The following is a 115343-nucleotide window of genomic DNA, read 5'->3' as shown; positions in this document are numbered from 1 at the left end:
TGACGGCATTATAGCCGAATTCCGCCTCGAAGCCGTCGGCGGGCTCCGGCTTGGCCCTCAGGCTGATCCAATCGGCCGGGAGCTTGCGTGGGCCGAACTGTATCGTGTGCAGCAGGGCCAGACCATCGTCGCTCAGCTTCCGCCAGCGATCGGAAGGCGCCAGCAGGGCCATGACGGGAAACGCTTCGAAGATCCAGTAGGACGGATTGATGACGGGGCCATCCTTGCGCCCAGGCGGCAGATACCCATCCACACCCGGGATGAGCAGCGTCCGCCCTCCGGAATTGACGACTACATGCGAGAGAATTGCCTTGGCCATATTCGCCGCCGCCTGCAGGTAATCCTTCCTGTCCCAGGCCGATCCCGCAAGCGCCAGGGCATAGGCGATCAACAGGTCGCCATCGGAGGCGTCATTCGTGTCGGTGACGTGAGGTGTGACCGCCGGATCCCATTTCCAGACGGCGAGACCATCGTCGCGGAGCAGGAGTTCCGTGCGGGTAAAATACCAGATCTGCTCGAAATCAGCCTGGCTATTGGCAAGATAGGCAAGAAGGAGACCGTAGCCTTGCCCTTCGCTGTGGCTGACACCATTATTGCCATTGTCGATGATACGGCCGTTCTGATCGAGAAACTTCGCTTTATAGGCAGCCCAGGCTTGCGCATCGATCGCTGCGCGCTGAGCGGCGACCGGTTGGGCCACCATCAGGGCGGTTGCGGTGCAGATCGCAAGAAGGGAGCGCCAGCCTCTCATTCACGCCTGCCGATCTTGGAAAGGACGCTCGCCGTGCTGACGCCGAGCAGAAAAGAGGCGGCTACAAAAAGAAGTGCGTAGGACAGGATGTTGCTGGAAAGCCAGTTTGCAGCGATCAATCGATAGTTTGTCAGCGACCAGGGCTGGGTTGTGACAAAGGTGAAGCGGCTGATAGGGACCGTATCGATCTTTCCGGTCTTGCCGGAATAGACGGTGATGCGACCGCTGATCTCAGGCCAGGTGCTCTGCATGGTCATTGCCTCGACACCGGAGCGCAGGTCTTGGGCGCTCGGTGCGGTCACGGCGGTCCAGGTTGCATCATTGGTCGGATTTGCCTCCTGGGCGATCAGAAGGCTGTTGGCGTTCGATGGCGTGAACACCTGCTCCGAGCTGGGCATGAAGCGCAGCGAGCTCAGCGTGATATCGAAATTGCGATGCATCCATTGCTGGAAATGTTCCATCTGCCCCTGCAGCAGTCCGCCGCTGATACGGGAGCGCCAATCGGCGATCGTCACGGAAGCCTCCGGCGTGCCGGTCTGCCCCGGGGCTGGCGGGCGCCATGCCACCTGGGTCGATGAGGCGATGTTCATTTGCGTGAGGACCGTCGAGGGCAGTTGCGAGACGGAGCCGATGAACAGCGCATTGCTGGACCCGACGGTGTTTGAGGAGACCGTCGGGTCCACGCCGATGGGATGTCCGGCAACGAGCGCCATTCGACCGAGGAGTGTCGCGGCCGCAGATAGCGTGTCGGCATCCGCCCGGTCGATGAAGAGTGCGGTCGGTTCACTGCTGCGATTGTAGGGATAGCCGGTACCGGCAAACGCGGCAAGGTTGGGCCGCTGTGCGACCCTTGCAAAATCCGGCACGCGGAACTGGCTGGTATCGAACAATGCAAAACGCGGTGTCGTGCTCGATGTTGCCGCAGGCGTACAGGCTCGATCCTCGTCTGCGAGCAATATGGCTTCCAGTGTGATTGTGTTCAGGCCCGGCTTGAAATGGCGCATGGTGATGCGGACGGGCAACTGCCGGAAGATGCCGCCTCCGGTCGCCGTGATCGGCTTGGTCGTGGCGATGCTGCCGTTGACGTAGACGTCGATATGGCTGCCCGGCCGCACATCCCTGGCGTAGGCTGCGTCAAGCAGGATGGTGGCTTCCCCATAGGCGTTGGCATAGAAATCGGATGGAATTGCCACATTGAAGCTGGTGTGGAAGCGCCGCCCTGAGAATTCGGTGGTCTTGATGCCCAGCTGCTCGAAGGAAAGGCTGGCGCCGGAGTAGATCAGCGGCGCATCCGGAGCCGACCATCGTTGCGTCACCAGCACATCCCGGCGGGTATCGGGATCTCGGTCGGTCGGAGAAACCACCATATCGATCGCAGAGGAAATCGCCTGCCAGGATGGACCGCTGATAAGCAAAAGCTGCTGACCGCTGCGCGGATCGGTCGCAAACGTCGCCAGAGCTCCATTCTGCGCCGAGGCCGGAACGGCAAAGATCGGTTGCAATTCCGCCGGCGTGCCGACGATAACAGCCATTTTGCCGGAACCGGGCGGGGGCAGTGCGTCCGTATCGAACGAGAAGATCTCGTTCGGCATGCCGCTAAGGAGTGCAAGGCCCTGTGCGAGACGGAGGATCGGCTTGGTCGTTCCGGGTTGTGCGAGCGCCGGCACGACAAGATTGAACTGCGTCTTGCCGGCTCCGTCGACGCCGATCGCGCGGATTGCATCGGTCGTCGACAATTTTTCCGCCTCACTGCTGGCGAAGCTCAGATAGGTTCTCGCGGGATCGATGTCCGACCAGAGCTCGTAGGTCGAGGGGATATCGCAATCGACGCGGTGGCGTTGCGCCGCCTCGAAGATCAGCAGATTGGCGCCGGGTTGCAGGAGCCCGCGCGGGATGTCGAACGTGACATCCGATTCACTGTCGGAAGAGCCGATCTGCTGTTGGTGGACTACGCGATCGTTCAAGAGGACGGTAAGCTGCGATGCCTCCGGAGCAACGACGACGGCGTTCTGATAGGCAAAGCTCAATCTCGCCGGTGCGGCTGCCTGTTCCGGCGTCAGATAGATCGACCAGGACCTGCGATCGGCCTCCCCCTCCAATCGCAATTTGGCGAAGGGAACGACATAACGCCGAAATGGCGTGGGTGCGACAGCGGCTGCCGGTTTTGCCTTCGGCATTGTCTGTGGGCTTGTCTGCGCCGGGGCGGCGGGCGTTGTGGCCTGCGGCGCAGCGGTTTGCGGCATGGCGGCGGGCGGCGCCACGACCAGGGGCTGGGTAACCGGTGGAGCAATGGCCTTAGGTACAACGGCCGGAGGAATTGCGGCTGAAGGCGCCGTCGTCTTGGGCCGTTCGGCCTGTGGTACTGTCGTGCGGGGTGTAGTGATCTGCGGCACCGTCGGCGATGCGTCTTTGGGCCGCTCGCCCGACATGTCGAAGGGGGCGGTCTGCGCCTGCGCGGCCGCAGGGCCCCAGAGAACAAGGAGAATAGCAAGAGCAGGAAGGATAAGGGTGGACAGGATACGGTTCATCAGCTTCTCGCCTTCGCCTCCTGCCGCTGCTGGGTGCGATCCGAGCCGACGCCCCTGAAAAGGTAGATCAAACCGCGACTGGTCTGATAGAACGACAGGCTCAGGAACCAGATCGTTCCCCGGATGATGCCGGGATTGCGCCGTCGCGCTTGCTGGAACTTCGTCCATTGGTCGGAATTGGCGAAGACGAGATCGGCGATCAGGCGATGGTCGGCCGCGCCCTTCGGAACATACTGGCATCCAACGGCCGTGATATCGCCCGTTTGTTCGATATTGCGGATCACGACCGACAAGGTCACCATGTCGGCGCCACTATAGGGCTGGAAGCGAATGGTGGCTTCCGAACCGACCTTGATCGGTTCCATCCCCCTGTTGAAGACGTTCAGCCTGGCGCCATGGACGGAAACATCCTCGATGGATGCGGAGTTCCAGTTGCCGTCGGTCCCGAATTCGCTGCGCCGATCCACCCTGACGCGCCGCGAGGAGGCGCGCTCCCCGCGTTCCGAGACGACGCCAAGTGCGCAGCCGGACAGGATAAGGTTGATGAGGTTCCAACCACCGACGACGAGCGTGACATCCGCCTTATAAGGTTCCGCATAGACGCGGTATATGGTGACCGCCAGCGCGATGATCTGAACGGCGAAGATGACGAAAAACGGACGGCTGATCTCCGAGAGCCGGCTGACGGCGATCGATTCGTCCTTGGCAGTGACCTTGAAGGTCGGCTTGCGCGGATTGAGCATGACCGAAACGACGGCAGGCAATAGATGCACCGTCTGGACATATTCATAGAGCTCGGAAATCCATGGCCAGCGGAACGAGCCGTAGAGATAATTCTGCATCATCAGGTTCACGAGCATGTAGGCAAGCGTATAGGCGAGGAACTCGCTGCCCGACGCCGTAAAGATCTCGAGGTCGAAGAACAGATAGAAGAGCGGCGCGAACAGGAAAATGACGCGCGGGAACGGAAAGAGCCAAAAGAGCGTCGACGACATGTAGCAGAGGCGCTGCGGCAGCGTCAGGCCGCGCTTCAGGAGAGGAAAGCGGAAGCGCAGGATCTGCATCATGCCCTGCGCCCAGCGGCTGCGCTGGCCGATGAAGCTTGCAAAGGTCGCCGGCTGCAGGCCGGCAATAAGGGGCTTGTCGACATAAATGCTGTTCCAGCCGGCCCCGTGCAGGGCAAGCGCGGTTTCGCAATCCTCGGTGATGCTGATGCCGCTGAAGCCATTTTGCGATTCCAGCGCCCGGCGGCTGAGCACGGCGGCGGACCCGCAGAAAAAGGCCGCATTCCATTTGTCCAGGCCGCGCTGAATGATGCCGTAGAACATCTCGTTCTCGCTCGGCATGTTGTCGAAGGTGCGCAGGTTGCGCTCCAGCGGATCCGGATTGATGAAGAAATGTGGCGTCTGCACGAGGAAGAGCTTTGGATCGTCCTCGAAATATCCGACCGTTTCGCGTAGAAAATCGCGAGCGGGCGCGTGGTCGGCGTCGAAGACGGCAATCAATTCGCCGTTCGAATGCTCCAGCCCGTTGTTGAGATTGCCGGCCTTTGCATGTTCGTTGCGCTCGCGTGTCAGATATTCGACTTCCAGATCGTCGCACAGCTGCTTGAGCTCATTGTGGCGTGCGATCGCAGCCTGTGATTCCAGAACCTTCGTCGAGTTGCGCTTTTGCGCGGTACCACCGTCGTCCAACAGCCAAACCCTGAGCTTGTCGGGCGGATAGTCCATCGCCTTGGCCGAGGCGAGCGTATTGGCAAGCAGGTTGGTGTCTTCATTATAGGATGGTACGAAGACGTCCACCGTCGGGAAGTTCTGTGTCTTTGCCGCGCGTGCGGTACGCGGGGGCAGGGGTGTCGCGACGATGAAGAGGCTGAGCATCAGCATCGCGACGTTGTACATTTCGGCGAGATAAAGCAGCAGGCCCGGGATGAAGTTTTCCAGCTGGTTGACCGGCGGCAGCGTGTAGGAGGTGCGCCAATAGACATAGCGCAGCACGATGGCGGTGCCGAAGGCGAGGGCGACCAGGCGCCATGTTCCCTGACGCTTGAGAACCTTGATGATGGCCATGATGGTAACGACCACCGTGCCGGCAATCAGCTGGGTTTGAAGGTTGACCGGCAATGTGATCAGCACGATGCCGCATAGCGCTATCACGGCCCATATCAAGATGCTGCGTGCTGTGTGCATCGGTGTCCCTTCAAAGGTATTGCCAGACGCCATCCTGGCGTCCCTAAGCCGTTCCGCCTGCTAGCGGCACTCCTGGGATATGCCAGCTTCTCCGTTACAGTCGGGTAAAGGCACGACGATATTGCTTGCCGTATTGATTGACGGCGGCTGCCCGATCGAGGTTGGCCCGCTTGCACCATTCGTCTGTGGCGGCACACCTTGTCCGTCGGGCAAGGGTACCCGCGGTCCGATCATTGGCGGCAGGGTTGGCTGGACCGGCGGCTGCGGCTGCACCGCGGCCGGGCGGCGGATGACAACGGTGCGCGCTGGTGCGGGGCGGTTCTGGTAGCCGATGCCGATCGGCGCCGCACGATAGGTCGTCGCATCGGGATAGACCAGTTCGCCCGGCTTGCCCAGAACTGCATCGGCTCCGCGCGGCCCGCCGAAGGGGTTCAACGCGGCACCGGCAAAATGGCCGGCGATCGTATAGCCATAGACGGTGCTCAAGAGCTGGCGTTCGGTCGCATGGGCGTCGCAGAGCCGGATGCGCACCTGCACCATGCCGAAATTGCGTTGCTCCTGCGAGGGGGCAAAGCCGGCCTTCACCTGCTGCCAGGCATAGAGACAGGTATCGCCGGCCCTGCTTTGGCCGGAGGCATAGCCAAAGGGACCGTAGCTGTTCTGGACGAATATCGCCGAGCGAGAGAGCCGCACGCCGGGGATTGCAGCCGCCATTTCACGCGCGATCGCGCCCTCGCTGACCGTCTCGAAGGGCCTGCTCCCGAGCCCGGGATTCGAGCCGGTTATGCCGAGAAACTGAACCTTGAGAAAATTCTGGCCGGGAACTGAAGATGAGGTGTAGAGCGAGATTGTCTGCTCGACATCTTTCGCGCGCCTGCGCTCCACCACATTGACAATCGCCGGTCCGCCCGGAGGCGGAAAGGCCAGCGCCTTGTCGGCGGCAATGGTTTCCACGCCGATCGACTGGCGAACCTGGCCGGTTGTCGTGCATCCGGCACCGAGGCAAGCCAATATTATCAACGCTATCGCTTTTGAAAAATGCATCTCGGGATCGCGGCAATCGTGTGTGGTCGCATTCATCGCAAATTGCGCGACGCTCTTTAGAATCAAGCCCTTGTATTCAATATAGCAAAGAAAGGTGATTATGGTTAACCAGGGGTTAATTTTGCTTGATCGACTCTCCGAAATGACGGGAAATCCGCGCCGAATACGCCTGTCGCGCCGGCTACGCGAGCAGGCGACGTTGCTGAAGAATGCGGTGAAGCCGCAAGTGGCAAGCGGATGAATTTTCTAACTATTTCATCCTGCGAAATGCGATCTGTACAGCCCGGTTCAAAGCGACCGGAAGCACCGACATATGGTTCTCTCCGGCATATTCCTCAAAGCTTATAGCTCCTGTGGATGAGGTCAGCTTAGCCCATCTGTGCGCCATCTCGCGGGCGAGTTCCACCGTGCGCGTGTCCTTTGCGCGTTCCAACCGCTTTTGTTCTTCCGGCGTACCCTTGTGGAAGGGCGCAAGAGTCTCGCCTTCATACTGGCCGGCGGAGAGGTGCAGTTCGATATCGATAGCGTCGTGATACTTATCTAGGAATGCACTCTCGGTCGAAAGAATGGCAGCGTCTTCCCAGTAGATCGCGGGGCTTGCCGAAATCCAGCTGCTGAAAGCAGTTGGTTTCGTCATCAGCGCGTAGAGCACGAAAAGGCCACCGAATGAATGGCCGAAAAGTATCTGACGCGATCGGTCGATCGGAACCTGCTCTTCGACCCAGGGTTTCAGTTCGTTTTCGATCAGCGTCAGGAAATGCTTCCCTCCGCCTGTCCTCACGTCGGGTGTGTCTGGAAAAAATGGTGGATAAACCCGGCCCGGCGGTGGGCTTAGATCCCAGGAGCGGCGAAGCGGATCATACGGCTCGTCCGTGGGATAGCCGATGGCGACGATGACGCCTTCGCCGACATTGGTCCCATTCGGGTAGCTCGCCTGCACCTTCAGCGCATCGACGGAGGTGGCAAAGCAGGCGTTGCCATCCGTCAGATAGAGGACCGGCCATCCCTCCGGCGGCGCCGGCTTGCTGGGGCGATAAAGAAAAATCCTGTGCGGCTGATCGGCATTCTCAAACGTCAGATCGGCAAACGTGCAGCCGCCAAGCGTAACGGGTGCCTGGACACCGGCTGTTTCAGGTAATGACGGTTCGGACATGATTTCTCCGGCTGACCGAATATTTGGAACATCGAATTGCGCGGCGTCCCGACGAAAAGATGATTTTATCCCTCATATTATCGGAGACGCAATCTGACAAGCCACTCAAATGAAGTGGCAATGCAAATTATGGTTGTGCATTTTCTGCCGGCCGTGGACCAGGCAGGCCATTTTGCAACAAGGATTCGGAATTCAGAAAAAAAGATGACTTAATAACTCATGTATTCTTGACGCCGGCTGCACCCGCGAACTAGTTTGCGCCATCTTTTTTCAGGAACGGGCAGGCGAAAAGGGAATATGAAGCAGGGATCGTATAATTATATCAATAACTTGACGCGTCGGAGATTCCACCTTACGGGCAGTGCTACAGCACTTGCCACTGCGCTTGCGCTGGGCGGAAATGCCTTTGCGCAGGATTCCAATGCGGACAGCGGCAACGCGACCAAGCTAGCGCCGATCGTCGTCAGCGGTCAGTCGAGCGATGCAAGCGACAATACGACGATAGCGGCAAAGAAAAGCCAAGGCGCCACCAAGATCAGTACGCCTCTGGTTGAAACGCCACGCTCCGTTTCGGTCATAACCAAAAAGGAGATGGAAGAACGAGGCGCGCAGGATATCATCGAAGCGGTTCGCTATTCTGCCGGCGTCCAGACCGGCTCGTACGGCTTCGATCCGCGTTTTGACCAGATCTATATTCGCGGTAACGACGTCACCACTAATGGCGACTACCGCGACGGATTGCGGCAGCCCTACATGAATTACGGGATGTTCCGAACCGATTCCTATGCGCTCGATCGGGTTGAAGTGATCAAGGGGCCGGTATCGGTGCTCTATGGCGCCGGATCGCCTGGTGGTATCGTCAACAAGATCTCGAAGCTGCCGACGGAAGAAACGATCAGGGAGGTCGGGGTTCTCTGGGGAACGTCGGATCGCGCCCAGACGATGTTCGATTTCGGCGGGCCGGTCAGCAAGGATGACGACACCATGCTGTACCGGATCGTCGGCCTGGCGCGAAAGGGCGACACCAATTTCGATATCGCCGACGACCGCTATTTCATCCAACCTTCCTTCACCTGGAAGCCTGACGATGCGACGAAATTTACGGTCTATGGATCAGCGCAGTCCACCGAGACCGACGCCAATGTCGGCGCACTGACCGGTCCGGACGGTAATGTTCTCAATCTCCGCGACAGCGATCCGGACTATGACTATCAAAAGACTCAGCAGCAGCAGGTCGGCTATCAGTTCGAGCACGAATTCGATGGCGGCTTCACCTTCCGTCAGAACCTTCGCTTCTCGCATCTTGATCTGAAGTCGCGTTATCTCAGCACTTACAGCTGGATCGGCGACGTTGCGCAGCGCGGCGCGACCGCGATCGGCGACAAGATGAATGTCTTCCAGGTCGACAACCAGCTTGAATCCAAATTCGATACCGGCCCTGCTGCCCATACCATGCTGTTCGGTCTCGACTATACCCGCATGAACGATTCGTTCGCATATGGGATGGATGGAACGACCAGCCCCGCCTATGACTTCGATATCAACAACCCTACCTACGGAGTATCGGGTCCGACGCCGGCCTATAATCTCAGCCGGGTCGATGGCAGCCTGCAGCAGTTCGGCGCCTACGCCATGGATCAGATCGAAGTCGACAAGTGGCGCTTCACGCTCGGCGGGCGCCAGACATGGGTCAAGCAGTCGACCGACACCACTATCGTCTCCACTGATACGACCACTGGTGACCGCCTCGACAAGAATGCATTTTCGTACCAGGCCGGCGCCCTCTATCTCTTCGACAACGGCATTGCGCCCTTCACCAGCTATTCGACCTCCTTCAACCCGGTTACCCAGCGATCCGCATCGGGCAGCATCCTCGATCCGACCAAGGGCGAACAGTATGAACTGGGCGTGAAATACCAGCCGCCAGGCACCGACATTCTGCTCTCGGCCGTCGCCTATCATCTCGCCGAGAAGAACAAGCCCGTTCTGGTCGATCCGCTAACGGGCATCTATGCCTCGCTCGGCGAGGTGACCAACAAGGGCATCGAGCTGGAAGCCAAGACGACTATCAGCGACGGCTGGGATGTGATTGCCGCCTACTCATACAACCATTCCGAAATCACCCGTGGTGACGATGCCGGCAATGCGCCCGCAGTGACGCCCAAGAGCATCGCCAGCCTGTGGTCGAACTATACCTTCCAGGAAGATTCGGCAGCAAAGGGCCTCACCGTCGGCGCCGGTGTCCGCTACACCGGCGAGACCTATACCAGCACTGCCAACACCGCCAAGAACGACGCAAGCTTCTATCTGGACGCAGCACTCTCCTACGACTTCGGCGCAATCGACCAGAAATACAAAGGCCTGACCGCCTCCGTCGACCTCCGCAACATCGTCAATCGCCGCCTGACGGTTTGCAATGAGGGTTATTGCTATCTCGGCCAGGGGAGAAACGTCACGGCGTCGTTGAGGTACAGGTGGTAACGTTGCGTAATAGGCGCGCGTTTTTTCGCGGCGCCTGATGTACCTACCAATTCGGCGAGATTTGTCGCTTACTGCTAACTGCATTCTATAGAAGCGGCCAAGATTTTGAGCATCCACTGTCCTTTTTCGCCGTGCTCCACCGGCTCTGGACTGGGCAAGGATGAGGCGGAACAGATTGATAACTCAGCCAAGGTCGGCTTTCTGCGCCAACGTGGTTGGAGTTTTCCGGCGCCTCTCTAAGCGGGATTGCAGCCAGCTTTCAACTTGCAAATCGGTTGCGTTGGACAATGGCATAGCTTCTACAGAAGGTCATACCATCGTTGAGATCTTACAAAGCTTACATGTGAGTTGGATCGAATTTAAAGAATGAAGCGATCATTTTGATCGCTTCATCAGCATCACCAGCAGCAGCGGCGCCCCCACGAGTGCCGAGATGAGGCCGGCGGGCATTTGATAGGGAAATGCGATCATTCTGCCGAACCAGTCTGCAAGCACCGTGAGGCCGCCGCCGGCAAGGGCGGCGCCGGCGAGTTGGGGTGTGGCGCGGCGCAATCCGAGCTCGCGCGCCAGATGCGGGCCCATGAGGCCGATGAAGCTTAAGGGGCCGAGGACGAGGGTGGCGGCGGCGGTCATGGTTGCTGCCAGCGCAAAGAGGCTAGCGCGGGCGAGATTGACGCGGATACCGATCGCTTGTGCTGCCTGCGGCCCGAGCGGCAGCAGATCGAGCCAGCGATGGGCGAGGAAGGCAAGCGCAAGGCCCATTATCGCAGCCGCAGTTGCGGAAATTGCCTTTGGCGTGTCGACAAGATAAGTCGATCCGCTCATCCATTGCATGACGATCATCGCACGTGGATCGCCGCCTGCGGCGAGCACGCTGATGAAGGCATCGAGCATGGCTCCGAGCGCGATCCCCGTTAAAAGGACACGCTCGGGTGCGAAACCGGATCGGATGCCGAAAAGGAAAATGGCAACGAGAACGGTGAAAGCGCCGATACCGCCGAAGCCGAGTTGCGCGGCAATGCCAGGAGCTGGCAGGAGAAAGAGCGCGGCAGTGACGCCCAAGGTGGCGCCCGCGGAAATGCCCAGCACCTCGGGGCTTGCCATCTCGTTGCCGCTCAGCCGCTGCAGGATAGTGCCGACCACGCCCAGCATCGTGCCGGCCGCAAAAGCACCGGCGATGCGCGGCAGCCGATAGGGCAGCACGTCGGGCCAATGCATATAGGTGAGGAGAGTCCATGCACCGTCCGGTGCGCGCCCGAAGAAGACCGCACCGGCCAGCAGAAGGACGAGCGCCGGAACTGAAGCAACCAGCAGCGCTTTCGATGTTCGAATGGCATGGTTCGCATCCTGCGATGGATGCGCAATGTTGCGCTGCACTGTCTTCAGGCGCGGCAGCATCAGAAGCAGCAGCGGCGCGCCGAGCAGGGCTGTGATGGCGCCTGTCGGAAGGAAGGTCGAGGATGCCCCGGAAAGGAGCACCAGTGCTTCATCCGTCAACAGCAATAGGCCGGCTCCGATGAGGGGGGACCAAACGAGCTGGCTCTTCATCTGCCGGGCGCCGGCAAGCTGGGCGATCCGCGGCGCGATCAAACCGATGAAGCCGATGACGCCGACCGCGCTGGTGACGATAGCGGCAAGCGCGATCGCAATGCAGACGGCGGCGATGCGCGTGCGCTTCACCGACAGGCCAAGTCCGCTAGCGCCGCTATCGCCGAGCTCCATGAGTGACAGCGGTTGCGCCATCAACAGGGCAGCTCCGGAGAGGACAGCGATTTTCGGGAGGAGAGACAGCGGAATGGTCCAGCTTTGCTGTGCCAGCGATCCGGCGCCCCAGATGAAGAGGCCGGAGAGATAGCGATCGTTCATCAAGACGAGAATGGCGGCCAGTGCGCCGCTCCAGACGCCGACGATCAGTCCGGCAAGGACGAGTGCCAAGGGCGAGAAGCCGCGTCTCGCGCCGATGAGAAAAACAATAGCCGCGGCGGCAGTACTCCCGAACAGGGCGACAGCATCGCGGCTGAGGCCCTGCAGAGCGGGAAAGGCGAGCATGACGGTGACGAGCGCGAGATTGGCACCCGCGGAAATGCCGAGCGTCGAGGGGGAGGCCAGCGGATTGCGCAGCACCTGCTGCAACAGGCTTCCCGACAGCGAAAGCGCGGCGCCGGCCAGCAACGCCGTCGCGATTCTCGGCAGCGTCGAATAGAGCAGCAGCAGACGCTGCGGATCATTACCTGCTTCCTGCTCGGTCAGCCGTGCGAGATCAGGTGCCAGCTGATGCCAGGAAAGGAGTCCGGCGAGCGCCAGCAGTGTCAGCGCCACAGCCGGAGCGCCGAGGATATTGTTCGCTTCGATGCGGGTCATGCGAATGTTTCCAGATGATCGAGCAGGATACGCGCGAAACGCTCCGCTTCCTGCACCATGCCGAACATCAAGGTGCCTGGCAGCACCGAGACGCGCCCAGCACGCACAAAGGGGAGGCTGGTCCACAGCGGACTATCCTGCAGGTTGTCGAGCACGTTGGGCGGAAGCAGCGGCTCGAATGCGATCAGCCTCAGGCTTTGGTCGAGCGTTGCCAATTGCTCCAGGCCGATCGCTTCAAAGCCCCAATAGTCTCCCGGTCCGGTCCATGCATTCTTCAGGCCGATCCTGGTCATGACGTTCTGGTAGAGGCCGTCGCCGCAATAGATGCGGGCGTGGCGCTGGTCGACGAAATTGATCAGCGCCAGAGGCGGCGGGTTGAGCTTCTTCACCCGGTTTGCGCAATCGTCGAAGAATTGCTCGGACCGGGCGAGGAAATCTTCTGCTTGTGGCCGACGGCCGATGGCGTCGGCAAGCAATCGCGTCGCCGTGATGGAGCGCTGCAGTGCCTCGCCGCCCTCGGCATAGATCGTCAGTTCCATGACCGGCGCGATCGCTTCCAGCCGCGGCTTCAGGGGGGCGAGATAGGGCGTCGTCAGGATCAGTGCCGGCTTGATACTGGCGAGGACCTCGAGATTGATCTCGCTGGTGGTGCCGAGGTCGATGACGCCATCAGGCATTTTCGGCTCGACGACCCAAGTATTCCAATCGGCAAGCGAGGCGATAGCGGCCGGTGTGACGCCGAGCGCAAGCAGTGTCGAGGCCAGACCATAATCCAGAGAGACGATCGGGCCTGATATCGCTTCGGCCGCCATTCCCGCCCGCGGAACGGCACAAAGTGCAGCGGCGGCAAGAAACAACGCGCGACGGGATAATGCCAGAGTCTCGAAGCGACGTTCAGATGACATAGGCGAGCGGCGTTCCATGCACGGGGTGGGCCGTGACGCCCATATTGGTGCCATAGATCGTATGCAGTGTCTCGGCTTTCATGAGGCTTGGCGAAGGCCCCGCGGCAATCAGGCGTCCTTGCTTCAACGCATGAAGATGATCGCAGAAATGCGCCGCGACATTGATGTCGTGCAGGACGAGAATAACGCTCAATTCCTTCGTCCGGCAAAGCTCCCGCACAAGCCCGAGAATTTCCATCTGATGGGCGATGTCGAGCGCCGAGGTCGGCTCGTCCAGCAGCAGGCAGCGGCTATCCTGGGCGACCAGCATCGCGATCCAGACGCGCTGGCGCTCGCCGCCGGAGAGTGTATCCACCATCCGCCCCGCAAGCGTATCGACATGCGTCAGCTTCATTGCCGTCTCCACCTTTTCCCGGTCGCGATCGCTGAAACGGCCGAGCGCTCCGTGCCAGGGATAGCGCCCGCAGGCGACAAGCTCCTCGACCTTCATGCCGGCAGCCGATGTGGTGTCCTGCGGCAGATAGGCGACGGCGCGCGCGAAAGCACGCATGTCGTAGGAGCCGGCGGCTACGCCGTCGAATAGAATGCGGCCGCCCGTCGGCTGGATCTGCCGGGCCAGCAACTTGATCAGCGTGGATTTGCCCGAGCCGTTGTGACCGATCAGACCGGAAATCTCGCCGGCATTGAAGCTGATATCGAGCGGGTGAAGAATGGTTTTGCCATCGACCTCGAAACGCAGGCCTTCCGTCTTGAAAACCGTTGCATGACGCTGATCGTTTCGGGCGCTAGTTTCGTCTTTCATTATCGTTCCTGCTGAAGCCCGGCGGCTCGCTGACATGTCGACTGCCGCTGGGGCGGTTTAGTTAATTGATTGGAATCAATGGTTTGACGAAGAAAAGACATGGATCGCTCTCGCGCCAGAGCGTCGGGAATATTTCGGCGCGGATGAAGCCGTTCCTGTCATAAAAGGCGCGTGTCTTTTCATATTGCGGTTCGTCTCTGCCGCGCGGCGCAAGCGTCTTCACCGTCAAGAGCTTGCAATCGGAAGATCGCGCGAATGTCTCGGCTGCCGCCAGCAATCGCTTGCCGACGCCGCTGCGATGGTATTGGCGTCGCGTCGCAATCACCAGGATCTCCATGGCAGCCGGCGGATGCGCACGCAACGAAACGAAACCGGAGACGGTGTCTGTCTCGACGCAGCCGAACATCGGCAGGGTTTCCACAGCTCCTGCGCAGGCTTCGACGACATTGGGGTCGGTGAACCACTCCGTAAGCTCCGACATGATGTCACGACAGATGGCACCTTTGGATTCGGTTATCTCGATAGCTTCCTGCATCTACTTTTCCTTACCTGTCGGTTGAGCGTTGTTGGCAGAAGATGGCGGTGTATTCCCATCAGGCGCGCATTTCCCGAACCCGTGCGGATCGGTGGCGGCGGTGGTTGCTGGTGGCGGCACAATCATGATCGGCTTCAAGCGAGATGGCGGCAAGGCAACGCGAATGCGCCTCCCGCAGAAGGCCGCAGACGAGGGCGCAGGATACGCCTGCCTCCTTGGCGATGATGTTCTGGGGAATGTCGTCGAAATAGTGCTCCTCGTAGAACTTGCGGGTTCTGGCAGGCATGGCTTCGACCGTGCAGCGAAAGGCCTTGTAGGCTTGGGCCTCATGGAGATGTTCTTCAGGGCTTCCATAGGCCGAGGTATTGCCCCCGACCTCTTCCTCGACGAACAGGCCGCGTTCATATTGCTGCCGCCGCATATAATCGGTGGCCAGATTGCGCACCATGCGCATCACATAGGACGCAGGCGCCGCTATGTCTTCTCCCAGCGGCTTTGAGACCAGCTGCAGGAGAACCTCCTGCACGACATCCTCGGCCGTGGTCATGGAGCCCGTGATCCTGCGCGCGACGGAGAGAAGTTTCGGGTAGGCGTGAAGTGCTGTTTGGAGTTGCTCATTGGAAGTCGACTGCGAATGGTTGGCAATCATGTCGGGCTCTCGCTGAAATCCAAAGTTGCATTTCTGTGTGCCCCTCTTTTTGAGAGGGAACCTATAAAACATGACAATGATAGTCAAGATAGCGGAGTGGAAAAGTGCAGCATCTCCTAAATCATGGCGTATGCGCCTGATTCTATTTCAACTTTCCAATGCGATCTATAAGGAAATCCCGTTTATGTGATGCCGCCATTGCGGCTCTGTCACGAGCCTCGATGTCGCGATTGCCCATTGGAAATCCCCAATTTCTCCGTCGCCGACCCGGCCGGAATTGATGAAAATCGGCTCGCTTGATAGCTGGCTTTTGCTGCCAAAAGTTGCATAATCGGGTGAGAGCGTCACGCATCGCGGGTCGGCGAGGAAGCCCCGGCCAAGGCATTTCAGGGCAGCCTCCTTCTGAACCCAGCGGGCGAGAAGAGCATCGCGGCGATATTGCCCGTCCAACTGACGAACTTGATCGAACTCGTATTCGGAAAGGATCATCGGCATGATTTCGCCGGCCTCCTCTTCCGAAAATGCATCGACGCGTTCGATATCGATGCCGATCAGGCCGCCGCGACAGATCGCGAGAGCCACTCGGTCCCGCACATGCGAAATATTGAAGTCGATATCGGAAAAATCGGACAGGTAGGGCCTGCCCGACTGTGTAATCGCAATGGAGAGCGCCTGTGGCGCGCAGCCGAGCAGATCGCCGAGGATGCGGCGACAAAGGAACCGTCCGGCAACAAAAAGACGCCGCGCTTCGGCCGATCGGAATGCCGCCGCTCGGTGTCTTTCCTGTTCACTTAATATCCAGTCCGGGACATCAACTCGGTCGCGCAGATGCAGGCTGTGAAGCTCGACCTGCGCGACGCTTTCTCTCTCTCGGAGGGGAGGCACTTTATTCTGCCGCCTGTCCCATATGAGAGGCGATTTCCGACGAATGCCCCTTCGTTTCCCACTGAACGATAGGATCGAGCTGGCCGATATTGAAATGCTGACGGCCGAGAAGGGTATTGGCGATGACGGCGCTGCGCCACGCAGCCAGGCTGAGCTGCGGTTCCGCGATGCCGTGGCTATGGCGGCCGGCATTGAGAACGAAAATGCGGTTTTCACGCGGGCCGTCCCATGCCAGCGAGAAGTCGCTTTCCAGCACCGGCTCGCCGATGGAGCTCAGTTCGATGCGGTTTTCGAGCGAGTGCAGAAATTCCGGAAGCACGAAGCGATAGCCGGTCGCAAGGACGATCATATCGACAACAAGCGTTTCGATACTGTCGTCGAAGCCGTTGCGCATGGTCAGCCGTATTTCGGGGCCATCCTGCTCGGCCGCGACGACGTTTCGGAAGGGACGCAGAGAGATGCCATGATCCGCGCCGCCTGCGGTATCGAGCTTGCGCTCATAGAGGCGGCGATAGAGCTTTTTCAATGTGGAGGCGGAAACGCCGTCGCTCGCCAGCACCTGCCGGCGCGTATGAGTGAGGCGTAGCTCCTCGGGCAGCCCATGGAAGCGTTCCATATAGCCAGGCGTGAACAGTTCATTGGTAAAGGGCGTGGCATCGAGCGGCTCGAAATTCGGCCGGCGGCTGATCCAGTGAAACGTCGAAACGGCATTCAGATCCAGAAGGGCATCGAGGATCTCGGCCCCACTCTGGCCGCCGCCAATAACGGCGACACGCGGAGCCTTCACGTCGCCGAGGCGCTGCGTCGCTTCGCTGCTGTGGAAGGTCATGGATCTCGATAGCTGCTCGGCCCAGGCTGGACGAGCCGGGACCTTGCCGACGCCGACGGAAAGATTGCGGGCGCCGATGGCGTCATCGTCGGTCGTGATGGAAAAGAAGCCATCATTGGCATGGACTTCGCGCACGCTTGCGCCGAAGCGAAGCGAGGTCAGTCCGCGTGCCACCCATCCAAGATAATCGGCGAATTCCTTGCGCGGAACGGCTTCGTATTCTGCATTAAGAAACTGATAAAAGCGTTTATGAGCAACAAGATAGGAGAGAAAGCTCCAGGGGCTTGTCGGATTGGTCGCGGTCACCAGATCCTTGAGGATGGACGTCTGCATCTCGGCGCCCGGCAGCATCATCCCCGGATGCCAAGCGAAGGATGGGCGCCGCTCGAAGAAGCGGACCGCGAGTTCCGGGACGGAGTCGAGCTGGGCGGCGAGGCTGAGGTTGAACGGACCAATTCCGGCCCCGGCGAGGTCGAGCACGTGCGATGTCATGATGCAGCTCCAGAACGATATCGAGAGAGGGATTACTTGATGATGCCCGCAGGAAGGGGCGCGGGTGCAAAAGCGTGATCGAGCCGTCGCGCAAATCGCTGGTGAAAGGGCGTCTTGCCGATGATCGTCAGGTGGTTTGTGCCGGTGACGATCTCCGAGGCCGTGGCGTTTTGCGAATAGCGCCGCCAGTCGATGACATTGAGGGCGCGTGTAAGGGAATCCTCAGCCGCAAACGCGTGGATGCGGAAATCGGATTGCTGAAGGCGATAGTTTCGGAAGATCATCGCATTGTCGATGAGGATCCAGAACGTATGCTCCTCGGAACCGATATCGGGACCGTCCGTCGGCAGTTTGACATTATGCTTGACGACATGGTGGAGGAACTGTTCGTAAACCTCCTCGTTCATGGCGGCGAAAAGCCTCTTCCAGTCCTCGCGCATCGGTGTGGTGGCAAGCCAGCTCTGCACGGCAGCATGGGTGCGATCGCGAATACCGTCTTCGAAGCGCGGCATGATGCCGACGGTGAATTCCTCGTCCATGTCGCAGACATCGACCATGCCGATCATGCGCAGGTCGATGTCATTGCCGAGCTGACGCGCGGCCTCATAGGCGAGCAGTCCGCCCCACGACCAGCCGAGAAAGGCGCAGGGGCGACCTTTGGCTTTCCTGCGCACAGCCTCGGCGTAGCGCGCCGTGATATCTTCGACGCGGGTGCTCAGCGTCTTGGTCTCGGTCAGCGAGTAGCAGATGAACCCCGTTGCGGGTTGTTCCGGGCCGAGGTAGTCGACGAGGCGCATATATTCGCGCGTGCTGACGAGAAGCCCCGGGAAGCAATAAAGCACCGGCCGGTCACCATTTCGCCGAAGATAGACCACGTCGACGCCGGCCTCGTCGCGATTGCCATCGATCGCGAGCGCAAGATCGCGCACGGTGGGATGATTGAACATATCGGCGATCGTCAGCGGCCATTCGGGATGGCGCATCTTCAGGCGCGAGACGATGCGCACGGCTGCCAGCGATTGGCCGCCAATATCGAAGAAATTCTCCGTAACCCCGATGTCGCCGATGTCGAGGATTTCCTTCCAGGTGTCGAGGATCGCCTTTTCCTTGTCATTGGCAGGTAGCGCCATCTCGCGTTCGATGCGCGGTGTCGGCAGGGCGGCGCGGTCCAGCTTGCTGTTCGGTCCCATCGGCAGCTTGTCGATCAGCATGATCGTTTGCGGCACCATATAATCGGGCAGGGCCGTCATGGCGGTACGTCGCAGCTCCGTCACGCTCAAGCTTTCGCCTTCGCGCGGCACCACATAGGCGACAAGCGAGCTGCGACCGCCTTCATTGTGCAGCAGGATGACGGCCTCTGCGACACGCTGGTCAGAGCGCAGCACGGCTTCGATCTCGCCCGGCTCGATGCGGAAGCCCCGCAATTTGATCTGATGATCGACGCGGCCGGCGAATTCGACGATGCCGTCTTCCCGCCAGCGGCCGAGGTCGCCGGATTTGTACAGTCGTCCGCCCGGTGTGAAAGGATCCGGAATGAAGCGTTCCGCCGTCAGCTCCGGCTGACCGAGATAGCCGCGTGCCAGGCCGCTGCCGCCGATATAGATCTCACCGATCACGCCGACCGGAACGGGCGCAAGATCGGCATCGAGCACATAGATGCGACGATGGCCGACGCCGCGCCCGATCGGTGCGACAGTCCCCTCGAAGCGGGTTCCAGCAGGGATCTTCCAGATCATCGGCGTCATGATCGTTTCGGTCGGACCATAGCCGTTGATCAGCAGCTGTGCCTTCAGGTTCTCGGTGATCATGTCGAACACCGCCTGCGACAAGGCTTCACCGCCGAAGGAATAGAGCCGCAGTCGGGGTATCTCGCTGTTCTCGCCGGCATATTCGGCAAGGCCGCGTACATAGCTCGTGGGCAGGCTGGCATTGTTGACGCCATGGCGCTTCATCATCGCGAAGGCATCTTCGGGCGTGGCAAGCTTGTCTGGTGTCAGCACCACCCCGCCGCCCGCCATCAGCGGCACCATCCAGCGCTCATGACCGCCGTCGGAGGTAAAGGGAAGAACGGGATATTCGCAGGACTCCTCGCTCATCTCGTAGATGCGCAGGGTCGCCTTGCAATGATGCGCCAGCGGGCCATGCTCGACCACGACGCCCTTCGGCACACCTGTCGAGCCCGAGGTGTAGATCACGTAGGCAAGCTGCTGTGGCGCAATGACGGTAGCAGGCGCCTCGCTGCCTTCCGAGGAAAGGTCGACGGCGTCGAGATTGAGGAAGGGGGTCGCAATGTCGCTTGGAAGGTTTGCGATATGGCGAGCGCGCGAAATGACCAGCGAGAGCCCCGGCGCCGTCAGAATATGACGATTGCGCGCTTCCGGGTGATCGGGCTCGACCGGTGTGAATGCCCCGCCCGACTTCAGAACGGCCAGAATGGCGATGATGGCGTCGATGGACTTCTCGAGTGCGATGGCGACGCGCTTCTCTGGGCCTATACCCAGCGCCATCAGGCGGTGGGCCAGCCGATTGGAGGCTGCCTCGAGCTCACCATGCGTTACCGATTTTTCGCCCTGGGCCACGGCGAAGGCATTCGGTCGTCGTTTCGCCTGCGCGGAGATGACCTCATGGATCGGCGTGCCATCGTCCGGTTCCGGCGCGTCGGGATAGGGCGCCGAGAGCTTGTCCAGTTCTTCAGGCGAAACGAACGGAACATGCTTGATCTGCTCGTCCGGACTGGTGTTCAGCCGCACTAGCGCGATGGCGAGATCGTCGGCAAAGCGGAGGATTTGCTCTCGGTCATGCTTTTGCGGATCGAAACCGAAGCCGATGCGCAACGTTCCACTGTGTGCCGGGGAAACGGTGATGACCAGTTCGGCGTCGCGGCGCGCCCGGGGCTCCATGACGCTGTGGCTTGCCATGCCATCGGGCGTTGCTTTCATGAAGCGCAGGGCAGGTCGCACATCGAGAAGCGTCTTGACGAGGCCGGTCGTGTCGAACAGCTCATCCCGGCGCAGCAGGGCATCGGCAAGCGCTTCGAAGGGCAGGGCCTGTTGGGCGGCGGTCTCGATTTCCTCTGCAAATGCCTTACGGACCTCGTGAAGCGTCATGGCGCCGTTGAGGTCTGTCGTGAGGATCAGCACATCCTCACTGCGTGCTGCGACCGTCTGACTTTCCGGCCGAGTGACGAGGCCGATCCTTTGCGTGCCGTAGCCCGAATGCCGGCGAAGGGCGATCGCGAGCGCGGCGAGAAGATCTCGGGAGATTTCTGCGGTGGCCGGCGTCCGGATAAGCCGCCCCGTCACAGGCACTTCAAGCAGATGCTCGAACCACGCCTCGTCGACTATATTCTTCCCCGTCGACGTCTGTGGCGGCAGCGATGCGATATTCTCCTGCCCTGTCAGCCGCTGGAACCAGAAGTCGATCAGCTCCGGTGGCGGATTGCGCGGTGCGCCATTGCCGGTCATCCACGATGCTGCGTCGGCCAATGTGGTTTCGGCGATGCCGGCCGGCCGGCCGCTGTCGATATAGCAAAGGAAATCCGTTGCCAGCAAATCCAGCGTCACCGCATCGGCAAGGATGGCATGCAGCGAAAATACGGCACCAACCGCCTGGCCGTTCTGCACGGCGAGAATGAAGCGCGCCGGATTGCCTTTCGTCAGATCGATCGGGCGGGCCTGTTCGGTGGTCGCGACTGCGGTCAGCGCCGCGTTCAGATCGCCACCGGTAGTCAGTTCCGTCTCGATGATATCGACCGTGCGATCGTTCCTCAGGATCTGCTGAACGGTGCCGCCCGGCCGAGCCTCGAATTCCGATGTGATGAGGGGATGCTGGCGCGAAAGCATTGCAAGAGCCTGATGCGCCAAAACGAGAGAGATTGGAGGGAAGGTGACGGCGAGTATTTGCCGGCCATAGACGGCTTCGTTACCCGTCTCGGACAGAAGCCAGATGCGCGATTGCGTCGGTGACAGCGAGCATTTTGCGAGGTAATCGGAGTCATTCATTGCCTTGGCATTCCGATTATGAATGGTCATTTCTTCGCCGCTCTCCGTCAATATTTCTGAATACATATCCGGCCATTCTGAATACAATAGCGTATGCATAACAATGTCTTGAAATAGACATTGAGTTTAACTTGCCGCTTATGCTGACTTTCTTGTGTCTGTAAGTTCCGATGTTTCGGAAATTACCTTGTTGTAGCTGCATGACGAACGGCCGATGGCGAAATTCAGAGGAATCTCAAAAAATATTTTCGGAAAATATTTTGAATTCTGTCTGACGCCGTTCGTCACTGCGGAATGAACGCCTGTACGGCTTGCCGCTTTAGAGAGTGTGCGGTTTTCGAAATATGGAGAGAAATATGGATGCTTCCGTGGCATTGAGGGGCGAAAAGGCGGCGGAGCGATCATTTGATTTGCGCCTGCCGGCAGCGGGGTTCGCAAGCCATGCACGCGCTTGTGTTCAGCCCCTCATCGTGTCGCCGGGGCAGCTATCCGGCAGTTTCCGCGTCGAGCAAGATGGCCTTGAGGTCGCCTCGGGCTTTCTCTCGAGGCCCGCCGCCAATCTGTTGGTCTTTGACACCATATCTTCAGCCGCTTCGCCTGCTTCCGGTGAGGATATCATCAACGCCGTCTTGGAAGCTATTCTCATATGCAATCCGCACCTGGTTTGCTTCGAGATCGAGCTTGCGGACGGCGGCCTTGCGAAGCGCCTCACAGAAGCGGGCGCGATCGAGCGTCGCGGCGATCGCTTGATCGTGCGCCCCGAATCTTTCTTTCAGCAGGCAAGACCCTGGATTGGAAGCGGAGCCGCTGCCTATCCGGAAGTACCGGTCCTGACAAACAATGTCCTTCATCCGCAAAGGCCGCCGAAGCCCGTCGGTTCCGTATATAACCGCTTCATTCCCTGGCTGAACACGCAGCTTGGCTTCCATGTCGCCGATGTCGAGGCCGATCTTCCGCATTTCCATCGCTGGATGAACGACCCGAGGGTCGCCGCGATATGGGAAGATAGTGGTGATCTTTCCTATCACCGGGATTTCATCGCGGGCCGCCTTGCCGATCCGCGCACTCTGCCGCTGATCGGAACGTTTGGCGGTGTGCCCTTCGGTTACTTCGAACTCTATTGGGCGAAGGAAGACCGGATCGGACCGCATTACGACGCCGACGGCTATGACCGCGGCTGGCATGTGGCCATCGGCGAGGATGATTTCCGCGGAAAGGCCTTCGTCAGCGCCTGGCTGCCATCGCTGATGCATTACATGTTTCTCGCCGATCCGCGCACCCGGCGCATCGTCGGCGAGCCGATCCATCATCATGCTCAGCAGATCCGCAATCTCGACCGTTCGGGTTTTGCCAAGGTCAAGCACATCCAGTTCCCGCACAAGAAGGCGCTTCTGGTCATGCTTTTGCGCGAACGCTTCTTTATGGATCGGTTGCTGTCGCCCGATCTCACCGGCCTTTCCAGCGAGGATGGCCGGCCTGTTCTGGGTTCGCTGCCGCGAGATGCAGCGCGATGAAGGCAGCCGTCGATATGAACGATCCGCGCATCATGCGGCTCGTTCTGGCGGTCGCTTTGCCGGCGGTGGCGGGATTGGCCGCCAGCGCCGGCCATCATGCGATCAATGCGATCTTTCTCGGCGCGCTGGGACCGGATGTGCTGGCTGGCATCAGCCTGGTCATGCCGCTGTTCCTGCTTGTCGCGGCGGCTGGGCAGGGGCTTGGCATCGGACTTGCCACGCTTTTGGCGCGCCATCTCGGCGAAGGCGATCTGAAAGCCGCTTCCTCGGTTGCCACAACCGCGCTCGCGGCAACGATCCCGCTCGGCATAGCCCTCTCCATACCGATTTATCTCGGGCTGCCCGATTTCGTCGGTGCACTCGGCCCAAGCGACAATCTTCTTGCCCCGGGGCTGGACTATGGGCGGCTGCTCGCCTTCGGCGTAACGCTCGGGCTTTCGCAGGCAGTCTGCGATTTCATCGCGATTGCCGAAGGCAATTCACGCTTCTCGATGATCGTGCTGATTGCCAGCTTCGCCCTGAACGCCGCCCTGGATCCAATTTTCATTTTCCTCTTCAAGCTTGGTGCCTCCGGCGCGGCACTGGCGACCGTCGTTTCGTCCATTGCTGCACTCGCCTGCTATCTTGTCTACTTTGCCCGCAAGTGGGGAACGGTTGGCATCACCGCCGGCCTGATACGTTGGCAGCTGTTGCAGCCGATCGCGAGGATCGGCATTCCCGCCGCCGCCGCCAGCATCATGACCGGCTTTGGTTTTCTCGTCCTGATGCGGGAGGCCGCGGTTCAAGGCGGCGACACGGGTGTGGCCGCGACTGCGATCGCCATCCGCCTGATGACTCTGGGGCAGCTTCCGTTGTTCGGCTTCTGCCTGGGCGCCCAGGGTGTCGTCAGTCATGCCTTTGGCGCGGGCGATGCCGAGCGCCTGAAAGCTGTCATCCGGTTCATGCTGGCTGTGACGATACCGGTCGCATTGCTCTATTCCATCTTGCTGTTCCTGGCGGCGGAACCGATCGCACACCTGTTCACCGATAGTTTGCAGGTCGTCGAAGAGGCAGTGCCGTGGCTGCGAGCACTCTTTCCGGTCTTCCCGCTGGCAGCCTTTCAATCCGTACTGCTGGTGATGCTGCAATCGCGGGGCAGGGCCGGCTTGTCCGCCCTGGTCGGGCTCGCGCCGCAAGGCTATCTGCTAATCCCGCTTCTTCTTCTGCTGCCGCCTTGGATGGGTTTTGACGGTGTTTCCGCAGCACCTGCAGCCGCCGCCATCCTCGCCGCCGTTCTTGGCCTTTTCGTCGCCCGGCGGGAATGGCTCGCCATTCTGCCGGTGGATGTACCAAGCCTCGCCGGCCAATCGACACTTCAACCCTGACCCTAGAGGAATGCCATGAACGAGACGCCGAGATTCGATGCCTACAGACACGCCATTCCAGATGCGCTGATGCCGCCGCGCGACGATCCGTTCGACGCGGCAGTACCGCCGATCTACCAGACGTCGCTCTTTCTGTTCGATAGCTATAAGGAGCTGGAGGACGTGTTCGCCGGCCGTTCGAAGAAGCCGATCTATTCGCGCGGCGACAATCCGACCGTGCGGCTTCTGGAGCGCAAGATCGCCGAGATGGAAGGCGCGGAAGAGGCACGTGCCTTTTCGAGCGGCATGGGTGCAATTGCTGCCGCGGTTCTCGCTTTCGTCGGACCCGGCGACCGTATAGTCACCGTACGGCACGTTTATAGCGATGCCTTCCGCTTCTTCGAAAAGGTCCTGAAGCGCTTCGGCGTCGTCGTCGACTATGTCGACGGCACGGATACCGAGGCGATGATCGCAGCGCTTCGGGGCGCCAAGCTTGCCTATCTTGAAAACCCGACCTCGATGGTTTTCGAGCTGCAGGATCTGACCGCCATCGCGGAGGCGGCGCGCCGTCATGGCGTCGTGACCATGGTCGACAATTCCTGGGCAACGCCGCTCTACCAGAAGCCGCTCTCCGTCGGCATCGATATCGTCATCCACGCCGCCTCGAAATATCTTGGCGGACAGAGCGATACCGTGGCTGGTCTCGTCGTAGGCTCCAAGGTGCATATCGACCGGATCAACAGCGAAATTTACCCCTATACGGGTGCGAAGCTCGCTCCTTTCGAAGCGTGGCTTGTCCTGCGCAATCTCGAGACCCTGCCATTCCGCATGCGCCATCATCACGAAGCCGGTCTGGAGGTGGCATCCTGGCTGCAGGCGCAGGGGGACGTCACCAATGTCATGCATCCGGCACTCGGCGATCATCCCGGAAAGCGCACCTTCAGTGGTTTCGGGGCGTTGTTTTCCTTCGAGGTTTCCGAGCGTATCGACGTTGCCGATTTCGTCGACGCGCTACGCCTTATCCGCATCGGCGTCAGCTGGGGTGGGCCGGAAAGCCTGGTGGTGCCGGCAAAGGCAGCGCTCAGCATTTCGCCGGAGACCAATGTTTTCGCGCGCTTCGGCGTCAGCGACCGCACGATCCGCCTGAATGTCGGGCTGCACGCGGCAAAGGACGTCATTGCCGATCTCGAGCAGGCGCTTTTGGCAACGAGACGCTAGGCGGGCTCTTTACCTTGACATCGCAAGGCTGGTGGAGTGGCACTGCCGCTCCGCCCATATTATTATTCATTGTTGATCTATTCCCGCCCTGACCCGATCGAGACAAGATGACCATCCCTTCCAATGAAACGTTAAGCGCGCTTGCCGCCGAATATGGAACGCCGCTTTGGATCTACGACGCTGCCGCAATTCGCCGACGCATCGCGCAACTCTCCGCTTTTGACGTCATTCGCTTTGCGCAAAAGGCCTGTTCCAACATTCATATCCTGAAGGAAATGCGCAGGGAGGGTGTGCATGTCGATGCCGTCTCGCTCGGCGAGATCGAGCGGGCGATGCGGGCCGGCTTTGCTGCCGGCAGCGCCTCGGGCGCGGCGGAGCTGGTCTTCACCGCCGATGTCTTCGACAGGCCAACCCTTGATCGCGTCGTTGCCGACAAGGTCGAAGTGAATATCGGCTCCATCGACATGCTGCATCAGCTCGGCGAGCGCTCACCGGGCCATAGGGTCTGGCTGCGCATCAATCCCGGTTTCGGACATGGCCATAGCAAGAAGACCAATACCGGTGGCGAAAGCAGCAAGCACGGCATCTGGTTCGAGCAATTGCACGAGGCCGTGGCCCTGACGCGTCAATATTCCCTGACACTGGTCGGCCTGCATATGCATATCGGCTCCGGCGTCGATTACGGGCACCTGCAGCGTGTCTGCGGTGCGATGGTCGGCTTCTGTCGTGCGCTTGATGTCGATATCGAGGCGATCTCGGCCGGCGGTGGTCTTTCCGTGCCCTACAAAGAGGGTGAGGAGGAGATCGATCCCGCTCACTATTTCTCGCTCTGGGATGCGGCCCGCCGAGAGATCGAAACGCATTTCGGCCATCCGATCCGGCTGGAGATCGAGCCCGGGCGCTTCCTGACCGCGGATTCCGGCGTATTGCTGGCGGAAGTGAGGGCGGTGAAGATGATGGGCCGCAATCGCTTCGTGCTTGTTGATGCCGGCTTCAGCGACCTTGCCCGACCGGCCATGTATGGCAGCTATCACGAGATATCGGTGATCCCGGGCAAGGCACCTCGCAATGCTGCAGGCAAAATTTTCCCGACCGTCGTTGCCGGTCCCTTGTGCGAATCCGGCGATGTCTTCACGCAGACGGACACCGGCACGGTCGAGACCCGCGATCTCCCGGAAGCCCATGTCGGCGACTATCTCCTATTCCACGGCGCCGGCGCTTACGGGGCGACAATGTCATCGAACTACAACAGCCGCCTCTATGCACCCGAGGTGCTTATAGACGGCGCTGCCCACCGATTGATCCGTAGGCGGCAGAGGTTGGACGAGCTGTTGATGCTGGAGAAGGTATAGCGAGAGCCATGCCGTTGCCTTTAGGTGCCGTCAGAGGCCGCCTTGCAAGGCAATAGACCATCTTAGCATCCAAAGCTTTGCAAAGCGTCACCCTGCTATCCCCAAAACGGCGTTTAGCCGACGGATTTAATGACGCTTTGCCGCAATTAGATGTTCTTAAATCTGCACCTACCCGATCATGGACAGCGTAAAAAGCGCGAAAATGCTTAAGACGCCGAAGATTGGCAGAAGCGTTAGCATGATGCGACGAGCGAGCATTTTTTCGCGGGCAGTCATGAAGTTGCACTGAAGAGTTCCAACCTGTTTAATTTCTAGGAACATGTGGTCGCGTTCGAGCAAACGTTCGGATCGTCGCGGTTCCCAGCCCTGTCGTGGCCCGCACTGGACCCGCTGTCACCGATTCGACATTTCGAACTACGGATGAAAGCGACTGAATACCGGGCTGGAAGAACTACTTTTGGGTTGGTCCATTTCCTTGTCGCTTGATAGCGACAATGGCGAGCGAAGGTCATCCGACAAGAAACTCTGGTCGTCGGACTTTCTTTTGTGACTGCAGGGGCAATGCCTTGAGTATCTGCTCGCCAAATCGTACTTCAGCAGACTGTCGAAGCGTATGGGTTGCCGAGAAGCTGGCAAGGTGGCTACCGCCGCCACTTGAGAGATTTCAACACTTTATCAGATTGCTTTCGACGCGGGGCCAATCCACAGGATTATAGGCAACAATACGCAGGCGAGTATACGGTTTTTTGGCCTCTCGTATGACGATGTAATGACGGTGAAATTAGGTATTTGTCCCGCCGCCGCTTTTTTTCTAGACCCTTTGAGGCGCACCCCACGGATTCTTCGAGCGGAATGTCAACGGAGAGCTCGCCGAACTCGCCCTCAGGCATCAGTTCGCGCGACTGATCGGCACACTTGGGCTTTGCCGCCAAAAATGCCACCAGATTTTCGTGCGCTATCTCCAGTTCGTCAATCAATACGAGCGTGACGGCCTGTCGCTCGACCGCTGTGGTTTGATCCCATCATAGGTGACAATCCGCCTTCCGGTTGTCTGTTGGTAGCATTTTGCCACTGTAACGGCATCAACCACCGAGACACTTCCAGACGTGACTTGGCCGAAAAGCCTCGAAACTCGAAAATAGAGATCTGGTTTATTGGTCTAATGGATCAGAAAGAGAAGCGGCTTTTTCGAGCTATCATAGCCGATCGAGATGTTTTCAAGCTGATCCACAACGAAAGCCCGTTACACCATGGCGTTTCTTTTGATTCTGCCGTTATGTTCGCGCTCCGCATCGAAGCCATCGCGCACAGGTGCAAAGTCGATATCACTGCCCGCCGTAGCCTATTCAGTGCTTTTTCCTGCTTCAAGCTGAAAAGCTCATCGTCAAAGAGGCTCTTGGTATCGTAAAAAGCGTCCTGAGAGTGTTGATTGTGGACCATCCACCGAGCCAAATGTCATGAAGCGAAGCAGTGCTTTGTTGTCGTGAAACATTGGCGTCAACATCATTACGTCTGGAACGGTGAAAACCAGCCCACCAAGCAGCAGCATTTAGACCTCGATTATGGCCTTGATCACTCCCATCTCAGGCCGCAGCCACTCGTTGAACAACGTCGGCGCATCATCAAGCGAACCCCGATGCGTGTTCAATGCTTTCGTTGGCACCCGGCCGTTTTCCATTTGCTTCACGACCTCGGCGAAATCGTCCGGTTGCGCATTGCGGCTGGCGAAGAGGGTGGTTTCGCGTTTGTGGAATTCCGGGTCGGAGAAGGTTATGTCGTCGCGCACGACGCTGACGAGGACGTAGCGGCCACCGTGGGCGACGAAGCCGAAGCCGCGTTGCATGGCCTTGGTGTTGCCGGTTGCGTCGATGACGACGTCGAAGAAATCGCCGTCGGTGAGGCGTTTTGCATGGGCTTCGGCTTCGTCATTGGCAATGAGTGTCCGATCGGCGCCGAGCGCAGCGGTGGTGAAATCCAATCGGTCTTCGCGGACATCCATGACGGTGACGTCGGCGCCGCGTGCCTTAGCGAAGATGATGGCGGACATGCCGATCGGGCCTGAGCCGACGACGAGCACTCGGTCGGCGGCGGTGATGCCGCCACGCTTGACGCCATGGGCGCCGATCGCCAGGAACTCGATCATCGCAGCCTCCTCCAGCGAGGCCTTGCCGGCGGAGATGACATTCCGCTCGGGAACGCAGAGGAATTCGGTCATGCCGCCATCACGATGTACGCCAAGCACGGCGATGTTTTGGCAGGCATTGGTCACGCCGCGTCGGCAGGCAATGCATTTGCCGCAGGCAAGATAGGGAACGATATAGACATTTTCTCCCTTCTTGAGGCGGCTCGAACCATTTGCATCCTCCACCGTGCCGGATAGCTCATGCCCCATGACGCGCGGATATTCGAGAAAGGGATGCTTGCCCTGATAGATGTGGAAATCCGTGCCGCAAATGCCGACGCGTCTGATGCGCACCAGCACCTCGCCTTCGTCGGGCGTCGGAACATCGCGCTCGATCAGAGTGAGCCGGCCGGGTTCGTTGCAGATCAATGTCTTCATGGTAATGCACTCTCGAAAGGCTGGCGATGCCGGCCGCTGGTGTTAAATGTATGCTTGCCGACTTTCCCAAAACGGCGAGCCGACAGTCCTCGGTTCATTCATCATTGCTTCGCGGCGCCTGCGCCTATTTCGAGCGCTTGCCGCACCCTATGGCGCCGCTTCAATCGGGCTATAGCGGGCGGTGATTTCTTTAAGCACAGGCGCATCCAAGGGCTCGTCTGCCTTGTCCGCCCAGTCCAGGAAGGTGCGAATGCGGCGAGCCACTTTCTCGCCGTGGTGCTGAGCGATGTCGGCGATGCGATGGTCCAGAAAGGGATTGAGGAAGCGGTCGAGCGTTGTTGCCACATAGGCTTTCGCATCATCACCCAGGCCGTTTGCGGCAAAGCCGGGCAGCACTTCGTTCTGATAGAGCGCATCCAGCCTTGCGCGTATTTCCCTGTCGGCCAGTATGGCGCGCACCGTCTCGTCCGCCGGCCGGTTTTCGCGTTGCCAGATTTCGGCAAGGACGGTATGGCCGAGATTGAGGATATGCAGCTTCAGGCGCTCGTAGGGCTCAAGATCGTCGGTCAGCACGATGCTCGGATGATTGCATGGCAGGCGGACGCCCGGGGCGCGCTTGATTGCCCACAGCGCATAGGGTTCGGCAACGGCGCCGATCGGCTCTATCGGTTCGGAAACGATACGGTCGACCAGGGTCTCGGCAAAGGCGACATGCTCGTCGAGCCAGGTGAAGAACTCCGCCGGTAAAGCGTTGAGCTTGGCGCAGTCGATCACCGCCTGCTTCAGGATGCGGCCATTGCCTGTCACCAGCTCGCAGGGAAGAATGACCAGGGGGCGAGCCGATATCTGCCAGCGCTTGACAAGCAGCGCGGCTAGCTTGGCTGGGAAGGAGCGCGGCACCTGACGAGCCGCGCCGAAACCATCTTCCTCCGGCCATGTCTGGTAGCCGGTATCGCCGGTATTGGAGATGACGAATTCGGCTTCCTCGGCAAAGAGCTTCGATAATTCGTCCCAGTGTTCGAGGGCGGAGAGACCATGATCGACGCTGGTCACTTGCACGGTGCGATCGACGGGCTGCCCGCCCTCCATGCCGCGAATGATGACCGGATATCCTTCCGCATTGCCAAAGGCGCCGACGCGGCCGCTGCGGCTGCTGGCGCCGGAAACCTGAACGACGGTGATGGGGCCGACATCCTGGCCTGATTGTCTTGCCTCATGCACGAAGAATGCCGCATGGGCCTGCAGAAACCGGCTGGTGCCGAATTGAATGATCCGCGAGCTCACGCCAGGCTGCTCCTACCTTCGATGTTGATTGATAACGCTGGATGGGAGAGTGCCAATATTCACCAGTCCAGTCAGCGTTTGTTTTTTATCCATAGAAAACAGCTAGGCCATCAGTCGTCAAATGTTTTTTATATCGATAAGCAAATGACGGAACGTCGCCGTTTGAAGTGAGGGCGGCGCAGGCGGAATCCAGTCGCGGCTTGAGTTCGCGGCGGGAGATCGAGTGATCTATCTTCGCGGAATTCGAAATGGGCCGCCATAATCCAAGGCAATTTTCTTATGGAGTCACAAAAAAATGTCATAAAAACTGTGATTTTGTTATTTTTATTTGTTATGAATGCTGGCGCGGCAGGAGCGCTGGTTTGTTAATCCTTGGAGACGAGGTCGGGTATCGACGGCATTCTGTTTCTGTAACCGCTCACCGGCGTTGTCCGCGCGATTTTGACCGCCCATCAGGGCCAGGGGAGAATTGAATGGCACGTATCACCTTAAGGCAATTGCTCGATCACGCCGCTGAAAACGGCTACGGCGTTCCCGCTTTCAATATCAACAATATGGAACAGGCGCTCGCCATCATGGAAGCGGCCGATGGCGTCGATGCGCCGGTGATCATGCAGGCGTCGAGAGGTGCCAAGGCCTATGCCAACGACATCATGCTGAAGCACATAATGGATGCCGTCGTCGAGATCTATCCGCATATTCCCGTTTGCGTGCATCTCGATCACGGCAATGATCCTTCGAGCTGCATGACGGCGATCCAGGCTGGCTTCACGTCGGTGATGATGGATGGTTCGCTGAAGGCGGATGCCAAGACCCCGGCCGATTGGGACTATAATGTCGGCGTGACAAAGACGGTGACTGACATGGCGCATCTCGGTGGCATTTCCGTTGAGGGCGAGCTTGGCGTGCTCGGCTCGCTGGAGACCGGCATGGGCGAGGCTGAAGACGGTCATGGCGCCGAAGGCAAGCTCTCCCACGACCAGTTGCTCACCAACCCGGACGAGGCGGTCAAATTCGTGCGCGAGACCAAGGTCGATGCGCTGGCGATCGCCATGGGAACCTCGCATGGTGCCTATAAGTTCACGCGCAAGCCGGATGGCTCGGTGCTGGCGATGAACGTGATCGAGGAGATCCACCGCAAGCTGCCCAATACGCATCTCGTCATGCATGGTTCCTCCTCGGTTCCTGAGGAGTTGCAGGAGATCATCAACAGATATGGCGGCCGGATGAAGCCGACCTGGGGCGTGCCGGTCGAAGAAATCCAGCGCGGCATCAAGAACGGCGTGCGCAAGATCAACATCGACACCGATGGCCGCATGGCGATGACGGGCCAGATCCGCCGGGTGCTGCAGGAGGATCCAAGCGAGTTCGATCCCCGCAAATATATGAAGCCGGCCATGGCGGCGTTGACGAAGCTCTGCAAGGAGCGGTTCGAGCAGTTCGGAACAGCCGGACACGCCTTGCGCATCCGGCCGTTGACCGTCACCGAGATGGCCAGGCGCTACACGTCCGGCTCACTCGATCCGGTTTTCTCCTGAGCCAGATGATCAGCGCATAGCCGGGCCTGCCGCCCGGCGCACGCTGTCTTCGCTCAGCGTCTGGCCGTGGAATTTCGATAGCGATACAACGACATCGTCGATCTCCTTGGCCAGTCGCTGCGCATCCCACTGCAGGGCGGCTGCGGCGATCGCGCCGATTTCCCGTAAACCCTGGATGGTCAGCAGGCCCTCGATCGCCATGGTCGTGCGGCGGAAGACGATATCTGACAAATGAACGACCATCTCCTGCCGGGCGATCCAATCGATCTCGAGCGCGCTATGACGTTGCGCGCCGCTGATGCGCTGACTGTCGCTATAGGTTGAAGGATAGGCGAGGATTGCCGCTGCCGTCGTGCCGTATCGGCCGAGCAACTCATCCACTCTGCTTGCCTCGGCCCCGGTCTTTGCGGCGACCGATCGGATCCAGCTCGCCCGCTCATTGGAATTGACCGGAAAATCCCGGCCGCCGCCGATCGCAAGACGCTCCGTGGATGTCTTGCGGCCACGCTGAAGGCGTGCCAGCACGATATCGGCCACTTCCTCGGCAAAGCCGCGGAATGTGGTCCATTTGCCGCCGACCAGAGAGATGATGGGGAAGGGACGTCCGGCCTGCGGCTCGAAGACCGGTGCGGAGTGATCGCGGCTGATCAGGCCCGGCGAAGAGGCGTCCGAGGCGGGTAGGGGGCGGATACCGCTATAGCTGTAGGTCACTTGATCGCGGTCGAAGCGAAGGCTCGGAAGCAGCGACCTGACGCTGTCGAGGAAATAATCGATCTCCGGCTCTTCGCAGCGGACATTGTCGGGATCGTCGCAAGGGATGTCGGTCGATCCCACAAGCGCCTGGCCGAGATAGCCGTAGACAAGGCAGATACGGCCGTCATCGGCTTCGAAATAGATCATATGGCCGTTCAGGCTGCGCACCAGCTCCGGATGGTCGAGCAGGATATGCGATCCCTTGGTGCCGCCGATCAGATGGGCCGGTGCGCCGAGAGCGGCGTTGACGTGATCGATCCAGGGGCCTGCGGCATTGACGACGAGCTTCGGCTTGACCGAAAAAGCATAGCCGTCCGCGCGCTGGAAGGTCAGCACGCCATCGGCAGCAGAAACGAGCCGGGTCGAATTTGTCGCCAATGAAGCCTTGTTCGCCTCCAGTCCGTCGTTGACCAACTCATAGACCAGCCGTTCCGGCCGGCTGATCTTGGCGTCGTAATAGATGCCGCCCGCCACGATCTCGGGTGTCACATGCGGCATTTCCTTCAGCGCCCGGCGCTTTAAAAGGAACCGGTGGCGCGGCATGACACGGTTGCGCGAACCGAAGAAGTCATAGAGCGCAAGCCCGATCTTGATAAGCAAGGCACCACGGCTGCGCGGGGCGGTGGCCGAGCCCGTCAGCGTGCGGAGGGCTGCCCAGATGCCGCGTGTCCATGAGAAGATCGGCACGAAGGTCGGCAGTGCTTCGACGCAATGCGGCGCGTTCTTGAGCAGAAGGTTTCGCTCAAGCGCCGATTGCGCAACCAGGCCGAATTCGCCGGTTTCCAGATATTTCAGGCCACCATGGATCAGCCTGGATGGCGCTGCACTCGTTCCCGAGCCGAAATCTGATTTATCGACGATCAGGCAGTTTATGCCCTGCAGCGACAGATCGCGAAACAGGCCGGCACCGTTGACTCCGGCGCCGAGGATGACAACATCGACATCTCCGTCTTGAAGTTGAGAGAAGCGTTGTTTCAGATCGGCGGCCATATCGGTCATAACATCATTGTCCTGGTGAACTGCCGCGACAGATGCTGCCTGCGCGGTGCAATTTAGGTTTAGCCTTGGGAGTGCTGGGTTGCGAGATTGCCGATCCGCGGCCAGAGCGGTGTCATTGCTTCGGCGATGTCGCGAAAAAGCTCGTAACGGATACGATAATCGGCGCTACGGGCCGGGTCCGGGTGATAGGTCCTGGCGATTTTGCCGACATCGCGCGGATCGCTCTGCGGGGTAGCGTAGACACCGATACCGGCGCCGGCGCAAAGGGCAGCACCCCAGGCCGCAGCTTCATCGGTTTCCGTCACGGTGACGGGCATGGCGAAAATGTCGGCGAACATCTGTACGACCATCGGATTGCGTGACACGCCGCCCGCCAATCTTGCCTGATCGAAGGAAAAACCGTCACTTAAGGCATCGACGTGAATCTTGTGGTTGAAGGCGATGCCTTCGAGAACCGCTCGCAGCATGTCGCCGCGATCATGCCAGCCACCAAGTCCGAAGAAACTGGCGCTGGCATCGGCACCAAAGGGCGAGCCGAAGAGATAGGGGTGGAAGAGCGCGCTCGACGGCCGGTTGAACGCTGCCTCGATCTCGGGGCCGAGCACGGCGTGGATCGACTGGCCCGCTGCCTCGGCGCTTGCAATTTCGCTGGCACAGAGCTTGTCCAGGAACCATTCATAATTCGCCGATGACGCGGGCGAAATCGACATGTTGTTCCATTGCCCCGGCGCGATGGCGTTCCGGCAGAACCAGCGGCCGTCGACGCGCGGTTCTGAGGAAAGCGTTTCGTTGATCGAATAGGTGCCGGCTATGACGGCGACGACGCCGGCTGCGTAGCCGCCGGCCCCAAGCGCAGAGGCGGTGACATCATGCAGGCCGGCAACGACAGGCGTGCCTTCGGCAAGGCCCGTCCGCTTCGCGACGGCTTCGGTCACGTATCCTACAATTTCGTCGGATCGCGAGACAGGCGGCAAGGCGCCCGTCACCTCGGCAACGCCGAAGAGCTTCAGCGCATCCGGGGAATAATCCTGTGTCGAGACATTGGTGAAGGAGGTGCTTGCTTCGGTACGGTCGGTACCGGCAACGCCAGTCAGGCAAAAGCGGAGCCAGTCCTTGCAGCTTAGAATATGTCCTATCGCTGCGAATCGCTCAGGCTCATTGGCCCTGATACAGGCAAGCAGCGCCGATGGCGCCGAGACGTGTGGCATCTGGCCTGTGAGTGTCAGGGCTTCGTCGGCGAGCGGGCTTTTCAGCCATTGTTCCACGATTGATCCGGCGCGGCTGTCGAGAGAGAGGATGGCGCGTCCGAGCGGCTTTCTTGTCTTGTCCAGCAGATAGATGCCATCGCCATGAGCGGTGGCGGCAATCGCCTGAATATCGCTGGCAGGACGGTTGCTGAGCTTGATCGCCTCGGCAATGGCGTCGGCCGTCCGGGCCCAGAGTTCGTCCATGTCGCGTTCGACATGGCGGGCTTTCGGCATGAACTGGGTTACGCGGCGGCGGGCGACTGCAAGCGGCGTTCCATCGACGTCGAAGATGACGGCCTTGGTGACGGTCAAGCCGCTGTCAATTCCGAGCAGACTCGGCATTCTCGATACTCCTGATCGTGAACGATCCCTGGGCCGGCGGCATGGGCCGGATCGTCAGGATCGCTTCTCGTCGCCTTTGGCGACGACCACATTGATGTTCTTGTTGCGCATGCGCTCCAGGTGCGGGGCGGGTGTCTTCTCGTCGACGATGACGACATCGAATTCACTCAGATGTGCGAAACTATGCAGCGCCCGCCGTTCGAATTTCGTATGATCCATTAGCAAGATGCGCTTGGCGGCGCTGTCGAACATTGCGCGCTTGATATCGACGATCTCGGGTGACTGATGGAAAACGACATCGTCGATGATGGCTGACATCGAGATGAAGGTGACATCGGCTCGCAAACGATTGATCTCGTTGATCGTCATGCGGCCCATGAAGGCGTTGCACCAATTATAATATTGCCCCCCGAGCGCCAGAAGCGTCACGTCATGCATGTCCTTCAGGGCGTTCATCAGTGTCAGCGAATTGGTGATCGCCGTCAGCGGCACCTTGGTGGGCAGCAACGAAGCCATCTGCAGGACAGTGGTGGAATCGTCGAGAAAGACCGCCTGACCGGGCTCGATGAATTGCATTGCGGCAGCCGCGATCATCTTTTTTTCGCTGGCCTGCCGATTGGCGCGGTAGACGTCGCTGGATTCGATGAGGCTGGTGGCAGCGGCGGAAACGATGCCGCGCGTCTTTCGAAAAAGGCCCCGGCTGACCAGCTCGTCGACATCGCGATGCGCCGTCATCAGGCTGATGCCGAAGCGCTCGGTCAGATCCTCGATCCGCATGGAGCCTTCCGCCATCACGGCTTCGGCGATCATCTGGCGCCGGGCGATCTGACGGGAATGCCGGCTGTCGCTCGGCAGTTCATCTTGCAGGAATGATACGGGGCTTGTCTTATCTGTCACGTCGGCCTCTAGCGCTGAGCCTTGCGGATGTTCCTTGCCGCAGCGAATGCCATGCTATGGGAAAAGGCATAAAAAGCAATTCGCTGCTGGCAATTCTGCAAGTCCTGCCTGATGTTCTGGCAGAGTGTCGCCGATGGCGGTCAAAGGGTGGGAGCGCCGGCTTCCAGCGCCCCCGATCGCATTATTCGGACAGAACGAAGGGTGCCGTGTACTTGTCGACATTGTCCTTGGTGATCAGGATGCAGTCGAAGAGTTGCTTTTCGCTGGTGGCACCGGTCTTGCCGGTCTTGATGAAGCTATCGGCCTGCTTGACGGCTTCTGCCGAGAAAGTGGCGACCGGCTGCAGGACGGTGTACTGCAATTCACCGGCCTTGATGGCGGCAACAGCATCAGGCGAGCCGTCGAAGCCGCCGACCTTGACGTTGGCGAGCTTGCCGGCTTCCTTGAGTGCGGCAATCGCGCCGAGTGCCATTTCGTCATTGCCGGAGATTACGCCGGTGATGTCCGGATGCGCCTGCAGGATCGACTGCATCTTGTTGTGGCCCTGGGTGCGGTCCCAGTTGGCAACTTCCTTGGCAACCTTCTTCAGGTCGGGATACTGGGTCAGAACGGTTTCGTAGCCGTTCGAGCGGGTTGCGGCGTTGTTGTCCGAAGGAGCGCCGAAGAGTTCGGCGTAATTGCCCTTGTCGCCAACGGCTTCGACCCACTGCTGAGCGCCGATAGCGGCACCCTGGGCATTGTTGGAGACGAGCTGAGCCTTGGCGAGGCCTTCCTGGTTGATTTCAGCGTTGACCAGGAAAACCGGGATGCCGGCCGCAACGGCCTTCTTGACCGCGCCGACGGAGCCGTCGGCATTGGCGGGATCGAGAATGATGGCAACCGACTTGTTGGTGATTGCCGTATCGATCAGGTTGCTCTCGGTGTTGGTATCGCCCTTGTGAGCGCTAACCGTTGCCGTATAGCCGAGCTTTTCGGCGGTCGCCTTGGCGACATTGCCTTCCGTCAGCCAGTAGGGATTGGATGGATCGTTGACGATGACCGTCATCTGGCCGGCAGCCCATGCTGCTCCCGTCAGAAGCGGTGCCACGGCAACTGCTGCCATGACGGTACGCAAAGCTTTTTTGAACATTAGTCTCTCTCCCTTTTGATGAGCTCTGGTGATGCCGGCGAACCGGCGGTTCTCTCCCCGATCGGCACTCTTCACCGATCGGTGATAAGTTCGTGCGGGCGTCAGCCGGACTTGGTCCGGCGTCCGTACTGGATGCTGTTCATGAGCACGGCGAGCACGATGACCGCGCCGGTAAAGACTGTCTGCCAATAGGCCGACACGCCGATGATGACGAGGCCATCGGACAGGAAGCCGATGACGAAGGCGCCGAGCATGGTGCCGCGCACCGTGCCACGGCCGCCCGTCAAGGCGGCACCGCCGATGACGACGGCGGCGATCGCCGTCAGTTCGTAGGTGGTGCCGGCGGTTGGGCCGGCGGACGTCAGCTGCGAGGACAGGACAAGGCCGGCGATGGCCGCGCAGACGCCCGACAGGACATAGACGATGATCTTGACACGCTTGACCGGAACGCCGGAAAGATCGGCGGCGCGCTCATTGCCGCCGGAAGCGTAGAGCCAGCGGCCGAAGGCGGTGCGGCTGAGAACGAGACCGCAGATGATCGCAAGCACGGCAAGCACGATGACGCCGATCGGGATGCCGGCGAGGCGGTTGAAGCCAAGCCAGTCGAAGCCGGTATTGCCGAGTTCGGGACGGCCGCCGAGATTGTTGTAGGTGAGGCCGTTGGTCATCAGCAGTGCGATGCCGCGGGCGACATAGAGCACGCCGAGCGACGCGACGAAGGCCGGGACGCGCAGGTAAGCAATGAGCACGCCGTTGACGGCGCCGACCACCGCGCCTAGCGCGCAGGTCAGCACGACGACGGCCCAAACCGGGGGATAGAGAATGACGCCGAAACTAGACAGCGTGACACCTTGCATCAGGAAACCGGCGATACAGCCGGCAAGACCAAGGGTCGAGCCGACCGAAAGGTCGATGCCGCCGTTGAGGATGACGAGCAGCATGCCGATGGCGAGGATGCCGAAGATCGCGACATGTGAGGCCATCGTCAGGAAATTGCTGAGCGAGAAGTAATAGGGCGACAGGAAGGAGAAGACCGCGATGATGACGATCAGCGCGAAGAAGGCGCGCCCTTCCAGGATCAGCCGCACGAGACTGAAATTCCGCCGCTGTCCGTTCGAAATTGGTTTCTTTTCTGTGATGTTCGTGACTGACATAATCAGTGCTCCATGAATGCGGCTAGTGCGCGACCACTGCTTCGCCGGAGGCGGCCATGATCTTCTCTTTGGTGACGTCGGGTCCGAATTCGGCGGAAATCTTGCCGCGGTGCATCACGATGATGCGGTGGGCGATGCTCAGGCATTCGGCGACTTCCGACGTCGAATAGATCACTGCGAGACCTTCCTTGGCGCGCTCGGCAAGCAGCTTGAAGACTTCGGCCTTCGCGCCGATGTCGATGCCGCGGCTCGGCTCGTCGAGCAGGATCACTCTCGGCTTGGTCGCCAGCATCTTGCCGATGACGACCTTCTGCTGGTTGCCGCCGGACAGAGAACCGATTGCGGCCTCGCCGCCATCGGTCTTGATGTGCACCTTGCGGATGGAGTCGTTCACCAGCGACCGCTCGCGGCCGCCCGAGGTGAAAAGACCCTTGGTGAAAGCGCCGATGCTGGCAAGCGACAGGTTCGAGCCGACGGTCATCGTCTGCACGAGGCCGTCGCGCTGCCGGTCTTCCGGCACCAGCACCAGGCCTTGCGCGATGCGGCCGGCGATGCTGAGACCGCCGACGTCGGTATTGCCGAGCAGCACACGACCGCCGCTCGATCGCAGGCGTCCCGCCACGCATTCCAGCAGTTCGGTGCGCCCGGCGCCCATCAGCCCGTAGATGCAGACGATCTCGCCTGCGCGGACTGCAAGCGACATGCGGTCGACGGCGTTGTAGGCAGCACCCGAAGGGCCTGGCACGGTGAGATTGTCGATCGTCAGCGCCACATCGCCTATTTTGTGGCCGGTCGGCGGGCTGCCGAGGTCGAAGTTGTCGCCGACCATGTTGCGCACGATCCATTCGAGATCGATGTCCTTGCGCTCGGCATAGGCCGTCATATTACCGTCGCGCAGCACGACGGCATGGTGTGTGATCTGCAGCGCCTCTTCCAGGTGATGCGAGATATAGACGATCGAGACGCCACGGTTCGTCAGGTCGCGAATGACCTTGAAGAGGACTTCGACTTCGCTGGCGCTCAATGCCGAGGTGGGCTCGTCCATGATCAGGATGCGGGAATTGACCGATAGCGCCCGCGCGATCTCGACGATCTGCTGCTGGCCGAGGCGAAGATCCTCGACCGGTGTCATCGGATCGATGTTTTCTTCCAGCTCCTCCATGAGCGCCCGGGTCTGGCGCTCTTCCTCGGCAAAATCGACCACGCCGTTCTTCATGATCTCACGACCCATGAAGATGTTGTCGCGGACACTGAGATTGGGTGCCAGGCTCAATTCCTGGTGGATGATGGAAATGCCGCAGGCGCGCGCATGCGTCGATGACGCAAAGCTGATCGGGTGGCCATCGAGGATGATATCTCCCGAGGTCGGCTGGATGACGCCGGACAGGATCTTCATCAGCGTCGATTTGCCGGCGCCGTTCTCGCCGAAGAGCGTGGTCACTTCGCCGCGGCGAATGTCGAAATTGACGCCCTTCAGCGCATGGACGCTGCCATAGGATTTCGCGACGTTGCGGGCGGCGAGAACGACTTCGCCGGTGGTTGCGCCATTGTGCTGGACCTGGCTCATTTCACGTCGACCTTTACCGGGGTGACGAGCCAGTTCTTCGGATTGATGAGCTTGAAAACGCCGATGACAGTTGCCGTCTTACCCGTGAGCTTTTCGGGGTCCAGGCTGCCGAGGGTCGCCTTCTTCATCTCGTTGTTGATGGCGGAACCGGCGTCCTGATATTCGATCTGGTTGGTGAATTGCCCGAATTCGATCTTGCCCGTGGCATCGCGAAGATCGGTGCCATTGATCGCGGGGCCTGTTTGTACCCGGATGGTGACACCGTCAGGCAGGCCGTCGACCTTGAACTCGTTGAGATTGGCCTTGCGCTCGCCAAAGGTGCCGGTCAGAGAAACGGGAAGAACGGGTCCGGTGGTGGTGGCAACGCCGTATTTTGTGCCGGCCGCCTTCTTGTCGGCCAGAACTGCATTGGCGAGCGTCACGGCATCGACGGCGCGCTTCTCGACATCCGCCTGCACCTTCGGGAATTCGGCAGCGCCATAAGTCTCTGGCTGGAAACCTTGTTCGCGTACGTCATGTTCGGAGCCGATCTTGACGACTTTGGTATCGGCCGCGATGGCGCCGAGCACGATTGCCACGGCGGCGACACCAGCCGCGATTTTGAACTTGGAGCCCGCCTGTTTGGCGGTTGCGTATTGAATCTGCGTATTCATGTTCAAACGACCTTCGGCATATCAGCCGGATTGCCTGATGGAGAGGGGAAAAAGGCGCCGTGATCCGGTTAGCGGAAGCCGCGCCTCGGATTCGGGGCTTGTAGGTGCTCCGTTCGGCTTGCGCTGTCGGAATGGAAATTCAACATCAGGAGCCTCCTCAGCATGCGGGCAGCTGTCTCCTCCAGTTACCCAATTCAGCTTCACAAGCATCGCATGTATGCGACAATTGTGATATAAGTATGTTAATAACTTCGTTTTGTATGTTATAAATTCCCAGACCTGTCAACTGTGGTTTGGCATGTTGTATCTGTCATGCGCCTTCCTGCACTCCAATGTTTTCTTTCTCAGATGAACCGCAACTTCCGCTTGGCGTGCGCTATTCAAGGCTTTTATCGCGGGATTTCTCAGATCGAATTCCTGTAAAGAAATTTTGCTAACTATGTGATTATAAAAATCATAATGGAACCTCATCCGTGATGATTCGGTAAAAGCCCTGTCGTCGCCTGTCGATTGCCGGCGTGCGAATTTCCTCCCATTCGCGGTTCTTGCTGTAGGCGCTTGTGGAATTGACAGCGCTCATTTTATATGAAAAAAATTACAAGACCAGAAAAATTTTACTGATGCAGTGATATCTTTGTGTTATAAGATATGCGTTGTCCGATGGATCGCCATTGCGTCGGATGCGGGTGCTCGGAGTGTCGAGTGTGCAGAATGGCCGTTCACGCTGCTCCCGTGGGCTTGGACGTGGCGGCGATGCGCGCGAGTTGGCAGAGCTGTGCTCGTGATCGTGTGGGAGGAATGAAGATGTTCGTGATGTACGCCAAAGTCCCTATCGTGGGGCGCATGATGGTGGAGCCGGCGCGCAATGCCTAAGGGTGACGGGATCATCATCGGCATCGATGCAGGTACCTCCGTTCTGAAGGCGGTTGCCTTCGAATTGTCCGGCAAGCAGATCGCTTCCGCGTCGGTGCGAAATCGCTATGCGACGGGGGAAGACGGTTCGGTCACGCAGTCGCTCGACCAAACATGGTCGGATTGCGTCAGTGCGTTGCGCGGCCTTGGCGAGAAGGTCGAGCATCTTGCCGCCCGAACGGCCGCGATCGCGGTCACAGGCCAGGGTGACGGAACATGGCTTGTGGGTTCCTGCAATGCTCCGGTCGGCGATGCCTGGCTATGGCTCGATGCGCGGGCCGCATCGACGGTGACGCGGCTGAGCGCCATGGCTGGCAACCGCGCGCGTTTCGAGGCGACCGGCACGGGTCTCAATACCTGCCAGCAAGGTGCGCAGCTCGCCCATATGGACCGTTTCATGCCCGAGCTGCTCGATCGGGCTGAAACCGCCTTGCACTGCAAGGACTGGCTCTATCTGAACCTCACCGGCGTACGGGCGACCGATCCGTCTGAGGCGAGTTTCACCTTTGGTAATTTCCGCAATCGCCAGTATGATCCTGTTGTCATCGATGCGCTCGGGCTCGCCCGCCGGCGTTTTCTTCTGCCCGATATTCTCGATGGAACAGAGATTAGTCATCCCCTGACGGAGGTGGCGGCCAAGGCTGCCGGGCTGCTTGCCGGAACGCCGGTCTGCCTCGGCTATGTCGATATGGTCATGACCGCGCTCGGCGCCGGCATTCGCACCGGCGGCCTGAATGCGGCCTGCTCGACGATCGGATCGACGGGCGTGCATATGCGCGCCAAGGCCGTGCGCGATGTTCAGCTCAACGACGAGGGTACCGGCTACGTGATCGCCCTGCCGATTCCCGGTATCGTCACGCAGGTCCAGACCAATATGGGTGCGACCATCAATATCGACTGGATCCTGGAGATCGCAGCCGATCTGATGTCCGCGGGCGGCAACAAGGTCTCCTATTCGGATCTCATTCCACGCATCGATGCCTGGTTTGCCGAGGCACGTCCGACGAACCTTCTCTATCACCCCTATATTTCCGAGGCGGGCGAGCGCGGTCCCTTCGTCAATGCGCATGCGCGCGCCGGCTTCACCGGGCTTTCGACGCGGCATGGCTTTGCCGACATGCTGAGGGCCGTGGTCGAAGGGCTCGGTATGGCAACGCGAGACTGTTACACCGCTATGGGCGACATGCCCTCAGAACTGCGCATCACCGGAGGAGCCGCGCGTTCGCATGCGCTGCGCGGTTCGCTCTCTGCCGCCGTCAAGGCGCCGGTGCGTATTTCGGACCGGGAAGAGGCGGGTGCGGCCGGTGTCGCGATGATGGCCGCCGTCGCCATCGGCGCCTATCAGGACATGGATAGCTGCATTGCCGATTGGGTGACGCCGTTGCTCGGGGCGGCAGAGGCGCCGGATCCGGAAAACGTTGAGCGCTACGACCGTTTGTTCGATGCCTACAAGGACGTGCGGCAGGCGATTGCGCCTGCCTGGGACAAGCTGGCCGAGCGCTAGCCTCGTTGCCGGCCGGCGAGAGCGTCGCCCAGGAAGATTGATTTGATGATGCCCGGAACATTCGAACAAGGGCATTCGAACGAGGGTATCCGAAGGAGCATGACATGATGGAACCGGAAATCTTTGATCTTTTCGTGATCGGTGGAGGCATCAATGGTGCCGGCATCGCCCGCGACGCGGCCGGCCGGGGTCTTTCGGTTGTCATGTGCGAGAAGGGCGATCTGGCAGAGGGCACCTCTTCGCGCTCCGGCAAGCTGGTGCATGGCGGCCTGCGCTACCTTGAATATTACGAATTCCGTCTGGTGCGCGAAGCGTTGATCGAACGCGAAGTGCTGTTGAGCTCGGCAAGCCATATCATCTGGCCGATGCGCTTCGTGCTGCCGCACAGCCCGACGGATCGTCCGGCCTGGCTCGTTCGCCTCGGCCTGTTCCTCTACGATCATCTCGGTGGCCGCAAGAAGCTGCCGGGCACGCGGTCGCTCGATCTTCATCGCGATCCGGAAGGCGCTCCGATCCTCGACCAATATTCGAAGGGTTTCGAATATTCCGACTGTTGGGTCGATGATGCCCGGCTCGTCGTTCTCAACGCTCTCGATGCCTCCGCCAAGGGCGCACAGATCCTGACGCGCACAGCTTGCGTCAGCGCGCGACGCGATCAGGGCAACTGGGTCGTCCAGACGCGCGACCAGCGTTCCGGCGAAGTGCGGACCGTTCGCGCCCGTGTGCTGGTGAATGCCGCCGGCCCCTGGGTCAATGACGTTATCGGCCGTGTCGTCGGCTCAAACAGCCAGCGCAGCGTCCGGCTCGTCAAGGGCAGCCACATCATCGTCCCGAAATTCTGGGCTGGCCAGCAGGCCTATCTCGTCCAGAACCACGACAAGCGCGTCATCTTCATCAACCCCTATGAAGGTGACAAGGCGCTGATCGGCACGACGGATATTCCCTATGACGGCAAGCCGGAAGAAGTAACGGCCGACGAGAAGGAAATCGATTACCTGATCACGGCGGTCAATCGCTACTTCAAGGAGAAGCTGCGCAGGTCTGACGTGCTTGAAAGCTTCTCCGGCGTCCGCCCGCTGTTCGATGATGGCAAAGGCAACCCTTCGGCCGTGACGCGCGATTACGTCTTCGATCTCGACGAGACCGGCGGTGCGCCGCTCTTGAGCGTCTTCGGCGGCAAGATCACGACGTTCCGCAAGCTCTCGGAACACGCAATGCAGCGGCTTGCAAAATTCTTTCCGAAGATGGGCGGCGACTGGACGCGGGGCGCCACGCTTCCGGGCGGCGAAATCCCGAATGCCGATTACGTCGCCTTCGCCGATACGCTGCGGGCGGCCTATCCCTGGATGCCACGTGCGCTCGTCAATCACTACGGCCATCTCTATGGCGCCCGCAGCAGGCAGATCGTCGGCAGTGCCACGTCGCTGGCGGACCTCGGCAGGCATTTTGGCGGCAATCTCTATGAGGCCGAAGTCCGCTATCTCGTCGCTTCCGAATGGGCCCAGGCGCCCGACGACGTCCTGATGCGACGCACCAAGGAAGGTCTGCGCATGACGGCTGAGGAAAAGGCGGCTTTCGCCGCCTGGTTCGATGCCGAACTGGCGCTGGCCGCCTGAACCACCAGATCTTGCCGGAGAATACGCATGCCCTTGACGCTTTCACTCAACACCAACCCGCTTGTCAATCGCTTTGCCGAGCCGGCCGACCTGATCGAGACGGTTGCGCGTGACCTGCGCATCCGCGATCTGCAGCTGACGCACGAATTCATCAATCCGAGCTGGCAGGCGCCGGTCATTCGCCGCCTGACGCGCGATATGCAGGCGGCACTGAAGCGCACCGGCGTTCGCGTCACGTCGGGCATGACCGGCCCCTACGGCCGTCTCAATCATTTCGGCCATCCGGACAAGGATGTTCGCCGCTATTATATCGACTGGTTCAAGACCTTTGCCGATATCACTGCCGATCTCGGCGGTCATTCCGTCGGTACGCAGTTCGCGATCTTCACCTACAAGGATTATGACGATCCGGTCCGCCGCCAGGAATTGATCGAGATCGCGATCGATTGTTGGGGCGAGGTGGCCGAACACGCACGGGCTGCCGGCCTCTCCTACATCTTCTGGGAGCCGATGAGCATCGGCCGCGAATTCGGCGAGACGATCAATGCCTGCCTTTCCCTGCAGGACAGACTAACGAAGGCGCCGTTCGCCATTCCGATGTGGATGATGGCCGATATCGATCATGGCGATGTCACCTCGTCCAATCCCGACGATTATGATCCCTATGCCTGGGCGCGTGTCGTGCCGAAGGTGTCTCCGATCATTCACATCAAGCAGAGCCTGATGGATAAGGGCGGCCATCGCCCCTTCACTGCGGAATTCAATGCCAAGGGCCGCATCCAGCCGGAACCGCTGTTGAAGGCATTTGCCGAAGGTGGTGCCAAGGACAACGAAATCTGCCTGGAACTGTCGTTCAAGGAGCGTGAGCCCAACGATCGCCAGGTCATCTCGCAGATTGCCGAAAGCATCGCCTTTTGGGCGCCTCATATCGACACCGGTGCCGGCGACTTGCATATCTAGCTGCCGGAATGGCCGAGTCTCGATTCCACCTGAGCTTATCCTTGCGAGAGGACTGTGGATTCGGGGGCATGGTCAGATAAAAAGCAGGCGAGGGGCCATGCGTGACGAAATGAAAGGGAACGGTTGATGACGGATGCGGATGCTTCGCTCGCCGTGCGGGCGGCCTGGTTGCACTATGCCGGCGGGCTGACGCAGTCCGAGGTGGCAAAACGTCTCGGCGTTCCCTCGGTGAAAGCGCATCGCCTGATCGCGCGCGCGGTCGCCGAGGGCGTCGTCAAGGTGACGATCGACGGCGATATCGTCGAATGCGTCGAGCTTGAAACGCAGCTTTCGGCACGTTTCGGCCTGCAATATTGCGAGGTCGCGCCCGACCTCGGTGAAGAAGGCTTCGAGTTTCGCGCGCTCGGCCAGGCAGGAGCCGGCTTTCTGCGGCGCGAAATCGAGAGCGGCAACAACAAGGTCATCGGCCTCGGTCACGGGCGGACACTCTCTTCCGCGGTTCATCACCTGTCGCGCGTCAGTGGCAAGGATCTGCGTTTCGTCTCGCTGCTCGGTGGTCTGACCCGAAACTATGCGGCCAATCCCTATGACGTGATGCATCGCATCGCCGAAAAGACCGGCATGCAGTCGCATGTGATGCCGGTGCCTTTCTTCGCCAATACGCGCGAAGACCGTGACGTGCTGCTCGCCCAGCGCGGCGTCAAGGAAGTCTTCGATCTCGCAAACGGCGCCGATCTCAAGCTCGTCGGTCTCGGTACGGTCGATACAGACGCACAACTGGTCTTATCCGGCATGGTCGAGCCGAAGGAGATCAGGGAGATCACCGCGGCCGGCGGCGTCGGCGAAATTCTGGGTCATTTCTTCGATGTCGATGGCAAAATCCTCGAGACAACGCTGACGGCGCGCACGTTGTCCGCCTCCTTGCCGCGGACGAAGGGCGAGCGGCTGGTCGCATTGTCCGGTGGATTGCCCAAGGTCGAAGCCATTCGCGCCGTCCTCAAGAGCCGCTGTCTCTATGGGCTGATTACCGATGAGAAAACGGCGAAGGCGCTGCTGAAAGCCTGAGCCATTGCGATCTGCACGGAAACATAAAATCATCTCAACGTAACAAATAAAATGTTGAATTGTGAGATTTGGATGTTATATTTTCTCTAGTTCCTTTCGGACTGGTGGCCGGAGTGTAAAGTGAAACGGGAAGAGCGTCAGCAATCGATCATCAATCTGCTCATCGAGCACAAGACCGTCGATCTCGACGATCTGGCCGACCGCTTTACCGTGTCGAAGATGACGATCCATCGCGATCTCGATGATCTCGAGCAGGCCGGTGTGTTGCGCAAGGTTCGCGGCGGGGCGACCATCGATGCCGGGACACAGTTCGAAAGTGATTTTCGCTTCCGCGAGCGTCAAGGCCATGACGAAAAGCTGGCGATGGCGCGCGCAGCACTCGATCTTGTCGAGCCCGGCATGACCGTCATGATCAATGACGGCTCGATGGCGGCCGTTCTTGGCGAGATGCTGCTGCAGAAACGGCCGCTGACGCTGATCACCAACAACGCCGCGATCATAGACCGCATGAAGAACGAAAGCGGCATTACCCTGATCGCGCTCGGCGGCGTCTATTCCGCCAAGTTCAATGCCTTTCTCGGCGTCGTCACCGAGGAAGCACTGTCGCGCCTGCGGGCCGATATCGCCTTCCTGTCGACGCCGGCCGTTTCCGGCAGGCTCGCCTATCATATGGACGATAACGTCGTGCGCACGAAGCGGGCGATGATTGCGTCGGCGACCAGGAGCTGTCTGCTCGTCAGCCATCAGCGCATCGGGCACACGGCCCTGCATGTGATGGCCGACCTTACCGATTTCGACGCCGTGATTACCGATCACGCGCCGGACGACGCCATTCTCGCGCAATTCCGCCGGGACGGTATCACCCTCACCATTGCCTCGAACCAGGATATGACATGACAGACAAGCCTCGCTATTGGATCGGCACGAGCTGGAAGATGAACAAGACGCTGGCCGAGGCGCGTGCTTTCGCCGAGGCCCTGCGCGCTGCCGATACCTTGCGCGATGCCCGCATCCAGCGTTTCATCATTCCGCCGTTCACTGCGGTGCGTGAGGTCAAGTCGATCCTTTTGGGCAGCTCCGTCAAGGTCGGCGCCCAGAACATGCATTGGGCCGACCAGGGTGCATGGACGGGTGAGATTTCGCCGCTGATGTTGAACGATTGCAATCTCGACATCGTCGAACTCGGCCACTCCGAGCGTCGCGAGCATTTCGGCGAGACCAATGAGACCGTCGGATTGAAGACCGAGGCGGCCGTCCGTCATGGGTTGATCCCGCTCATCTGCATCGGCGAGACGCTGCAAGATCGCGAAAGCGGTCGTGCAACCGAGATCCTGAGCGAGCAGGTTATCGGCGCGCTATCGAAGCTCTCCGACGCCCAGAAGCAGGCTGAAATCCTGCTGGCCTATGAGCCGGTCTGGGCGATCGGCGAAAAGGGGATTCCGGCCGAACCCTCCTATGCCGATGCACGCCAGGCCGAGATCGTCGCGGTCGCGCAGGATATGCTCGGCCGCAAAATTCCGTGCCTCTACGGCGGATCGGTCAATCCGCAAAACTGCGAAGAACTCATATCCTGCCCGAACGTAGACGGGCTCTTCATCGGCCGCTCAGCCTGGAACGTCGAAGGCTATCTCGACATCCTCGCCAAGTGCGCCGCCAAACTCTGAGGAGACATCTCATGAAGCTTGCTATTGCTGGAGACAGCGCCGGCGAGGGCCTCGCCAAGGTTCTTGCCGACCATCTGAAGGATCGTTTCGAGGTGAGCGAAGTGTCGCGCACTGATGAAGGTCCCGATGCATTTTATGCCAATCTCGCTGACCGCGTGGCTTCCGGCGTCATCGACGGCACCTATGACAAGGCGATCCTTGTCTGCGGCACCGGCATCGGCGTCTGCATCTCGGCCAACAAGGTGCCGGGCATCCGTGCGGCGCTGACCCACGACACCTATTCGGCAGAACGTGCAGCTCTTTCAAATAACGCCCAGATCATCACCATGGGCGCTCGCGTCATCGGCACCGAACTTGCCAAGGCCATCGCCGACGCTTTCCTGGCGCAGACCTTCGACGAAAACGGCCGCTCGGCCGGCAACGTCAAGGCCATCAACGAGGTCGATGCGAAGTACAACGCCCGTTAAGCCAGTCCCAAGACGCAGACAAGCCCGGCGATCCTTCCGATCGGCCGGGCTTGTCCGTATCTAGGCGATCCTCGCACGTCTGTTATCGAAGGCTATCTGGGCGCGCCCGGTGCGTCGTCTTTGATGTCATCAGCGAATTTGCGCATGAGCCGCACCAGGTCTTCGATATCCCGTTCGTCCCAATTGGCGAAAATCGCCAGACCAATTCTCTCACGCGCCGCGTCGACACGATCAGTCATTGCCTTTCCTTGGCCGGTAATGACGGCCTCGCGAATGCGGCGGTCTTGTGTGCTTTCCTGGCGGTCGACCAGCCCGAGGTTCTCCAGCTTGGCAACCTGTCGGCTGACGGTGGTGTAGTCGCGTCCCACGCGGTCGGCCAGTTCGACAACTCCGATGGGGCCGAGCCTCTCCACCAGAACAAGCAGCGGGAATAGGGCACGGTCGAGCGATATCCCCGCCTCGCGAACCATCGCTTCGTCACGCTGAGGCCGGTTCATGACGCCGACGATTTCGATCAGCGCACTATGAAGCTCACGCAGTTGAGCGCTAATACGTGTATTTTGCACCTTTTTCATTGACGCCCGCTCATGTCTCTCTTAATATGTGCATATTACACATATGGAGGGCGAAATGACAGAGGAATTTGCAGCCGATGTGCTGATTTGCGGTGCGGGCGCAGCCGGTCTGGCGCTGGCGATCGACCTGGCGCGAAGAGGCATTTCCTTCCGCCTGATCGAGAAGATGGGTGGCCCGTTCCACGGCTCGCGCGGCAAGGGCATTCAGCCGCGAACGCAGGAAATATTCGAAGATCTCGGTATCCTCGACAGGCTCGTCGCGATCGGCGGATCGTATCCGCCCGAACGGCGACATCGCGATGACGGCAGCTATGTCGACTCCGACGCGATGACGCATGAGCCCCCGACGGCCTCCGAGCCTTACCATCTTCCGCTGATGGTGCCTCAGTTTCTGACCGAAGGCCTGATGCGCGAACGCCTGGAGGAACTGGGTCATCGACCCGAATTCGGCCGGGAACTGGTCGGCTTCGGACAGGACGCGGATGGTGTGACGGCGCATGTTGCGGGCACGGCCGGCGACGAGATCTTGCGCGTGCGCTGGCTCGTTGGCGCCGATGGTGGCCGCAGCTTCGTGCGCCATGTGCTTGGCATCGATTTCCCGGGCAAGACCCTGGGTGTGCGTGCCATCGTGGCTGATGTCGTGCTGACAGGTCTCACTCGCGACGCCTGGCATCGTTTCAATGAAGGAAACATGGCGCGGCAGATAGCATTTTGTCCGCTCGCCGGGACTGGGATGTTTCAGATTCAAGGCCCGATCCCTCTCGAAGGCGATATCGATCTTTCCGTCGAAGGGCTGGCAGCCATGGTGGCGGAGCGCACCAATCGCAATGATATTCATATCCAATCCGTGTCCTGGGCATCGGCATACAGCATGAATGCACGGTTGGCCGATCGCTACCGCGTTGGTCGCGTGTTCCTCGCCGGCGATGCCGCTCACATTCATCCGCCGACTGGTGGTCAAGGCCTCAACACCAGCATTCAGGATGCCTATAATCTGGGCTGGAAGCTGGCCGCGGTCGCCGACGGTGCGCCCGAGACACTGCTCGACACCTATGAAGAGGAACGCAGGCCGGTCGCCGCAGCAATGCTCGGCCTGGCGACAAAACTTCTCGATGCCTTAAAGCGTGGCGACATGCGTCGTGGCCGCGAGGTCCATCAACTCGATATCGGTTATCCCGAATCCTCGCTTGCGCTGGAGCAGCCAAGCCGGATTGGCGGTCTCCTTGCCGGCGACCGTGCGCCGGATGCACCGATCCGTGGTGCAGCCGGCCAAAGCATTCGGCTGTTCGATTTGTTGAAAGGGGCGCACTGGACGTTGCTCGGCTATGAGGTAGAGCGAGGGGCCGTGCCTCCGCGTCGGGGCATGCATATTCACATATTCGGTTCGAAGGGTGATATGTTCGATGACGAAGGTCACTTCCGTGACGCCTATGCCCCTGCCGCCGGCGATTGGATACTGGTACGTCCGGATGGCTACATTGGTGCCATTGTCGCGAGCGGCGATATGGAGACCTTGGAGACCTATCTCGCGCAGGTAGGGCTCGGCTTGGTCGGCGCCGGTTGCGACTAGCGTTATTTTATCTGCTCAGGCTTAACGGCCCGCCAGCCAGCGTTTGAATTCGACATTCGTGTCGGTCTGGATCGCGCCGACGCCGGCGGCGATAAGCGTTCCCCAGACGCCTTCGGGGTCTTCAAGCGCGCGGCTATCATTGAAGTCGAGATTGTAGGAGACGTCGAGCGTATTGACCCACAGTCTGATGTTCTGGCGTTCCAGCTCGTCGCGGCCCGCGATGAGATCTGCGATGTCGGTAAACTTCACCTCGATCACCGGCGCACGCAGTGCTTCGATTGCCCGCAGGTCCTCGATGAACTTCCCGGGACGGACCGGAAACATCGGCATATGCGGAATAGAGCCGAACCAATCGGCATTGAGAACCGGGAAGTTGTCGCTCTGCGGCTCGACATCCGATTTGATGATGACGTGATCCTCGGCGCCGAGGCGTCGAACGGTGTCAATGACCAGCGGCAATTCATGCGGAAACTTCGTGTCGATATTGACGAAGACGCGCCCGCGCGCCTCTTCAAGTGCTTCCTCGAGCGTCGGCACACGCTCATCCGTCACGTGAGCGGTTTGCCCACCCGCGCCGGCGCGCAGCCGCGCGTCACGGACCGTCTCGAACGTGCTTGCGTCAACGACACCTTTGGCCGACGTGGTGCGGTCCAGCGTCTTGTCGTGAATGACGACAAGATGGCCGTCGGCTGTTGTCTGCGTATCGATTTCGACGAATTCAACACCAAGTTCGGCAGCAGCGCGGATTGATGCCAGCGAATTTTCCGGCGCCGCCGACCAAAGACCGCGATGCGCGATCGTCAGAATGTCGGAATTGGCCCGGGACAGGAGATCATAAATATCCGAAAGACGGGGCGAGGGCGAGGCGGCAGTATGCATGGGGAGTGGCTTTCGTGATCGTTCTGACGGTATGTGCCGCGTGATGTCCGTCATGGAATGCAGACGCCGTTGGCTGCGCGCCGACGCGATGCTCATTGGCACCGGTCGCCTCCATGGCTATTAATACACATAAAGTGTAATATTTATGACGGCTGCCTCGAATATGTTGGACGGGCCGGATTGCGGGCATGGATATAAGAGGGAAGGCGAGTTCAAAGGGGTTGGAATCGCAGTCATGACAGTGCTTGAGAAATCCCCACTGGCAAGCGGAAACGAACGCCTCATCCTCGATATCGTTCGCCGGCATGAGCCGATCCCGCGCGCGACCATAACGGCCCACACCAATCTGACACAACAGTCGGTACACCGCCTGGTCGAAACCTTGATGGCGCGGGGTCTGCTCCGCGCCGGTGCGCCTCTCAAGGGCACGCGCGGGCAACCGAGCCCGACGATCGAATTGGCAAGGCAGGCTGCTTACTCGATCGGCATTTCCGTCAATACCGACGCCGTAATACTGTCGGTTGCCGATTTCGGCTGCGATATTGTCGGTCAGGAGACGCTTCAGGGAGTGCCTGGTGACCGCAAGGCGACGCTGACTGCGCTTGCCCGAAAACTGAACTCGATCCTGACGCGATGCGAAATACCGCGCGAAAGCCTTATCGGCCTCGGCTTCGCCATGTCCGGCTTCTTCGTCGGCGATGATCGTCATTTCAATGCGCCGGAACCTTTGCGGGACTGGTCGCTGATCGATCTGCAGCCGGAGCTCGAGGATGTGTTCCGACTTCCGGTTTGGCTGGAAAACAATGCGACGACCGGCGCTATCGGCGAAAGCCTGCGTGGCGTCGGGCGCTGGTGCCCGACCTTCGCATATCTGTCTTTCAACTACGGATTTGGCGGCGGTCTTGTTCTTGAGGGCAGGCCTTATTTCGGTTTCCACGGCAATGCAGGCGAGTTCAGCGTCATCTACAACCCGGATGAGGCGCCGCGACGGCCAGCTCTGCAATATCTTATCCGCAGATTGCGCGAGAACGGTATCGAGATAGGCTCGGTTGAGGAACTGAAGCAAGCCCTCGATCCTTCCTGGCCGGGCGTGGAGAGCTGGCTTTCCGAAACCATGCCGATGCTCGATCGCCTGATTGCCACGCTGACCGCAGTAATCGATCCGCAGTCGATCGTCTTCGGCGGCCAGCTGCCGCCGGCCCTCGGACGGATGATGATCGAGCGCGTGAACCTGCCCTCGCAACGCCCGCACCGTTATGGCGTTGCGCCGCATGGGCCGCGGCTGGTTCTCAGCGAAACGCAGGGCGATGCCAGCGCGATCGGTACGGCGCTGCTGCCGTTGAAGTTCCGGTATTTCCTGTAGGCTTGGCGAAGAAGGCTGGTTTATCTTTCGGCGTATTCATGCGGGATTACTGGAGTGATGCCGCTTACATATTCGGTATTCGCCATCTTTCCGGTAAGTCGGCAAAATAACCCCACGAGGCCCAAGGGAGATCATTTCTGTTGCTGGGTCGCGTCGCCAACCTCCATTCGGGGGGATCGGGAAACCCATGCCACATCAGCCGCATCAAAAGCATGTCTTCACCGTCGCAGGTCGCATAAAATTCAACATCTGATCCGCGAAGGTCTCCTATTTCGGTGCCGAATACCGACTGGCCGGCATCGAGTATCGAAGCCCAGCTAATTGCCTTGGCTGCCCTGTCCTCAAATCCGGCGAATTGTAAATCCGCCAGCTTGTCGGAAGCATCCCATGGATCAGCCTCCCAGATGTTGGACGCCGAGTTCATGCGATCCGTTTGCTTCATAAACTGTCCACCCGAACTAGCCCCGGCATTGAAAGCGACAGTTTACGGAGCTTTGGCGAGTTCTGCCAGAAGGCCTCTCTTCTTATCGTTGGCCGGCGGGGGCGGTAAACGTGCGTATTTGGCAAACAGTTCAAATTTGATTTCAGTTCCGCATCATCAATGTTTCAGGGCTCTGTCAGACGGCATTGCTAATTCACGGCCGTATTTCGCTGGACAACCGCATTGGCGCGCAAGACTGCAATCATCGTTGGGAATGCTGAGCTCGAGCGCGATCTCTCAGGGGTCGTGGACGACGCGCAATTCGTGATGCGCTTCAACGAGCCGAACCTTGCCGGGGGCATGAGCGGCGAGCGCACCGATATGATCATGATGGCCGCGTCGAGCAAGATCCTGTATCGGCGGCTGCTCGATCCCGGCTTCCTGGACAATGCGGCACTGAAGGCAGCCAAGGTGCTGATGCTGGCTTATCATCCGAACATCATTCGCAAATATCATCCGCGCCCCAACATATTTCAGCGCCTGCGGGGCCAGAAGGCCGATTGGACGATGCAGGCGATCGAACGGATGGGCAATGTCGGCAAGGAAATCCGCATCATGCCGCCACAGACCTATGTTGACAGCTGTAACGAGCTCGGCATTGCCAGGCCTCGGATGCGCGAAGTCTTTCCCAGCACGGGTTTCCTCGGCATCGGTTATGCGCTGGCGAAGTTTCCGCTGTCCGATTGGGACGTCAAACTGTGCGGCTTCAGCTGGGAAGGATGGAAGCGGCACGATTGGCAGAGCGAGAGGCTCTGGGTCGAAAACAAGATCGCCAACGGCCGCGTCACCCTGCTCGCGTGAGCTATCCGATGCGATCAGATTCGAGAACTTTGCGAGACCTCTCCCGCGATTACCGCTCTCCCAGCAAGCCGCGCAGTTCCGGCAGCCGGTCGTTTACCAGCCAGCCATAATAATTCTCTTCCGGCAGCTTCTTGCCGCCTGAAGCATCCGCTGCCTGCCGCAAGGCAAGTGCGCGGCGTCGCGGCTGCCCGACATTATAGAGCGTTGCCGTCAAACCGGGATTGCCGGTGATGTCGAAACCTTGGGCGCGATAGGCATCGATCGCGTCCCTGACGATCGCGGCGATATAGATCACGCTGCGATCGGGGTCCATGATATCTCGGTAGATTGCCTGAGGGTCGTCGACAGACAGTTTCGGCAAACCGCTGGTGGCATGCACCAGATCGGTGACCTCGAGCGCGGTCAGCGGGCTGATCTGGCCGAGACCGAAGGTCTGGCCCGCGAAGAACGGCTGGAAGAAGGCGCGCTGGAAGGTCATGTTCTCATAGGTGACGCCGTCGATGATCTTGCCGCGAAAATTCCCGTCCCAGGTTTCGTCACGGCATTCCCAGAGTTCGGCGCTACCCGTGAAGGCATCGCAATGGGCGAATTCCGGCTTCTTCAGGAAAGTCTGGACGGTCACGTCCTTGTAGGCGAACTTGAAGTCGGATTGCGAATAGGCAAGCGCCTTGATGTAATAGGATTTCACCCTGTTCACGATGGTGATGTTGTAGGTATGTTCGCCGACAAGCGCGCCGACAATATGGATAGGATCGATCTGATAGGCTGCCGCGGCCTTCTTGATCGAAGCCATCAGGTTCTCGTCCTCACGCAGTACGCCGACGATCTTCTGGTATTTTTCCTCATAGGTCGTGTTGAACGCCTTGGCCCGCAGCACCGAGGTGTTGGGTATGGGGGGCTGAACATTGTCGCGATTGCCCGGAGGAACGCGCACGAGCTCATACGCGAAGCAGGCATTCGTCAGGGCGAGGACAAAAAGGAAACCGAGTGCCGGGAGTGTCGACAGGCGTGTTCGCATTCGCAAGATGACTTTCAAAATGTTCCCCGGCACGGGGACAATCTTCATACGCGATCGAGATGCGAAGACAAGCGCGGCTTCTTCTGCCGCCCCGCGAATCACAATAAACTTTCCGCAGAGCAGCTGGCGGCTGTAGAGACCTGCGGCGATCTCACCGCAACGGGTTGCAGCCGCGTCATTCTGGGTGCGGGAGAATGCTGGTGAAACATCTCGTCATGGCAGGCAGCATTCTGCTTGCGGCCGCGCCGGGTGATGCAGTGCCGACGATGGCCGATGCACCAGACCTGGCCAGGGCGGCGGTCGCGCGACGAATAGATGTGCCGCCCGCTGCCATTCACATATTGGCGGCCAAACCAAGCGAACGAATGCCCGGCTTCGTCGTTTGCGGGCGGATCGACCCTTCAGCGGGTGATGACGCCGGAAGTCCCAAGATTGGTCAACGTTTCTTCGTGATCATCCCAGGGGATTTCGCCATTCTGGACCAGGACGGCAAAAGCCTTGTCGATACCTATTGGTCTGCCAATCACTGCGAATGAGCGGCCAGCGCCTTGCTGATCATTGCGAGCTCTTCGGGCGTGCGGCCTGATTCAAGCCGAACCCACTTGTTCGGATCATCGGCAGACTGGCGCTTGATGAAGGTATAGCCCGTGGCGTCCCAGGCTTTGATCGTATCGGTGAGATTATCCAGGATCAGGTCGCCGTCATTCGTGCGGGCCATCAACACGAGATGTCCTTCATTATGCGTGTCCAGAACGACCGTCAGCAGAAGGGCCGAGCGCGGCCAGCCGGCCTCCACGAGCAGTTTCTTCTTCAGCAGGACATAGTCATTGCAGTTGCCGGCGCCGTCGTCCGGATAGGTCCACCAGTTGATAATGCCGAGCTTGTAGATGCCGTAATGGTCGTTATCGCCGATGCCCTGGATTTCGCGATTGACCAGGCTGTTGATCTGCTGCAGCTGCCCCTTGAGCTGGCTGTCGATGGCAACGGCTTCTTCGCTCTTCCGGTCAGCTTCGCATTCGGCGGGCTGAGCCTTGCAGAAGCTGGTCCAGCCGACCGGCACGCTTGCATCCGCCACCACACGGGCGAACTGGTGCGGGTGCACGGTAGTGATGTTTGCCACAGGTTTCGCAGTTGTGGCCGTCGAAAACAACAGACCGGTAACAAAGAGAAAGCTTGCAGCGACTAGGAACGAACGCATACTCGGCTCCATGAACTGGGCTCATGAAATCCGATGCGGTCAAATTTATTCGAAAGAAGATTATTCGCATTTTAGCGAACCGGTTCTTTTGGCCGTTGTGCGGACGAAGGCGTCCGATCCAGCCGCAGAATTTATGATCTCTGGCTGTTATGACGTTGACCGAGGACGAGAAAAGATATGTGATTTCATCAACATATCAGACTAGCAGAAGATCATCAGGCGCGTTTATGATTTGTTTGTGCTAAACGCGAAACTCCGCCAATCCGTGGCGAGGAAGCGACCAGCCATAGTTCGGGAGGTTTTATGATTGACGATATTCTCGACCGGATGACGCTTGAAGAGCAGGTTTCGCTGCTGTCGGGCGCCGACTTCTGGACCACGGTGCCGGTCGAGCGTCTTGGTGTTCCGAAGATCAAGGTCACGGATGGCCCGAACGGCGCGCGCGGTGCGGGCTCGCTGGTTGCCGGCGTCAACGCCGCCTGCTTTCCCGTCGCCATTGCGCTTGGCGCCACATGGAATCCGGCGCTCGTCCAGCGCATGGGCGTGGCGCTCGCTGGTCAGGCCAGGAGCAAGGGTGCATCGGTACTCCTGGCGCCAACGGTCAATATTCACCGGTCAGGCCTGAATGGCCGCAATTTCGAATGCTATTCGGAAGATCCAGTGCTGACGGCCGAACTCGCCGTCGCCTATATCCAGGGCGTGCAGAGCCAGGGTATCGCCGCCACCATCAAGCATTTCGCTGGCAATGAATCCGAGATCGAGCGGCAGACGATGTCGTCGGATATCGGTGAGCGAGCGCTTCGCGAAATCTATCTGCCGCCCTTCGAACAAGCGGTGAAAAAGGCGGGGGTGATGGCGGTCATGTCCTCCTATAACAGGCTGAACGGCACCTATACCAGCGAGCATCCCTGGCTGTTGACCAAGGTTCTGCGGGAAGAATGGGGCTTCGACGGCATCGTCATGTCCGACTGGTTCGGCTCGCATTCGACGGCGCCAACGGTCAATGCAGGACTCGATCTGGAAATGCCGGGCCCGACGCGCGACCGCGGCGACAAGCTTGTGGCGGCTGTGCGCAACGGCGAGGTCAAGGCGGAGACGGTGCGCCAAGCCGCTCGCCGCATTTTGATGCTGCTCGAGCGTGTAGGCGCTTTTGAAAAGGCACCCGATTTGAGCGAGCATGCGCTGGATTTACCGGAGGACAGGGCTCTGATCCGTCAGCTCGGCGCCGAAGGTGCAGTCCTTTTGAAGAATGACGGCATTCTTCCTCTGCGGAAAGCAGGGCTCGGGCATCTGGCAGTCATCGGACCGAATGCGGCCGAAGCCCGCGTCATGGGCGGCGGCAGCGCCCAGATTGCCGCGCATTATAAAGTCAGCCCGCTTGAGGGTATCCGCGAGGCGCTGTCGAATGCCAACAGCATTCATTATGCAGCAGCCTGCCGCAACAATCGGCTGATCAACGTCTTTTCCGGCGAGATGCGGGTGGAATATTTCAAGGGCCGCGATCTCGCCGGCCCGGTAATGGCAAGCGAAACGGCAAACAAGGGCGAGTTCTTCTGGTTCGAGCTGCCGTCTTCGGAACTCGATCCCAGCGATTTCTCCGCCCGCATGATAGCTTCCTACATTCCGACGGAAAGCGGCGAGCATCTATTCGGCATGACCAACGCGGGCCTCGCCAGGCTTTATGTCGACGGCAAGCTCGTCGTGAATGGCCATGACGGCTGGTCGCGCGGCGACAATTATTTCGGCACGGCCAATGTCGAGCAGCGGCAGGCTGTTCATCTTGAGGCCGGCCAGCGATACCAGATAATCGTCGAATATTGTTCGCCGGCGACGAGCGAGGAGGGGATCAACCTGACGGCGGTCCGTTTCGGCGTCGAAAAGCCGCTCGGTGAAGCCGATATGCTGGATGCTGTCGCAAAGGCCGAGGATGCGAATATCGCCCTGCTCTTTGTCGGTCGTGACGGCGAGTGGGATACCGAGGGGCTCGATTTGCCCGATATGCGCCTGCCTGGCCGGCAGGAGGAATTGATTGAGCGCGTGGCGGCCGTCAACGCCAACGTCGTCGTCGTATTGCAGACCGGCGGTCCCATCGAAATGCCCTGGATCGACAAGGTCAGGGCCGTGTTGCAAATGTGGTATCCCGGCCAGGAGTTGGGGCATGCCGTTGCCGACGTGCTGTTCGGCGATGTCGAGCCCGGCGGCCGCCTGCCGCAGACTTTCCCGAAGCGCCTGTCGCACAATTGCGCCATGGTTGGAGATCCGCAGGTTTATCCCGGAAAGGACGGGCATGTGCGATACGCCGAAGACGTTTTCGTGGGCTACCGTCATCATGATACGCGCGGTATCGAACCTCTGTTTCCTTTCGGCTTCGGTATCGGCTACACACGCTTTTCCTGGGACAAGGCAAAAGCCTCGGCAACGCAGATGGGCCTAGACGGCATCGTGGTTACGATCGACGTCACCAATATTGGCGAGAGAACGGGTTCGGAACTCGTGCAGCTTTATGTGCGGGCAATCGATTCCCTGATCGAACGCCCGGAAAAGGAGCTGCGTGCCTTTGCCAAGCTGCGATTGGCGCCCGGCGAAACGGGCACGGCGTCGCTGGTCGTACGGTTTCGTGACCTCAGCTATTTCGATGAGGCAACGAAGACCTTCCGCGCGCCCGCCGGCCGCTACGAGCTCCTTGCTGCCGCCAATGCCGCCGATATACGCTCCGCCGTGGCGATCGAGCTCGCAGATGAATGGATCGGCGAAACCGGCGATCGTTCGATTTGACGTTGCCGCGCGGCGTCGTGTAGCTCCGGGATAGCGATGGAGCGCAAGACATGCGCTCCGGACGATCGGCTCGCATGCCGTTACATCCAGAATATTGCTAACGGCGACGCATGCGTTGTGGCGGGACGCGGCCGGAAAATTGTGATGCTTCGTCCTGGTCGGCCGCCGTCATTTGAAAGATCTGTGCGACGGGCTTTGGGCGGCCAAGAAAGAAGCCCTGCGCTTCGTCGCAGCCTTCAACGCGCAGGATTTCCAGCTGGTGATCGGTTTCCACGCCCTCCGCCAAAACCGGAATCTCGAGGCTCTTGCCGAGTGTCAGCACGGCGCGAACGATCGCCTTTGCCTGTATGCTCTGGTCCACTTCGTTCATGAAGGACCGGTCGAGCTGGATCTTGTCGAATGGGAACGAGCGCAGTGTGTCGAGCGACGAATATCCGGTTCCGAAATCATCGATGGCAATGGTGACGCCGAGCGCCCGAATCTGCCGCAGCACATGCAGGGTGCGGCTCTTGTCGGCGATGATGGTGGACTCGGTGATTTCCAGCTCCAGCCGCGTCGGCGACAGGCCGGTTTCGAGAAGGATCGAGTGAACCAGCCGGGCAAGATCCGCGTGGGCGAATTGTACCGGCGAGAGATTGACGGCGATCTTGTAGGGCTTGTCCCATGATGCAGCCTCCTTGCAGGCGGTGCGCAGCACCCATTCGCCGATGATAAGGATCGTGCCGCTTTCTTCCGCGATCGGAATGAATTCCGAGGGTGGCACGGCGCCGTGCTCAGGATGATGCCAGCGGACCAGAACCTCATAGCCGCAGATCTCGCCGGTGCTGACCGAGGTCTGTACCTGATAATGCAGTTCGAGTTGATCCAACTCGACGGCGCGTCGCAGATCCTGCGCCAGCGTGTGCCGGGCGCGCGCCGCCTCGTCCATCTTGGACTCGTAGAAGCAGACCGCACGACCGACATCGGCCTTGGCGCGGTACATGGCGAGATCGGCATTGCTGACCAGGCGCTCCTGATCGATGCCGTCATCTGGATAGATGGCGACGCCGATGCTCGCGCCGGTCGCCGTTTCGAAATCATCGATGCGGATGGGCTCGAACAGGGTCTTTTCCAGGCGAGCCACGAAATCCAGAAGCTCGCTTTGGCTCCGGAACCGCTTGGCTGCTGCGAACTCGTCGCCGCCGACACGCGCGACGAACTCTCCATCCTTGACGAGACGCGCAAGCCGCCGACCGATTGCCTTGAGGGCCTGATCGCCGGCCTTGTGGCCGCGCAGGTCGTTGATTTCCTTGAAGCGGTCGAGATCGATGCCGATCACGGCAAGCTTTGCGCCGTCTTCTTCGGCATGCTGCATTTCGCCCTGAAGATAATCGGCGAAGCTGCCGCGATTGGGCAGGCCGGTCAGCAGATCATTCAGTGCCATATGCTGGAGCTTCTGGATGGATTCACGCGAGGCGCGCTCATCGATCATATAGCTTGCGACGCCCGTGCCGATAATGATGAGCCCGCCGCCGGCAACCGCCACGGCCATGGCCTTCAGCGCATAGGAATCAGCAAGTCCCGCGCCGGTTGCCAGCGGTGTGACCGATACGGCTGTCATCGCCGTAAAGTGAAGCGACACGATGGCAACGACGAAGAGGATAAGTGCCGCAAATCCCGAAAAATGCCAGGGACGGCGGATCGCCTGATGATGGGCCAGCGCAGCGAAGATCACCGAAAGCACGACGGAGGCGACGACATAACCCTCGTTCCACTCAACAATGCCATCGACGTGATAGGCCATCATACCGGTGTAATGCATGGCGACGATCGCAAGGCCGACGATGGCACCTCCAAATTCCGGCGCCACCCGCGGCAGGCTGGACAGGGCGATTGCGAAACCGAAGGCACAGCCGATCACGGCCAGGAGAAAGGAGGCCATGGTGAGGATCGGATCGAAGGTGACCGGCGCCTCGACCTGATAGGCCAGCATGGCGATAAAATGCGTGCACCAGATCGAGGAGCCTGCCGCGACGGCTGTCAGGAAAATCCATCCGCCCCGTTGAAGTTCGCGCGTCTTTCCCGCTTGCCGCAGCAGGCCGAACGTAATCCATCCGCCGCTGACGCAGACAAATGCTGCAAGAAGGACAAGCCACAGATTGTGTTCCGTGAAAATGCAGGAAAGAACGCGCACGCAAAAAATCCCAATTATGGTCAATAGGTGAGGGGAGCCCTCAACCAGAGCGCCCGTCTAAAATCAACGCGACTGCTTTCGCGGGTGAACACTGAAAATCGGGTAAAGATATTTTCATCAAGACTGCAACAGGGGCGTTATTCCACGATCAGCTCTACCCGGGTTTTCAACCTTGGCTATACTACTTTTTCGCGGAGCCACCGATTGCAGTTCAAGCGGGCATCATTTCCGGACAAAAGAGATTTTTATTTCGTTCTTCCGTCAGGTGGTTTCGCAAACATAGTTCGGGCTTTGGTAAATTTTCCGTGGAAGTTAACAATATAAAATAGAGATATAGCTTTTATCGGAATTTCAATATTTCCATGTGATACTATTAATTAGTATATCTGAAAATGATAATACTTAAAATTGGTGAATATTTTGAGAATGCAACTTTTATAATAGAGAGCTTGCTTGCTGAGGAAATTCTGGATTCGCTCGCAGTCGTTCGATGCAATGCATAGGCTTTTGCGAAAATTGCTCGCGGAGAGATCGGGCAACTTTGGGATGACGACTGCCCTGGTCGCTGTTCCGCTGATCGCGGCAGGCGGCTTGGCGCTTGATGTCACCAATGCCATGCTCGTCAGGACGGAATTGCAAAACGCTGCGGATGCAGCCGCAGTCGGCGCAATCGCAGATTCATCCCCGGCAGTCGCGGCTGCCATGGCCATGACGAAGGACGGCACCGTCACGATCGGTCAGGATGATGCCAACAAGCTCTTCTTCGGCCAAACATCCAGCGATCTTCAGGCCATATCAGTCAACGTCAGCGCTGCGGTGACGCGCACCGGCAATATCGTCTCTTCGACGGTCAATTTTTCTACGAACGTGCCGACTACGCTCAGTCAGGTCATCGGCAAGACATCCATTCCCGTCAGCGGTTCGGCATCCGCGCAGTATCAGACGGCGAATTTCATGGATTTCTACATGTTGCTGGACAATACGCCTTCCATGGGTATTGGCGCTACCCTGGGCGATATTCAAAAGATGGTGACAAACACGCCGGATAGCTGCGCCTTTGCGTGCCATATTCAAAATTCAACGAACGATTATTACAATCTTGCGAAGAATGTACTGAAGATCAATACGCGTATCGACGTCGTTCGTCAGGCGACGCAGTCTCTGACCGATACTGCCGTGAGGAACCGAGTAACATCCGATCAATACAGAATGGCCGTCTATACGTTCGGTCCTGACGCCACGCAAATTGGCTTGACCAATGTATCGCCGCTCTTATCCGATATGGCGCAGGTCAGCAAAGCCACCAGTGCGGTAGACCTGATGGCTGTTCCCAAACAAGGCTATAACAACGACCAGGATACGAGTTTCGATACGATGCTGACGCAGCTCGCGCCGATCATCGGCAACGGCGGCAGCGGTAAAACCGGTTCCGATCGTCAGAAGGTTCTTTTTCTTGTCACTGACGGCGTCGGCGACAGCAACAAGCCCACCACCTGCACCAAGCCAACCACGAACGGGCGTTGCCAGGAGCCGCTCGCCACTGCCTTCTGCCAGCCGCTGAAGAATCAGAACATCAAGATCGCCATCCTCTACACGACCTATTTTCCCCTGCCGACCAACGGCTGGTACAATCAATGGATCGCACCCTTCCAATCGCAGATCGGGACCAATCTGCAGAACTGCGCCTCGCCTGGCCTCTACTTCGAAGTCAGCCCGACACAGGGCATTTCCGACGCCATGAACGCCCTGTTCCTGAAAGTCATTCGCACACCACGCATTACGAGCTGACGACAGGGACCGCGATCGCCAAGGACATAAGAACGATCTAGGCCAGGGTAAGCGATTTGATCAGGCCCACGATCTTTTGACGTGTCCTTGCATCCTTGATCTTTGCAAAGGCGCGGTTGAGTTCGACGCCCTCTTCGGATGAAAGGAACCTGACGAGGTCGTTCTTGAGCGCGTGCGCCTCATGCGTCGAAGCATGGCCGTCCGATGTCGGATTGTCGAAGAAATGCGAGATCGGAACGCCGAGGCTCTCCGCCACGCGTTGAAGGCGACTTGCGCCGACGCGGTTGGTGCCTTTCTCATATTTCTGCACTTGCTGGAACGTCAGATCCAGCTTTTCGGCCAATGCCGATTGGCTCATGCCTAGCAGGCGCCGTTGCGCGCGGATGCGCTTGCCAACTTCTACATCGATGGGACTGGGGAGTTTTCCTTTAGGGCTGTCTTGCACTGGTTCCTCATGTCTTGACCGTGAAACCGCCCATCAAACTTGGGGAGCCGATGGATGGAGGCCGCGAAACTTCTTAATCGGATTCTTGGCGAGCCTTCCGTCTATGACTGCCGGGTGTCATCAAAAACGGCAACGTCAATTCACCTCGATAGAGGCAGAACCATCCGTTTGGTGCGCATTCGGTACAATACCTGCGCAATCTGACTATTCCCTGGAAGGGCTGAGGCTGAAAAGCGCTCCCGCCTAACGAGCGGGCGACTCGCGGCCGATCTGCCGCACCGTGTCGATGAAGGCCCGGAGCTTTGGCGCCAGCTCGGCGCGACGCGGGAAGTAAAGGAAAAGGCCGGCCTCGGTGACGGCATAGTCGCTCAAAAGCTGAACAAGCCTGCCGGATTGGATTTCCGGCTGCACCAGCGGTTCGAAGACATAGGCCAGCCCCACGCCGGCCAATGCCAGTTCGATTGCCGAATGCGATTCCGTGACGATGGCCTGGCCGCTCACCGCAACCGCTACATCCTGCCCGTTCTCGATGAATTCCCATTGATAGAGACCGCCGGAACGCATGAGGCGATAGCCAATGCAATTATGGTTGGAAAGATCGGAAACCGTATTCGGGCGGCCGAAACGTGCGATGTAGCCGGGGGAAGCGACGATGACCGATCGGAAAGGCGGGGTGAGGCGCACGGCCACCATGTCCTGTGCAATCATTTCGCCGATGCGTATGCCGGCATCGAAACCCTCGGCGACGATGTCGGTCAGCCGCTCATCGGAGAAGACCTCGATCTCGACTTCCGGATAGCGCTCGGCCATGGCGGCTATTACGCGGGTGAGCGCAAGCGGCAGGCAAACGCGCGACGCATTGATGCGCAAGAGGCCGCTTGGCCTTCCCTTGACGGCCTTTATGCGCTCGATGCGCTCATGGATGTCCTGCAGCGCCGGGGTGATGGTGCCAATCAGGCTCCTGCCTGCCTCGGTCAACGCCACGCTGCGCGTCGTGCGGGCAAAAAGCGGCTGTCCGAGCCTTTCCTCCACCAGCCGCACTGCATGGCTGACGGCCGATGCGCTCATTCCCAGCTCACTGGCAGCCGCCGCGAATCCACCCCGGAGTGCAACCGCGGCGATAATAGGCAGATGTGGCAGCAGATCCCGGTCCATTCATGCATGATATCGCATAATGCATGCAAATTGAATGGTCTTATCGAATGACCAAAAAGCAGCGAAATTGGATGCATCACAAATTACAGCCCATTCATTCGATCATCGAACTCGGACTGGTGTCAAAGAGGAGCATACAGATGAGCATGGAGTTTTACACACTTGGCAACAGCGGCCTGAAAGTGACGCGGCTTGCCCTTGGCACCATGACGTTCGGCACGGAATGGGGCTGGGGTTCGGACAAGGCGGCGGCACGCGCCATCTTCAATGCTTATGTCGATGCCGGCGGCAATTTCTTCGATACGGCCGATGCCTATACGGGCGGCACGTCGGAAACGTGGCTTGGCGAATTCATCGCCGAACGGGGCTTGCGCGATGATGCGGTGATCGCAACCAAGTTCACCATGAACCTGACCGCCCGTACGCCGAACGCGGCCGGCAATGGCCGCAAGAACATACTTCGGGCCGTCGAAGGCTCGTTGAAGCGGCTCAATACGGATCACATCGATCTTTATCTCCTGCATTGCTGGGATCGCCTGACCCCGCCGGAGGAGGTGATGCGCACCTTCGACGATCTCGTTCGCTCCGGCAAGGTACTTCATGTCGGCCTGTCCGATGTGCCCGCCTGGTACGCCAGCCGTGCCCAGGCAGTTGCCGAGCATCGCGGCTATGAGCCGATTTCGGCGCTGCAGCTCGAATATTCACTGGCTGAGCGCAATATCGAGAACGAGTTCGTGCCGTTCGGCACACGCTATGGCGCGGGGATCATGGCCTGGAGCCCTTTGGCAAGCGGCCTCTTGAGCGGCAAATATCGCCCCAGCGGCGAGGGAGAGACGGCGGGCCGGCTTGAGACGGTCCGCGGCACCACCAATCCCGGTTTTCAAAAATTTACCGATCGCAACTGGGCCATCGTTGCCGAGTTGGAGAAGGTGGCGGCAGAACTTGGGCGCAGCATGGCGCAGGTGGCGGTCAACTGGGCGATGACTCAACCCGGAATAGCCTCCATCATCGTCGGCGCCACGAAGCTTGAGCAATTGAACGACAATCTTGGCGCCTTGGACTTCACGATACCGTTAGAGCTGCGCCGCCGTCTCGACGAGATCAGCGCCTTGCAGCCGAGCTTTCCCTATTCGTTCTTCGGGCCGGAGGTCCAAGGCGGCCTCACCGGCGGCCAGACTGTTGGAGGCAAGCCCGCCGATTACTATCCGGACCTGAATATCTCCGGCCAATTTGCCGGCGTCAGCTAACTCCCTGGCAATTGCCACCAGCGCGCCGGCATTCGCCGGCGTGTTGTCGTGAAATATTATCGGTGCCTTGTTTCCTCCGAGTTCTGCTGCTACAGACCCGCCATGGCTTCGAAAGAGCCAAGAAATCCGGTCGCAGCCCACCCGGTCAAAACAAGGGATCCTGTTTTATGAAGACTATCGTCATCTGCTCCGGCGGATTGGACTCCGTTTCGCTCGCCCATAAGGTCGCAGCCGAACACCAGCTTATCGGCCTCGTCTCCTTCGACTACGGCCAGCGGCATCGCAAGGAACTCGACTTTGCCGCTGCTTGCGCAGCGCGCCTTGGCGTCCCTCACCAGATCATCGATATCACCGGAATCGGCAGACATCTCACCGGATCGGCGCTGACCGATGACGTCGACGTGCCGGACGGGCATTATGCCGAAGAAACCATGAAGGCGACGGTCGTACCGAACCGCAACGCTATCATGCTCGCGATCGCCTTCGGGCTCGCGGCCGCGCAGAAGGCGGATGCGGTTGCCGTTGCCGTTCATGGCGGCGACCGTTTCATCTATCCGGATTGCCGTCCCGGTTTCATCGATGCATTTCAGCAGATGCAGAACCACGCACTCGATGGTTATGCAAACGTTTCCCTCTACGCACCCTATGTGACCATCTCGAAAGCGGATATCGTCACGGATGGCGCTCGGCATCAAACACCCTTTGCCGAGACTTGGTCCTGTTACAAGGGCGGCGAACGCCATTGCGGCCGTTGCGGCACCTGCGTCGAGCGGCGCGAAGCCTTCCATATCGCCGGCATCGCGGATCCCACCGATTATGAAGACCCGGATTTCTGGGTATCGGCGACGTCGGGTTTCGTCGCGGCGGAGGTAAAGTGATGTTCCGCATCACCAAGGAGTTTCACTTCTCCGCCTCGCATCAGCTCTCGCATCTTCCTGACGACCATCAGTGCGCGCGCATGCATGGGCATAACTACATCGTCGTGGTGGAGCTTTCCGCCGCCGAGCTCGACGCAAACGGCTTTGTGCGCGACTATCATGAACTGCAGCCGCTGAAGCGCTATATCGACAGTGAATTCGATCATCGTCATCTCAACGACGTGCTCGGCCACGACCGCGTCACTTCGGAATATCTGGCCAAGCATTTCTACGACTGGTGCAAGTCCCGCTTGCCCGAGACATCGGCGGTGCGCGTCAGCGAGACGCCGAAGACCTGGGCGGAATACCGGCCATGAGCGAAGTGCGCATTCGCGTCAGCGAGATCTTCGGGCCGACGATCCAGGGCGAGGGTATTCTGATCGGCCTTCCGACGATCTTCGTGCGCACCGGCGGCTGCGACTACCGCTGTTCCTGGTGCGATACGCTGCACGCAGTCGATAGCGAGTATCGCGATCAGTGGCTGCCGATGTCGGTTGATGAGATCTGGTCGGACGTGACGCGGCTTTCCGGCGGCAAGCCGTTGACGATATCGCTTTCCGGCGGCAATCCCGCAATCCAACCCCTCGGCCCGCTGATCGCGCGTGGTCATGGCGAAGGCTATCGTTTCGCGTTGGAAACGCAGGGGAGCCTGGCGAAGGATTGGTTCGCCGAACTGGATGTGCTGGTGCTGAGCCCGAAGCCGCCGTCGAGCGGCATGGCAACGGATTGGGGCGCATTCGACGACTGTCTGCGCATGGCGGCTGGCAAGCCGCAGGTCGCGCTGAAGATCGTCGTGTTCGACGACGTCGATTACGCCTATGCGCGGGAGGCCGCATCGCGCTATCCCGAATTGCCGCTTTATCTGCAACCCGGCAATCACACGCCGCCACCGCCGGAAGCCGATGATGCTATCGTCGATATCGAGGGCATCGTCGAGCGCATGCGCTGGCTCGTGGACAAGGTCAGCAGCGACCGATGGTTCGAAGCGAGAGTGTTGCCGCAATTGCACGTGCTGATTTGGGGCAACAAGCGCGGCGTTTGAGCCGTTGCGCTTTGGCCATTCCTCACCCTTGAGCCTTGCAGCCTTAAGGGCGACAAGCTGCCATCACGACTTCTTGCCTTGAGCATCCTTGTCTTCGGCGTCCGGCGACATTGGCCCGAGTTCGGCATCGAACAGCTTCGACAATGTCTTCAGGATTTGGTGAACGCCGGGGTGATCGCAGGTATAATATCTGAATTGCGCCTGGCGGCGCACCTTTACGATACCGGAATGATGCAGTCGCGTCAGATGCTGGCTTAGCGCCGATTGCGATATTCCCAGCTTCTTGGCCAGGCTGTTCACATCCTCTTCCTGGCGTGAGAGATGAATGCAAACCTCGAGGCGTTTGGGATTGGAAAGCTGACTGAGAAGATCTGCATGATAGATGAGGCGCTCATCTTCTGTGGTCTGATCTGAATACATGGCGCGGCCGATCGTTGATGTTTAAACTGCAGAGCCCCGGCACCGCGCGATGATAAACGCAAAAGTTGCAAAATTATATCCTAAATTATTGCAAAAACGTTGCACCTTCGCGGAGCAAACGGACCTCCCATCCAGGCCGATCGCCACCGATCGACCTTTCTACAACCGACAACTAGGGTCCTGTTGCGGTTTGGGAATATGTTTCACCTTTCGTTTTGCAATTATTCTGTAACAAAATCGAACGAACTGCCTTGTTTTTGTCCGTCTTTTGACATCGCGCTGCTAATTAAACTGTTTATCTTCTGCTCCAGCGAACAGGAGGTAACCATGACCCATAGGGACTTGACGATCGCCGAAGTTCTCAAAGATCCGCTGATCCGCCAGGTCATGCGCGCAGATCGCATATCCGTCTCCAGGATGGAAAACCTGCTTCATGATGCTGCCCGCAGGCAGGCGCTTGCCTTGTCGGCCAATCTTGCATCGGCCAACATTGCACCGATTGCGCACGTAGCCACGCCCTCCGTGCCGCGGATCGATTTGCGCTGATAGTATCGACTTGGTTTTGCCTGTTTCGAGCGTTCCCACTCTCGTTTTTCGCAACGCGTTGCGCCTGCCGTCAGAGCGCTCCGCTCCGATTGAGCGAGATCGCATAGACACTGGTTGTCGCCGTGATGAAGAGCTTGTGCCTGCCACGGCCGCCGAAGCATAGATTGGAGACGGTCTCCGGCACCAGGATTTTGCCCATAAGATGACCATCGGGCGCGATGCAATGCACACCATCGGCAGCTGAAGACCAGAGATTGCCGTCGCTGTCGAGGCGCATGCCATCGGCGCAACCCGGTGAAATCGCGTGAAACACTTCGCCGCCGGACAACTGCCAGTTTTCGCCGACATTGAAGACGCGAATGTGCTGCGGGTCGCTGCCGTGCATGCGGCCGGTATCGGCAACATAGAGCTTTTTCTCGTCGGGGCTGAATGCCAGTCCATTCGGGCAATTGAAATCCGTCAGGACGGCGGTGACCGTGCCGGAGGGGTCGACACGATAGACATTGCAGGGCAATTCCTGCTCGCTCCTATGACCTTCATAGTCCGTCGCAATGCCATAATGCGGATCGCTGAACCAGATGGCGCCGTCCGAGGCAACGATCACGTCATTCGGCGAGTTCAGCCGCTTGCCCTGATAGCTGTCCGCAACGACCGTGATCGATCCGTCATATTCGGTACGCGTCACCCGCCTGCCGCCATGCTCGCAACTGACGAGCCGACCCTGCCGGTCGCGCGTATGACCATTCGAAAAATTCGAAGGCTCGCGAAAGACGCTGACGCCGACGCCCGGTACCCAGCGCATGATGCGATTATTGGGAATGTCGGAAAAGAGCAGGCAATTCAGATCCCCGAACCAGACAGGCCCTTCCACCCAGTCGAACCCGGTGGCGATCTGCTTGACGGGGGCGTTGCCGAGGATGAATTTCCCGAAGGCCGGATCGATGATCTCGAAGAACGACATTGTGACAATACCTCCCATAAGGTTACATCTGGAGACCGACGTGTTATCGATAACATACTAAATTGAGTCCGCAAGCGGGAGGATAGTTGCATGAGCCATGTTCTGACGTCGAGTGTCTTGAGCGACGAAGGCGTAATGACACTGTTGACGGCGGCCATCGCCGCTGCCACCGAGATGGGGCAGCCACAATGTATCGTTATCGTCGATCAGTCCGGCGTGACGCTGGGCTCGTTCCGCATGCATGGTTCACGCTTCCAGTCGCTGAAAAGTGCCGCGGCCAAGGCGCAGACCGCCGCCTCCATCGGTGCGCCAAGCCACTCCTTGCCGGAGCATGCCAGGGTGCCGCTGGCGATTGCCACGCATGGCGGGATGACGGGCCTGCGCGGCGGCTTGCCGATCCGCGTTTCAGGCGTGCTTGTCGGCGGCATCGGCGTCGGATCGGGTTCCGGCGAACAGGACGAGCAGGTGGCACGCGCTGCCCTCAAGGCAATCGGCGCCGATCTCGATTAACAGGATGACGCCTCCCTCGGATCTCGCCGATCCAAGGGAGGTCGCACAATCGCAAACGATCAGGCGAAGACGATCTGCGCCTTCATCGCCTTGCTTCGATCCGAGGCGATCTCGAAGGCGCTGATCGCCTCGGCAAGCGGCACGGTATGCGTGATGAGCGGCCGCACATCGATAAGACGCTTGCGCATCAGATCGACGCCGACCGCAAACTCCTCATGGAAGCGAAAGGAGCCGCGCAGCTCCAATTCCTTGGCGGTAATCGCCATCATCGGCAGGCTCATATCGCCGCCGAGACCGAGCTGCACGATGATGCCGCGCGGGCGAAGCGCTGCAATACCGCCGACCAGTGCGGCAGCGGCTCCCGAGCATTCGTACAGGACATCGAAGGTGCCCTTGTCGGCGGAATATGCGGCTAGAGCTTCCGGCTCATTCTTCGTATTGATGATCCTGTCGGCGCCGGCCTGCTTGGCAAGCGATAGGGTGAAATCGGAAAGATCGGTGGCCACGATCTCGCCAGCACCCGCCCGGCGCGCGGCAAGGATCGACAGGACGCCGATCGGGCCGCAGCCAGTGACGAGAACGCGCTTGCCGAGCATCTCGCCCGCGCGTCGCGTGGCATGGAGCGTGACGGCCAGCGGCTCCGCCATCGCCGCTTCGCCCGGCGTCAGGCCATCAGCCGGCACGCATTGGATGGCGTCGGCGACGAGCGTCTCGCGAAATGCGCCCTGGATATGCGGGAAGGGCATGGCGCTGCCATAAAAGCGCATGTTGAGGCATTGGTTGGGCAATCCCTCCAGGCAGTAGCGGCAGGTTCGGCACGGGCGGGAAGGGGAGACGGCAACGAGCTGTCCGACCTCAAGGCCCTGCACGCCGGAGCCGAGAGCGATGACGGTGGCGCTGACTTCGTGGCCGAGGATCATCGGCTCCTTCAGGCGCACGGTGCCGAAGCCGCCGTGATGATAGTAGTGCAGGTCGCTGCCGCAGACGCCACCGGTTGCGAGCTTCAGCTTCACTTCTCCCGCGCCTGGTTCTTCCTCCGGACGATCCTCGATCCGCACGTCCTTGGCGGCGTGAGCGACGATGGCTTTCATCTTTTCCTCCTCAAAGAACGGGTGTTGGCAGAGCCTGGCCGGCGAAGTGGGCTGCCAGATTGTCGCGCAGCAGCTGCCCCATCGCCTTGCGCGTCTCCACGGTGCCGGAGGCATGGTGGGGCTGCAGCAGCACGTTGTTCAGCGCCAGGAAACGCGGATTGAGCTTCGGCTCGCCTTCGAAGACATCGAGCGCGGCCGATCCGAGCTTGCCGGCCTCCAATGCGTCGAGCAGCGCTTCTTCGTCTATATTGGAGGCCCGGGAAATGTTGATCAACATGCCTTCCGGGCCGAGCGCCTCGATCACTTTACGGCCGACGATGTGCCGGGTCGCGGCGGAAGCGGCGAGCGTCACGAATAGAAAATCCGACTGTCGCGCCAATTCGGCACCATCGGCCACGAAGGTTAAGTCCGATGCATATGGTTTTGCTTCAACGTCGGAATAGGCGATCTGCATATCGAAACCCTTCAGGCGCTTGGCGACTTCAAAGCCGATGCGGCCGAGGCCGAGCACGCCAGCACGCCTACCCCAGACGCGCCGCTTGAGGGGGTAGAGCCCCTTTTGTGCCCAGCTGCCATCGCGCACCCAGGTTTCGGCACCAATCATGCCGCGCGACAGGCAGAGCATCATGGCAATCCCCAGATCCGCGACATCATTGGTCAGGACGTCGGGTGTGTTGGTGACGCGAATGCCGCGCTCGCGGCAGGCCTGCAGGTCGACGGCATCGAAGCCCACGCCATAGACCGAAATGACCTCGAGATTCGGACAGGCCTCGATCATCGCCCGGTTGGCGCCGAGTTCCCCGCGTGTGGCAATGCCCCTGATCGATGGTCCGACGTCGGCAAGCAGTTTCGCCTTGTCGCCGGCCTCGAAATAGCGATGAACCTGAAATGCCGCATCGAGCGGTTCTTGATCCCATTGCGGATAGGGGCCAATCTGCAGAATTGACGGCTTGTCCATCTTTCATGTCCTCCCTTGACATAGAATGTTATCGATAACATAAACGGGGAAGGCAATCATTGTCGAGATAAAAAACGGAGGAAACGATGTCTCTTGGCCTCTTCGATCTGAAAGGGCGGCGTGCCCTGGTCACGGGCTCTTCCCAAGGCATCGGGCTTGCGCTGGCGAAAGGATTGGCGGCAGCAGGCGCCGAACCGGTTCTCAACGGCCGCGACAAGGAGAAGCTCGCCAAGGCGGCCGAAAACTTCGAGGGCAAGGTGTATCAGCTGGCATTCGATGCCACCGATCATGAGGCCGCGCGGCAGGCTATCGATGCCTTCGAAGCGGAGACGGGTGCGATCGATATCCTCGTCAACAATGCCGGCATGCAGTTTCGCACGCCGCTTGAGGATTTTCCCGCTGACGCTTTCGAGCGGCTTCTGCGCACCAACATCTCCAGCGTCTTCAATGTCGGCCAGGCGGTCGCCCGTCATATGATCAAGCGCGGCGCCGGAAAGATCATCAACATCGCGAGCGTGCAGACGGCGCTGGCGCGGCCCTCGATTGCGCCGTACACCGCAACCAAGGGCGCCGTCGGCAATCTGACGAAGGGCATGGCGACGGATTGGGCGAAGTACGGGCTGCAATGCAACGCCATCGCGCCCGGCTATTTCGACACGCCGTTGAATGCGGCCCTCGTTGCCGACGCCGATTTCTCGGCATGGCTTGAAAAGCGCACGCCTGCCGGCCGCTGGGGCCGCGTCGAAGAACTGGTCGGCGCCTGTATCTTCCTTGCTTCCGATGCGTCCTCCTTCGTCAATGGTCATGTGCTCTATGTCGACGGCGGCATCACAGCTTCGCTCTGATGGCGCTTTGCCGCGCCGCTTCGTCATCATGGGCGTCAGCGGCTGCGGCAAGTCGTCGGTTGGCTCGGCGAGCGCAACGCGCCTTGGAGGCATCTATGTCGATGGCGATGATCTTCATCCATCGGCCAATGTCGCCAAGATGAGCGCCGGCATTCCGTTGACCGACGCCGATCGTTGGCCTTGGCTCGACAAGGTCGGTCAATACCTGGCTTTGACGCAGGATACGGCATTGATCGGATGTTCGGCGCTGAAGCGCATTTATCGCGATCGGATCCGCGAGGTCGTCGCCGCGCCGGTTTCCTTCATTCATCTCGCCGGAACGAGGGAAACCATCCTGAAACGCATGCAGGCAAGGCAGGATCACTTCATGCCGTCGGCCTTGCTCGACAGTCAATTTGCCGCGCTCGAGCCGCCGGGCGCCGACGAGCAGGCGATCACGGTCGATATCGATCAGCCGCTGGATCAAGTCGTGGCGGCCATCTTAATTGCATTGGAGGAGGATCAATCATGAGCAGCAAGGTGGCGCTGATCGGCGCCGGTGCAATGGGCGGCGCGATCGGCGCCCGCCTGGCGGAAACCGGCAATCGGCTGACGGTTTTCGATCTCGACAAGGATAAGGTCGGGGCTCTGACCGCAAAAGGCGCCACGGCAGCCGCCAGCGCAGCCGCGGCGGCAGCCGTTTCCGATTTCGTCGTCCTCAGCCTCAATTCGCCGAAGATCATCCATGCCGCGGTATTCGGGCCCGAAGGCGTTGCCGCAGGTGCAAGAGCAGGCACGCTGATCATCGATATGTCGTCGATCGATCCCGATGCAACCAAGGCTCTTGCAGCAGAGGCTGCGGAAAAGGGATTGCGATGGGTGGACAGCCCGCTGTCCGGTGGAGCGCCGAAGGCCCTGATCGGACAATTGACGCTGATGGCCGGAGGCAGCGAGCGGGATGTCGCGGATGCGCATCAAGTCCTGCGCCATGTGGCTTCGAACTACACGCATATGGGTCCCGTCGGTGCGGGCCAGACGACGAAGCTCATCAATCAGGTACTTTGTGCGTTGAATTTCCTCGCGGTCGCCGAAGCGACGCAACTGGCGCTCGATGCCGGCGTCGATGCCGCGAAAATCCCGCAGGCGCTGAAGGGCGGGCGGGCCGACAGCGCCATCCTGCAGGAATATATGCCGCGCTACGTCAGCAAGGATTATCGCCGCACCGGCCGCATCGACAATATGGTCAAGGATCTGAACGGTGCTCAGGATCTCGCGCGCAGGACCAATACCGCCATGCCACTGACGGCGGTGTGTGCCGAGATACACCGCATGCTGACGGCTTCCGGGCTTGGCGGCGAGGATCAGGCGGCACTGATGGAATTCTTCAAGGGGCCGAACAAGGAGATCGCCGGATGATTACCCGATACGCATTATTCGAAGGCAAGATCAGGGAAGGGGAGGCGGAGGCGTTTCGAACGGCCGTCATGGAAACCATCCTGCCGAAGTGGAAGCAGTTTCCCGGCGCTCTCGACGTGCGGGTGACCTTTGCCGAGGCGCGCGATGAAGGCGCTCCGGAGTTCCCGATGATCTTGGCCGTGAACTATCCGGATATGGCTGCCGTGGGGAAAGCTCTTGCAAGCCCGGTACGCACCGAGGCACGTGCGGCGACGGAAGCGGTTCTCTCGCGCTTTTTCGAAGGACGCATTCATCATCATGTGACGCTCGCCCATGAGTTCGAGCTTTAGACTCTCATCACAGGACGCTTTCCGATGCGCGGCACCGGTGGTGACGTGTGCGCATGGCGGGGTAGCTGAAAGCGCCTCTTGCTATTCTGGGAAGAGGCATATTACTCTGATGGTAACGATAACATAGGCCATTGATGAGTAACGATCGCAAAACGCCGACCATGGCAGACATAGCCCGCGTCATGGGAGTTTCTCCCATGACCGTGTCGCGTGCCTTCAAGGCCGATAGCCTGGTTAGTCCGGAGACGCGCGAGGCGATCCTGAAAACGGCGGAGGAGCTGGGCTATGTCTTCGACAGCACAGCGTCCAACCTGCGTTCGCAAAAGTCCGGCTTCGTCGCCGTTACCATTCCTTCCATCAACAATGCCAACTTCGCAGATACGGTCGGCGGCCTCTCGGACACCTTGTCCAAGCGCGACATGCAGATCCTGCTTGGTTATACGAACTACGATGTCGAAGAGGAGGAGCGGCTGATCGAGCAGCTGCTGCGCCGCAAGCCGCAGGCGATCGTCGTGACCGGCGGCACACATACGCAGCGGGCGCGCAAACTTCTGCAGACTATTGCGATCCCCGTGATCGAGACCTGGGATATCCCGACCGATCCGATCGGCCACTATGTCGGCTTTTCCAATAGGGCCGTCATGCGCGATATGGTCGATCATTTCGTCGCGCTCGGCTGTCGCCGCATCGCCTTCATCGGTGGTGATGTCCAGCGGGATTCGCGCGGCAGCGAACGCAGACTCGGCTTCATTGCTGCCATGCAGGCGCATGGGCTCGACGCCACGAGGCTGATCGCAGCCGGATCGCCGCCGATCTCTATGCGGGAAGGCGCCAATGCCATGGCGAAGCTGATCGAGCTCTATCCCGATACGGAAGCGGTCGTCTGTGTCTCGGATCTTGCCGCCTATGGTGCGCTGACCGAATGCCGGCGGCTCGGGATTCCGGTGCCTGAGCGCTTTTCCATCGGCGGTTTCGGCAATTATGAAATCGGCGAGGTCTGCGTGCCGACCTTGACGACGATCAACGCCTTCGCACGTGAAATCGGCGAGCGGACGGCAGCGTTGATCCTCGATATTCTTGATGGCAATCAAGGCGCTGATGTCAGGATCTCACCCGAACTGATTGCGCGCGACAGCAGCCGATAGAAATTAGCCTTTTTCTGAATGACATGGCGCGGCCGTAGACCGCGCCACATCTTTTGGCCGGGATCACTTACCCCAGATTTTCTTGTATTGGTCCTTGTAGCCGTTATCCGGATCGAAGGTGTTCTTCGGGCCACCATCGGACTGGATATTGTCTGCCGTCACGACATGCAGCGGCGAGAGATAGCCGGACCATTTTTCGCCGGCGAAGGCACGATTGAGTTCATCGACCAATTGCCAGCCCTGGAGATTAAGAGGTTCGGCAACCGTGACCTTCTGGAATTGACCGGCGCGGATGCGCTCATAGGCCGATTGCGAACCGTCACCGGCAGCGACATTGATCGGCGCATCGGTGCCGCTCTTGCCGGCGGAGGCGAGCGATGGACCCATGAAATCGAAATAGAGGTCGTTGATCGCAAGCGAATGCGTCCAGCTGTCACCGTATTTCTGAAGGAGGGATGTCGTGAGCTGCGGCATGCGCTGCGATGTCTCGGCAATCGGCGTATCGACATATTCGAGCACCTTGCCGCCCAGCCGCTCGATCTCCTGCTTCATCCTGTCCGCTTTGGCGATGGCGATCGCATAGGTGGAGTCGGTGAAGATGATGACGCCCGGCTTGCCTTTGGCATCGACGAAGGCCCAATCGGCGGCCGCCTTCGAGACTTCCATGGCGTCAGTGCTGACATTGGCAAAGAGGCCATTCTTGTCGTCGGGGCCGATGGTCGGGCCGGCATGCCAGGCGACCAGAGGGATCTTCGCGGCCTTTGCCTGTTCTAGTGCCGGAGCCTGTTCGACGGCATCGAAGCCATCGATGATGATGCCGGCGGGCTGCAGCGCTATCGCCTGACCGAAGGCGGCCGTTCGCCCGCCGATGGAACCCGCACCATCCAGAACCTTCACTTCCCAGCCGATCGCCTTCGCCGCTTCCTCGACACCGTTGCTGACGCCGAGAATACCGCCATTCTTGAGATCGCCCGCGAGCACGACGATCGTCTTGCCGGCCTGTGCCTTCGGACCTGTCGTGGGGCCGTCCCATTTGGTGACCGGGGTTGCGTATTTGTCGACGACGGCCTTCGCATCCGCCAGCGGATCGGCATAGGCCTGGCTGGCGCATAGCACCAGCATCGCTGTCGTCGCCTGCAGGAATTGTCTACGGTTCATGTCTTCTCCTCCCTTTGGACATTCGAACTTCAGATGATCTTCATTTCTCCGCCGGCTTGGCGGAAAGTTGCGGCGCCTGAGCCGGGGCCATGCGCCCTGCATGGCTGCGGCGGCGCTGGGCGTAACCGGCAATGCCGATCGCGACGAGCAGGGTGACGCCGTTGAACAGGGGCTCGACATAGAAGGAGCCACCGAATTGCTGGATGCCGGCAATGCCGACTGCCAGAATGATGACGCCGATCATCGTGCCCCAGACGTTGACGCGACCGGGCTTGATGGTGGTTGATCCGAGGAATGCGCCGACCAATGCAGGCAGCAGATATTCAAGCCCGACGCTCGCTTGGCCGATGCGCAGCTTGGAGGCAAGCAGAACACCGGCGATGGCTGCAAGCGTTCCCGAGGTGACGAAGGCGCCGATGACGAAGCGGCGGACGGGAATGCCGTTGAGCGCGGCCGCCTTCGGGTTGGCGCCGATCGCATAGATGTAGCGGCCGATCGGCAGGTACTCGAGGACGATCCACATGACGAAGGCAAGTGCCAGGACATAGATGCCGGTGATCGGCAGGCCAAAGACCATGGTGCCGTTCAGCGCATAAAACCCTTGCGGCAGCATGCCCACAACCTGCCGGCCGCCCGTATGCCAGAGCGCGATGGCGTAAAGGACCGTGCCGGTGCCGAGCGTGGCGATGAAGCTGTCGATCTTGGCGATCTCTACCAGCAGGCCATTCAGGAAGCCGGTCAGTGCGCCAAGTGCGATGACGATCAGGACGGCAACCGGCCAAGGCAGCCCGAACATCGTCTGAAGGCTGATCGCCAGCACATGCCAGAGGACGATGCCGTAGCCGATGGTCAGATCGATGCGGCCCGCCGCCATCGGGATCATTGCCGCCAGCGACAGGATGGCGATGATGGTCTTGTCCGAAATGATCGAACGCAGGTTGAGCATCGTCGGGAATGTCTGCGGCAGCAGAATGGAGAAGAGCAGGATCAGGAAGATCGTCAGGATGACGAGGCCATAGACGGGCAGCAGGCGCTGGATCTTCTGGCCGAGGCTCATGGCCGAAAGCTCGGCGCGGGTCGGCTCGAGCGCGTTGGATTCGATCGATTGCATGGTGTTCTCCTCCGGTTCAGGCCGCTTCGGATGCAGATGCGGCGGCGATGACCGCCGGCGTTGTAAGGTCGGCACCGCTGAGTTCGCGCACGATCCTCCCGCGCGAAAACACCAGGGCACGATGGCAGATATGAGCGATTTCCTCGAAATCGGTGGAGACGACAAGAACGGCAAGGCCGGCCTCGACGGCCTCGGCGATCAGCCGATAGATGTCGGCCTTGGCGCCGACGTCGACGCCTGCGGTCGGATCCTCGGCGATCAGCAATTTGCGTCCGGTGGCCAGCCACCGTCCTACGACCACCTTCTGCTGATTGCCGCCGGATAGGGCTTCGATGGCAAGGCTCTGATCGTTAGGCCTGAGGCCGACACGGCTACCGAGAGAATAGGCGGCTTCGGCTTCGCGGCGCGGGGACAGGAACGAACACAAACTGCGCCCCGAAGCGCCCGGATTGAGGAACGTGTTTTCGCGCAGGCTGAGCGACATGGCGACGGACTCTTCCGTCCGATCCCTGGCGATTAGCCCGATACCCGAAGCCATCGCGGCGACGGTGCTGGAAAGATCGGGTGCCGTCCCATTCAAGCGAACGCTGCCCTGCGATGGTTCGCAACCGAACAGCGCGCGTCCGATCAATTCCTGACCGGCGCCGCGCAGGCCGACGAGACCGAGCAATTCGCCCTGTCGGATATCGAAGGATACAGGACCTGCGCCGCGGCAGGTGAGCTCTTTTACGGAAACGATGGCGGCCCCAGCGCTTCTTTCTGCCTTGACGAACAGTTGGTCCGCCTTGCGCCCGACGATCATGCGGATGAGTTCATCCGGCGTCGTCTCGGAGACTGGCTTCTGGCCCACCAGCTGACCATCGCGCAGCACGGCAACCCGGTCGGCAATACGGAAGATCTCGTCGAGACGATGCGAGACATAGATCATCGCCACGCCGCGCTCTTTCAGCGGGCGGATGGCGGCAAAGAGCTTCTCGACCTCATCGGCGGGCAGGCTGGCCGTGGGTTCGTCAAGCACCAGCACGTCGGCTTCGACAGCGAGTGCGCGGGCGATTGCCACAAGCGATTTCTCGGTGCGCGTCAGCTCCTGGACGCGGGTCGACGGATCGAAATCGCAGCCGACGAGTTTTAGCGCTTCCGCGGTGCGCCGCTCGGTCGCCCGCCAGTCGATCAAGCGGCCGCGCAGAGAATAGCCCTGGGCGAGACCGACATTTTCGCCCACCGTCATCCATTCGATCAGTCCGAGATCCTGATGGATGAAGGCGACGGGCTGGCGCTGGTTGGGTTGGGGTGGGCGATGATGATAGGGCTTGCCGCGAAACAGGATCTGCCCGCCATCCGGCTTGTAGATGCCAGCCAATGTCTTGATGAGCGTCGATTTGCCCGCGCCATTCTCTCCTAGAAGCGCGAGAATTTCGCCCCGCTGCAGGTCGAGAGATACGTTCGACAGCGCGCGCGTTCCGCCAAATTCCTTGGTGATATCGGAAAATTCGAGCAGCTTTCCGTTGTCCATCCTGCTCCTCCCAAAGCGTCGATGAAGGGAGGCTATGTTATCGATAACATTCCGTCAAGGCCTCCTGTTCCTGACCTCGTTACCGAGGCGTTCCTTTAACATTGAAAGAATTAAACTCCGCACCGCATAAGTGATTTCTTTTATATGTGAAATAAAGAAACGAGATATCGCAATCATCTTATGAAATGACGATCGTTCCCGCCAAACGTTCAAAGTACTAACCGCGGTTGTATGCCTTTAATTCGGACTAATATTTCTTGGGTAGTGCGTTCGGTTCATATCTCGTCTAAAATTATTTGCGGATAATATGAATAACGGGCCGCTGCCGCACGCTTTGAGAAATTCCAAGGGAATGCCTCTCATCGTACGCATTTGAGGGAAATTTTTGACGTACGTTACTCAATCGGTATTCAAAATTGATAACGCCGATGCCGAAGAGATGACGGCGCATTATGCGAGGACCCTGTTTCCTGCCGTTGTCGAGCCACTTCAACGAGGCGCTTCGATTTCGGTGGAGGACCGGCATTATACGGTCGGCTCCAGTAGCGTATGGAACGGCAAATGCCACTCCGGAATGAGCGTGATGCTTTCGGGAGGTCCTGATGCCTATGGTTTTTATCTCCCAACCATGGGCAAAATGCTGATCGATGCAGGAGGGCGACAGCTGCTGTCGGAAGCAGGCAAGGGCCTGCTTGCAGATATGTCGTCGTTTGAAAAGCTGACACTGGAAGAGCGGCGCGGCCATATGGGCATGGCCTTCGAAAAATCGGCAATGATCCGTCAGCTAAGCGAATTGCTGGACGGCCCCGTTCTCGACGACCTGGAAATGGGCGGCACCGTCGATCTCACGACGCAAAGAGGCGCGCAGATTGCGGCGCTCGGAAATTTGATCTGGCATGATCTGACGGTCGATGATGCGGACCGCTCTTCCCCGGTGTTCAGCGAATGTCTGTTGCAGGCGATGATGATCGCGCTGCTGGAGGTGGTGCCGCATAACTATTCGGCGCAATTGCGCAGGCCGGTTTCGCCGGCGATGCCGAAACAGTTGAAGCGCGCGATCGAATATATGCATGCCAATGTCGGCGCCGATATCCGGATCGCCGAAATCGCGCGTGAGGCAGGAACGAGCGTGCGGTCGGTTCAGGCTGCCTTTCAGCAGTTCAAGAACATGACACCCCTCGACTATCTGAGGATGATCCGTCTGCAGGGCGTTCGCAGAGCGCTGCTGGACTGCGGATCGGCACGGCCTGTCGCCGGGATCGCGCGCGATTGGGGATTTTCCCATTTGGGCCGTTTTGCGGCGCTCTATCATCGCGCCTTTGGAGAAATGCCATCCGAGACCGCGAGAAGGCTCCGAAACGGCGATAGATAGGATGACGCCTCCGAAGCCGCATCCGTAAGCAGCCTGCGTGGGCTATAGCGATTGCGCAAAAAAGTTGGTTGTAGGCGGGGAGAATCCGCCTAATCTTGCGATGCAGCGCAGCTCCAGGTGATATCGTTGGCGACGGAGTGAGACAGAGATGCATCCATCGAAAATCACCATCCTGTCCTGCAGCATGGATCCGGAAAGCCGCAGCCGCCGGATCGCTCGTCAAGCGGAGAAGCTGTTGCGGGAGAGGCGGTCCGAGGTCGAATTTATCGATCTTCGGGACATCGAGTTGCCGGTATTCGACAATTTGAACTGCTATGGGCATCCTTCATACGACAGGCTTTATCGCGCAATTCGCGATACGGATGGCGTGCTGCTGGCCGTACCCATTTACAATTGGTCGGTCGGCAGCGCTGCCAAGAGCCTGATCGAACTTACCGGCGCGACAGGTGCGGGCGGTCGAAAATCCGCCTGGTTCGACCAGATCGTCACGTTCGTCTGCTCCGGCGGGCTTCCTCACAGCTACATGGCTTACGGAAATCTGGCGATGTCGCTGATGCTCGATTTCAAATGCGTGATCAATCCCTACGTCGTTTATGCGACGGAGAGAGACTGGATCGATGGTGACAACCTGTCCGGCGCGCTTGCCGCAAGGCTGCGAAAGACGGTCGAGGTCAAGCTGGAACTCGCGTCGCGTCTCCGGGGGAGAGGTTATGCTTCAGATTGGGAGATCTAAGGCGACCGGAGTCAAAGGAAACTCGCTTCCCTATCGCAATCCCGGCGAATGCGGGCTTCGAAAAGTTCTTCATTCTAATTCCTCTTTAGATTATTCTAGATACGTATTATGACATCTATATGTCGTATTATGATTATCGAAGATCAGAGGCTTGGCTGACCGGTCGGATCAGTTGGCGGCAACCGGATTGGGGATCTAAGAATGACGGCGATGGGCCGGGGTCGACAAAGGCTGGCGCAACAGGTGATCGATCAACTGCGAGCGCAGATCGAAACGGGCAAATTGAAGGTGGGGGATCAATTGCCGACGGAACCACAGTTGGAGGCGGCGTTTGGTGTCAGCCGTACCGTCGTGCGCGAAGCGATTGCCGATCTGCGTGCCGCCGGGCTCGTCAAGCCGGTTCAAGGCAAGGGTGTCTTCGTTGCGGAACAGACGGCGCGCGGCGGATTGGCGCTGACGCCAGTGGAAATCAAAAGCATCCCGGAAACCCTTGAATTGCTGGAGTTTCGCATGGCGGCAGAGGGGGAGGCGGCGGCGATTGCCGCTTATCGAAGAACTGCCGCGCAGGAAGCGGCGATCGCTGCGGCCAATCGCAAGATGGCAATGCTGATCGACCAAGGGCTGCCGACGGTCGAGGCGGATTATGAATTTCATATGGCCATAGCCGCCGCCACGAACAATCGATTCTATGTGGATGTTCTCATGCATTTCGGTGCCCGCACGATCCCGAGGGGCCAGTTTCCGACGCTGCCGGAAGCCAATGATCGCGCTTATCTCGAGAAAGTTCATGCCGAACATGTCGAGATTCTGGCGGCTATTGCGGATCAGGATCCCGAACGCGCGCGCCAGGCGATGCGGTCGCATATGATGGCCAGTCAACGCCGCTATCGCTTCCTCGCCGATCAGCAACAGGAATAGGGCTCGACTCCATATATAACTCATATTATGTCATATGATATTGTGTGAGATCAAACGGAGACATTGCGGGTGTATGTAGGAACGCAGGTCGACGCGCGGGACGACGATGACTATCGGGTGTTTGCGCAATTAGGGGTGAAGCACATTTGCGCCGATCCGCCGGGAAAGCCAGTGAGCTGGACGCTGTCCGACCTGGAACGTCATCGCGACAAGATAGAAAGCTTCGGATTGATTCTGGACATGATCCAGCTTCCGTTGCCGTCGCAGCCGATCGAAAAAGCGTCCTATCCCGATATCCTTCTCGCCGGGCCTGATCGCGATCGCCAGATAGACGCGGTCTGCAAGCTGATCGAGGATGTGGCCACGGCCGGCATTCCGGCAGTAAAATACAATTTAAATCTCATCGGTATTCCGCGCACACCGGAAGAACGGGGGCGTGGGGGCTCGATGAATGCGAGCTTCCGCTGGGACAAGGCGGATCATGACGCGGCGCCAGGTCTTGCGGGGGTTTTGTCGGAAGACGAAAACTGGGAGCGCATCGATTATTTCCTTGAGCGGGTTATCCCCGTAGCGGAAGGTAATCGCGTCCGTCTTGCCTGCCATCCCCATGATCCTTACACGCCACCGGGCTATCGCGGCGTCACGCGCGTACTCGGCTCAGTGGAGGGTTTGAAGAAATTTGTCCTCATGCGCGAAAGCCCCTATCACGGGCTGAACTTCTGCCAGGGATCGATCGGCGAGATGCTCGACAATCCGCGCGAGGAGATCGACGATATCATCCGCTGGTTCGGCAGCCGCGATAAAATCTTCAACGTCCATTTCCGCAATATCAGGGGCGGCAAGCTGTCCTTCATGGAGACCTTCCCCGACGAGGGCGACATGGACATGGTCCGCTCCGCCAAGGTGTATAAGGAGGTCGGGTATCGGTACATGCTGATGCCGGATCATGTCCCGACGATCAGCGGCCGTGATCCGACCGGCGTCGCCTTCGCCTTTTGCTATGGCTATATCGCGGCGCTCGTTCAGGCGCTCGAGCAGGCCTGAACCTTGTTGCCAGTTGAACGAAGACAGGATTCCACGATGAACCCGATTGAGCTGAAAAAGGCGGTTGGCAGCGGCCTGCTGTCGTTCCCGGTCACGCATTTCGATCAGAACCTGACATTCGACGAGGCGAAGTATCGCAGCCATATCGAATGGCTGGCTGGATTCGACGCCGCAGCACTCTTCGCAGCCGGCGGAACGGGCGAGTTCTTTTCCTTGAACCCCTCGGAAATCCCGCAGGTCGTGCGCGCAGCCAAAGCGTCGGCCGGCAAGACGCCGATCATCTCGGGGGCGGGTTACGGAACGTCGCTTGCCGTCGAAATCGCCAAGGCCGCGGAAAAGGCCGGCGCCGACGGCCTCTTGCTTCTGCCGCCATATCTCATGCTTTCCGAGCAGGCAGGCCTGATCGCCCATGTAAAGGCGGTCTGCCAGTCCGTCGGCATCGGTGTCATCGTCTACAATCGCGACAATGCGGTGCTCAGCGCAGATAGTTTGGCTCGGCTCGCCGACGAATGCCCCAACCTTATCGGCTACAAGGATGGGATCGGCGATGTCGACAAGGTGATTGAGATCACCACGACCCTCAAGGATCGTCTGGTCTACGTCGGCGGCATGCCGACACATGAGGTCTACGCCCAAGCCTATTTCGCGGCCGGCGTCACGACCTATTCTTCCGCGGTCTTCAATTTCGTTCCGGCTCTGGCGCAGCGCTTCTATGCCGCACTGCGCGTCGGAGATCAGGCAACGGTCGACCATATTCTCCGGAGCTTCTTCTTCCCGCTCGTAACCCTGCGCAACCGTAAGAAGGGTTACGCCGTCTCCATCATCAAGGCGGGCCTGCGTATCGTCGGCAAGGATCCCGGCCCGGTCAGGCCACCGTTGACGGATCTGACGCCGGAGGAAATGGCTGTGCTAGAAAAGATCGTCGCCTCAGCGGAGTGACGGTGGCCAGGACTTGAGCGATGGTTTGCGATAACGAGGATCCGTATTGGAGGGAGGAGACGCGTGACGGAGACATCCTTTGGACTTACCGCATCGGCGCTGGCAATGACGTCCATGCTTTCAAGTGCCGGCAACCCTTCTGCAAGGACATTCGTTTACGTTTCGGCAGCGACGGCCGGAGCGATCGACACTTACAGCATGGACGCGAAAACCGGGTCGCTTAAGCGAGTGTCGAGCTTCGATGCGGGCAAGATGGTCATGCCGATGACCGTCAGCGCCGATAAGAAACACCTCTATGCTGTCATCCGTTCGCAGCCATATCGCGTGCTGACGCTGGCGATCGATCCTGCCACCGGCAAACTCAGCCAGGAAGCCGTCGCCGCCTTGCCCGACAGCATGCCTTATGTCTCCACCGGCCCGTCGGGCCGTTTACTGTTCACCGCGTCTTATGGCGGCAACAAGATCGCCGTACTGCCGATCGGCAGGGATGGGCTCGTGACCGATGGTATCAGGCAGATGATCCTGACCGGCCGCAACGCGCACTCCATCGTAAGCGACCGTACCGGCAGATATGTCTTTGCAACCAATCTCGGCTCCGATGTCGTGCTGCAATTCGTGCTCAATCCGGAGACCGGCATGCTGGAGGCGAACGATCCGCCCGAGATCGCGACAAAGCCGGGCTTCGGTCCGCGCCACATCATCGTCTCGCCGGATAACAAATCCGTCTACGTTCTGACCGAATTGACGGGCCACGTTATCCACTATGCTCTCGATACGGCCAAAGGCACGTTGAGCGAGGTCGAAAGCGTGAAATCCGTTCCTGATGATGCCGGGCTTTTTCCGGGCATTGCCCCGCCGGCCCCGGCAGCGTTCAACGCAACCGCGCCGGTTGCGGTTCAGGCCGATGACGGCAAGCCGAAGGTATGGGCTGCCGATATCGGTATCACGTCGAACGGACAGTTCCTCTATACGACCGAGCGAACCACCAGCAGGATCGCGCTCTTCCAAGTGGCCGCAGGCGAGGGGAAGTTGACCTATGTCACGAATTACCCCACCGAGCAGCAGCCGCGCGGCATTCGCATCGATCCATCGGGCCGCTTCCTTGTCGCCTCCGGCGAGAAATCCGACAGGCTGTCGGTCTATGCCATCGATCAGGCAAGCGGCGTGCTCACGCCGGTCGGTCGATATCCGGTCAATGCTGGCGCCAACTGGATCGAGATCGTGACGTTACCCTGAAGCGCAGCCCTATGCTGTAAATGCCAAGCGTCAGCTTCGTTATTCGGCCTTGGCGATCATCCCGGCAAGCAGGCTTTCCACCTCGGAAGAGGGAAGGGGCCGGGCAAACAGATAGCCCTGGAGAAGCTCGCATCCGGCCCCTTCGAGGAAGCGGGCCTGTTCTTCGGTCTCCACGCCTTCGGCCACGACTTCCAGTTCGAGGGTTCGGCCGAGCGACACGATGGCGGAGGTAATTGCCATATCGCCGGGCTTGGCCGGAATATCGGCAATGAACGACCTGTCGATCTTCAATCGGGACAGCGGAAAACGCCGGAGGGTGCTCAGGCTTGAATATCCGGTACCGAAATCGTCGATTGCGAGACTGACGCCCAGCGCCTTCAGTTCAAGCATGCGCTCTATCGCTCCCTCGACGTCGCGCATGATCAGGCTCTCCGTCAGTTCAAGCTCGAGCCATTGCGGATCGAGGCCTGCCGCCTGCAGCGCCGACGCAACCTGGCTTGTCAGCGAGCTCTCCAGAAATTGCCGTGCCGACACGTTCACACCGATACGCAGCTCCGGCAGGCCGCGATCCCGCCATGCTCTGGCCTGCTGACAGGCTTTGCGCAAAACGATTTCACCGAGCGGGACGATGAGCCCCGTTTCCTCGGCGAGCGGAATAAAAGCATCGGGAAGCAAGAAGCCCTCGGAAGGATGCTGCCACCGCACCAGCGCTTCGACGCCGATCACCCTGCCGCTGCGGATCTCCTTTTGCGGCTGGTAATGCAGCACGAATTCATCCCGCTCCACTGCGCGCCGCAGCTCTTCGATGCGGATCAGCTTGTTGCGGGCATCTTCCGCCATGGCCGGCGTGAACAATCGAATGGAATTGCGTCCGGCTTCCTTGGCGCGATAGAGCGCCATATCGGCACTTGCAAACAGGTCCGAGGCGGTCTCGCCATGCTCCATGGCGCATGCCACACCGATGCTGCAGCCGACGCGGATTTCGACACCGTCGATCGTCAGCGGCTTGGATATGTCCTTGAGAATGGCGGTGAGCCTCTCGTATACGGTGTCGGAGGATTCCTCCAGGACGATGATGAATTCATCGCCGCCGATCCTCGCAACGATGCCGCGGCGGCCGACTTGGGTCGATATGCGCTGTGCGACCGCCATCAGCAATTCGTCTCCGGCTGCATGACCGAGTGTATCGTTCACCAGCTTGAAGTTATCCAGGTCGACAAAGGCAACCGCCAGCGGCTTTTGCTTGCGCGAGGCTTTTTCCAGAAGAGCGCTGAGCTTGCGGTCGAGCAGCATGCGATTGGGCAGGCCGGTGAGGGCATCGTGCTCGGCCAGATAGGCAATGTGGGCGATGTCCCGATGGCGATCGATAGCGATCCCAATCGTCTGCGCTATGCCGGCGAGGAATTCCATGAGCCCGGCTTCGTCGCCGTCGATCGTTTCCGTTATCAGCGCCCCATGTCTGCCGCCATCCCGCGAGAAGATCGGAAATTCCTGAATGTCGCCGGCCAAGGATTCAGGTTGCTTGCTGTCGAGAACAAAGTCGATCTGCCGGCCGTCGAGCAGCCGCTCGAGGAGGGATCGCGCATCCTTCAGAAGCTCGTCAAGATCGACGCCCCGCGCCACATCCTGCAGGAGCTTCGTTTGTGCGCTCATCAGTTCTTCGGCGCGTTTGCGAGCGGAGATATCGCGTGAGGCTCCGACGACACCGATGATGTTGCCGTTTCTGTCCCGCAACGGCACGCGCGACATCATCAGCCAGCCTTCGCCCTTGAGGCGCCGCTCTTCCACGCCGAGATCGGCTTCGCCCGTTTCCATGACCTGACGCTCGACTTCCTCGATCTTATGCGCGTCGGCCATCGGATGAATTTCGGCGTCCGTGAGGCCGATCAGTTCAGTGACATGTGTAAAGCCATTGTTGAGAACGATGGCCTGATTGGCAAAAAGGAAACGGCCGTCTCTATCCTTGGCGTAGATATAGTCGGGCACGTAATTGATCATCGCTTCGAGCCATTCGTAACGCTCGGTGAGCGATAGATGCTGAGCCTGGAGCAATTCAAGCAGCTCACGGACATGCCGGTCATCATCGTTCGCATCTGTATTCGCCGACTTCGACGATCTACCCGGCCGCTGTGTCATCAATGTTCTCTCACGTGGTGAACGGACAATAGAGGCAAGCAGTTATGTAACCATGAAAACGGATGGCCATTTTGGCCGTCATAAACGAAAGCGTAAAGGCATATTTATCGAAGCTTTAACCAGAAGAATCTCGTCAGCTGAGCATTCATGCGGCGGTGAAACATTGCCCGATCGAAGCCGTCCGGATCGGCGCTCAAGAGGGGCGGATTGGGAGGCGTCGCGCTGCATGGTGGGAGAAAATCACAATGCCAAGCAAGCGCCATAGCTTGGCGCTTGATGATGTAGCTAGAATTTCGTTCTTGCTGCCGCGCCGGATGCCGATCTTATTCAGCTTGACGTGTGTCGGTTGCCTTGCGGAGCAGGGACGAAAGCCGCTAAAGCCGAGGCGGAGGAAATACAGGATTCGCAAGGATGAAAGACATGAACGTTCGCAAGGCTGCGGCGAATGGCAATCTCGTGCTTGCCGGCATGCTTCTGATGCTCGTCGGCGATTTCATGTTTTCGCTGAACGATGCCATGGGCAAGTGGTTGGTTGCGAGTTTCTCCGTCGGGCAGATTCTGGTCATCCGCTCGCTCGGCTCGTTTATCGTCCTGGCACCCATGATTGCACGGCAGGGTGGCGACGCGCTCTTTCGCCTCGAGCAACCGCCGCTGCAGCTCTTGCGGGTGGCTATGACAACGCTCGATGTCGGTCTTTTCTACGCCGCCGTCGCCTATCTGCCGCTTGCCGATGTCATGACTTTCTATATGGCCGGCCCCATCTATGTCGCCGCCATCTCGCATTTCTTCCTGGATGAGAAGATCGGCTGGCGGCGCTGGCTGGCCGTTTTCGCCGGCTTCCTCGGGGTATTGATTGCCCTCAGACCTTCGGCGGCCATGTTTTCCTGGCCATCGCTTTTCGGCCTCGGCGGCAGTCTCGCATTCGCGATGACGCTTGTGCTCGGGCGGCGACTGCGGCAGACGAGCGATGCCACGCTCGTCGCCTGGCAGACGGTTGGCGCCCTTGCGGCCGGTCTGACGCTCAGCATCGGCAATTGGCGCGCGGCATCGGCACTCGATTTCGGCGCCATGCTGGCGCTCGGAGTCGTTGCCGGCAGCGCACACTTGATGATTACACGATCGTTGAAGCTTGCTCCGGCTTCGCTGCTGGCCCCGCTGCAGTACAGTCTTCTCCTTTGGGCGATCATACTGGGCTTTGTTTTCTTCGGCGATATTCCGGATGCTCAGATCATCATTGGATCTGTCGTCATCGTGCTCGCCGGGCTCTTCATTTTCCATCGGAAGAATCTGGTCGACACGATCCCGAAGGACGCGATAGCGCGGGATGGGCACTGAGGCCGATACGTCTCGCCATCTTGGTGATGTCTCAGCCATACGGCAGCGCGCCTGCCTCGGAAAGGCGCCGCAGGGATTTGTAGGGATCTGCCAGACAGAGGAGAGGGGAGGCTGGATCCAGCCACTAGGATTCGTGTCCATCCCCCGTTACGATAAACCGCGCGTCAACAAATCCGTGGCAGCCTATGGAAGCCAACGACTGGAACGGGGAATATGAGCCTGCTGTCGTCCCTGATGAGAAGAGTGCGGAGCCACCCCGATGTACCAGGCATCGATCGCCTCGATCCGTCATACGATGTGCACCATCTGAAAAAGGTTTTCGACCGCTGTTCCAAGGCCGCCAGGATCGGAGTGTGGGAGTGCAGCCTTCCGGATGAACGGCTCTCCTGGACGGACATGGTCTACGAACTGTTCGATCTTCAACCGGGAACACCCCTGGTCCGCGATGACATCGTCGCGCTCTATTCGCCGGATGCAGCCAGGGAGCTTGCGCGGCTTCGAAATGCAGCCATCGAACAGCGCGGCAGCTTCTCACTCGATGCCGAGATCGTCACCTGCAAAGGCAATCGACGCTGGATCAGGATCACGGCGACGGTCGAATGCGAGGATGACATTCCCGTCCGCATCTTTGGCCTGAAGCAGGACGTCACGGCAGAAGTCATGATGCTGCACGAGATTCGCCGCCGGGCAGACTTTGATCACCTGACCGGACTGCCTAACAGGTTCAGGTTTCATGAACGCCTCGACATGCTTTGCGGATTGGGATCGGCCACCAACACAGCTCTTCTGCTGATAGATCTCGATGGGTTTAAGCGCGTCAACGATACTCTGGGCCACCGAATGGGAGATACTTGCCTGGTAGAGGCAGCAAGGCGTCTGACCGGCGCAGCCGAGCACGCCGATCTGGTGGCAAGAATCGGAGGCGACGAGTTCGCCGTAATCTATACCGGAGCCTCCGTGGGGGATGTTGAGCATGCTGCCAGCCGTATTGCGCAGGAAATGCTGTGGGACGCTCGTGACGGAATCATCCTCGGCGCGTCCGTCGGTATCGCTTGGGCAGTGCCGGGAACGACGCCGGCCTCGCTCTACGAGGAGGCCGATAAGGCCATGTATCGGGCCAAGACCCAGGGTCGGGCTCGCCTTGTCCCTCAATGCTCAGCCATGGACGAGCCGCGGCCATTCAAATCCGCTGGATGACTTCAAGGCGTGTTCGGACACTTGGTATTCGCCTTTTGCAAGGGAGGCACGCGATTCTGGTGGTTCATTAGGCAGCGCTGATCACCTAAATTCCTGCCTTCCAAAACAAAGGACCAAGATGTCTGAACATTCACGACCGCTTGAATCGACAAGGCACTGCGTATCTGACCGCAAGCCGAAAGGGACGAGCACTTATATAGCCGTAGCAATCATCGCTGTTCTCACATCCGCGATTTCAGCCCGACATGAAGCTCCCGCGCCATCGCAGAAACCCGTTGCGACATTGCTTCACGACGTCAACTGATCTGCCGGGACTTTGCCGCATATCGACATCGTCAGCGGTTGTGAATTATTGCTTGGACAATCTGTGATTGATGACAGATAACATACATTATGGAACTGAACTTCCTGCCGCCGGATATCGACAGTCCATGCGCAAAGCATCTATAAAGCTTCAATAATCGGCTTACCGATCAACGCTGTCTGCACTCACCAGAAGCTTGTCGATCCGGCGACCGTCGAGGTCCACCACCTCGAAATGCCATCCGTCTTTTGCGAAGCTTTCGCCAACGTCTGGAAGATGGCGCAGTTCCTGCAGCACGAAGCCTGCGACGGTCTGATAGTCGCGATCGCCCTCGATCTTGAAATCCATGAAATCGGCGAATTCATCGATGGGCATCCATCCGGACACGAGATAGCTGCCATCATGACGGCGGACGATGGCCTGTTCGCCGCCGGCATCGGCTTCTTCCCGCACTGCTCCGAGAATGGCTTCGAGAATATCGCGCGAGGTAATGACGCCTTCGAAGTGGCCATATTCGTCGTAGACCAGTACCATGTGCGACGATGAGCCGCGCAGCGCCTTGACAACGTCAAGCGCGCCGGAAAGATCCGAGACGATCGGCACCTGCTTCGCCAACGCCGGAATATCGGCAGCGCCACCGGAGGCCAGCGCATCGAAGAAGTCACGCGTCGTCAAAACGCCGACGATCTCGTCGGAACTGTCCTTTCGCAACGGCAGCCGCGCCTTTTCAGTGCGGCGAAGCTGCTCGCGGATCTCATCGAAACTGTCTTCTATATCGATGACCTCTACATCGCGGCGCGGCGTCATCAGCGCCCTGGCAGTTCGGTCGGCCAATCGCATGACGCCCGAGATCATCGCCTGTTCTTCCGTCGCGATGACGCCGGCGCTCTGCGCTTCGGCCAGAACCGTCTTGATTTCTTCGTCGCTGACGCCGTCCGCGGCTTTGCCGGACTGACCGAGCGCGCGAAGGACCAGCCTCCCCGACATGTCGAGAAGCCAGACGAGCGGTGCTGCCGCACGAGAAAGGAACACCATGGCCGGGGCAACCTTGCTGGCAACGGCTTCAGGCGCCCGAAGTGCCACCTGCTTGGGCACCAGTTCTCCGATGATCAGTGATAGGTAGGTGATGGCGACGACAACGGAACCGACGCCGATGGTATCGGCAACCGCGGTCGATAGGCCCTGCGCGGCAAGCCATCCCGACAGCCGGGCGCCCAGGGTGGCGCCCGAAAAGGCGCCGGACAGGACACCGACGAGCGTAATGCCGATCTGTACCGTGGACAGAAAGCGGCCCGGCTCTTCGGAAAGCCTTATTGCCATTGCGGCGCCGCGGCTGCCTTGATCCGAAAGGACCTTAAGTCGGGCGGGCCGTGACGATACGATCGCCAGTTCCGACATGGCAAGCACGCCGTTGAGGAGGGTGAGAACGACAACGATCGAAATTTCAAGAAGCAAAGGCGGCCCTTTTTGGTTTCTTCGGAAAGATAGGTACCAGCGGCCGCGAAAGCCAGCATCCGATAGACATGATTTCCATTGCCACCTATCTTCGGCACTACCATCAAGAGCAATTCGCTGACCCTAGCGCATGGCCGGCAGGATATCCGCAGCAAGCTCCTCCATGACATCGCCGGGCGGCCTGCCCTGTGCGATGAGGTTGAAGGCGACGTGATGAATGCCGGCTTCGCGCATTGCCGATAGCGTCTCGATCAGGCCCCGCCTGCCGGTTCTGCCGCCGAGATTGACCTCCTCATACGGCGCGTCGGATTTGTCGAGCAGATCCAAAACCATCGATTGGCCGAAGCCGCGGAAATCGGTAGCGACTTTTGTCTGAGCATTATGCCAGAGCCCCAGCCGGTCTTTCTGAACCGATAGCGGGCGGTAGTAGGTCATCCAGGCCGTTGCATGCCTGGCGATCCATTCGAGGGATTGCGACGATGAGCCCACAGCCACCATCGGAACGGACGCTTGCTGCAGGTGGGGCCTTATGGCGAATTCTTCCCGCGGGCGACCGTCGTCGTCGATTATCTGCTGATCCGGGCTGAGAGCGGCGGCGAGACGCTCCCAATGCGATTGGAAGAGCGTCTTGCGGTTTTCGATATCTTTTCCGAACACGCTGTATTCGGTCGGCCTGTCTCCGGAGCCGAGACCGAGGATGAATCGTCCTTTCGAGAGGGATGCCATCGAAAGGGCGGCCTTGGCGATATGGAGCGGATGGCGCAGAGGCAGCACGATCGCGCCCGTTGCCAGGGCGATCCTGGATGTGGAGGCCGCCAGCGCCCCGAGGAAAACCCATGGATCGGCGTGACCGATCGGATCGGGATAGCTTTCGCTGTTGAGGGGAACGTCCCTCACCCACAAGGCATCGAAACCCAATACGTCCGCTTGAACGGCAACACCGAGCTGATCATCGAACCGCACGTCGGTAAGGGTTCTTTTCTGCGCCGGCAGGACAATGCCGAATGAAAGCCGATCTGGATGAAAAACCACGTTACGCCTGGATCCTATTGCCTCTGGCATGGAGATAAGGCGACCTACCCTCGGGAAAAAGGGCTTACGTCGAGCTGCGTGGAGTGATGTGATGTTCGCCTGGCATAATCCGCCCGAGGAAGGGGATCATGCGGCTTGCAAATAGCATTTCCGATGAGAGGCTGTGCCGGCAACTCAGGGCCTGCCTGAAACAGATCGCTGTCGAACTCAGGTGAGCTTTCCCGTCAGATGCAGAGCGCCGCCCGAGCCGATATCCAGAGCGAGGCGGTCGTAGCTTTCGATGCTCGGATGCCGCGTGAGCAATGGCGCCCGATGGGTGGCGCTGATGACGAGCACGGAAGCGCCTGAGGCCTCCGCTGCCTCTATGCCGGCAGGTGCATCCTCAAAAACAAGACAATCTTCAATGGGTTGCCCCAATATCCTTGCAGCCAGAATGAAGCAATCCGGCGCCGGCTTGCCATTGTGCACATCCTCCCCGGCAATCAGAACCGGTGGGCGGGGAATACCGGCCGCCTCAAGGCGAACTCTAGCCAACTCCCGCGGCGCGGAAGTGACGATCGCCCAGCGATCCGATGGCAGGTTTTTCAGAAAGGCGATGGCGCCCGCGATCGGCTCCACGCCGGCGACATCATCGATTTCGGCTTGTGTGAGTACCCTCACTTCTTCGGCAGGGTCGATCCCCGACAGGTTGAGCCGGGTGATCGTCTCGATCGCCTTGCGGCCGTGAACGGTCGCCAGAAGACTGACGGCGTCGATGCCGCGTTTTTCCGCCCATGCGGTCCAGACCCGTTCGGCGACCGCAATCGAATTCAGGACGGTTCCGTCCATGTCGAACAGGAAGGCGCCAAAGGAGCGGCCGTCGAAAGACATCAGGATCGATCCTCGGCTTTCTGATTGGATGACAGACAATCAAGAATGGCCTGCGCGGTATTGGCGTCCGTCACCAGCGCATTGATCATTCCCGACCGTGCCGCGCCGATGATGCCGCTTGCCTTGCCGGGGGTCGCCGCGACCGCAATACAGAGCGGCACCTTGCGCAATTGTTCGGGCGAGGCTGCGATCATGCCCTCCTCTCCATCCCAATGCAGGATTTCGCCGGTCTCGGTAACATAGTGGCGCAGCACGTCTCCGGCCGCGTGGCTCAAGGCCTTTTCTCCCGGCAACGCCGTTTCGGAAGGGTTTGCCGCATGTGTCAGTCCCACACCGACAATTGCCGCATCCAGCCTGTCCCAAAGGGAGGTCACCTGCTGCACGGTAGGGTCGCCCAGAATTGCGTCCCGGAGTTCGGCCGAGGAAATGTAGGGCGCATGCAGGAAATGCGGCACGCCTCCCATCTGGGCTGCCGCCTGGCGGACGAATTCGTTGATCTGAAAGTGCGGGGCTGCCTGCTGCATGCCGCCATTCAGCGCGACCGTGACGATACCGGGCAATTGCGGCAGGCCCGCCAATGTCACCTCGCGTACCGCCCTTCCCCAACCGATGCCGAGCGTCGAGCCGGAGCGCAGACCCGCCTGCTGCAGAAGCGAGCCGACCGGTGCGGAAAGCGCGCTCAATACGTTTGACGACGGCGTATCGATTACCGCGGCCGCGCGCAGCTTCAGGCCCTCGATCAGCGCAGCGCTCAGATCCTCGGCGGGCGAGAGATCGATCACTTCGATCCGGACGATCCCGACCGCCCGAGCCCGCTGCAGCAATCGGGAAACCGTCGCCGTTGATAGGCCGAGCTTCCTGGCGATATCCACCTGCGACATGTCGGACTGGTAGTGCAGTTTGGCGACCGTATGCAGCAAAGCGCGATTTGCCGCAGCCTCCTGCGATTGAGATGAATTCAGGTTGAAATTCCTTTCTGCAATGTGTTACACATGCGGCACTTGAGGGAGTTATCGCTCAAAACAGCCGGTTTCGCAACGTTTATACCGCGCATGGGAGCCCTCAATTTCAAGAGCATGCCTCTCTCGGGGAGTGGTGAAGGCGTGCTCGGACGGGTGCCGTTTTTTCAGCGGCTGGAGGAAGGATCATATGACGAAATTGACGACAGCGGAGATGCGCGGCTACCAGCAGATTTGCGGCAGCGATGGTGCCATGATGGTGATTGCCTGCGACCAGCGCGGCGGCATGCGCAGTCTCCTGGCCAAGGATCCGGCGGAACAGGCGGCCATCTCCGACCAGGTGCTGGGGAACACCAAGGCCGATATAGCCCGCTTCCTGGCAAGCAAGGCGTCCTGCGTGTTGGTCGATCCGATCTGCGCCGTGCCGGCGCTGGTCGACGAACGCGTCCTCCAGCGCGATACCGCGCTGCTGATCGGGCTCGACGCTTCCGGTTGGGATACCTCGCCGGAAGGCTATCGTCTGTCGAAATTGGTCCCCGGCATTTCGGCGCGCCGCGTGCGCCAGTTGGGGGCAACCGGCGGTAAGATCATGGTCTACCTGCGTTCGGATCGGGAAGCGGCGAATGTCCATAACATCCGGATTCTGAAGCAGTGCATCGAAGACTTCGCTCATGAAGATCTTCTGCTTGTCGTCGAATTCCTGACGTACAAATTCGATGACGAAGACGAGGCCGATTATAGAGCGAAGCTGCCGTCTCTGATCGTCGGCGGCAGCAAGATTTGCCTCGATCTCGGCGCGAAAGTCTTGAAGATCCCCTATCCTGGATCATCGGAAGCTTGTGCCGAGGTCACGCGTCTTGCGGGCGACGTGCCGTGGGCGGTGCTGTCGGCCGGTGTCGACCACGCAACCTTCCTCACCCAGGTTGAGGATGCCATGCGCAACGGCGCTTCCGGCGTCATCGCCGGCCGGTCGCTTTGGAAGGACTGCATCTCGCTCGACCGCACGGTAACGAAGGATCGACTGGAGACGATCGCGGTGCCGAGGCTTCGTGAAATCCAGGCCGTCATCGCGACACACTTCAAACGGGTTGGATCGGACGATTCTGACCAGAGGCAACGCGCCAATGGTTGATATTGCCATCGGCGTCGATATTGGCGGCACGAATATTCGTGCTGCCCTCGTCTCTGCCCAGGGCGAAATTCTTGGCAAGCTGTCGGAACGAACCCCGACCGATCCGACGCTGGCATTGGAGCGCGTCATCGCGATGGCGCGTGCGCTCGATGTTCCCGAAGTCCTGGGGGTCGGCGTCGGCATACCCGGACGGGTCGATATCGCCAGCCGTGAAATCCTGTCGGGTGGTATTCTCAATCTTGCCGGCCTCGACTTCGTGCCGCGGCTCGAGGCGGGACTTGGAAAGCCCGTCGTCATCGAGAATGATTGCAGCATGGCGCTGATCGCCGAAATGCGGATCGGCGGCGCCAAGGGCTTTCAAAATGTTGCGATGTTGACAATCGGAACGGGCATCGGCGGCGCTGTCGCCCATGCCGGGCGCATTTATCACGGGCATAGGGCCGCCGGGCAGCTCGGTCACATCTGCGTATCTCAGGATGGCCCACCCTGCCCCTGCGGCAGGCGCGGCTGCGTCGAGACCTTCAGTTCCGGAACGGCATTGCGCCGTCATATCGCCGAAGCAGGATTGTCTGTCGCGACGATCGGGGAAATTTTCAGCATGGCAGCCGAGGGGAATGGCGCGGCGGTGCGCGTCTTGCGCCAATGGGCCAATCCTCTGCGGGCGGCGCTCGACAACATCGCGGCGACGATGGATCCCGAAATCATCCTGCTTGGTGGCGGGCTCGGCTGCGACGCTGCGCGTGCGCTTGCAGACCTGCCGGCGACAGCGCCCTGGTTCTGCCCGCCAATATTGCCGGCGAAACTTGCCGACGATGCCGGCGTCATCGGCGCTGGCCTGTCGATTTTTACTGCCGATCCGTCGTCACGAGGAAAGCGGGTCGTCCTGGTCAACGGCGTGCCGGCCTCCGGTAAAAGCCGCCTTGCCAAGGCTTTGTCCGATCGAACCGGTTGGCCGGTCCTGTCCCTCGACGGCATCAAGAATCCGTTCCTGCAGCATATCGGACCGGTCGATCGCGACTTTAACCGGACTTTGGGAAAGGCGAGCTATCAAGCGATCTGGTCCGTCGTCGCCGAGGCGCCGGCCGGTTCGACCTTCATCATCGATGCCTGGTTCGGTTTTCAGCCGAAAGCGCAGCTCGAAAACTATATCGGTGCTGCGAAAGTCGGGGATGTCGCCGAGCTTTGGTGCAAGGTGCCGGGATTGGTTGCGGGCGAGCGTTATGCCAGTCGGCTGCACGATCGGTTGCCGGGCCATCCGGGTGCCGAATATGTGCCCGAGCTGATGGTACTTGCCGATCGTGCCGAGCCGATGGGCTGCGGTGCCGTGATGACGATCGACCAGACCAAAGAGCCGGACATGGACGCGATCCTAGCCTGGGTTCGGCGCGTGTTCGACCGCGAATGATATCGGTCGCCGCCCGGATGGACGGCTCGGCTGCGGAATAATGATGAACGCCGTGCGACGCTATGTCTCCCGGCGGATGATGATATTGCGGCCACTATTGAATTACTTAATTATATCAATTGGATAAAAGAAATTCCTTGCAGAAAAAAATTACTTGACGCGTCGCGGTAACCCACTGATTATCGCTGTGCCGAACAGGGGAGGTTCGGCTTCAAGAGGAGGAAAATTATGGAGCGCCGCTCATTTCTGAAGGCCTCGGCCGTGGCATCGCTCGCGACGGGTGTTGCAGCTGTTGCCGGCACCGCCAGGGCTGCAGACAAGAAATTTACGATTGCCCTTATTCCGGGGCTGACGACGGATGCTTTTTACATCACCATGCGCAAGGGCGCCGAGGCCGCGGCCAAGGCCATCGGCGCGACGCTTGTGTTTCAAGGTGGCCCCGATTTCAATCCGGTGACGCAGGTTCCGGTTCTTGACGCGGTGATCGCCAAGAAGCCAGACGCGATCCTCATCGCCCCGACCGACAAGGATCAGCTGATCCAGCCGCTCAAGAAGGCGGCGGATGCCGGTATCCCGGTCATCACCGTCGATACCTTCATCGGCACCGGCGTCTACCAGACCGGCAAGGGCGATGCCGATTTTCCGCTGTCCTACATCGCTTCCGACAACCTGCTCGGCGGTGCGATTGCCGCACGCGCGCTGGCGAAAGCCGTCGGCGAAAAGGGCAAGGTCTACGTTTCCAACGTGAAGCCCGGCATCTCGACTACGGATCAGCGCGAGCAGGGCTTCAAGGAGGAAATGAAGAAATATCCGAACATCACCGTTCTGGAGACGCAGTATAACGACGACGACGCCAACAAGGCGGCATCGCAGTTGCAGGCGGTCTTTGCCCGCAACTCCGATCTCGATGGTGTCTTCGGGGCCAATCTATTCTCCGCCCTCGGTGCCGCAAACGGCGTGCAGCAGGCCGGTCAGACGGGCAAGATCCGTGTGGTCGCCTTCGATGCGCCGACGTCGATCGTCGACAACATCAACTCCGGCCTTGTCGATCTGGCGATTGCACAGCATCCGGCTGAAATCGGCTATTTCGGCGTGATGGCAGCCTACGCCCACCTGACCGGCAATTCGATCCCGACGGCGATCGGCACCGGCTTCACGGTCATCGACAAATCGAACGTCACCGACAAGAACGTCGCGAAGTTCATCTACTCCGATTGATCCGGAGCTAGTCTGTGCCTCGCCACAGGGCGAGGCACATCATCCAACGATGATAGAGCGAACGGCGCCGTGATCTTCGCGCCTTCAACGCTTCAGTTTGGACAGTCAATGACAATCGACAATGCAGAGGTCCGCAAGGCGGATCACCACGTGGCGCCGCAGGCGGACCACGGCGACCAGGCAAAAACCATCCTAAATCGCATCGCGCAATTGCGCGCGTGGCTGTTTCTTGCCGGACTTATCGTGACTTTCGAAATCTGGGCACGGATCGATTTCGGCGGCACGTTCATCGGCTCGAGCTTCAACTGGCAGTCCGTCGCGATCTTCGCCGTAGCGCCGCTGCTGCTGGCGATCGGACAGACCTTCGTTATCATTTCCGGCGGCATCGATCTGTCGACCGGCTTCATCATGGGGCTTGCTGCCGTCGTTGCGGCGCATATCGCCAATATCGCCGGGCTCTACATGCCTCTGCCGATAGCGATGGTATTCGGTATTCTCGTTGCCATGCTCGCCGCCGCGGTCCCCGGCTTCATCAACGGTCTGCTGATTTCCCGTCTCAAAGTTCCGCCGTTTATCGGCACGCTTGGCATGTTCGGCGTGGCCCGGGGCACGGCCTTCCTGATTGCCGGCGGCACCACCGTGCCGGTCAAGAATTCCTATTTCGCCGAGCTCGGCAACGGGCGGCTCTACGGCGTGCCCTATCTCGTCATCGTCACGCTGGTCTTCGTGGTGATCATGCATTACCTGCTGAGCCAGACCCGCTTCGGCCAGCATAATTATGCCATCGGCGCCAATGCGCAGGCCGCGCGCCGCGCCGGCATCGACATCAAGTCCCATCTGCTGCGGCTCTATATCCTCTCTGCTGTCTGCGCAGGCCTGGGTGGTGCGCTTTATGCAGCTCGTTTCACCGCAGGCGCTGCCCAGGCCGGCGAACCCCTGCTGCTCGATAGCGTGGCCGCCGTCGTCATCGGTGGCGCGAGCCTGTTCGGCGGGTCCGGCACGATCATCGGCACCATTGCCGGTGCTCTCGTCATCGCCGTCATCCAGTATGGCCTCGTCTTCATGAACGTGGAGCCGTTCTGGCAGTTCATTGCCGTCGGCATCGTCATCATCATTTCGGTGCTCATCGACCAGGCACAGCGCCGGTTCAGCGGAGCGAAACAGGATGAATAGTGCAACTCCCCTCCTCGAGGTCCGCAATCTCTCGCGCTATTTCGGCGCGGTGCGTGCCCTCGACAATTGCTCCATGGTCGTTCGGCCCGGCGAAGTCGTGGCACTTGCCGGCGATAATGGTGCGGGCAAGACGACGATGATCAAGGCGATCTCCGGCGTCTACCCGCCGACTGCGGGCGAGATCCTGATCGAAGGCAAGCCGGTCACCTTCTCATCGCCGCAGGATGCGCGCGAGAAAGGCATCGAGACGATCTACCAGGATCTGGCGCTTGCCGACAATCTGACGATCGGCTCCAACATCTTCCTTGGGCGCGAACCGATGAAGAAGCTTTTTGGTTTCCTACCGGTTCTCGATCGGAAGGCCATGGCAGAAGCGGCGCGCAAGACCATGGCGGAGCTCGATTTCCATGTGAAGCGGCTCGATGCGCCGGTCAGCAACTTCTCCGGCGGTCAGCGTCAGGCGGTCGCGATCGGACGTGCGGTTTACTGGAATGCCCGCATTCTGGTCATGGACGAACCGACGGCCGCACTCGGTGTGCCCGAACAGCGCAAGGTCGTGGCCCTGATCAAATCGCTGAAGGCGCAGGGGCGCGGCGTCATCTTCATCTCGCATAATCTGCAGGATATTTTCGCGGTTTCCGACCGCATCGTCGTCTTGCGGCGCGGGATCGTGGCCGGCGAACGCAACATCGCCGACACCAATCACGAGGAAGTCGTCCGGCTCATGATCGGCGGCTAACTCGTCACCGAACCAAGCTTCGTTCAAAACAAGGTGATAGCGATGATGTGTCATCGCTATCACCTTGCTTGCGTAGGGGACCTTTGGCTTGATCGCTCGGCGCTGCTTGAGCTTTTCCGCGCGCCCAATATTGCCTCGCAATGAGATAGCGGTGTTCGTCAATCCATATGGCTGTTGCTGGTCATGCGCCGTGCTATGCGTGATGTCTATCTAATTCGATGACCAATATAGACTGGAAGAGCGTTCTGGCGAAGATTGCGGGAAACCGAGCGCACGTCTTGGAGGCAGGCAGGAATGAGCAAGACGGACAATATCGTATCCTTCACCGGAGCACCCCCGACGGTGAGCGATATTGCTGCAATCGCGCGACGCAACGCCAGGATCGCGATTTCTCAGGACGTCGAAGACAAGATCGCCGCCGCCCGCGCTATCGTTGAACGCTACCTGGCGGCCGACCGGCCTGTTTATGGTTTGACGACAGCGTTAGGCGCGGGCGTTGATACTCGCCTCGCCACGGATGACCTCATCGCCTTCCAATTGCGCGTGCCGCAGGCTCGTGCCGTAGGAGTTGGGTCGGCGCTTCCGCGCGAAGCCGTGAGGGCGATGATGGCCGCTCGCATTGCCGGCATGGCGGCTGGCGGCTCCGGCGTGTCGCTTCCGGTTTTCGCCGGCCTCGTTGAGGCGCTCAATGCGGGCTTTCATCCGGTCGTGCCATCGCTCGGTTCGATCGGTGCTGCCGATCTTGCGCCTCTGGCGCATATGGCACGAGCCTTGTTGGGCGATGGCGAGGCAGAAGTGGATGGCACGATCGTGCCGGCATTGGACGCTCTGTTGAAGGCTGGCCTGAAACCTCTGCCGATCGCGCCGAAGGACGGCCATGTCCTTGTCGTCGCCAACAGCCTGTCGGTCGGCAAGGCCTGCCTCTGCATCGAGGATATCGAGCGGCTGTTTGATTGGTCGCTTGCGGCTGTTGCCCTGAACTTCGAGGCTTTCCGGGCGAACGTCTCTGCCTTCGACGACCGGGCACTGGCGGCCAGGCCGGCCTTCGGCCAGCGCGAGACGGCGGCGAGACTGCGGGAGCTGCTTTCCGGAAGTTCTCTTTTGATCGAAGGTGCGGCGCGGCGTCTGCAGGATCCTTTGAGCTATCGCTGTGCTCCCCAGGTATGGGGCGCCCTCCTCCATGCGATCGGCGATGCGCGCGCCGCGACCGAGATCGAACTCGCAAGCTCCGGCGACAATCCTGTCGTGCTGGCCGACGAAGGGCTTATCCTGTCGCATGGCAATTTCGACATGACAGCCTTCGTTCTGGCCTGGGAGCGGCTCGGCCAGGCCATCGCCCATTGTGCGGCAGGGGCCGCCTATCGAACCATGAAGATCATGTCACCAGGCATGTCGGAACTGCCGCGGTTCCTGACGCCGCTTGGGCAGAGCAGAACGGGTTTTGCCACCGTGCAGAAAACGGTCTCGGCGCTCGAAGCCGAGATACGCCATCTGGCTATTCCGGTGTCGCTCACGCCGATCCCGGTTGCAGACGGTGTCGAGGATCAGGCATCGATGGCGCCGAGTGTCCTGACGAAGATAGAAGCCATGATCGAACGGCTGCGCTATCTCGTGGCCATCGAGCTTGTCGCATCCGCCCAGGGCGTTGATCTGCGCGGCATCGTGAGCGAGCTTGGCGGCGGGACGTTGCGCGCCTATCGCAAGGTGCGCGAACTGGTTCCTCCGCTGGAGGAGGATCGTGCGCAGGGGCCGGATTTTCAGAAGTTGTCGGAGTTCATTAAGAGCGCCGATGTGATGGAAACAGCTTCCTGATCGATATGGCGGCAAGGCGGTCCATGCCCGTTGCCTTGCTTTTCGCAGGTCGCCCATGCGGCTTGGATCATTCGTTAGACCGGCATGGCCGGTGCAAGGCCTGGAGAACGGTAATGCAGGAAATCTGGATCGACTATCTCAATGCCATCGACGCCAAGGCGCTGGCGCTTTCCAACGATGAAATTCTTGACGCCGTGACCAGTGCGCTCAATGCGCAAGGGCGCGGCGAGACCGTCATCGAGCCTCGCGTTCATCTCGTGCCCGAGAGTTCCGACAAGGGGCATTTCAACGTGCTGCGCGGTTATGTGAAGCCGCTCGGCTATGCCGGCGTCAAGGTGGTCGGCGATTTCGTCGACAATTACAAGCAGGGCCTGCCCTCGGAAATGGCGGTCCTCAATCTGTTCGATCCGCACACCGGCATGCCGCGAGCCATCATCGATGCGACCGCGATCACCGACATGCGCACGGGCGCCGTCACCGCCATTGGCGCGCGCCATCTTGCCCGCAAGGACAGCAGGATTCTCGGCCATATCGGCGCGCGGGGCACCTCTTATTGGAACGTGCGGCTGCTCGATCACATCTTCGATTTCGACGAGATCCGCGTGCATTCGCGCCGTCCGGAAAGCCGCGATGCCTTCGCCGCACGGCTGGAAAAGGATCTCGGTAAGAAGATCATCGTGACGGACAATTGGGAGGATTGTCTGAAAGGCGCCGATATCATGATCGAGGCGAGCCGCCTGCCGGAGCCGACGCCGCTCTTCAAGACTGCTTGGGTCAAGAAAGGCGCTTTCGTCGTGCCTTATGGCACGATGAGCGCGCTCGAATTCGACCTGACCGATATCATGGACAAGGTCGTGGTCGATGACTGGGGGCAATGCGGCCCTGGTCGCCCCTTCGGCGCGCTGCGCCGTCATGTCGACGAGGGCAAAGTGACAGCCGACACGCTGCATGCGGAGATCGGCCAGATCGTTTGCGGCGCCAAGCCGGGCCGCGAAAGCGATGACGAGACCATTCTTTTCTGGCATCGCGGGCTCAGCACGACCGATGTCGCGCTTGGCGCGGCGATGGTCGAAAAAGCAAAGCGCATGAATCTCGGCCAACGCCTTCGATTTGCGTGACGAGCATGACGATGTCTCTCACCCCTGCCCCCGTCATTGCCTGCTCGCGAATGTACAATCTGAGCCCGAAAATATCGGAGCTTTGGGACCGCCTCTTTCATTGGCTGGCGGATCGATCTGATGTCAGGCTCGAGGTCATCGCCCACGCCGCACCGGCGCCGCTTTCCGAGCTATGGGCGCGCCCGGATATGGGCGCCGTCTTCATGTGCGGCTTTCCGTTCTCCAGGCTTGCGAAAGCGGAGCGTCCGCTGCCGCTTGTAGCGCCTGTTTCGCTGGCGGATTGGGCAAACGGCCAGCCGGTCTATGCCAGTCACGTCGTCGCCGCGCGCGACAGGCCGTTTGCAGGGGCCGATCTTGTGACCGCGCGCTGGGGCTGGACGGTGCGGGACTCGCAGTCGGGCTACAATGCGCCACGCGAATTCTTTACGGCACTTGCCGGCGGACGGCCGGCGAGCGAGACTTTCGGTCCGCTCCTCAATCCGCGTGGCGTGATCGAGGCAATCCGCTCAGGCGTCGTCGATGTCGGCGCGATCGATGCCTATGCCTACCAGCTTCTGGAAATGCATGAGCCAGACATGATCGCATCGTTGCGGGTCATCGCCACGACAAAGCCCGCGCCCTTCCCTCTGCTGGTTGCCTCCCGACAACAAACGTCCGAAATCACTGCTGCGCTTCGTGCTGCTCTGCTCGGCGCACACCGGGACCCGGAAGGGCGCGATATCCTTGCGTCACTCGGCCTGGCTGCGTTCGTGGAACCGGATATTGCCGCGTATGAGCAGCTGCCTGCGCGAGCGCGCTCTGTCGATGAAGCTCTCGAGGCTTGGTAAAGTTCGAAGGAACTTCCGCCGCTTTTGCTGAGTCAGCAAAATGAAGCGGTCAAGAGGCGGCGCATTCCGTGCCGTTGGCTTGCCTCAACAATTTGCCGGCAGCGACGCGAAGGCATTCCTCGAACGCGGTCAGATCCAGAAAAAGCTGATCCGCCGCGACCTGGCGCGTTATGATGATGCCGTCACGTGCTGCAACGCCGCCGTCGAGCATCAGATTGTCGGCCATGTCGAAGTTTTCCAGCGCCATTCCGTCGGGACCGCGATGGCGTCCGTCCGGACCGAGACGAACGTCGCCATTGTAAAGTCCGCTCACACGCTCGAAATGGTTTTCGGTGCAGTTCGAAAAGGCGAATGCCGGGCAGCCGCGTGCGCACATGAAGCCGAGCTCGAAGGCTGTGCCGACATCCGCGGCGATACCGCGAAACGGCGTCAGGTTGGCGATGATGAGATCGGCGCTCGACATCAGCGTCTCGTTGATCGCGCTGATGGCAAGACCTCGCTCCCGGCGTGTCTCCGTCTCCGGCGCTACCAGATCACCGGGCGAAACGGGGATAAATCCGTAGCTGCGAGCCAATGCGATCTTGCGATCGAGGATTTCCCTTGCATTGGGAAGAAAGACTTCGGGGCCTGCCAGATATGCTCTCAATAGCTTTGCCTCTCGATATTGCACTGCGGGAATTGCGGAACCATATGAAGCCTATGGCCGATTCAAGCCTCTTCTGCCATAGCCTGAAACATAATCTACGAAATCGCGAAATAGAGGCGATTGCCGTTTCCCGGCCGCTGGCGAGGCGCGTATAGTCACGCTCAGTATCGAATGGCGTCGAAGGCCCATGGCAGCTAACGGAATTTGTGGGGTATAAGGAAATGCAATCTTCCATCGAGGCAATTGCCGAAGCACCATATGACGATCGCGGCAACTGGCCGACAAAGCAAAGCAAGATTCTCGATTGGCTGATGAACGATGTCCGCGACCAGCGTTTCATCGACAACATTCTCGTCGAACTCTGCGAAAAGATGCGCGCGGTTGGGATTCCGGTGGCAAGAGCGACCATGCATTTCCGGACGCTGCATCCGCAATGGCTCGGCGCGCGAATCCTCTGGCGCACCGGAATGAAGGAAGCCGATATCGCAACCTTCAGCTATGGGGTGGAGAACACGCCGCAGTTTCTGGCAAGTCCCATCAACGAGATTTTCAACGGCGCGGCCGAAGTTCGGCAGAATCTGGAGGTCTCCGGCAAGGATCAGCTGACCTATCCGCTGTACAAGGAAATGTATGACGAAGGGCTGACCGACTATATTGCCTGGCCGATCTACCACACGCTCGGCAAGCGGCACATTGCCACCTTCGCCTCGGATGCGCCCGGCGGCTTCACCGAGCAGCACATGACTTTCCTGAAGGATTTGCTGCCGGCCCTGACGATGGTGACCGAGATCCGGCTGAAGAACATCATGGCCCGCACGCTGTTGCGCACCTATGTCGGGCCGCATGCGAGCGAGAAGATCCTTGCGGGTGCGACGACGCGCGGCAGCGGCACCACGGTCGGCGCGGCCATTCTCATCTGCGACCTGAGAGATTTCACCACCATTTCCGATATGTGGCCACGGGACGACGTCATCGAGCTGCTCAACGGCTATTTCGATGCCATGGTCGAGCCGATTGAGAAGCATGGCGGTGAGATTCTCAAATTCATGGGTGATGGATTGCTCGCGATCTTTCCATTGAGCGATCCCAATGCATGTCACAATCTTCTTCTTGCCATCAGCGAGGCGCAGGCGGCCGTAGAAGCACTCAACGAAGAAAACCGCAAGCATGGCCGCGAAATACTGCGCTATGGCGTCGGGGTGCATGTCGGCGACGTCATGTACGGCAATATCGGCTCCCGCACCCGTCTCGATTTCACCGTCATCGGGCCGGCCGTCAACATTGCCTCGCGGCTGGAATCGTTGACCAAGGAGGTCAAGCGACCGGTACTGCTGTCGAAGGCATTCGTCGATATGGCCGCATGTCAGCGCGATATGGAAAGCCTCGGCTCCTTCCCTCTCAAGGGTCTCGGCGAACCGGTGGATGTCTACGCCTTCGCGGCAAGGGAGAAGCTGCCGCAATCGGGCTGATCAGCGAAGGCAAATCCGCTGGCCGGACGGCGATTTGATACGGCGCGACTCAGTCGGTTGCAAAACGTGAAATGGTCCGGGGGTGCCGCTGCGGATCCAGTTCCCTATATTGTGAAGTGGATCATGACGATAGCCGCCTTATTTTGGGGATCGTTCTGCGCGTACGTACGTTTAGTAAGGGTTGATTCTATCGGCTCGACCACGAGGGTGCCTGCCACCCATAATACTCTGACAAGGAGAAAACAGATGAGAAAAATTTTGACCCTGGCGTTTTCAGCAGCATCTTTGATCGTTGCAGGCGCGGCGGTGGCACGGGCGGCGGATATGCCGACGACCTATCGCGAAGAAGAACCCGATCAGCGCAACGGCGTGAAAATCGGCTATCTCGAATGCGAGATCGGCGGCGGTGTCGGCTATGTGCTCGGCTCGGCTAAGGAGGTGGATTGCACCTTCCATTCGACGGTCGGACGCGAGCGCATCGACCATTATACCGGTGCGATCAGGAAGATGGGTGTAGATCTCGGCTTTACGACCCGCAGCCGGCTTGTCTGGTTGGTCTTCGCGCCGACAGCCGGCTATCATCATGGTTCTCTGAGCGGCCTCTATCAGGGCGCTACCGTTGAAGCGACGGTCGGTGCCGGCGTCGGCACGAATATTCTCGTTGGCGGCACCTCCGGCTCGATCCATCTTCAAACCGTAAGCGTGACGGGTCAGCTCGGCTTGAACCTTGCTGCGACCGGTACGTCGGTTACGCTGACTTCGGCCGAGTAAGGCTTTCGGTCACAGTCGTATCGCGTGATATGGCCGCTCCCGCATGGTGCTGGAGCGGCCATTCTTTCATGCGGACGCCGCGCTAGCGCGGGGCCATAGCTAAAACAATTCCAGGAAAAGTGCGTAGCGGTTTTGCCTCCGCAATTGCGGAAAACAAGAGGACGGAGCCTTTTCGCGATTCGAAGAAAAGCGGAAATGCTCTATGCAAAACCGAGTGATTCATTGGAGCCAGGTTCATGACCGATACCGTCACCGATCGTTTTCTTCGTTACGTTGTCATCGATACGCAATCGGACCCGACCTCGAGCGCGCAGCCTTCCACCGAAAAGCAGAAAAATCTTGGCCGCGTCCTCGTCGATGAGTTGCTGGCGATCGGCCTTGCCGACGCACATCTCGACGAGCATGGCTATGTCTATGCGACCATTCCATCGAATGTCGATAAGCCTGTTCCCGTGATCTGCTTCTGCTCCCACATGGACACGGCGCCGGATTTCACCGGCACGAATGTCAAGCCGCAGGTCCTCAAGAACTACGACGGCGGCGATATCCGCCTGCCCGGCGATCCGCAACAGGTCATCCTTGTCGGCGAGCACCCTACTCTGCGCGACCAGGTCGGCAATGACATCATCACCTCGGATGGTACGACGCTGCTCGGCGCCGATGACAAGGCGGGCCTCGCCGAGATCGTGGCAGCCGCGCAATATCTCGTCGACAATCCGGATATCCGTCACGGCACCATCAAGCTTCTGTTCACGACCGATGAGGAGATCGGGCGCGGCGTCGACAAGGTCGATCTGAAGAAGCTGGGGGCACAATTCGCCTATACGGTCGACGGCGAAACGGCAGGCCACATAGAAGACGAGACTTTTTCGGCCGATAGCGTCGAGATCGTCATTCAGGGCGTTGCCATTCATCCGGGCTTCGCCAAAGGAAAGATGGAGAACGCCATCAAGATCGCCGGCGCGATCATCGACAGGCTGCCGAAAGACATTGCGCCTGAAACGACTGAGGGCCGCGAGGGTTTCATTCATCCCACCGGCGTCAGCGGTTCGATGGAGAAGGCAGCACTCGGTTTCATCATCCGCGATTTCGACGAGGCGGGTCTTGCGGTCAAGGAGAAGATGCTCGAGCAGATCGTCAAGGACGTGATGACCGCTTACCCCGGCTCCTCGCATACATTTACCGTCAGGCATCAATACCGCAACATGAAGGCGATCCTCGATCGCCATCCACAGATCGTCGAGAATGCCGTCCAAGCCATAAGACGGGCCGGCATGACGCCGGTTCGTGGCAGCATTCGCGGCGGTACGGACGGTTCCAGGCTCTCGTTCATGGGCCTGCCCTGCGCCAACATATTTGCTGGCGGACACGCCTTCCATTCGCCGTTGGAATGGGTCAGCCGCCAGGATATGGAAAGAGCGGTGAAGACGCTCGTTGAATTGGCGAAGATCTGGGCGGAACGCGCCTAAGCGTTTCCGAGAACAGGTTTTTCCAATCTACCAATCTATGCGAGCGACGGTATCGAGCGCCTCGCGACCCCGTCGCAGCATTACGCTGGGCGCATCCACCGCCCTCGTCAATATATGGCGGGCACCGGCCAGCGGGTGAAAGCCAGCCCTCTCCTCCACTATCGGAGGCGGATCGTCGTCCCTGACCAGGGACGGCTTCGCCTCGGCATATTGCGGATATCCCGAAATCAACGGATCGCGTGTTTCGCATTGTGGCAGGCAACGATCGAAACGCTCGACGTCACCGGATGCCGCGACGCTCGTCTTAGCGGCATCGGTCCGCGAGGCAACCTTCTTTGCCGAAGCACTGCTTTTCGCAGCGGCGAGAGGCGATGGCTGTGGAATCGGCACCGACGTTACCGGTTGGGTAGGGCTCGCATCCACCACGACCTGCAACCCATTCGTTGCGACATGGTCCAGCAGCCCGCCGTTGCCGATCGTAATTCGACCGCTATCATCGATAATGCGCATGGCGCGTTCGGTCGGAGCCGTCTGAACAATCATGTAGAGAGCACCGACGACCGTGCCGCAAACGGCAAGTCCGGAACTCAGCCGCCGGGTCGTCTCGCTTTGGCCGTTCCACCATCTCGTAGGCTGCGTATCCATCGATCGCTCCTTAGGACAAGATCTCGCTTGCCCATTTTGACGGGAACTGTGGCGCAGCTTTTACCGAAACATGGCTAATTGCAGACCTTTTGCAAAAAAATGTTGATGGAGGTCCTGGTTCGGGAGGGATGACCGGCAAGTCACGGGCGCCTCTTTCTGAACTTTGATCCAGGCGAATCACTGACCTTTTCCCAAGAACATGATTCGCGGAGTATGAAGCTCGTATTTCCGTTGATGCTATCCGGTTTCGGTGGCCGTTCAATACATTTTTCGTTAACCATGTTTTTCAAAAATACAAATCATATTCCGGTAATTGTTCAATAAAATTAAACTATACTCGAGCGGTATTCTTTCGATACTGTAGCGATCTCGTTCGCCTTTTTCCTCCTCATTGCCAGCAAAGCAGATATGTGATTACTTTATTATATTCTGATGTTTTTGCAGGCTGTGTTGAGGGGGAATACGAATGCAGAGAGTGCTGTGCGGTGCTGTCCTTGCTGCCATCTCAATGATCGCAGCAGCACCGCCCACAATGGCTGCCACGGCGACGGCCAATATGACAGTCCGCATTACCATTCAGGCACAGTGCCTGATCCAGAGCGCCAACGATCTTGATTTCGGCACCAACGGCGTCATCGCGGCCAATATCGATCAGGCCACCACCATCGGCGTTCAGTGCACATCGGGGCAAACCTACAATATCGGCTTGAGTGCCGGCGCGGGCAGCGGAGCGACGACGGCTGTCCGTGTGATGACCGGGCCGAGCAACGCAACGATCAACTACGGCATTTATCGCGACGCTGCCCGCACGCAGACATGGGGCATAACCATAGGCACAGATACCGTCACGGGTACAGGCAACGGCGCAGTGCAGAACATAAACGTCTACGGCAGGGTGCCACCGCAAACCACACCGGCTGCCGGCGTCTATACGGATACTGTGGCGGTTACCGTCACCTACTGAAAACCCATCGATCGAGGAGGCTGTCATGCAACGCATGTTGCCATGCATTGCTGCGTCTATGCTTTTTTGCCTCAGTGCTGACGCCATCAACGCGGCTTCTCTGCGCGTCGCACCCACAAGTCTCGAACTCGTCGCGCCAGCCAGCGCAGCCGTTTTGAACCTCGGCAATGACGGGGATCATCCCATCAATGTTCAGATACGCGTTTTCAGATGGAGCCAGGCCGACGGGATAGAGCGCCTGGAACCGACGAGGGATGTTGTCGCCAGCCCTCCTTCGACGAGAATGAACCCCAACGGGCAGTATGTCGTCCGAGTGATCCGTACCAGCAAGGCGCCAGTCAGAGCCGAAGAGACCTATCGCGTCATCGTCGACGAATTGCCCGACGCGTCACGGGCACGGGCCGGCACGGTTACGCTCATCATGCGTCAATCCATTCCCGTCTTTTTCAAGCAAGCCGATGTAAAGGCGCCCGATGTCTCCTGGAGCGTCGCCCGTCAAGGCAGCGGTCTCTTTCTGGTCGGCAAGAACAATGGTGCCAGCCGCTTCCGTTTGTCGAACCTCACCCTGGCGCAAGGAGGGACGAAGATCAGCGGCCGCAACGGGCTGGTCGGATATGTGCTCGGCGGCGCGACGATGCAATGGCCGATCGGGGCTGCGAAGTCCCTTTCCGGCAGTACGGTAACGCTACATGGCCAGAGCGATCTTGGGCCGTTCGATGCAAAAGTCGCCGTTAATCAACGGTAGCGCCGGTGCCGTTCTCCTATGCATGTGTCTTTCGGTTTCGGTCCTGCGCGCTCAGGAAGTGCCCAATCTCCCGACGGCGATCGTGTCCGCAGACCAGCCGGCCGGCACGCGGGACATCTACCTGGAAGTATTCATCAACAATACCTCGATGAAGATGATCGGCAATTTCAAACAACGCCCGAATGGCTCGCTTGCGGCAACAGCCGAGGAACTCCGCGAGGTCGGCATAAAACCTCCATCCGATGCCGCCGACAATAGGCTCATTGAACTCGGCGCCCTGCCCGGCCTGTCGTATCAGGTCGACGAGGAAACTCAGCGGCTTTATGTCCAGACGACCGACAAGGGTCGTGCCCCGCACGTCATCGATGTCAAACGGCAGCAGGAAAGCACGATCCCAGCACCCCAGGCAGGCTACGGCGCTGTCCTCAACTATTCCCTCTATGCGAGCTCCAACAGCCTTTTCGAAGGCGATTCAAGCCTGTTCCAAGGCATATCCGGATCGTTCGATGCCCGTCTCTTCAGCCCCTACGGAACGCTCAGCCAATCCTTTCTGGCCGGCTACTCCAACGGCAGCCTCGACGGAATAACCCGCCTCAACACGACGTGGAGCTACTCCGACCCGAAGAACCTCGTTACCTATCGCGCCGGAGACGTAACGACCGGCGGTCTCTCGTGGACGCGGCCGGTCTATTTCGGCGGCATTCAATTCCAGCGCAATTTCGCGCTGCGTTCCGATCTGGTGACCGAGCCGTTGCCTGCGTTTGCGGGTAGCGCCGCCGTCCCTTCGACGCTCGACATCTACACGCAAAACGTCCGTACCTATTCAGGCGAAGTGCCTGCAGGGCCGTTCGAAGTGACCAATCTCCCCGTCTTTTCGGGCGGTGGACAAGCGACCGTGATCTTGCGCGACAGCCTCGGGCGGGAGACGACGCAGACCTTACCCTTCTATGCGTCCAATTGGCTTCTGCGCCACGGTCTGCTGGATTTTTCGGCGGAACTTGGCGTCCCCCGGCGAAACTTCGGCACGGAATCGGACGATTATGACGGCCGGATCATGGGAGTCGCCACGGCACGCTACGGATTGACCGACTGGCTGACGCTGGAGGGGCATTTCGAAGGTGGCACGGAGCTGTTGAATGGCGGTGTCGGAGCCGCCTTTCCTCTCGGCGCCTGGGGCGTGGCATCGATTGCCGGCGCGGGGAGCAAAAGCGGCTCCCGCACGGGGGCGCTTGTGAATGCCTCGTTTGAGCTGAGCTACGACAGGTGGGCGCTCTATGCGCGCATGCAGCGCGCCTTCGACGATTACGACGACATAGCATCCGTTTCCGCCAGGCCGACGGCCAGTACGGCCGGCGAATTCACGATATTCAGCGCCGGCGTGCCGCGCGCCATCGATCAGGTCACCCTCAGCGTGCCGGCGCCGCTGGACCTTTCCAGTCTCAACCTCTCTTATACGAGGCTTGAGAATTCGGACGGAAGCAAGAGCCGGATCGCAGGACTTTCGTATAGCCAGACGTTCAGGCGCGCGACGCTCTACGCCACCGCCTTCACCGACCTCGATGAACGAAGCAATTTCGGCATCTTCGCCGGCCTTTCCATTCCTTTCGGCGACAACATCACAGCGAACACGGGCATTCAAAGTGGACCGAATGGCCTTGACGTGGTTGCCGAGGTTTCCAAGCCGCTGCGGCAGGAGGACGGCAGCGTCGGCTGGCGGCTGCGTACCTCCGAAGGCGAGGATGCCAACCGGGAGGCTGCGATCGGCTATAGGGCCTCATTCGCTGAGTTCGAAGCCGGCGTCCAGCAGCAGAACAACCAGGCACGGGCGGTCGCGCGCATGGACGGCGCCATCGCAGTCGCGGGCGGTGGCGTCTTTGCCACCAACCGGATCGACGATGCCTTTGCCGTCGTCGATGTCGGCGCCCCCGATGTTGAAGTCCAGCAGCAGAACAGGCCTATCGGCAGGACCGGCCAGAGTGGCCGCATTCTGGTGCCGAACCTCAATTCCTATGAACCCAATACCGTTTCCATCGATCCCAAGAATCTTCCCGTCGATGCTGACGTTCCGGCAACCCGGGAAACTGTCGTCCCGGCGGATCGAAGCGGTGTCGTCGTCAAATTCGGCGTAGCACAAGCGCCGCAGGCGGCGCTCGTGACGATCAGAGATAAGAACGGTGCGCTGCTGCAGGCGGGCCTGAGCGGAGCATTGCAGGGATCGGACGAGCCGTTTGTCATCGGCTATGACGGCCAAGCCTATATTCGCGGGCTGCACGCGCGCAACTCGATCGACGTCTCGCTTGAGGACGGGACGAAATGCCACGCCGAGTTCGCTTACAAGCCGCAGCGGGGCGAGCAGGTGGTAATCGATGATGTCCGATGCTTTTAAAAGGGAGGTGAAAGGATGCTGCGTTCGATCACCGTTTTGCTCGCATTATTGCTGCCTTCGCTGTGCCTGGCGCAGAGCTGCAGTTTTACTGCGACCGACATGAATTTCGGTGCTGTCGATACCTTGTCGGGCACCCCGGTCAATTCGACATCTACGATAAGTGTAAGTTGTACAGGGGCGCTCCTGGACCTGGGCAAGCGGCTCCTGATTTGCCCCGATATCGGCGCCGGCAGCGGCGGAGCATCTTCCGCCGCGGCGCGCCAGATGGTGAACGGAACCAGTACTGTGAACTATCAGCTCTATTCCGATAGCGGCCGGAGCGTGGTGTGGGGGGCGAGCAGCTGGTCCTATCCGTCGCGAGCGCCGGCCTATGCGCTGACAATGGCCCTGTTGAATGTTTCGCTGGTCGGCGCAAGCGGCAGCATGACGGTCTATGGAGCAGCACTTGGAACTCCATCGACGGCGGTACCGGGGCCGTATACATCCAGCTTCACATCGACCTCCACCTCTTTCTATTACAGCTATAGTAGCGCCACAACCTG

At 59.6% G+C, this 115343-nt stretch carries 98 protein-coding genes (2 of these 98 cut by a window edge); 53 read left to right on the top strand and 45 right to left on the bottom strand.

The genetic code is table 11. The features are described 5' to 3' along the window. From PH552_RS20170 to PH552_RS20150, 5 genes are all read right to left on the bottom strand, one after another. Positions 1-751: the 5' portion of a family 8 glycosyl hydrolase gene (locus tag PH552_RS20170; protein WP_113250289.1), read on the bottom strand. It extends 299 nt beyond the left edge of the window; the window shows 751 of its 1050 coding nt (coding positions 1-751); the start codon lies at positions 749-751; its stop codon lies off the left edge, out of view. Further along, positions 748-3279, bottom strand: coding sequence for a cellulose biosynthesis cyclic di-GMP-binding regulatory protein BcsB (locus PH552_RS20165; protein WP_183760820.1), 2532 nt, complete (start codon positions 3277-3279; stop codon positions 748-750). The genes PH552_RS20170 and PH552_RS20165 overlap by 4 nt, the downstream gene beginning before the upstream one ends. Further along, the gene (gene bcsA, locus PH552_RS20160; protein ID WP_145644278.1) at positions 3279-5468 is read right to left on the bottom strand and encodes a UDP-forming cellulose synthase catalytic subunit; all 2190 of its coding nucleotides are present in this window, start codon (positions 5466-5468) and stop codon (positions 3279-3281) included. Before bcsA ends, PH552_RS20165 begins: the two co-directional genes overlap by 1 nt. Before the next feature lie 60 nt (positions 5469-5528). Further along, a complete protein-coding gene (gene bcsN, locus PH552_RS20155; RefSeq protein WP_112345226.1) occupies positions 5529-6512 on the bottom strand; it encodes a cellulose biosynthesis protein BcsN in 984 nt (327 codons plus the stop codon). A 250-nt stretch (positions 6513-6762) separates the two neighbouring features. After that, complete coding sequence (locus PH552_RS20150) at positions 6763-7665, bottom strand: alpha/beta hydrolase (protein WP_112345118.1); 903 nt, start codon at positions 7663-7665, stop codon at positions 6763-6765. A 297-nt stretch (positions 7666-7962) separates the two neighbouring features. Here PH552_RS20150 and PH552_RS20145 point away from each other — a divergent pair, with 297 nt between their 5' ends. Beyond that, entirely contained in the window at positions 7963-10146 is a 2184-nt protein-coding gene (locus tag PH552_RS20145; RefSeq protein WP_183760823.1) for a TonB-dependent siderophore receptor, read from the top strand. Between the two features lie 375 nt (positions 10147-10521). On the opposite strand, the gene fhuB is transcribed toward PH552_RS20145, so the two are convergent. The 8 genes from fhuB to PH552_RS20105 form a co-directional block, all read right to left on the bottom strand. Next, positions 10522-12507: a Fe(3+)-hydroxamate ABC transporter permease FhuB gene (fhuB, locus tag PH552_RS20140; protein WP_112345116.1), complete on the bottom strand. Its 1986-nt coding sequence runs from the start codon at positions 12505-12507 to the stop codon at positions 10522-10524. After that, positions 12504-13412, bottom strand: coding sequence for an iron-siderophore ABC transporter substrate-binding protein (locus PH552_RS20135; RefSeq protein WP_112345115.1), 909 nt, complete (start codon positions 13410-13412; stop codon positions 12504-12506). Before PH552_RS20135 ends, fhuB begins: the two co-directional genes overlap by 4 nt. Further along, positions 13402-14214 carry an ATP-binding cassette domain-containing protein gene (locus PH552_RS20130; protein WP_112345114.1) on the bottom strand — a complete coding sequence of 271 codons (813 nt, stop codon included), beginning with the start codon at positions 14212-14214 and terminating at the stop codon, positions 13402-13404. The genes PH552_RS20135 and PH552_RS20130 overlap by 11 nt, the downstream gene beginning before the upstream one ends. Before the next feature lie 61 nt (positions 14215-14275). Beyond that, on the bottom strand, positions 14276-14749 hold the full coding sequence (locus PH552_RS20125; RefSeq protein ID WP_112345113.1) for a GNAT family N-acetyltransferase: 474 nt from the start codon (positions 14747-14749) through the stop codon (positions 14276-14278). A 58-nt stretch (positions 14750-14807) separates the two neighbouring features. Then, positions 14808-15398, bottom strand: a complete 591-nt coding sequence (locus PH552_RS20120; protein WP_112345112.1) for a sigma-70 family RNA polymerase sigma factor — start codon at positions 15396-15398, stop codon at positions 14808-14810. Positions 15399-15563: 165 nt separating this feature from the next. Continuing rightward, the gene (locus PH552_RS20115; RefSeq protein WP_112345111.1) at positions 15564-16283 is read right to left on the bottom strand and encodes a 4'-phosphopantetheinyl transferase family protein; all 720 of its coding nucleotides are present in this window, start codon (positions 16281-16283) and stop codon (positions 15564-15566) included. A gap of 1 nt (position 16284) precedes the next feature. Then, positions 16285-17604, bottom strand: coding sequence for a lysine N(6)-hydroxylase/L-ornithine N(5)-oxygenase family protein (locus tag PH552_RS20110; RefSeq protein WP_113250286.1), 1320 nt, complete (start codon positions 17602-17604; stop codon positions 16285-16287). Between the two features lie 32 nt (positions 17605-17636). Next, the gene (locus PH552_RS20105) at positions 17637-21635 is read right to left on the bottom strand and encodes a non-ribosomal peptide synthetase (protein WP_112345110.1); all 3999 of its coding nucleotides are present in this window, start codon (positions 21633-21635) and stop codon (positions 17637-17639) included. A 326-nt stretch (positions 21636-21961) separates the two neighbouring features. Here PH552_RS20105 and PH552_RS20100 point away from each other — a divergent pair, with 326 nt between their 5' ends. The 4 genes from PH552_RS20100 to lysA all read left to right on the top strand — a co-directional run bounded on the left by PH552_RS20100 (position 21962) and on the right by lysA (position 27032). Continuing rightward, positions 21962-23119: a GNAT family N-acetyltransferase gene (locus PH552_RS20100; RefSeq protein ID WP_112345109.1), complete on the top strand. Its 1158-nt coding sequence runs from the start codon at positions 21962-21964 to the stop codon at positions 23117-23119. Next, positions 23116-24483 carry an MATE family efflux transporter gene (locus tag PH552_RS20095; protein ID WP_112345108.1) on the top strand — a complete coding sequence of 456 codons (1368 nt, stop codon included), beginning with the start codon at positions 23116-23118 and terminating at the stop codon, positions 24481-24483. Before PH552_RS20100 ends, PH552_RS20095 begins: the two co-directional genes overlap by 4 nt. Positions 24484-24498: 15 nt before the next feature. Further along, positions 24499-25680 carry a PLP-dependent transferase gene (locus PH552_RS20090; RefSeq protein ID WP_112345107.1) on the top strand — a complete coding sequence of 394 codons (1182 nt, stop codon included), beginning with the start codon at positions 24499-24501 and terminating at the stop codon, positions 25678-25680. Between the two features lie 107 nt (positions 25681-25787). After that, positions 25788-27032 carry a diaminopimelate decarboxylase gene (lysA, locus tag PH552_RS20085; RefSeq protein ID WP_112345106.1) on the top strand — a complete coding sequence of 415 codons (1245 nt, stop codon included), beginning with the start codon at positions 25788-25790 and terminating at the stop codon, positions 27030-27032. 1384 nt (positions 27033-28416) lie between these two features. Here lysA and PH552_RS20080 read toward each other — a convergent pair. The 3 genes from PH552_RS20080 to PH552_RS20070 all read right to left on the bottom strand — a co-directional run bounded on the left by PH552_RS20080 (position 28417) and on the right by PH552_RS20070 (position 30876). Continuing rightward, complete coding sequence (locus tag PH552_RS20080) at positions 28417-28581, bottom strand: hypothetical protein (RefSeq protein ID WP_285166261.1); 165 nt, start codon at positions 28579-28581, stop codon at positions 28417-28419. Further along, positions 28582-29592, bottom strand: a complete 1011-nt coding sequence (locus PH552_RS20075) for a zinc-binding alcohol dehydrogenase family protein (protein WP_112345104.1) — start codon at positions 29590-29592, stop codon at positions 28582-28584. It abuts the gene before it with no gap. Positions 29593-29739: 147 nt separating this feature from the next. Beyond that, positions 29740-30876 carry a mannitol dehydrogenase family protein gene (locus tag PH552_RS20070; protein WP_112345103.1) on the bottom strand — a complete coding sequence of 379 codons (1137 nt, stop codon included), beginning with the start codon at positions 30874-30876 and terminating at the stop codon, positions 29740-29742. 473 nt (positions 30877-31349) lie between these two features. Between PH552_RS20070 and fba the strand changes: the two genes are divergently transcribed. After that, entirely contained in the window at positions 31350-32414 is a 1065-nt protein-coding gene (gene fba / locus PH552_RS20065; RefSeq protein ID WP_285166259.1) for a class II fructose-bisphosphate aldolase, read from the top strand. 9 nt (positions 32415-32423) lie between these two features. Here fba and PH552_RS20060 read toward each other — a convergent pair whose 3' ends face one another. From PH552_RS20060 to PH552_RS20030, 7 genes are all read right to left on the bottom strand, one after another. Then, on the bottom strand, positions 32424-34166 hold the full coding sequence (locus tag PH552_RS20060) for a glycerol-3-phosphate dehydrogenase/oxidase (RefSeq protein ID WP_112345101.1): 1743 nt from the start codon (positions 34164-34166) through the stop codon (positions 32424-32426). A 59-nt stretch (positions 34167-34225) separates the two neighbouring features. Continuing rightward, positions 34226-35755, bottom strand: coding sequence for an FGGY-family carbohydrate kinase (locus PH552_RS20055; protein ID WP_112345100.1), 1530 nt, complete (start codon positions 35753-35755; stop codon positions 34226-34228). A gap of 54 nt (positions 35756-35809) precedes the next feature. Next, a complete protein-coding gene (locus tag PH552_RS20050) occupies positions 35810-36565 on the bottom strand; it encodes a DeoR/GlpR family DNA-binding transcription regulator (RefSeq protein WP_348628032.1) in 756 nt (251 codons plus the stop codon). 268 nt (positions 36566-36833) lie between these two features. Then, the gene (locus PH552_RS20045; RefSeq protein ID WP_112345098.1) at positions 36834-37781 is read right to left on the bottom strand and encodes a D-ribose ABC transporter substrate-binding protein; all 948 of its coding nucleotides are present in this window, start codon (positions 37779-37781) and stop codon (positions 36834-36836) included. 101 nt (positions 37782-37882) lie between these two features. Further along, positions 37883-38935: an ABC transporter permease gene (locus tag PH552_RS20040; RefSeq protein ID WP_112345097.1), complete on the bottom strand. Its 1053-nt coding sequence runs from the start codon at positions 38933-38935 to the stop codon at positions 37883-37885. A gap of 22 nt (positions 38936-38957) precedes the next feature. Then, positions 38958-40502: a sugar ABC transporter ATP-binding protein gene (locus tag PH552_RS20035; protein ID WP_285166258.1), complete on the bottom strand. Its 1545-nt coding sequence runs from the start codon at positions 40500-40502 to the stop codon at positions 38958-38960. Further along, positions 40499-41155, bottom strand: a complete 657-nt coding sequence (locus PH552_RS20030) for a DUF2291 domain-containing protein (protein ID WP_112345095.1) — start codon at positions 41153-41155, stop codon at positions 40499-40501. The genes PH552_RS20035 and PH552_RS20030 overlap by 4 nt, the downstream gene beginning before the upstream one ends. 865 nt (positions 41156-42020) lie before the next feature. On the opposite strand from PH552_RS20030, the gene PH552_RS20025 reads away from it, so the two are divergent. The 7 genes from PH552_RS20025 to derI all read left to right on the top strand — a co-directional run bounded on the left by PH552_RS20025 (position 42021) and on the right by derI (position 49343). Further along, positions 42021-43571, top strand: coding sequence for an FGGY-family carbohydrate kinase (locus PH552_RS20025; RefSeq protein WP_112345094.1), 1551 nt, complete (start codon positions 42021-42023; stop codon positions 43569-43571). A gap of 104 nt (positions 43572-43675) precedes the next feature. Beyond that, complete coding sequence (locus PH552_RS20020; RefSeq protein WP_112345093.1) at positions 43676-45187, top strand: glycerol-3-phosphate dehydrogenase; 1512 nt, start codon at positions 43676-43678, stop codon at positions 45185-45187. A 27-nt stretch (positions 45188-45214) separates the two neighbouring features. Next, positions 45215-46147: a sugar phosphate isomerase/epimerase family protein gene (locus PH552_RS20015; RefSeq protein ID WP_112345092.1), complete on the top strand. Its 933-nt coding sequence runs from the start codon at positions 45215-45217 to the stop codon at positions 46145-46147. Between the two features lie 126 nt (positions 46148-46273). Further along, positions 46274-47212 carry a sugar-binding transcriptional regulator gene (locus PH552_RS20010; RefSeq protein ID WP_112345091.1) on the top strand — a complete coding sequence of 313 codons (939 nt, stop codon included), beginning with the start codon at positions 46274-46276 and terminating at the stop codon, positions 47210-47212. A 120-nt stretch (positions 47213-47332) separates the two neighbouring features. After that, positions 47333-48109: a DeoR/GlpR family DNA-binding transcription regulator gene (locus PH552_RS20005; RefSeq protein WP_112345090.1), complete on the top strand. Its 777-nt coding sequence runs from the start codon at positions 47333-47335 to the stop codon at positions 48107-48109. Next, positions 48106-48876 carry a triose-phosphate isomerase gene (locus PH552_RS20000; protein WP_112345089.1) on the top strand — a complete coding sequence of 257 codons (771 nt, stop codon included), beginning with the start codon at positions 48106-48108 and terminating at the stop codon, positions 48874-48876. The genes PH552_RS20005 and PH552_RS20000 overlap by 4 nt, the downstream gene beginning before the upstream one ends. Positions 48877-48887: 11 nt before the next feature. Continuing rightward, the gene (derI, locus tag PH552_RS19995; RefSeq protein WP_069615612.1) at positions 48888-49343 is read left to right on the top strand and encodes a D-erythrulose-4-phosphate isomerase; all 456 of its coding nucleotides are present in this window, start codon (positions 48888-48890) and stop codon (positions 49341-49343) included. A 92-nt stretch (positions 49344-49435) separates the two neighbouring features. Here the strand turns inward: derI and PH552_RS19990 are convergent, their stop codons facing one another. Beyond that, entirely contained in the window at positions 49436-49918 is a 483-nt protein-coding gene (locus PH552_RS19990; RefSeq protein WP_285166256.1) for a MarR family winged helix-turn-helix transcriptional regulator, read from the bottom strand. Between the two features lie 55 nt (positions 49919-49973). Here PH552_RS19990 and PH552_RS19985 point away from each other — a divergent pair, with 55 nt between their 5' ends. Next, positions 49974-51488, top strand: a complete 1515-nt coding sequence (locus tag PH552_RS19985; protein ID WP_113250282.1) for an FAD-dependent oxidoreductase — start codon at positions 49974-49976, stop codon at positions 51486-51488. A gap of 21 nt (positions 51489-51509) precedes the next feature. On the opposite strand, the gene PH552_RS19980 is transcribed toward PH552_RS19985, so the two are convergent. Continuing rightward, on the bottom strand, positions 51510-52367 hold the full coding sequence (locus PH552_RS19980) for a glycerophosphodiester phosphodiesterase family protein (protein ID WP_113250281.1): 858 nt from the start codon (positions 52365-52367) through the stop codon (positions 51510-51512). A gap of 235 nt (positions 52368-52602) precedes the next feature. Between PH552_RS19980 and PH552_RS19975 the strand changes: the two genes are divergently transcribed. After that, positions 52603-53730 (top strand): ROK family transcriptional regulator, encoded by a 1128-nt coding sequence (locus PH552_RS19975; RefSeq protein WP_285166255.1) that lies wholly within the window; start codon positions 52603-52605, stop codon positions 53728-53730. A 64-nt stretch (positions 53731-53794) separates the two neighbouring features. Here PH552_RS19975 and PH552_RS19970 read toward each other — a convergent pair whose 3' ends face one another. Then, entirely contained in the window at positions 53795-54172 is a 378-nt protein-coding gene (locus PH552_RS19970) for a hypothetical protein (protein WP_113250279.1), read from the bottom strand. Positions 54173-54394: 222 nt separating this feature from the next. Between PH552_RS19970 and PH552_RS19965 the strand changes: the two genes are divergently transcribed. Then, positions 54395-55012 carry a glycosyltransferase family 29 protein gene (locus tag PH552_RS19965; RefSeq protein ID WP_113250278.1) on the top strand — a complete coding sequence of 206 codons (618 nt, stop codon included), beginning with the start codon at positions 54395-54397 and terminating at the stop codon, positions 55010-55012. Positions 55013-55061: 49 nt separating this feature from the next. Here the strand turns inward: PH552_RS19965 and PH552_RS19960 are convergent, their stop codons facing one another. Continuing rightward, on the bottom strand, positions 55062-56030 hold the full coding sequence (locus PH552_RS19960; RefSeq protein WP_285166264.1) for a DUF1402 family protein: 969 nt from the start codon (positions 56028-56030) through the stop codon (positions 55062-55064). A gap of 194 nt (positions 56031-56224) precedes the next feature. Here PH552_RS19960 and PH552_RS19955 point away from each other — a divergent pair, with 194 nt between their 5' ends. Then, the gene (locus PH552_RS19955; protein ID WP_210260429.1) at positions 56225-56566 is read left to right on the top strand and encodes a hypothetical protein; all 342 of its coding nucleotides are present in this window, start codon (positions 56225-56227) and stop codon (positions 56564-56566) included. On the opposite strand, the gene PH552_RS19950 is transcribed toward PH552_RS19955, so the two are convergent. Next, positions 56554-57228, bottom strand: a complete 675-nt coding sequence (locus PH552_RS19950; RefSeq protein ID WP_113250277.1) for a transglutaminase-like cysteine peptidase — start codon at positions 57226-57228, stop codon at positions 56554-56556. The two genes, PH552_RS19955 and PH552_RS19950, sit on opposite strands and share 13 nt — an antisense overlap. A gap of 303 nt (positions 57229-57531) precedes the next feature. Here PH552_RS19950 and PH552_RS19945 point away from each other — a divergent pair, with 303 nt between their 5' ends. Then, entirely contained in the window at positions 57532-60003 is a 2472-nt protein-coding gene (locus tag PH552_RS19945; protein WP_113250276.1) for a glycoside hydrolase family 3 C-terminal domain-containing protein, read from the top strand. Between the two features lie 97 nt (positions 60004-60100). On the opposite strand, the gene PH552_RS19940 is transcribed toward PH552_RS19945, so the two are convergent. Continuing rightward, positions 60101-62176, bottom strand: coding sequence for a putative bifunctional diguanylate cyclase/phosphodiesterase (locus PH552_RS19940; RefSeq protein ID WP_113250275.1), 2076 nt, complete (start codon positions 62174-62176; stop codon positions 60101-60103). A gap of 495 nt (positions 62177-62671) precedes the next feature. Between PH552_RS19940 and PH552_RS19935 the strand changes: the two genes are divergently transcribed. Continuing rightward, positions 62672-63964: a TadE/TadG family type IV pilus assembly protein gene (locus PH552_RS19935; RefSeq protein WP_113250274.1), complete on the top strand. Its 1293-nt coding sequence runs from the start codon at positions 62672-62674 to the stop codon at positions 63962-63964. Positions 63965-64001: 37 nt separating this feature from the next. Here the strand turns inward: PH552_RS19935 and PH552_RS19930 are convergent, their stop codons facing one another. Further along, positions 64002-64409: a helix-turn-helix domain-containing protein gene (locus PH552_RS19930; protein WP_112345078.1), complete on the bottom strand. Its 408-nt coding sequence runs from the start codon at positions 64407-64409 to the stop codon at positions 64002-64004. 243 nt (positions 64410-64652) lie between these two features. After that, positions 64653-65564, bottom strand: a complete 912-nt coding sequence (locus PH552_RS19925; RefSeq protein ID WP_183760830.1) for a LysR family transcriptional regulator — start codon at positions 65562-65564, stop codon at positions 64653-64655. A 140-nt stretch (positions 65565-65704) separates the two neighbouring features. Between PH552_RS19925 and PH552_RS19920 the strand changes: the two genes are divergently transcribed. The 4 genes from PH552_RS19920 (at position 65705) to queE (ending at position 68770) form a co-directional block, all read left to right on the top strand. After that, positions 65705-66811, top strand: a complete 1107-nt coding sequence (locus PH552_RS19920; RefSeq protein ID WP_113250272.1) for an aldo/keto reductase — start codon at positions 65705-65707, stop codon at positions 66809-66811. A gap of 167 nt (positions 66812-66978) precedes the next feature. Further along, positions 66979-67689 (top strand): 7-cyano-7-deazaguanine synthase QueC, encoded by a 711-nt coding sequence (gene queC, locus PH552_RS19915; protein ID WP_285166254.1) that lies wholly within the window; start codon positions 66979-66981, stop codon positions 67687-67689. Beyond that, complete coding sequence (gene queD, locus PH552_RS19910; RefSeq protein WP_112345074.1) at positions 67689-68045, top strand: 6-carboxytetrahydropterin synthase QueD; 357 nt, start codon at positions 67689-67691, stop codon at positions 68043-68045. Before queC ends, queD begins: the two co-directional genes overlap by 1 nt. Then, positions 68042-68770 carry a 7-carboxy-7-deazaguanine synthase QueE gene (gene queE, locus PH552_RS19905; protein WP_112345073.1) on the top strand — a complete coding sequence of 243 codons (729 nt, stop codon included), beginning with the start codon at positions 68042-68044 and terminating at the stop codon, positions 68768-68770. The genes queD and queE overlap by 4 nt, the downstream gene beginning before the upstream one ends. 63 nt (positions 68771-68833) lie before the next feature. Here queE and PH552_RS19900 read toward each other — a convergent pair whose 3' ends face one another. Further along, a complete protein-coding gene (locus tag PH552_RS19900) occupies positions 68834-69190 on the bottom strand; it encodes an ArsR/SmtB family transcription factor (RefSeq protein ID WP_113250270.1) in 357 nt (118 codons plus the stop codon). Between the two features lie 327 nt (positions 69191-69517). Between PH552_RS19900 and PH552_RS19895 the strand changes: the two genes are divergently transcribed. Further along, on the top strand, positions 69518-69736 hold the full coding sequence (locus PH552_RS19895; RefSeq protein WP_113250269.1) for a hypothetical protein: 219 nt from the start codon (positions 69518-69520) through the stop codon (positions 69734-69736). 70 nt (positions 69737-69806) lie between these two features. Here the strand turns inward: PH552_RS19895 and PH552_RS19890 are convergent, their stop codons facing one another. Next, entirely contained in the window at positions 69807-70697 is an 891-nt protein-coding gene (locus tag PH552_RS19890; RefSeq protein WP_113250268.1) for an SMP-30/gluconolactonase/LRE family protein, read from the bottom strand. A gap of 90 nt (positions 70698-70787) precedes the next feature. On the opposite strand from PH552_RS19890, the gene PH552_RS19885 reads away from it, so the two are divergent. After that, complete coding sequence (locus PH552_RS19885) at positions 70788-71207, top strand: heme-binding protein (protein WP_113250267.1); 420 nt, start codon at positions 70788-70790, stop codon at positions 71205-71207. 59 nt (positions 71208-71266) lie between these two features. Here PH552_RS19885 and PH552_RS19880 read toward each other — a convergent pair whose 3' ends face one another. Then, positions 71267-72298: an L-idonate 5-dehydrogenase gene (locus PH552_RS19880; protein WP_113250266.1), complete on the bottom strand. Its 1032-nt coding sequence runs from the start codon at positions 72296-72298 to the stop codon at positions 71267-71269. A gap of 10 nt (positions 72299-72308) precedes the next feature. Beyond that, entirely contained in the window at positions 72309-73256 is a 948-nt protein-coding gene (locus PH552_RS19875) for a 2-hydroxyacid dehydrogenase (protein ID WP_113250265.1), read from the bottom strand. An 86-nt stretch (positions 73257-73342) separates the two neighbouring features. Between PH552_RS19875 and PH552_RS19870 the strand changes: the two genes are divergently transcribed. The 5 genes from PH552_RS19870 (at position 73343) to PH552_RS19850 (ending at position 76970) form a co-directional block, all read left to right on the top strand. Next, positions 73343-74101: an SDR family oxidoreductase gene (locus PH552_RS19870; RefSeq protein ID WP_113250264.1), complete on the top strand. Its 759-nt coding sequence runs from the start codon at positions 73343-73345 to the stop codon at positions 74099-74101. Then, positions 74070-74612 carry a gluconokinase gene (locus PH552_RS19865; RefSeq protein ID WP_113250263.1) on the top strand — a complete coding sequence of 181 codons (543 nt, stop codon included), beginning with the start codon at positions 74070-74072 and terminating at the stop codon, positions 74610-74612. Before PH552_RS19870 ends, PH552_RS19865 begins: the two co-directional genes overlap by 32 nt. Beyond that, positions 74609-75496 (top strand): NAD(P)-dependent oxidoreductase, encoded by an 888-nt coding sequence (locus PH552_RS19860; RefSeq protein WP_113250262.1) that lies wholly within the window; start codon positions 74609-74611, stop codon positions 75494-75496. Before PH552_RS19865 ends, PH552_RS19860 begins: the two co-directional genes overlap by 4 nt. Then, complete coding sequence (locus tag PH552_RS19855; protein WP_113250261.1) at positions 75493-75825, top strand: hypothetical protein; 333 nt, start codon at positions 75493-75495, stop codon at positions 75823-75825. The genes PH552_RS19860 and PH552_RS19855 overlap by 4 nt, the downstream gene beginning before the upstream one ends. A gap of 134 nt (positions 75826-75959) precedes the next feature. Beyond that, a complete protein-coding gene (locus PH552_RS19850) occupies positions 75960-76970 on the top strand; it encodes a LacI family DNA-binding transcriptional regulator (RefSeq protein WP_113250260.1) in 1011 nt (336 codons plus the stop codon). 63 nt (positions 76971-77033) lie between these two features. Here the strand turns inward: PH552_RS19850 and PH552_RS19845 are convergent, their stop codons facing one another. Genes PH552_RS19845 through PH552_RS19835 form a run of 3 tightly spaced genes read right to left on the bottom strand, consistent with a single transcriptional unit; the run spans position 77034 to position 80752 of the window. Continuing rightward, on the bottom strand, positions 77034-78128 hold the full coding sequence (locus tag PH552_RS19845) for an ABC transporter substrate-binding protein (RefSeq protein ID WP_113250259.1): 1095 nt from the start codon (positions 78126-78128) through the stop codon (positions 77034-77036). Positions 78129-78168: 40 nt separating this feature from the next. Then, entirely contained in the window at positions 78169-79239 is a 1071-nt protein-coding gene (locus PH552_RS19840; protein ID WP_113250258.1) for an ABC transporter permease, read from the bottom strand. Positions 79240-79255: 16 nt separating this feature from the next. Further along, entirely contained in the window at positions 79256-80752 is a 1497-nt protein-coding gene (locus PH552_RS19835) for a sugar ABC transporter ATP-binding protein (RefSeq protein WP_183760837.1), read from the bottom strand. A gap of 385 nt (positions 80753-81137) precedes the next feature. On the opposite strand from PH552_RS19835, the gene PH552_RS19830 reads away from it, so the two are divergent. From PH552_RS19830 to PH552_RS19805, 6 genes are all read left to right on the top strand, one after another. Continuing rightward, positions 81138-82124, top strand: a complete 987-nt coding sequence (locus PH552_RS19830; RefSeq protein ID WP_162736998.1) for an AraC family transcriptional regulator — start codon at positions 81138-81140, stop codon at positions 82122-82124. 148 nt (positions 82125-82272) lie between these two features. Next, positions 82273-82857, top strand: a complete 585-nt coding sequence (locus PH552_RS19825; RefSeq protein WP_113250256.1) for an NADPH-dependent FMN reductase — start codon at positions 82273-82275, stop codon at positions 82855-82857. 201 nt (positions 82858-83058) lie between these two features. Then, positions 83059-83775 carry a FadR/GntR family transcriptional regulator gene (locus PH552_RS19820; RefSeq protein ID WP_113250255.1) on the top strand — a complete coding sequence of 239 codons (717 nt, stop codon included), beginning with the start codon at positions 83059-83061 and terminating at the stop codon, positions 83773-83775. A 69-nt stretch (positions 83776-83844) separates the two neighbouring features. Next, positions 83845-84819 carry a mannonate dehydratase gene (locus PH552_RS19815; RefSeq protein ID WP_113250254.1) on the top strand — a complete coding sequence of 325 codons (975 nt, stop codon included), beginning with the start codon at positions 83845-83847 and terminating at the stop codon, positions 84817-84819. A 36-nt stretch (positions 84820-84855) separates the two neighbouring features. Beyond that, the gene (gene kdgD, locus PH552_RS19810) at positions 84856-85758 is read left to right on the top strand and encodes a 5-dehydro-4-deoxyglucarate dehydratase (RefSeq protein ID WP_113250253.1); all 903 of its coding nucleotides are present in this window, start codon (positions 84856-84858) and stop codon (positions 85756-85758) included. 63 nt (positions 85759-85821) lie between these two features. Next, the gene (locus PH552_RS19805) at positions 85822-86994 is read left to right on the top strand and encodes a lactonase family protein (RefSeq protein ID WP_183760840.1); all 1173 of its coding nucleotides are present in this window, start codon (positions 85822-85824) and stop codon (positions 86992-86994) included. A gap of 39 nt (positions 86995-87033) precedes the next feature. Here the strand turns inward: PH552_RS19805 and PH552_RS19800 are convergent, their stop codons facing one another. After that, on the bottom strand, positions 87034-88992 hold the full coding sequence (locus PH552_RS19800; protein ID WP_483315499.1) for a putative bifunctional diguanylate cyclase/phosphodiesterase: 1959 nt from the start codon (positions 88990-88992) through the stop codon (positions 87034-87036). A 558-nt stretch (positions 88993-89550) separates the two neighbouring features. Between PH552_RS19800 and PH552_RS19795 the strand changes: the two genes are divergently transcribed. Together PH552_RS19795 and PH552_RS19790 are read left to right on the top strand one after the other, a co-directional pair. Continuing rightward, the gene (locus PH552_RS19795; protein WP_113250293.1) at positions 89551-90465 is read left to right on the top strand and encodes a DMT family transporter; all 915 of its coding nucleotides are present in this window, start codon (positions 89551-89553) and stop codon (positions 90463-90465) included. Between the two features lie 213 nt (positions 90466-90678). Then, on the top strand, positions 90679-91662 hold the full coding sequence (locus PH552_RS19790; protein WP_245430478.1) for a GGDEF domain-containing protein: 984 nt from the start codon (positions 90679-90681) through the stop codon (positions 91660-91662). Positions 91663-92128: 466 nt separating this feature from the next. Here the strand turns inward: PH552_RS19790 and PH552_RS19785 are convergent, their stop codons facing one another. The 4 genes from PH552_RS19785 to PH552_RS19770 all read right to left on the bottom strand — a co-directional run bounded on the left by PH552_RS19785 (position 92129) and on the right by PH552_RS19770 (position 96243). After that, complete coding sequence (locus PH552_RS19785; RefSeq protein ID WP_112345052.1) at positions 92129-93421, bottom strand: hemolysin family protein; 1293 nt, start codon at positions 93419-93421, stop codon at positions 92129-92131. 123 nt (positions 93422-93544) lie between these two features. After that, the gene (locus PH552_RS19780; protein ID WP_210209437.1) at positions 93545-94453 is read right to left on the bottom strand and encodes a TIGR03571 family LLM class oxidoreductase; all 909 of its coding nucleotides are present in this window, start codon (positions 94451-94453) and stop codon (positions 93545-93547) included. 207 nt (positions 94454-94660) lie between these two features. After that, a complete protein-coding gene (locus PH552_RS19775; RefSeq protein WP_112345050.1) occupies positions 94661-95323 on the bottom strand; it encodes an HAD-IA family hydrolase in 663 nt (220 codons plus the stop codon). Further along, complete coding sequence (locus PH552_RS19770; protein ID WP_113250250.1) at positions 95323-96243, bottom strand: sugar-binding transcriptional regulator; 921 nt, start codon at positions 96241-96243, stop codon at positions 95323-95325. Before PH552_RS19770 ends, PH552_RS19775 begins: the two co-directional genes overlap by 1 nt. A 229-nt stretch (positions 96244-96472) precedes the next feature. Here PH552_RS19770 and PH552_RS19765 point away from each other — a divergent pair, with 229 nt between their 5' ends. From PH552_RS19765 to PH552_RS19730, 8 genes are all read left to right on the top strand, one after another. After that, positions 96473-97414, top strand: coding sequence for a tagatose-bisphosphate aldolase (locus PH552_RS19765; protein ID WP_112345048.1), 942 nt, complete (start codon positions 96473-96475; stop codon positions 97412-97414). Next, positions 97407-98819, top strand: coding sequence for an ROK family protein (locus PH552_RS19760; RefSeq protein WP_112345047.1), 1413 nt, complete (start codon positions 97407-97409; stop codon positions 98817-98819). The genes PH552_RS19765 and PH552_RS19760 overlap by 8 nt, the downstream gene beginning before the upstream one ends. A gap of 228 nt (positions 98820-99047) precedes the next feature. Continuing rightward, on the top strand, positions 99048-100037 hold the full coding sequence (locus PH552_RS19755; RefSeq protein WP_112345046.1) for an ABC transporter substrate-binding protein: 990 nt from the start codon (positions 99048-99050) through the stop codon (positions 100035-100037). A gap of 108 nt (positions 100038-100145) precedes the next feature. Beyond that, complete coding sequence (locus tag PH552_RS19750) at positions 100146-101210, top strand: ABC transporter permease subunit (RefSeq protein ID WP_112345045.1); 1065 nt, start codon at positions 100146-100148, stop codon at positions 101208-101210. Next, positions 101203-101949 carry an ATP-binding cassette domain-containing protein gene (locus PH552_RS19745; protein ID WP_015343065.1) on the top strand — a complete coding sequence of 249 codons (747 nt, stop codon included), beginning with the start codon at positions 101203-101205 and terminating at the stop codon, positions 101947-101949. Before PH552_RS19750 ends, PH552_RS19745 begins: the two co-directional genes overlap by 8 nt. Positions 101950-102243: 294 nt before the next feature. Beyond that, the gene (locus tag PH552_RS19740; protein ID WP_112345044.1) at positions 102244-103761 is read left to right on the top strand and encodes an HAL/PAL/TAL family ammonia-lyase; all 1518 of its coding nucleotides are present in this window, start codon (positions 102244-102246) and stop codon (positions 103759-103761) included. A 113-nt stretch (positions 103762-103874) separates the two neighbouring features. Beyond that, positions 103875-104879 (top strand): ornithine cyclodeaminase family protein, encoded by a 1005-nt coding sequence (locus tag PH552_RS19735; protein ID WP_112345043.1) that lies wholly within the window; start codon positions 103875-103877, stop codon positions 104877-104879. A 50-nt stretch (positions 104880-104929) separates the two neighbouring features. Then, complete coding sequence (locus PH552_RS19730; RefSeq protein WP_112345042.1) at positions 104930-105706, top strand: phosphate/phosphite/phosphonate ABC transporter substrate-binding protein; 777 nt, start codon at positions 104930-104932, stop codon at positions 105704-105706. 49 nt (positions 105707-105755) lie between these two features. Here PH552_RS19730 and PH552_RS19725 read toward each other — a convergent pair whose 3' ends face one another. After that, the gene (locus PH552_RS19725) at positions 105756-106352 is read right to left on the bottom strand and encodes a nucleoside 2-deoxyribosyltransferase (protein ID WP_112345041.1); all 597 of its coding nucleotides are present in this window, start codon (positions 106350-106352) and stop codon (positions 105756-105758) included. A gap of 221 nt (positions 106353-106573) precedes the next feature. On the opposite strand from PH552_RS19725, the gene PH552_RS19720 reads away from it, so the two are divergent. The 3 genes from PH552_RS19720 to pepT all read left to right on the top strand — a co-directional run bounded on the left by PH552_RS19720 (position 106574) and on the right by pepT (position 110061). Then, positions 106574-107821, top strand: a complete 1248-nt coding sequence (locus PH552_RS19720; RefSeq protein ID WP_112345040.1) for an adenylate/guanylate cyclase domain-containing protein — start codon at positions 106574-106576, stop codon at positions 107819-107821. A gap of 246 nt (positions 107822-108067) precedes the next feature. Continuing rightward, entirely contained in the window at positions 108068-108592 is a 525-nt protein-coding gene (locus tag PH552_RS19715; RefSeq protein WP_112345039.1) for a DUF992 domain-containing protein, read from the top strand. A gap of 236 nt (positions 108593-108828) precedes the next feature. Beyond that, on the top strand, positions 108829-110061 hold the full coding sequence (pepT, locus tag PH552_RS19710) for a peptidase T (protein WP_113250249.1): 1233 nt from the start codon (positions 108829-108831) through the stop codon (positions 110059-110061). Between the two features lie 27 nt (positions 110062-110088). Here the strand turns inward: pepT and PH552_RS19705 are convergent, their stop codons facing one another. Next, positions 110089-110706 (bottom strand): hypothetical protein, encoded by a 618-nt coding sequence (locus PH552_RS19705; protein WP_113250248.1) that lies wholly within the window; start codon positions 110704-110706, stop codon positions 110089-110091. A gap of 466 nt (positions 110707-111172) precedes the next feature. On the opposite strand from PH552_RS19705, the gene PH552_RS19700 reads away from it, so the two are divergent. The 4 genes in view from PH552_RS19700 to PH552_RS19685 are tightly spaced (at most 25 nt apart) and all read left to right on the top strand, a layout consistent with a single transcriptional unit that may run on beyond the window. Next, entirely contained in the window at positions 111173-111670 is a 498-nt protein-coding gene (locus PH552_RS19700; RefSeq protein ID WP_112345036.1) for a Csu type fimbrial protein, read from the top strand. 25 nt (positions 111671-111695) lie between these two features. Continuing rightward, complete coding sequence (locus PH552_RS19695) at positions 111696-112415, top strand: fimbrial biogenesis chaperone (protein WP_112345035.1); 720 nt, start codon at positions 111696-111698, stop codon at positions 112413-112415. 22 nt (positions 112416-112437) lie between these two features. Further along, positions 112438-114801 (top strand): fimbria/pilus outer membrane usher protein, encoded by a 2364-nt coding sequence (locus tag PH552_RS19690; RefSeq protein WP_112345034.1) that lies wholly within the window; start codon positions 112438-112440, stop codon positions 114799-114801. 15 nt (positions 114802-114816) lie between these two features. Continuing rightward, positions 114817-115343, top strand: the 5' portion of a protein-coding gene (locus PH552_RS19685; protein ID WP_112345033.1) for a Csu type fimbrial protein. It continues 436 nt past the right edge of the window; 527 of the gene's 963 nt are visible here — the first part of the coding sequence; its start codon is at positions 114817-114819; its stop codon lies off the right edge, out of view.

The organism is Rhizobium aureum, assembly GCF_030182495.1.
Classification (GTDB): domain Bacteria; phylum Pseudomonadota; class Alphaproteobacteria; order Rhizobiales; family Rhizobiaceae; genus Rhizobium; species Rhizobium tropici_C.
The sequence above is the reverse complement of the archived record's forward strand: the minus strand, read 5'-3'. Positions and strand labels throughout refer to the sequence as shown.

Coding starts and splice junctions, on each gene's coding strand:
- PH552_RS20165 (WP_183760820.1), bottom strand. CDS start 3,279: ATGAACCGTATCCTGTCCACCCTTATCCTTCCTGCTCTTGCTATTCTC.
- bcsA (WP_145644278.1), bottom strand. CDS start 5,468: ATGCACACAGCACGCAGCATCTTGATATGGGCCGTGATAGCGCTATGC.
- bcsN (WP_112345226.1), bottom strand. CDS start 6,512: ATGCATTTTTCAAAAGCGATAGCGTTGATAATATTGGCTTGCCTCGGT.
- PH552_RS20150 (WP_112345118.1), bottom strand. CDS start 7,665: ATGTCCGAACCGTCATTACCTGAAACAGCCGGTGTCCAGGCACCCGTT.
- PH552_RS20145 (WP_183760823.1), top strand. CDS start 7,963: ATGAAGCAGGGATCGTATAATTATATCAATAACTTGACGCGTCGGAGA.
- fhuB (WP_112345116.1), bottom strand. CDS start 12,507: ATGACCCGCATCGAAGCGAACAATATCCTCGGCGCTCCGGCTGTGGCG.
- PH552_RS20135 (WP_112345115.1), bottom strand. CDS start 13,412: ATGTCATCTGAACGTCGCTTCGAGACTCTGGCATTATCCCGTCGCGCG.
- PH552_RS20130 (WP_112345114.1), bottom strand. CDS start 14,214: ATGAAAGACGAAACTAGCGCCCGAAACGATCAGCGTCATGCAACGGTT.
- PH552_RS20125 (WP_112345113.1), bottom strand. CDS start 14,749: ATGCAGGAAGCTATCGAGATAACCGAATCCAAAGGTGCCATCTGTCGT.
- PH552_RS20120 (WP_112345112.1), bottom strand. CDS start 15,398: ATGATTGCCAACCATTCGCAGTCGACTTCCAATGAGCAACTCCAAACA.
- PH552_RS20110 (WP_113250286.1), bottom strand. CDS start 17,604: ATGACATCGCACGTGCTCGACCTCGCCGGGGCCGGAATTGGTCCGTTC.
- PH552_RS20105 (WP_112345110.1), bottom strand. CDS start 21,635: ATGACCATTCATAATCGGAATGCCAAGGCAATGAATGACTCCGATTAC.
- PH552_RS20100 (WP_112345109.1), top strand. CDS start 21,962: ATGGATGCTTCCGTGGCATTGAGGGGCGAAAAGGCGGCGGAGCGATCA.
- PH552_RS20095 (WP_112345108.1), top strand. CDS start 23,116: ATGAAGGCAGCCGTCGATATGAACGATCCGCGCATCATGCGGCTCGTT.
- PH552_RS20090 (WP_112345107.1), top strand. CDS start 24,499: ATGAACGAGACGCCGAGATTCGATGCCTACAGACACGCCATTCCAGAT.
- lysA (WP_112345106.1), top strand. CDS start 25,788: ATGACCATCCCTTCCAATGAAACGTTAAGCGCGCTTGCCGCCGAATAT.
- PH552_RS20080 (WP_285166261.1), bottom strand. CDS start 28,581: ATGCTGCTGCTTGGTGGGCTGGTTTTCACCGTTCCAGACGTAATGATG.
- PH552_RS20075 (WP_112345104.1), bottom strand. CDS start 29,592: ATGAAGACATTGATCTGCAACGAACCCGGCCGGCTCACTCTGATCGAG.
- fba (WP_285166259.1), top strand. CDS start 31,350: ATGGCACGTATCACCTTAAGGCAATTGCTCGATCACGCCGCTGAAAAC.
- PH552_RS20060 (WP_112345101.1), bottom strand. CDS start 34,166: ATGACCGATATGGCCGCCGATCTGAAACAACGCTTCTCTCAACTTCAA.
- PH552_RS20055 (WP_112345100.1), bottom strand. CDS start 35,755: ATGCCGAGTCTGCTCGGAATTGACAGCGGCTTGACCGTCACCAAGGCC.
- PH552_RS20050 (WP_348628032.1), bottom strand. CDS start 36,565: ATGATCGCCGAAGCCGTGATGGCGGAAGGCTCCATGCGGATCGAGGAT.
- PH552_RS20045 (WP_112345098.1), bottom strand. CDS start 37,781: ATGTTCAAAAAAGCTTTGCGTACCGTCATGGCAGCAGTTGCCGTGGCA.
- PH552_RS20040 (WP_112345097.1), bottom strand. CDS start 38,935: ATGTCAGTCACGAACATCACAGAAAAGAAACCAATTTCGAACGGACAG.
- PH552_RS20035 (WP_285166258.1), bottom strand. CDS start 40,502: ATGAGCCAGGTCCAGCACAATGGCGCAACCACCGGCGAAGTCGTTCTC.
- PH552_RS20030 (WP_112345095.1), bottom strand. CDS start 41,155: ATGAATACGCAGATTCAATACGCAACCGCCAAACAGGCGGGCTCCAAG.
- PH552_RS20025 (WP_112345094.1), top strand. CDS start 42,021: ATGCCTAAGGGTGACGGGATCATCATCGGCATCGATGCAGGTACCTCC.
- PH552_RS20020 (WP_112345093.1), top strand. CDS start 43,676: ATGATGGAACCGGAAATCTTTGATCTTTTCGTGATCGGTGGAGGCATC.
- PH552_RS20015 (WP_112345092.1), top strand. CDS start 45,215: ATGCCCTTGACGCTTTCACTCAACACCAACCCGCTTGTCAATCGCTTT.
- PH552_RS20010 (WP_112345091.1), top strand. CDS start 46,274: ATGACGGATGCGGATGCTTCGCTCGCCGTGCGGGCGGCCTGGTTGCAC.
- PH552_RS20000 (WP_112345089.1), top strand. CDS start 48,106: ATGACAGACAAGCCTCGCTATTGGATCGGCACGAGCTGGAAGATGAAC.
- derI (WP_069615612.1), top strand. CDS start 48,888: ATGAAGCTTGCTATTGCTGGAGACAGCGCCGGCGAGGGCCTCGCCAAG.
- PH552_RS19990 (WP_285166256.1), bottom strand. CDS start 49,918: ATGAAAAAGGTGCAAAATACACGTATTAGCGCTCAACTGCGTGAGCTT.
- PH552_RS19985 (WP_113250282.1), top strand. CDS start 49,974: ATGACAGAGGAATTTGCAGCCGATGTGCTGATTTGCGGTGCGGGCGCA.
- PH552_RS19980 (WP_113250281.1), bottom strand. CDS start 52,367: ATGCATACTGCCGCCTCGCCCTCGCCCCGTCTTTCGGATATTTATGAT.
- PH552_RS19975 (WP_285166255.1), top strand. CDS start 52,603: ATGACAGTGCTTGAGAAATCCCCACTGGCAAGCGGAAACGAACGCCTC.
- PH552_RS19970 (WP_113250279.1), bottom strand. CDS start 54,172: ATGAAGCAAACGGATCGCATGAACTCGGCGTCCAACATCTGGGAGGCT.
- PH552_RS19960 (WP_285166264.1), bottom strand. CDS start 56,030: ATGCGAACACGCCTGTCGACACTCCCGGCACTCGGTTTCCTTTTTGTC.
- PH552_RS19955 (WP_210260429.1), top strand. CDS start 56,225: ATGCTGGTGAAACATCTCGTCATGGCAGGCAGCATTCTGCTTGCGGCC.
- PH552_RS19950 (WP_113250277.1), bottom strand. CDS start 57,228: ATGCGTTCGTTCCTAGTCGCTGCAAGCTTTCTCTTTGTTACCGGTCTG.
- PH552_RS19945 (WP_113250276.1), top strand. CDS start 57,532: ATGATTGACGATATTCTCGACCGGATGACGCTTGAAGAGCAGGTTTCG.
- PH552_RS19935 (WP_113250274.1), top strand. CDS start 62,672: ATGCATAGGCTTTTGCGAAAATTGCTCGCGGAGAGATCGGGCAACTTT.
- PH552_RS19925 (WP_183760830.1), bottom strand. CDS start 65,564: ATGGACCGGGATCTGCTGCCACATCTGCCTATTATCGCCGCGGTTGCA.
- PH552_RS19920 (WP_113250272.1), top strand. CDS start 65,705: ATGAGCATGGAGTTTTACACACTTGGCAACAGCGGCCTGAAAGTGACG.
- queC (WP_285166254.1), top strand. CDS start 66,979: ATGAAGACTATCGTCATCTGCTCCGGCGGATTGGACTCCGTTTCGCTC.
- queD (WP_112345074.1), top strand. CDS start 67,689: ATGTTCCGCATCACCAAGGAGTTTCACTTCTCCGCCTCGCATCAGCTC.
- queE (WP_112345073.1), top strand. CDS start 68,042: ATGAGCGAAGTGCGCATTCGCGTCAGCGAGATCTTCGGGCCGACGATC.
- PH552_RS19900 (WP_113250270.1), bottom strand. CDS start 69,190: ATGTATTCAGATCAGACCACAGAAGATGAGCGCCTCATCTATCATGCA.
- PH552_RS19895 (WP_113250269.1), top strand. CDS start 69,518: ATGACCCATAGGGACTTGACGATCGCCGAAGTTCTCAAAGATCCGCTG.
- PH552_RS19890 (WP_113250268.1), bottom strand. CDS start 70,697: ATGTCGTTCTTCGAGATCATCGATCCGGCCTTCGGGAAATTCATCCTC.
- PH552_RS19885 (WP_113250267.1), top strand. CDS start 70,788: ATGAGCCATGTTCTGACGTCGAGTGTCTTGAGCGACGAAGGCGTAATG.
- PH552_RS19880 (WP_113250266.1), bottom strand. CDS start 72,298: ATGAAAGCCATCGTCGCTCACGCCGCCAAGGACGTGCGGATCGAGGAT.
- PH552_RS19875 (WP_113250265.1), bottom strand. CDS start 73,256: ATGGACAAGCCGTCAATTCTGCAGATTGGCCCCTATCCGCAATGGGAT.
- PH552_RS19870 (WP_113250264.1), top strand. CDS start 73,343: ATGTCTCTTGGCCTCTTCGATCTGAAAGGGCGGCGTGCCCTGGTCACG.
- PH552_RS19865 (WP_113250263.1), top strand. CDS start 74,070: ATGTCGACGGCGGCATCACAGCTTCGCTCTGATGGCGCTTTGCCGCGC.
- PH552_RS19860 (WP_113250262.1), top strand. CDS start 74,609: ATGAGCAGCAAGGTGGCGCTGATCGGCGCCGGTGCAATGGGCGGCGCG.
- PH552_RS19855 (WP_113250261.1), top strand. CDS start 75,493: ATGATTACCCGATACGCATTATTCGAAGGCAAGATCAGGGAAGGGGAG.
- PH552_RS19850 (WP_113250260.1), top strand. CDS start 75,960: ATGAGTAACGATCGCAAAACGCCGACCATGGCAGACATAGCCCGCGTC.
- PH552_RS19845 (WP_113250259.1), bottom strand. CDS start 78,128: ATGAACCGTAGACAATTCCTGCAGGCGACGACAGCGATGCTGGTGCTA.
- PH552_RS19840 (WP_113250258.1), bottom strand. CDS start 79,239: ATGCAATCGATCGAATCCAACGCGCTCGAGCCGACCCGCGCCGAGCTT.
- PH552_RS19835 (WP_183760837.1), bottom strand. CDS start 80,752: ATGGACAACGGAAAGCTGCTCGAATTTTCCGATATCACCAAGGAATTT.
- PH552_RS19825 (WP_113250256.1), top strand. CDS start 82,273: ATGCATCCATCGAAAATCACCATCCTGTCCTGCAGCATGGATCCGGAA.
- PH552_RS19820 (WP_113250255.1), top strand. CDS start 83,059: ATGACGGCGATGGGCCGGGGTCGACAAAGGCTGGCGCAACAGGTGATC.
- kdgD (WP_113250253.1), top strand. CDS start 84,856: ATGAACCCGATTGAGCTGAAAAAGGCGGTTGGCAGCGGCCTGCTGTCG.
- PH552_RS19800 (WP_483315499.1), bottom strand. CDS start 88,992: ATGATCAATTACGTGCCCGACTATATCTACGCCAAGGATAGAGACGGC.
- PH552_RS19795 (WP_113250293.1), top strand. CDS start 89,551: ATGAACGTTCGCAAGGCTGCGGCGAATGGCAATCTCGTGCTTGCCGGC.
- PH552_RS19790 (WP_245430478.1), top strand. CDS start 90,679: ATGAGCCTGCTGTCGTCCCTGATGAGAAGAGTGCGGAGCCACCCCGAT.
- PH552_RS19775 (WP_112345050.1), bottom strand. CDS start 95,323: ATGTCTTTCGACGGCCGCTCCTTTGGCGCCTTCCTGTTCGACATGGAC.
- PH552_RS19765 (WP_112345048.1), top strand. CDS start 96,473: ATGACGAAATTGACGACAGCGGAGATGCGCGGCTACCAGCAGATTTGC.
- PH552_RS19760 (WP_112345047.1), top strand. CDS start 97,407: ATGGTTGATATTGCCATCGGCGTCGATATTGGCGGCACGAATATTCGT.
- PH552_RS19755 (WP_112345046.1), top strand. CDS start 99,048: ATGGAGCGCCGCTCATTTCTGAAGGCCTCGGCCGTGGCATCGCTCGCG.
- PH552_RS19750 (WP_112345045.1), top strand. CDS start 100,146: ATGACAATCGACAATGCAGAGGTCCGCAAGGCGGATCACCACGTGGCG.
- PH552_RS19745 (WP_015343065.1), top strand. CDS start 101,203: ATGAATAGTGCAACTCCCCTCCTCGAGGTCCGCAATCTCTCGCGCTAT.
- PH552_RS19740 (WP_112345044.1), top strand. CDS start 102,244: ATGAGCAAGACGGACAATATCGTATCCTTCACCGGAGCACCCCCGACG.
- PH552_RS19735 (WP_112345043.1), top strand. CDS start 103,875: ATGCAGGAAATCTGGATCGACTATCTCAATGCCATCGACGCCAAGGCG.
- PH552_RS19730 (WP_112345042.1), top strand. CDS start 104,930: ATGTACAATCTGAGCCCGAAAATATCGGAGCTTTGGGACCGCCTCTTT.
- PH552_RS19720 (WP_112345040.1), top strand. CDS start 106,574: ATGCAATCTTCCATCGAGGCAATTGCCGAAGCACCATATGACGATCGC.
- PH552_RS19715 (WP_112345039.1), top strand. CDS start 108,068: ATGAGAAAAATTTTGACCCTGGCGTTTTCAGCAGCATCTTTGATCGTT.
- pepT (WP_113250249.1), top strand. CDS start 108,829: ATGACCGATACCGTCACCGATCGTTTTCTTCGTTACGTTGTCATCGAT.
- PH552_RS19705 (WP_113250248.1), bottom strand. CDS start 110,706: ATGGATACGCAGCCTACGAGATGGTGGAACGGCCAAAGCGAGACGACC.
- PH552_RS19700 (WP_112345036.1), top strand. CDS start 111,173: ATGCAGAGAGTGCTGTGCGGTGCTGTCCTTGCTGCCATCTCAATGATC.
- PH552_RS19695 (WP_112345035.1), top strand. CDS start 111,696: ATGCAACGCATGTTGCCATGCATTGCTGCGTCTATGCTTTTTTGCCTC.
- PH552_RS19690 (WP_112345034.1), top strand. CDS start 112,438: ATGTGTCTTTCGGTTTCGGTCCTGCGCGCTCAGGAAGTGCCCAATCTC.